This window comes from Pedobacter superstes, from assembly GCF_037622515.1.
Taxonomy (GTDB): domain Bacteria; phylum Bacteroidota; class Bacteroidia; order Sphingobacteriales; family Sphingobacteriaceae; genus Paradesertivirga; species Paradesertivirga superstes.
Map to the genome: position 1 here is coordinate 691,719 of NZ_JBBJCN010000002.1, position 115,343 is coordinate 807,061.

Annotated in this window: 111 protein-coding genes, 2 tRNA genes and 1 pseudogene (2 of these 114 cut by a window edge); 43 read left to right on the forward strand and 71 right to left on the reverse strand. The window is 38.0% G+C overall.

What is annotated here, in order from left to right; all coding sequences use genetic code 11:
- The 5 genes from WG906_RS08480 to WG906_RS08500 form a co-directional block, all read right to left on the reverse strand.
- Window positions 1–1,558, reverse strand: the 5' portion of a protein-coding gene (locus WG906_RS08480) for a PAS domain S-box protein (protein ID WP_339992140.1). The gene continues 296 nt to the left of window position 1, outside the view; only the first 1,558 of its 1,854 coding nucleotides appear in the window; its start codon is at window positions 1,556–1,558; its stop codon lies off the left edge, out of view.
- 191 nt (window positions 1,559–1,749) lie between these two features.
- Entirely contained in the window at window positions 1,750–3,105 is a 1,356-nt protein-coding gene (locus tag WG906_RS08485; protein ID WP_339992141.1) for an MBL fold metallo-hydrolase, read from the reverse strand.
- A 350-nt stretch (window positions 3,106–3,455) separates the two neighbouring features.
- On the reverse strand, window positions 3,456–4,382 hold the full coding sequence (locus tag WG906_RS08490) for a toast rack family protein (protein WP_339992142.1): 927 nt from the start codon (window positions 4,380–4,382) through the stop codon (window positions 3,456–3,458).
- Window positions 4,383–4,386: 4 nt separating this feature from the next.
- Window positions 4,387–4,941, reverse strand: a complete 555-nt coding sequence (locus WG906_RS08495; protein WP_339992143.1) for a PspC domain-containing protein — start codon at window positions 4,939–4,941, stop codon at window positions 4,387–4,389.
- A gap of 10 nt (window positions 4,942–4,951) precedes the next feature.
- The gene (locus tag WG906_RS08500; protein ID WP_339992144.1) at window positions 4,952–5,653 is read right to left on the reverse strand and encodes an SDR family oxidoreductase; all 702 of its coding nucleotides are present in this window, start codon (window positions 5,651–5,653) and stop codon (window positions 4,952–4,954) included.
- A 58-nt stretch (window positions 5,654–5,711) separates the two neighbouring features.
- Here WG906_RS08500 and WG906_RS08505 point away from each other — a divergent pair, with 58 nt between their 5' ends.
- The 4 genes from WG906_RS08505 to WG906_RS08520 are packed head-to-tail and all read left to right on the forward strand — an operon-like array spanning window position 5,712 to window position 9,238.
- The gene (locus tag WG906_RS08505) at window positions 5,712–6,446 is read left to right on the forward strand and encodes an MlaE family ABC transporter permease (protein WP_339992145.1); all 735 of its coding nucleotides are present in this window, start codon (window positions 5,712–5,714) and stop codon (window positions 6,444–6,446) included.
- Window positions 6,443–7,195 (forward strand): ABC transporter ATP-binding protein, encoded by a 753-nt coding sequence (locus WG906_RS08510; RefSeq protein ID WP_339992146.1) that lies wholly within the window; start codon window positions 6,443–6,445, stop codon window positions 7,193–7,195. The genes WG906_RS08505 and WG906_RS08510 overlap by 4 nt, the downstream gene beginning before the upstream one ends.
- Window positions 7,196–7,236: 41 nt before the next feature.
- Window positions 7,237–8,124, forward strand: coding sequence for a class I SAM-dependent methyltransferase (locus WG906_RS08515; protein ID WP_339992147.1), 888 nt, complete (start codon window positions 7,237–7,239; stop codon window positions 8,122–8,124).
- 55 nt (window positions 8,125–8,179) lie between these two features.
- Window positions 8,180–9,238: a hypothetical protein gene (locus tag WG906_RS08520; protein ID WP_339992148.1), complete on the forward strand. Its 1,059-nt coding sequence runs from the start codon at window positions 8,180–8,182 to the stop codon at window positions 9,236–9,238.
- A gap of 107 nt (window positions 9,239–9,345) precedes the next feature.
- Here the strand turns inward: WG906_RS08520 and WG906_RS08525 are convergent, their stop codons facing one another.
- From WG906_RS08525 to WG906_RS08540, 4 genes are read right to left on the reverse strand one after another with little or no spacing between them, the layout of a single operon-like run.
- Window positions 9,346–10,554 (reverse strand): Gfo/Idh/MocA family protein, encoded by a 1,209-nt coding sequence (locus tag WG906_RS08525; protein ID WP_339992149.1) that lies wholly within the window; start codon window positions 10,552–10,554, stop codon window positions 9,346–9,348.
- A 6-nt stretch (window positions 10,555–10,560) separates the two neighbouring features.
- Window positions 10,561–11,586: an FAD:protein FMN transferase gene (locus tag WG906_RS08530; protein ID WP_339992150.1), complete on the reverse strand. Its 1,026-nt coding sequence runs from the start codon at window positions 11,584–11,586 to the stop codon at window positions 10,561–10,563.
- Window positions 11,587–11,600: 14 nt separating this feature from the next.
- Entirely contained in the window at window positions 11,601–12,959 is a 1,359-nt protein-coding gene (locus WG906_RS08535) for a Gfo/Idh/MocA family protein (RefSeq protein ID WP_339992151.1), read from the reverse strand.
- 13 nt (window positions 12,960–12,972) lie between these two features.
- Complete coding sequence (locus WG906_RS08540) at window positions 12,973–14,334, reverse strand: 3-keto-disaccharide hydrolase (RefSeq protein ID WP_339992152.1); 1,362 nt, start codon at window positions 14,332–14,334, stop codon at window positions 12,973–12,975.
- 206 nt (window positions 14,335–14,540) lie between these two features.
- Here WG906_RS08540 and msrA point away from each other — a divergent pair, with 206 nt between their 5' ends.
- Complete coding sequence (gene msrA / locus WG906_RS08545; RefSeq protein WP_339992153.1) at window positions 14,541–15,116, forward strand: peptide-methionine (S)-S-oxide reductase MsrA; 576 nt, start codon at window positions 14,541–14,543, stop codon at window positions 15,114–15,116.
- 214 nt (window positions 15,117–15,330) lie between these two features.
- On the opposite strand, the gene WG906_RS08550 is transcribed toward msrA, so the two are convergent.
- Both WG906_RS08550 and WG906_RS08555 read right to left on the reverse strand, forming a co-directional pair.
- Window positions 15,331–18,114 carry a DNA gyrase/topoisomerase IV subunit A gene (locus WG906_RS08550; RefSeq protein ID WP_339992154.1) on the reverse strand — a complete coding sequence of 928 codons (2,784 nt, stop codon included), beginning with the start codon at window positions 18,112–18,114 and terminating at the stop codon, window positions 15,331–15,333.
- 290 nt (window positions 18,115–18,404) lie between these two features.
- Window positions 18,405–20,939: an ATP-dependent Clp protease ATP-binding subunit gene (locus WG906_RS08555; protein WP_339992155.1), complete on the reverse strand. Its 2,535-nt coding sequence runs from the start codon at window positions 20,937–20,939 to the stop codon at window positions 18,405–18,407.
- Window positions 20,940–21,127: 188 nt separating this feature from the next.
- On the opposite strand from WG906_RS08555, the gene ettA reads away from it, so the two are divergent.
- On the forward strand, window positions 21,128–22,810 hold the full coding sequence (ettA, locus tag WG906_RS08560) for an energy-dependent translational throttle protein EttA (RefSeq protein ID WP_339992156.1): 1,683 nt from the start codon (window positions 21,128–21,130) through the stop codon (window positions 22,808–22,810).
- Window positions 22,811–22,968: 158 nt separating this feature from the next.
- Window positions 22,969–24,303, forward strand: a complete 1,335-nt coding sequence (locus tag WG906_RS08565) for a Gfo/Idh/MocA family protein (protein ID WP_339992157.1) — start codon at window positions 22,969–22,971, stop codon at window positions 24,301–24,303.
- Between the two features lie 87 nt (window positions 24,304–24,390).
- On the opposite strand, the gene WG906_RS08570 is transcribed toward WG906_RS08565, so the two are convergent.
- Window positions 24,391–25,242, reverse strand: coding sequence for an alpha/beta fold hydrolase (locus tag WG906_RS08570; RefSeq protein WP_339992158.1), 852 nt, complete (start codon window positions 25,240–25,242; stop codon window positions 24,391–24,393).
- Between the two features lie 213 nt (window positions 25,243–25,455).
- Here WG906_RS08570 and WG906_RS08575 point away from each other — a divergent pair, with 213 nt between their 5' ends.
- A complete protein-coding gene (locus WG906_RS08575; RefSeq protein WP_339992159.1) occupies window positions 25,456–25,929 on the forward strand; it encodes a ribonuclease H-like YkuK family protein in 474 nt (157 codons plus the stop codon).
- Between the two features lie 17 nt (window positions 25,930–25,946).
- Here WG906_RS08575 and WG906_RS08580 read toward each other — a convergent pair whose 3' ends face one another.
- Entirely contained in the window at window positions 25,947–26,744 is a 798-nt protein-coding gene (locus tag WG906_RS08580) for a dienelactone hydrolase family protein (RefSeq protein ID WP_339992160.1), read from the reverse strand.
- Between the two features lie 220 nt (window positions 26,745–26,964).
- A complete protein-coding gene (locus WG906_RS08585; RefSeq protein WP_339992161.1) occupies window positions 26,965–28,860 on the reverse strand; it encodes a DNA topoisomerase IV subunit B in 1,896 nt (631 codons plus the stop codon).
- Between the two features lie 312 nt (window positions 28,861–29,172).
- On the opposite strand from WG906_RS08585, the gene WG906_RS08590 reads away from it, so the two are divergent.
- The 5 genes from WG906_RS08590 to WG906_RS08610 all read left to right on the forward strand — a co-directional run bounded on the left by WG906_RS08590 (window position 29,173) and on the right by WG906_RS08610 (window position 31,028).
- Complete coding sequence (locus WG906_RS08590; RefSeq protein ID WP_339992162.1) at window positions 29,173–29,364, forward strand: hypothetical protein; 192 nt, start codon at window positions 29,173–29,175, stop codon at window positions 29,362–29,364.
- A gap of 20 nt (window positions 29,365–29,384) precedes the next feature.
- Window positions 29,385–29,546 carry a hypothetical protein gene (locus WG906_RS08595; protein WP_339992163.1) on the forward strand — a complete coding sequence of 54 codons (162 nt, stop codon included), beginning with the start codon at window positions 29,385–29,387 and terminating at the stop codon, window positions 29,544–29,546.
- Window positions 29,547–29,738: 192 nt separating this feature from the next.
- Window positions 29,739–29,990, forward strand: coding sequence for a hypothetical protein (locus tag WG906_RS08600; RefSeq protein ID WP_339992164.1), 252 nt, complete (start codon window positions 29,739–29,741; stop codon window positions 29,988–29,990).
- A gap of 117 nt (window positions 29,991–30,107) precedes the next feature.
- Complete coding sequence (locus WG906_RS08605; protein WP_339992165.1) at window positions 30,108–30,299, forward strand: hypothetical protein; 192 nt, start codon at window positions 30,108–30,110, stop codon at window positions 30,297–30,299.
- A 444-nt stretch (window positions 30,300–30,743) separates the two neighbouring features.
- Window positions 30,744–31,028 carry a hypothetical protein gene (locus WG906_RS08610; protein WP_339992166.1) on the forward strand — a complete coding sequence of 95 codons (285 nt, stop codon included), beginning with the start codon at window positions 30,744–30,746 and terminating at the stop codon, window positions 31,026–31,028.
- A gap of 126 nt (window positions 31,029–31,154) precedes the next feature.
- Here the strand turns inward: WG906_RS08610 and arr are convergent, their stop codons facing one another.
- The 3 genes from arr to WG906_RS08625 form a co-directional block, all read right to left on the reverse strand.
- A complete protein-coding gene (arr, locus tag WG906_RS08615) occupies window positions 31,155–31,592 on the reverse strand; it encodes an NAD(+)--rifampin ADP-ribosyltransferase (RefSeq protein WP_339992167.1) in 438 nt (145 codons plus the stop codon).
- A 139-nt stretch (window positions 31,593–31,731) separates the two neighbouring features.
- Complete coding sequence (locus WG906_RS08620; RefSeq protein ID WP_339992168.1) at window positions 31,732–31,959, reverse strand: hypothetical protein; 228 nt, start codon at window positions 31,957–31,959, stop codon at window positions 31,732–31,734.
- Window positions 31,960–32,213: 254 nt separating this feature from the next.
- Window positions 32,214–32,726 carry a hypothetical protein gene (locus WG906_RS08625; protein WP_339992169.1) on the reverse strand — a complete coding sequence of 171 codons (513 nt, stop codon included), beginning with the start codon at window positions 32,724–32,726 and terminating at the stop codon, window positions 32,214–32,216.
- Window positions 32,727–33,163: 437 nt separating this feature from the next.
- On the opposite strand from WG906_RS08625, the gene WG906_RS08630 reads away from it, so the two are divergent.
- Window positions 33,164–34,147, forward strand: a complete 984-nt coding sequence (locus WG906_RS08630; protein ID WP_339992170.1) for an alpha/beta hydrolase — start codon at window positions 33,164–33,166, stop codon at window positions 34,145–34,147.
- Between the two features lie 37 nt (window positions 34,148–34,184).
- On the opposite strand, the gene WG906_RS08635 is transcribed toward WG906_RS08630, so the two are convergent.
- From WG906_RS08635 to WG906_RS08660, 6 genes are all read right to left on the reverse strand, one after another.
- The gene (locus WG906_RS08635) at window positions 34,185–34,808 is read right to left on the reverse strand and encodes an RDD family protein (protein ID WP_339992172.1); all 624 of its coding nucleotides are present in this window, start codon (window positions 34,806–34,808) and stop codon (window positions 34,185–34,187) included.
- 16 nt (window positions 34,809–34,824) lie between these two features.
- On the reverse strand, window positions 34,825–35,880 hold the full coding sequence (locus WG906_RS08640) for a ligand-binding sensor domain-containing protein (RefSeq protein WP_339992173.1): 1,056 nt from the start codon (window positions 35,878–35,880) through the stop codon (window positions 34,825–34,827).
- Window positions 35,881–36,226: 346 nt separating this feature from the next.
- Window positions 36,227–38,233: a PAS domain-containing protein gene (locus tag WG906_RS08645; protein WP_339992174.1), complete on the reverse strand. Its 2,007-nt coding sequence runs from the start codon at window positions 38,231–38,233 to the stop codon at window positions 36,227–36,229.
- Between the two features lie 161 nt (window positions 38,234–38,394).
- The gene (locus WG906_RS08650; RefSeq protein WP_339992175.1) at window positions 38,395–38,667 is read right to left on the reverse strand and encodes a hypothetical protein; all 273 of its coding nucleotides are present in this window, start codon (window positions 38,665–38,667) and stop codon (window positions 38,395–38,397) included.
- Window positions 38,668–38,831: 164 nt separating this feature from the next.
- Window positions 38,832–39,026: a hypothetical protein gene (locus WG906_RS08655; RefSeq protein WP_339992176.1), complete on the reverse strand. Its 195-nt coding sequence runs from the start codon at window positions 39,024–39,026 to the stop codon at window positions 38,832–38,834.
- A gap of 83 nt (window positions 39,027–39,109) precedes the next feature.
- Window positions 39,110–39,652 carry a dihydrofolate reductase family protein gene (locus tag WG906_RS08660; RefSeq protein ID WP_339992177.1) on the reverse strand — a complete coding sequence of 181 codons (543 nt, stop codon included), beginning with the start codon at window positions 39,650–39,652 and terminating at the stop codon, window positions 39,110–39,112.
- A gap of 323 nt (window positions 39,653–39,975) precedes the next feature.
- Here WG906_RS08660 and WG906_RS08665 point away from each other — a divergent pair.
- From WG906_RS08665 to WG906_RS08680, 4 genes are all read left to right on the forward strand, one after another.
- Window positions 39,976–40,046: transfer RNA gene (locus WG906_RS08665), tRNA-Cys, on the forward strand.
- A gap of 646 nt (window positions 40,047–40,692) precedes the next feature.
- Window positions 40,693–40,848 carry a hypothetical protein gene (locus WG906_RS08670; protein WP_339992178.1) on the forward strand — a complete coding sequence of 52 codons (156 nt, stop codon included), beginning with the start codon at window positions 40,693–40,695 and terminating at the stop codon, window positions 40,846–40,848.
- Between the two features lie 505 nt (window positions 40,849–41,353).
- A complete protein-coding gene (locus WG906_RS08675) occupies window positions 41,354–41,815 on the forward strand; it encodes a hypothetical protein (protein ID WP_339992179.1) in 462 nt (153 codons plus the stop codon).
- Between the two features lie 32 nt (window positions 41,816–41,847).
- Window positions 41,848–43,227, forward strand: coding sequence for an exopolysaccharide biosynthesis polyprenyl glycosylphosphotransferase (locus WG906_RS08680; protein ID WP_339992180.1), 1,380 nt, complete (start codon window positions 41,848–41,850; stop codon window positions 43,225–43,227).
- Window positions 43,228–43,455: 228 nt separating this feature from the next.
- On the opposite strand, the gene WG906_RS08685 is transcribed toward WG906_RS08680, so the two are convergent.
- A complete protein-coding gene (locus WG906_RS08685) occupies window positions 43,456–43,878 on the reverse strand; it encodes a PH domain-containing protein (protein WP_339992181.1) in 423 nt (140 codons plus the stop codon).
- Window positions 43,879–44,396: 518 nt separating this feature from the next.
- Between WG906_RS08685 and WG906_RS19455 the strand changes: the two genes are divergently transcribed.
- Window positions 44,397–44,669, forward strand: coding sequence for a hypothetical protein (locus tag WG906_RS19455; protein WP_431844472.1), 273 nt, complete (start codon window positions 44,397–44,399; stop codon window positions 44,667–44,669).
- Between the two features lie 434 nt (window positions 44,670–45,103).
- Window positions 45,104–46,237, forward strand: coding sequence for a low temperature requirement protein A (locus WG906_RS08695; protein ID WP_339992183.1), 1,134 nt, complete (start codon window positions 45,104–45,106; stop codon window positions 46,235–46,237).
- Window positions 46,238–46,376: 139 nt separating this feature from the next.
- Here WG906_RS08695 and WG906_RS08700 read toward each other — a convergent pair whose 3' ends face one another.
- The 19 genes from WG906_RS08700 to WG906_RS08785 all read right to left on the reverse strand — a co-directional run bounded on the left by WG906_RS08700 (window position 46,377) and on the right by WG906_RS08785 (window position 64,965).
- A complete protein-coding gene (locus tag WG906_RS08700; RefSeq protein ID WP_339992184.1) occupies window positions 46,377–46,823 on the reverse strand; it encodes a GNAT family N-acetyltransferase in 447 nt (148 codons plus the stop codon).
- Window positions 46,824–47,211: 388 nt separating this feature from the next.
- Window positions 47,212–48,093, reverse strand: a complete 882-nt coding sequence (locus WG906_RS08705) for a hypothetical protein (protein WP_339992185.1) — start codon at window positions 48,091–48,093, stop codon at window positions 47,212–47,214.
- Window positions 48,094–48,620: 527 nt separating this feature from the next.
- Window positions 48,621–48,935, reverse strand: a complete 315-nt coding sequence (locus WG906_RS19460; RefSeq protein WP_431844473.1) for an Arm DNA-binding domain-containing protein — start codon at window positions 48,933–48,935, stop codon at window positions 48,621–48,623.
- 275 nt (window positions 48,936–49,210) lie between these two features.
- Window positions 49,211–49,663 carry a JAB domain-containing protein gene (locus WG906_RS08710; protein WP_339992186.1) on the reverse strand — a complete coding sequence of 151 codons (453 nt, stop codon included), beginning with the start codon at window positions 49,661–49,663 and terminating at the stop codon, window positions 49,211–49,213.
- Between the two features lie 163 nt (window positions 49,664–49,826).
- Window positions 49,827–50,420 carry a HEPN domain-containing protein gene (locus WG906_RS08715; protein ID WP_339992187.1) on the reverse strand — a complete coding sequence of 198 codons (594 nt, stop codon included), beginning with the start codon at window positions 50,418–50,420 and terminating at the stop codon, window positions 49,827–49,829.
- Complete coding sequence (locus WG906_RS08720; protein WP_339992188.1) at window positions 50,368–51,474, reverse strand: GmrSD restriction endonuclease domain-containing protein; 1,107 nt, start codon at window positions 51,472–51,474, stop codon at window positions 50,368–50,370. Before WG906_RS08720 ends, WG906_RS08715 begins: the two co-directional genes overlap by 53 nt.
- Window positions 51,475–51,623: 149 nt before the next feature.
- The gene (locus WG906_RS08725) at window positions 51,624–54,371 is read right to left on the reverse strand and encodes a class I SAM-dependent DNA methyltransferase (protein ID WP_339992189.1); all 2,748 of its coding nucleotides are present in this window, start codon (window positions 54,369–54,371) and stop codon (window positions 51,624–51,626) included.
- Window positions 54,372–54,382: 11 nt separating this feature from the next.
- The gene (locus tag WG906_RS08730; RefSeq protein WP_339992190.1) at window positions 54,383–55,360 is read right to left on the reverse strand and encodes a COG2958 family protein; all 978 of its coding nucleotides are present in this window, start codon (window positions 55,358–55,360) and stop codon (window positions 54,383–54,385) included.
- 1,326 nt (window positions 55,361–56,686) lie between these two features.
- Entirely contained in the window at window positions 56,687–57,760 is a 1,074-nt protein-coding gene (locus tag WG906_RS08735; protein WP_339992191.1) for a VRR-NUC domain-containing protein, read from the reverse strand.
- Window positions 57,761–57,851: 91 nt separating this feature from the next.
- Complete coding sequence (locus WG906_RS08740; RefSeq protein WP_339992192.1) at window positions 57,852–58,568, reverse strand: exonuclease/endonuclease/phosphatase family protein; 717 nt, start codon at window positions 58,566–58,568, stop codon at window positions 57,852–57,854.
- 89 nt (window positions 58,569–58,657) lie between these two features.
- Entirely contained in the window at window positions 58,658–58,993 is a 336-nt protein-coding gene (locus tag WG906_RS08745; protein WP_339992193.1) for a hypothetical protein, read from the reverse strand.
- Between the two features lie 98 nt (window positions 58,994–59,091).
- Entirely contained in the window at window positions 59,092–59,946 is an 855-nt protein-coding gene (locus WG906_RS08750) for a hypothetical protein (RefSeq protein ID WP_339992194.1), read from the reverse strand.
- A gap of 231 nt (window positions 59,947–60,177) precedes the next feature.
- Entirely contained in the window at window positions 60,178–60,513 is a 336-nt protein-coding gene (locus WG906_RS08755) for a hypothetical protein (RefSeq protein ID WP_339992195.1), read from the reverse strand.
- Between the two features lies 1 nt (window position 60,514).
- Entirely contained in the window at window positions 60,515–61,093 is a 579-nt protein-coding gene (locus WG906_RS08760; protein ID WP_339992196.1) for a hypothetical protein, read from the reverse strand.
- Window positions 61,094–61,847: 754 nt separating this feature from the next.
- The gene (locus WG906_RS08765) at window positions 61,848–62,384 is read right to left on the reverse strand and encodes a hypothetical protein (RefSeq protein WP_339992197.1); all 537 of its coding nucleotides are present in this window, start codon (window positions 62,382–62,384) and stop codon (window positions 61,848–61,850) included.
- 140 nt (window positions 62,385–62,524) lie between these two features.
- The gene (locus tag WG906_RS08770; RefSeq protein WP_339992198.1) at window positions 62,525–62,698 is read right to left on the reverse strand and encodes a hypothetical protein; all 174 of its coding nucleotides are present in this window, start codon (window positions 62,696–62,698) and stop codon (window positions 62,525–62,527) included.
- Between the two features lie 64 nt (window positions 62,699–62,762).
- On the reverse strand, window positions 62,763–63,167 hold the full coding sequence (locus WG906_RS08775; protein ID WP_339992199.1) for a hypothetical protein: 405 nt from the start codon (window positions 63,165–63,167) through the stop codon (window positions 62,763–62,765).
- A gap of 43 nt (window positions 63,168–63,210) precedes the next feature.
- Entirely contained in the window at window positions 63,211–63,771 is a 561-nt protein-coding gene (locus WG906_RS08780) for a hypothetical protein (RefSeq protein WP_339992200.1), read from the reverse strand.
- 111 nt (window positions 63,772–63,882) lie between these two features.
- The gene (locus tag WG906_RS08785) at window positions 63,883–64,965 is read right to left on the reverse strand and encodes an NHL repeat-containing protein (protein ID WP_339992201.1); all 1,083 of its coding nucleotides are present in this window, start codon (window positions 64,963–64,965) and stop codon (window positions 63,883–63,885) included.
- Window positions 64,966–65,076: 111 nt separating this feature from the next.
- On the opposite strand from WG906_RS08785, the gene WG906_RS08790 reads away from it, so the two are divergent.
- Window positions 65,077–65,334, forward strand: a complete 258-nt coding sequence (locus tag WG906_RS08790) for a helix-turn-helix domain-containing protein (RefSeq protein ID WP_339992202.1) — start codon at window positions 65,077–65,079, stop codon at window positions 65,332–65,334.
- Here WG906_RS08790 and WG906_RS08795 read toward each other — a convergent pair.
- The 6 genes from WG906_RS08795 to WG906_RS08820 all read right to left on the reverse strand — a co-directional run bounded on the left by WG906_RS08795 (window position 65,312) and on the right by WG906_RS08820 (window position 69,709).
- Window positions 65,312–65,812 (reverse strand): hypothetical protein, encoded by a 501-nt coding sequence (locus WG906_RS08795; RefSeq protein WP_339992203.1) that lies wholly within the window; start codon window positions 65,810–65,812, stop codon window positions 65,312–65,314. The two genes, WG906_RS08790 and WG906_RS08795, sit on opposite strands and share 23 nt — an antisense overlap.
- A gap of 35 nt (window positions 65,813–65,847) precedes the next feature.
- Window positions 65,848–66,270 (reverse strand): hypothetical protein, encoded by a 423-nt coding sequence (locus WG906_RS08800; protein ID WP_339992204.1) that lies wholly within the window; start codon window positions 66,268–66,270, stop codon window positions 65,848–65,850.
- Between the two features lie 424 nt (window positions 66,271–66,694).
- Window positions 66,695–67,030: a hypothetical protein gene (locus tag WG906_RS08805; protein ID WP_339992205.1), complete on the reverse strand. Its 336-nt coding sequence runs from the start codon at window positions 67,028–67,030 to the stop codon at window positions 66,695–66,697.
- 142 nt (window positions 67,031–67,172) lie between these two features.
- Window positions 67,173–68,165, reverse strand: a complete 993-nt coding sequence (locus WG906_RS08810; RefSeq protein WP_339992206.1) for a DUF2806 domain-containing protein — start codon at window positions 68,163–68,165, stop codon at window positions 67,173–67,175.
- A gap of 442 nt (window positions 68,166–68,607) precedes the next feature.
- Window positions 68,608–69,294, reverse strand: a complete 687-nt coding sequence (locus tag WG906_RS08815) for an FRG domain-containing protein (RefSeq protein ID WP_339992207.1) — start codon at window positions 69,292–69,294, stop codon at window positions 68,608–68,610.
- A gap of 184 nt (window positions 69,295–69,478) precedes the next feature.
- On the reverse strand, window positions 69,479–69,709 hold the full coding sequence (locus WG906_RS08820; RefSeq protein WP_339992208.1) for a hypothetical protein: 231 nt from the start codon (window positions 69,707–69,709) through the stop codon (window positions 69,479–69,481).
- 82 nt (window positions 69,710–69,791) lie between these two features.
- On the opposite strand from WG906_RS08820, the gene WG906_RS08825 reads away from it, so the two are divergent.
- From WG906_RS08825 to WG906_RS08855, 7 genes are all read left to right on the forward strand, one after another.
- On the forward strand, window positions 69,792–70,472 hold the full coding sequence (locus tag WG906_RS08825; protein WP_339992209.1) for an SOS response-associated peptidase: 681 nt from the start codon (window positions 69,792–69,794) through the stop codon (window positions 70,470–70,472).
- 22 nt (window positions 70,473–70,494) lie between these two features.
- A complete protein-coding gene (locus WG906_RS08830; protein WP_339992210.1) occupies window positions 70,495–70,965 on the forward strand; it encodes a thermonuclease family protein in 471 nt (156 codons plus the stop codon).
- 746 nt (window positions 70,966–71,711) lie between these two features.
- Window positions 71,712–72,116 (forward strand): hypothetical protein, encoded by a 405-nt coding sequence (locus tag WG906_RS08835; RefSeq protein WP_339992211.1) that lies wholly within the window; start codon window positions 71,712–71,714, stop codon window positions 72,114–72,116.
- Window positions 72,117–72,119: 3 nt separating this feature from the next.
- The gene (locus WG906_RS08840; protein ID WP_339992212.1) at window positions 72,120–72,710 is read left to right on the forward strand and encodes a hypothetical protein; all 591 of its coding nucleotides are present in this window, start codon (window positions 72,120–72,122) and stop codon (window positions 72,708–72,710) included.
- 2 nt (window positions 72,711–72,712) lie between these two features.
- On the forward strand, window positions 72,713–73,720 hold the full coding sequence (locus tag WG906_RS08845) for a DUF4407 domain-containing protein (RefSeq protein WP_339992213.1): 1,008 nt from the start codon (window positions 72,713–72,715) through the stop codon (window positions 73,718–73,720).
- A 164-nt stretch (window positions 73,721–73,884) separates the two neighbouring features.
- The gene (locus tag WG906_RS08850) at window positions 73,885–74,235 is read left to right on the forward strand and encodes a hypothetical protein (protein ID WP_339992214.1); all 351 of its coding nucleotides are present in this window, start codon (window positions 73,885–73,887) and stop codon (window positions 74,233–74,235) included.
- Window positions 74,236–74,286: 51 nt separating this feature from the next.
- On the forward strand, window positions 74,287–74,478 hold the full coding sequence (locus WG906_RS08855; RefSeq protein ID WP_339992215.1) for a DUF6965 family protein: 192 nt from the start codon (window positions 74,287–74,289) through the stop codon (window positions 74,476–74,478).
- A 223-nt stretch (window positions 74,479–74,701) separates the two neighbouring features.
- Here WG906_RS08855 and xseB read toward each other — a convergent pair whose 3' ends face one another.
- Window positions 74,702–74,908 (reverse strand): exodeoxyribonuclease VII small subunit, encoded by a 207-nt coding sequence (xseB, locus tag WG906_RS08860; RefSeq protein WP_339992216.1) that lies wholly within the window; start codon window positions 74,906–74,908, stop codon window positions 74,702–74,704.
- The gene (xseA, locus tag WG906_RS08865) at window positions 74,886–76,400 is read right to left on the reverse strand and encodes an exodeoxyribonuclease VII large subunit (protein WP_339992217.1); all 1,515 of its coding nucleotides are present in this window, start codon (window positions 76,398–76,400) and stop codon (window positions 74,886–74,888) included. Before xseA ends, xseB begins: the two co-directional genes overlap by 23 nt.
- A gap of 422 nt (window positions 76,401–76,822) precedes the next feature.
- Between xseA and WG906_RS19465 the strand changes: the two are divergent.
- Together WG906_RS19465 and WG906_RS08875 are read left to right on the forward strand one after the other, a co-directional pair.
- Window positions 76,823–76,957: pseudogene (locus tag WG906_RS19465) on the forward strand (helix-turn-helix domain-containing protein); the annotation flags it as partial.
- Window positions 76,958–77,077: 120 nt separating this feature from the next.
- Window positions 77,078–77,407: a helix-turn-helix domain-containing protein gene (locus tag WG906_RS08875; protein ID WP_339992219.1), complete on the forward strand. Its 330-nt coding sequence runs from the start codon at window positions 77,078–77,080 to the stop codon at window positions 77,405–77,407.
- Between the two features lie 66 nt (window positions 77,408–77,473).
- Here WG906_RS08875 and WG906_RS08880 read toward each other — a convergent pair whose 3' ends face one another.
- The 4 genes from WG906_RS08880 to WG906_RS08895 all read right to left on the reverse strand — a co-directional run bounded on the left by WG906_RS08880 (window position 77,474) and on the right by WG906_RS08895 (window position 82,325).
- A complete protein-coding gene (locus WG906_RS08880) occupies window positions 77,474–79,366 on the reverse strand; it encodes a hypothetical protein (protein WP_339992220.1) in 1,893 nt (630 codons plus the stop codon).
- 54 nt (window positions 79,367–79,420) lie between these two features.
- A complete protein-coding gene (locus WG906_RS08885; RefSeq protein WP_339992221.1) occupies window positions 79,421–80,050 on the reverse strand; it encodes a hypothetical protein in 630 nt (209 codons plus the stop codon).
- Between the two features lie 191 nt (window positions 80,051–80,241).
- A complete protein-coding gene (locus WG906_RS08890) occupies window positions 80,242–81,039 on the reverse strand; it encodes a hypothetical protein (RefSeq protein WP_339992222.1) in 798 nt (265 codons plus the stop codon).
- Window positions 81,040–81,098: 59 nt separating this feature from the next.
- On the reverse strand, window positions 81,099–82,325 hold the full coding sequence (locus tag WG906_RS08895; RefSeq protein ID WP_339992223.1) for a phage integrase SAM-like domain-containing protein: 1,227 nt from the start codon (window positions 82,323–82,325) through the stop codon (window positions 81,099–81,101).
- Window positions 82,326–82,540: 215 nt separating this feature from the next.
- Here WG906_RS08895 and WG906_RS08900 point away from each other — a divergent pair.
- The 7 genes from WG906_RS08900 (at window position 82,541) to WG906_RS08930 (ending at window position 86,040) form a co-directional block, all read left to right on the forward strand.
- Window positions 82,541–82,614: transfer RNA gene (locus tag WG906_RS08900), tRNA-Ala, on the forward strand.
- 350 nt (window positions 82,615–82,964) lie between these two features.
- Entirely contained in the window at window positions 82,965–83,204 is a 240-nt protein-coding gene (locus WG906_RS08905; RefSeq protein WP_339992224.1) for a hypothetical protein, read from the forward strand.
- Between the two features lie 201 nt (window positions 83,205–83,405).
- A complete protein-coding gene (locus WG906_RS08910; RefSeq protein WP_339992225.1) occupies window positions 83,406–83,546 on the forward strand; it encodes a hypothetical protein in 141 nt (46 codons plus the stop codon).
- An 89-nt stretch (window positions 83,547–83,635) separates the two neighbouring features.
- A complete protein-coding gene (locus WG906_RS08915) occupies window positions 83,636–84,004 on the forward strand; it encodes a response regulator (protein ID WP_339992226.1) in 369 nt (122 codons plus the stop codon).
- Between the two features lie 49 nt (window positions 84,005–84,053).
- Window positions 84,054–84,668 (forward strand): hypothetical protein, encoded by a 615-nt coding sequence (locus tag WG906_RS08920; RefSeq protein WP_339992227.1) that lies wholly within the window; start codon window positions 84,054–84,056, stop codon window positions 84,666–84,668.
- Between the two features lie 99 nt (window positions 84,669–84,767).
- Window positions 84,768–85,436, forward strand: a complete 669-nt coding sequence (locus WG906_RS08925) for a DUF6766 family protein (RefSeq protein ID WP_339992228.1) — start codon at window positions 84,768–84,770, stop codon at window positions 85,434–85,436.
- A 154-nt stretch (window positions 85,437–85,590) separates the two neighbouring features.
- The gene (locus WG906_RS08930; RefSeq protein WP_339992229.1) at window positions 85,591–86,040 is read left to right on the forward strand and encodes a GNAT family N-acetyltransferase; all 450 of its coding nucleotides are present in this window, start codon (window positions 85,591–85,593) and stop codon (window positions 86,038–86,040) included.
- Here the strand turns inward: WG906_RS08930 and WG906_RS08935 are convergent.
- From WG906_RS08935 to WG906_RS08985, 11 genes are all read right to left on the reverse strand, one after another.
- Entirely contained in the window at window positions 86,037–87,866 is a 1,830-nt protein-coding gene (locus WG906_RS08935) for a glycoside hydrolase family 2 protein (protein ID WP_339992230.1), read from the reverse strand. The two genes, WG906_RS08930 and WG906_RS08935, sit on opposite strands and share 4 nt — an antisense overlap.
- Before the next feature lie 15 nt (window positions 87,867–87,881).
- Window positions 87,882–89,201 (reverse strand): DUF2264 domain-containing protein, encoded by a 1,320-nt coding sequence (locus WG906_RS08940; protein ID WP_339992231.1) that lies wholly within the window; start codon window positions 89,199–89,201, stop codon window positions 87,882–87,884.
- A gap of 33 nt (window positions 89,202–89,234) precedes the next feature.
- On the reverse strand, window positions 89,235–92,366 hold the full coding sequence (lacZ, locus tag WG906_RS08945) for a beta-galactosidase, LacZ type (RefSeq protein WP_339992232.1): 3,132 nt from the start codon (window positions 92,364–92,366) through the stop codon (window positions 89,235–89,237).
- A gap of 178 nt (window positions 92,367–92,544) precedes the next feature.
- Window positions 92,545–93,516 (reverse strand): family 43 glycosylhydrolase, encoded by a 972-nt coding sequence (locus tag WG906_RS08950; protein ID WP_339992233.1) that lies wholly within the window; start codon window positions 93,514–93,516, stop codon window positions 92,545–92,547.
- A gap of 85 nt (window positions 93,517–93,601) precedes the next feature.
- Window positions 93,602–94,753 (reverse strand): glycoside hydrolase family 88/105 protein, encoded by a 1,152-nt coding sequence (locus WG906_RS08955; protein ID WP_339992234.1) that lies wholly within the window; start codon window positions 94,751–94,753, stop codon window positions 93,602–93,604.
- 233 nt (window positions 94,754–94,986) lie between these two features.
- Window positions 94,987–96,300 (reverse strand): BNR repeat-containing protein, encoded by a 1,314-nt coding sequence (locus tag WG906_RS08960; RefSeq protein ID WP_339992235.1) that lies wholly within the window; start codon window positions 96,298–96,300, stop codon window positions 94,987–94,989.
- Window positions 96,301–96,671: 371 nt separating this feature from the next.
- Complete coding sequence (locus WG906_RS08965; protein ID WP_339992236.1) at window positions 96,672–97,847, reverse strand: aldose epimerase family protein; 1,176 nt, start codon at window positions 97,845–97,847, stop codon at window positions 96,672–96,674.
- Window positions 97,848–98,027: 180 nt separating this feature from the next.
- Complete coding sequence (locus WG906_RS08970; RefSeq protein ID WP_339992237.1) at window positions 98,028–99,044, reverse strand: glycoside hydrolase family 43 protein; 1,017 nt, start codon at window positions 99,042–99,044, stop codon at window positions 98,028–98,030.
- A 97-nt stretch (window positions 99,045–99,141) separates the two neighbouring features.
- Window positions 99,142–100,152 carry a family 43 glycosylhydrolase gene (locus WG906_RS08975; RefSeq protein WP_339992238.1) on the reverse strand — a complete coding sequence of 337 codons (1,011 nt, stop codon included), beginning with the start codon at window positions 100,150–100,152 and terminating at the stop codon, window positions 99,142–99,144.
- Window positions 100,153–102,132, reverse strand: a complete 1,980-nt coding sequence (locus tag WG906_RS08980) for an alpha-L-arabinofuranosidase C-terminal domain-containing protein (RefSeq protein ID WP_339992239.1) — start codon at window positions 102,130–102,132, stop codon at window positions 100,153–100,155.
- 278 nt (window positions 102,133–102,410) lie between these two features.
- Window positions 102,411–103,976 (reverse strand): alpha-N-arabinofuranosidase, encoded by a 1,566-nt coding sequence (locus WG906_RS08985; RefSeq protein ID WP_339992240.1) that lies wholly within the window; start codon window positions 103,974–103,976, stop codon window positions 102,411–102,413.
- A 354-nt stretch (window positions 103,977–104,330) separates the two neighbouring features.
- Here WG906_RS08985 and WG906_RS08990 point away from each other — a divergent pair, with 354 nt between their 5' ends.
- From WG906_RS08990 to araA, 4 genes are all read left to right on the forward strand, one after another.
- Complete coding sequence (locus WG906_RS08990; RefSeq protein WP_339992241.1) at window positions 104,331–105,041, forward strand: NUDIX hydrolase; 711 nt, start codon at window positions 104,331–104,333, stop codon at window positions 105,039–105,041.
- A gap of 189 nt (window positions 105,042–105,230) precedes the next feature.
- Window positions 105,231–106,931: a ribulokinase gene (locus WG906_RS08995; protein WP_339992242.1), complete on the forward strand. Its 1,701-nt coding sequence runs from the start codon at window positions 105,231–105,233 to the stop codon at window positions 106,929–106,931.
- 58 nt (window positions 106,932–106,989) lie between these two features.
- Complete coding sequence (locus tag WG906_RS09000; protein ID WP_339992243.1) at window positions 106,990–107,688, forward strand: L-ribulose-5-phosphate 4-epimerase; 699 nt, start codon at window positions 106,990–106,992, stop codon at window positions 107,686–107,688.
- Between the two features lie 104 nt (window positions 107,689–107,792).
- Window positions 107,793–109,295, forward strand: a complete 1,503-nt coding sequence (gene araA / locus WG906_RS09005; protein WP_339992244.1) for an L-arabinose isomerase — start codon at window positions 107,793–107,795, stop codon at window positions 109,293–109,295.
- Window positions 109,296–109,379: 84 nt separating this feature from the next.
- Here araA and WG906_RS09010 read toward each other — a convergent pair whose 3' ends face one another.
- Window positions 109,380–110,039, reverse strand: coding sequence for an HAD family hydrolase (locus tag WG906_RS09010; protein WP_339992245.1), 660 nt, complete (start codon window positions 110,037–110,039; stop codon window positions 109,380–109,382).
- A 70-nt stretch (window positions 110,040–110,109) separates the two neighbouring features.
- Between WG906_RS09010 and WG906_RS09015 the strand changes: the two genes are divergently transcribed.
- Window positions 110,110–111,525 carry an arylsulfatase gene (locus tag WG906_RS09015; protein WP_339992246.1) on the forward strand — a complete coding sequence of 472 codons (1,416 nt, stop codon included), beginning with the start codon at window positions 110,110–110,112 and terminating at the stop codon, window positions 111,523–111,525.
- 185 nt (window positions 111,526–111,710) lie between these two features.
- Here the strand turns inward: WG906_RS09015 and lpxB are convergent, their stop codons facing one another.
- From lpxB to WG906_RS09035, 4 genes are all read right to left on the reverse strand, one after another.
- Complete coding sequence (lpxB, locus tag WG906_RS09020; protein ID WP_339992247.1) at window positions 111,711–112,823, reverse strand: lipid-A-disaccharide synthase; 1,113 nt, start codon at window positions 112,821–112,823, stop codon at window positions 111,711–111,713.
- Window positions 112,820–113,080 carry a stationary phase survival protein SurE gene (locus WG906_RS09025; RefSeq protein WP_339992248.1) on the reverse strand — a complete coding sequence of 87 codons (261 nt, stop codon included), beginning with the start codon at window positions 113,078–113,080 and terminating at the stop codon, window positions 112,820–112,822. Before WG906_RS09025 ends, lpxB begins: the two co-directional genes overlap by 4 nt.
- A complete protein-coding gene (surE, locus tag WG906_RS09030) occupies window positions 113,064–113,846 on the reverse strand; it encodes a 5'/3'-nucleotidase SurE (protein WP_339992249.1) in 783 nt (260 codons plus the stop codon). The genes WG906_RS09025 and surE overlap by 17 nt, the downstream gene beginning before the upstream one ends.
- A gap of 575 nt (window positions 113,847–114,421) precedes the next feature.
- Window positions 114,422–114,607, reverse strand: a complete 186-nt coding sequence (locus WG906_RS09035; RefSeq protein WP_339992250.1) for a CsbD family protein — start codon at window positions 114,605–114,607, stop codon at window positions 114,422–114,424.
- Between the two features lie 317 nt (window positions 114,608–114,924).
- On the opposite strand from WG906_RS09035, the gene WG906_RS09040 reads away from it, so the two are divergent.
- Window positions 114,925–115,343, forward strand: part of the annotated coding region (locus WG906_RS09040; protein WP_339992251.1) for a DUF8696 domain-containing protein (this coding region is incomplete at its 3' end). The annotated region continues 1,510 nt past the right edge of the window; 419 of its 1,929 annotated nt are in view.

Here is a 115,343-nt window from a genome sequence, read left to right on the forward strand (position 1 = left end):
CGTTGGTTAATAAGTTAACAATTGCCTGCTCCATCCTGTTAGGGTCACCAACAACCGTTAAATTATCGCAGGTAGAATGAAGTATTATTTCATGACTATTATTTGTGTGATCAAAAATCTCTATGGCATTATCAACTACTTTTAGTATATCAAAATTCTCATTGGAAAACCTGAGCTGATTCGCCTCAATTTTTGAAACGTCCAACATGTCCGACACTAAATTGCTTAGTTTACTTACTTGCTGTAAGGTTTTATCAATAAACTGTTGACTCTTAGCTCCTTCATTTAATCGGCCGATAATTTGAAGATAGCCATTAATGCTTGTTAAAGGTGTTTTTAATTCGTGACTTGCTAAACCAATAAACACATCCTTCTTTTGATTTAACTCTTTAATTTCAGTGAATAGCTGTTCTCTGATTTCGAGGTCTTTAATCTTTTCGCTAATATCGCGGGCTATTTTGGAAGCACCTATGATATTTCCGTTTTTATCCAGAACCGGAGAGACAGAAAGTGAAACAGGAATTTCCCTGCCATCTTTACTAATACGGATTGTATCAAAGTGATCTATTTTCTTGCCTAGGGAAATATTACCTATGATGATATCCTCTTCATGAAATCTGGATGGAGGAATCAAGAGAGATATGTGCTTACCGATTATTTCGTCTTGTGTGTAACCGAATAACCTTGTAGCAGATCTATTCCAACTTGTTATAATCCCATTAAGCGTTTTACTGACAATTGCATCCGAAGAACTATCCACAATAGCGGCAAGGATAGCCTGCTTTTCGTCTGCAATTTTCTTATCGCTGATATCACGGGCTATTTTGGATGCTCCTATGACCACCCCCTGGCTGTCGATAATAGGTGAAACCGTCAGAGAGATCTGTATTTCCCGGCCATCTTTAGCGAGGCGAATAGTTTCAAAATGGTCTACCCTGTTTCCTTTAACAACATTGCCAATAATAATTTCTTCTTCCTTAATGCGGGATGGCGGTATTAAAACTGTTATGTGCTTACCAATAATCTCTTCACCGGTGTAGCCAAACATTACTTCTGCAGCCTTATTCCAGCTGGTGATAATTCCCTTCAAGGTTTTACTGATAATAGCATCATCAGAGCTATCTACAATAGCAGCCAAAATAGCCTGCTTTTCATCTGCAGCTTTCTTGTCGCGGATATCACGCGCTATTTTAGATGCTCCTATGACCGTTCCGTCGCTGTCAACAATGGGTGAGACAGTCAGAGAAACAGGTATCTCCCGACCATCTTTAGCAAGTCGGATAGTTTCAAAATGGTCTACTCTCCTTCCTTTAACAACATTGCCAATAATAATTCCTTCTTCCTTAATGCGGGAAGGCGGGATTAAGATGGATATGTGTTTCCCAATAACCTCCTCACCAGTGTAACCAAACATCACTTCTGCAGCTCTATTCCAGCTGGTGATTATACCTTTCAGAGTTTTACTGATAATAGCGTCATCAGAACTATTTACAATGGCTGCAAGTAAGGCCTGCTTTTCTACCTGACTTAATACAAATTCAACATTCTGAGTTGCCATTCTTTTATTTTAGTCCCATTATTGATTTTTGATTCTTACTAAAGGTGCCAGAGATCATTGCCAAAAAGTAAGATCCGGGAAATAAGTTTAAAAAACTTAATTTTGAGAGAGTTGTAAATATAAAAAACGCCATGAATATAAATCATTTTTTCAGGGCGTAAAGCCTTCATTCTTCAGGTAATGCAATACAATTATTGAAATTCTTTAATTGCTTCCCCTATATCATAAACATCGCTCCTTACATTTAGTTCTGACGAAATGATAGAACTAGCGGCTGCACTTCTATAACCACCGGCACAATGTACAACAATCGGTTTATTCGTAGGGATTTCTTCAATCCGGTTTCTTAATTCAGCGAGAGGTATATTTATGCTGGAGGAAAAAATTTTATGCTCATTTACTTCAGAGGAGTTTCTGACGTCAACAATAGTATAATTGTTCTGGTGTGCTTTAAACTCGCCTTTATTAAACAATTCATTTTTTTGCTGAACATAATCAATGATAAATGCTTCCCGGATCTGTTGTTCGTACCCGATAGCAGCTGTTCGTTCTATCATTCTCTGTAATTGTTCTGCAGTGCTAGCTGTTAGGTAGAACTCTTCATGAGGTTTAATAATACTTCCTAACCAGGTTTCGAATTTATTTCCTTCCATTATATTAACAGAATGAAATAAATGCCCTTTTTTAAACTCTTTATCATCTCTGACATCTACGACCCAAAGGTCCTTCTGTAATCTGCCTGCAGAATTTTCATCTGTTACAGGATCAGCTATATGCACATTCGACACACTTACAGAGAATGCGGGAGCGCCTTTTTTATTTAGTTCTACATTAAATGAAAAATAGGCTGGAATAAAGGGCAGATCTGAGAGCAATTCCTTGACAAACTCTTCCTGTGACATTTTCTGCAAAGACCAGTTACCCATTTTTTCGGCCCCGATTGTACTTCTGCTCGCCTCGCTAAGTGCTTTTCCGCAGAGTGTTCCGGCACCGTGTGCAGGATAAACCAAAACATCATCACCCAGCTTCATTAATTTATCTCTTAGCGAAGAATACATTTTTTTTGCAAGTTCTTCCCGCAATGCTTCCTTCGCTCCGCCAGATTCCCTCAGATCAGGACGTCCGCAATCACCGACAAAAAGGGTATCTCCTGTGAATACCACTTTGTTTTTACCATCATATTCTAAAACCACCGAAATGCTATCTGGTGAATGACCCGGAGTATTTATAGCATTCAACTTTATTCTTTCAAACTCAATACAATCACCTTCATCGAATACAACATGGGGAAAACCTGCTTTGGTAAATCTACTGCCATAAATTTTCGCTCCAGTTTGCTGATGAATTTCCAGATGGCTGCTCACAAAATCTGCATGAGGATGGGTTTCAATTACCCCTATAATCAGTGCATCGTTTTCATCTGCAAATTTATAGTATTGATCAGGATTCCTTGAAGGATCGATTAAAACCATTTGTTTTTTACTCTCGCTTAAGATTGCATAGCTATAATGAGAGAGGTTTTTATCTTCAAACTGCTGGATTTTCATAACTAAGATCTCCTAAATTTCATTCTATGCAATATTGAAGATAAAAATATTATCCAGTTTGGTGATAACCTATTAACTTTTTGCATCTTAAATATTAATTAGCACCAAGGGAGTGGCGCGCAAAACATGACTGGTACCGTAAAATATTACCTTCCCCGAGCTATAAGCCCCCAGAGAGATTCCAATTAAGCTGATGCATTATATCCTGCCACTTCCATAACTTAATACAAAGTGTTTAGAAGAGGAGAATTTAAATGGTGACAGAGGTCCCTTTATTAACTAAAGAATTTGAACTCTGTCCTGATTCCTGATTAATCTGAAAACCTCTGCTCTAAAAAGACAGACTGTGTTTAGTATCGCTTAACCTCAAACTTTGACAAGCCTCCCCTAAGGTTTAATATAATAGTTTTAAGGGAATCGTCATAGTTATTTGTAATGTAGGATCCATCTGCTTGTTTGGTGAAACCGTTAAAGTCATTAGAAGACAATCCTGATTCCGTAGTTATTTTACAGGCAGCAGTTCTCGGAACAAATACTTCGATTTCAGAAACTCCTGTCTCAACTGATACCGTAGTGGTTTTAACAGGCTCGGCAAGTTTAATCTTAAATGATGCGGCTCCTCCCTTTATGGATAAACTATTAATTTTAAAAGGCGACAAATCAAGGTTAGCCAGGCCCGCTCCCATTTCTAAATTAATATCCCATACAGGATTTGAATTTAATTTAATTGTTGCCTTATTGCCATCATTATCTTTTGAATGCCAGTTAGACTTGCCATTCATTTTAAAATTCAGTACATGGGCACTATCATCAATGGTTCTGAACAATGAATAATTGCCAAAATTCTTTTTAACATCAGCTTCAAAAAGATTGCTTGTCGTATCTTTCAAGATATACCTGGTTGCCCCGCCTTTTATATTTAAAACAGCTTTCCCAATACTGTCATTATATTCTTCGATAAATGTGTTCGTAACTGATTCATCATGAGAGTCTGTTCCATCTTTATTAAACGTCCACCGCGAATCGTTATCATCTGAGGTAAGTCCTTTGTAAGTAATAAAACCAAGTACTATCAAGGTTAACAACACCGATATAATTGCTCCGGTCCGCGAGTTATCTCTCGAAAAAAGGAGGTTGGCACCTATCAGAATCAATGCGACAGGCCAAAACTTAAAGATTACCTGCCAATAAAAATCTATTACTCCAAAATTTTGAAGCAATAAAACACCTCCGATAAATACCAGGATAATCCCCCAAATAATTTTTTCAGTTCTCATCTAATTATAATAAAGTTTGGTCATCCTTTTTAATAATATCTTCATCTGCCGGCTTCACCTCCGGACTGATCACCGGAGGCTTGCTGACAGTCAGGTCAGGAGGCATTTTTTTACCAGATTTAAATATGATCGCAAGGCCTAAAGCTATTAATATTACAGGCCATAATTTAAATATTGAAAACCAATCGGGAATTATATCAAGTTCGGCCAATAAAAACCAGGCTCCCAGTGAAATCAAAATCAAGCCGGCTACAATCCTTCCCGAATCACTTTTGGGTTTAGCACCCGGAAGAACAGGCTGAAACGATTGTCTGTACATATCCGGATTATCCTGAACTTTATAGTCGGGGTTAAAATCAGGAAAGTTCTGTAAAAATGATCTTTCAGGCACAACAATCCAAAGGATAATATAAAGAAGGACTCCGGAAAAGCCGAACACCGCCAATACAATAAATATTACTCTAATCAGAGTAACATCAATCAGCAGATAATCTGCCAGTCCTGACGCAACCCCGGCAATCATCTGGCTTTGCTGATTTCGTTCTAGTTTTTTCTCCATGATCTTAGTATTAAACTTGCCCTGTCAAGGGCCTAATAATTATTTCCTCCGGATTAGAGCCGGCACTAGTGTTCAGGCAATATAAAACAGCATTTGCGACATCCTCAGAGGCTATAAAAAGCTCTTTGGGCAAATCGGTACCGTCCCATGAACTGGTCAGGGTAGAACCCGGGAGAATAGCGGTTACTTTTACTTTATGTTTCATAAGTTCTAACCTTAACACTTTTGTTAGACCCAGCAATGCAAGCTTTGTTACAGTATACGAACCAGCTGCTGCTACGGGGTGTATCGCTGCAATGGAGCATATATTTATAATGTAACCCGACTTATTGTCGCGCATTTTTCTTCCAAACACTCTGCATAAAGTATAAGCCGTGTGTAAATTAACTTGTAATTGAGTGGTTAAATTAGATTCCTCCTCATCCAGTACAGAGCCGGGATGAAATATTCCAACATTATTTATCAAAACATCCACCTGCTGAAACTGTTGTAGAACAAAGTTTGCAAACGCAGTGACTTGCAGTGGGTCAGCACAATTGGTGCTTATTCCAACCGCCCGGATAGAGGGATGTTGTGACATTAGCTCCTGGCAAAAAGAATCGATTTCAGACTGATTTCTTGAACAAAGTGCGAGATTATATCCCGCTTCAGCCAATTTTATGGCAATGGCTTTTCCCATTCCTTTCGTTGCACCTGTAATAACTGCGTTCATACTGAATTAAATTTAAAAGTATTAAGTCAAAAGCCTTAATTTAGCCCTAAAAATAAGAATGGTTTTCCAACCCCTTGGTAGATATATTTTATTATTAAAAGCAGTTTTCAGAAAACCTGAAAAATGGAACATCTACCGTAAAGAAATTTTTCATGAAATGACTTCTATAGGCGTTGGCTCTGTAGGCATTATTGCAATAATATCCATTTTTCTTGGAATGGTAACTACAGTTCAAACAGCCTTTCAGTTAGTCAGTGATCTTATCCCAAAATCCATTATCGGTTCCATTGTCCGTGATTCTACAATTCTTGAGCTCAGCCCCACTATTTCAGCTATTGTTCTGGCGGGTAAAGTAGGCTCAAGTATTTCTTCTCAAATAGGAACAATGCGGGTCACCGAACAAATTGATGCCTTGGAAATTATGGGAATCAATTCACCCGGGTATCTTATTATGCCCAAGATTATAGGCGCTGTAATTACCATTCCCCTTCTGGTGATCATTTCAATTGCACTGAGTATTTTTGGAGGCTACCTGGCAGGAACGATCTCGGGAGCAGTATCTCCTAACGATTTTATAACAGGTCTGTCAGAAGGTTTTGTTCCCTTCACTGTAACTGTTTGCATGGTAAAATCTGTACTTTTCGCATTTATTATCACTTCAGTTGCTGCTTACCAGGGATTTTATACTTCCGGAGGCGCATTAGAGGTAGGTATCTCCAGTACCAGAGCTGTAGTGGTAAGCTGTATCGCTATTTTATTTACCGATTACCTTGTGGCTCAATTATTATTATGATAGAGATTAAAAATATCCATAAAACTTTTGGAGAAAATTACGTTTTAAAGGGGATCTCAGCCAAGTTTGAAGCTGGTGATAACAATTTGATTATCGGTGGATCAGGATCCGGAAAAACAACGCTTATGAAATGTATGGTTGGTTTGCACGAACCAGACCAGGGCTCTGTTATATACGATGGCCGTGATTTTACAAAGTTAAATTTCAAAGAACGGATAGACATACGAAAAGAAATTGGAATGCTGTTTCAGAGTTCCGCATTGTTTGATTCGATGACAGTGGAAGAAAACATTATGTTTCCATTGAACATGTTTACCGACGACCGCCGGAAGGAAAAATTAAAACGTGTAAATTTTTGTCTTGACAGGGTTAACCTTGAAGGAACAAATAAACTATATCCTGCCGAACTCTCCGGAGGAATGAAAAAACGTGTTGGAATTGCCCGTGCAATTTCCATGCAGCCAAAATATCTTTTTGTTGACGAACCCAACTCGGGACTGGACCCTAAAACTTCTATCGTTATAGATGATTTGATAAACGAAATCACAGAAGAATATCAGATAACCACAGTAGTTGTAACACATGACATGAACTCAGTTATGGGAATCGGAGAAAGTATCATTTTCCTTTATGAGGGGCAAAAAGAATGGGAAGGTACCAATAAAGAAATTGCACATACCGACAATAAAAACCTAAACGACTTTGTGTTTGCGAGCAAATTCACTCAGGCTGCAAAAGAAAAACTATAAAACTCCTGCCCCCTGATAGGGCTTTACAACTATATTTTTAAATGATTCAATTACTTACACCACAGCATTGGAAAGATTACGAACTGATTGACTGCGGTGATTTTGAAAAACTCGAAAGATTCGGCGATGTCACGCTGATCAGACCCGAACCTCAGGCGGTCTGGGCCAAACAATTGCCAGCCTCCGAGTGGCAAAAGCTTCACGACATTAATTTTAAAGGGCGCTCTGCAACTTCTGGAGAATGGGTGAAAAAGAATCCAAAAACACCAGATCGTTGGCATATAAATTATAAAAATGATCAGGTATCAATTAAACTGCGCCTGGGTCTGACCTCGTTTAAACATGTGGGAGTTTTCCCTGAGCAGGCAGTGAACTGGGATTATATTTCGGAAACCATCAGTAAATTTAAAACACCCGAGCCAAAAGTTCTTAACCTTTTTGCTTACACCGGAGGTGCTTCGATAATAGCCAAGGCAGCCGGCGCAGATACCACGCATGTTGATTCGATTAAACAAGTTGTAACCTGGGCCAATGAAAATCAGGAACTGTCAAATGTTAAAGATATTCGCTGGGTGGTAGAAGATGCATTGAAATTCGTAAAACGCGAAATCAAACGCGGAAAAAAATACAATGGTATTATTCTCGATCCACCATCTTATGGACATGGGCCCAACGGGGAAAAGTGGAAATTAGAAGATCATATTTTAGAAATGATGCAGGAAGTGAGTTTACTTCTGGATGAAGAAGAGCACTTCCTGATCTTGAACAGTTACTCTTTGGGCTTCTCATCTGTCATTGTTGAAAACCTTTTAAAAGGAAGTTTAAAATCCTGCAATAACCTTGAAATCGGTGAGTTATATTTGCAGGCGAAAGCAGGCAATAAATTACCTTTGGGAGTATTTGGAAAAGTAAGAAAAATAGCAATTTAGGAAATTGCGTATAAAAATTTAAAACAAATCAATTCTACACTGTAAATCAATTTTAATGACAATAAATAACATGTACAAAGCTGTTTTGGGAGTTGCTATACTGGGCACATTGTTCAGCTGCACACAAAATGTAAATACCGGCAATAATGCTGAGGCAAAAGGTAAGGACACCACTGTAATTACAAAAGAAAAAGAAGCTGATGTTACTACCTCAAATAACAACGGCACCATTGACACGGCTTTGTATAATCAAAAAGTACGTGAGAATAGCAATGGCGATACCACGGGATTATGGCCGGTGAAAAACCAACCTTATCCCCTGCCTGGTGCAATTCTTCCTTTCAAGAGGATTGTTGTGTATTACGGGAATATGCATTCGAAAAAAATGGGTGCGCTGGGAGAATATGCCCCTAAAGAAATGTGGAGACGATTAAATGCAGAAGTTAAAAGGTGGGAAAAAGTAGACCCGAAAACTCCGGTACAAAAAGGCATTCACTACATTGCTACAGTTGCAGCCGGCTTGCCAGGAAAAGACGGAGCCTATGTGAACAGGATGCCTGAAAAACAAATTGACTCGGCATTAGCCATTGCGAAAATGGAGAATGCTATTTTGTTTCTTGATATCCAGGTAGGATTAAGTACTATCCAGAAAGAAATTGGCAGATTTGATAAATATCTGAAGATGCCTCACGTGCACTTAGGAATCGATCCTGAGTTCGCAATGAGAAAAAAAGGGGTTGTTCCCGGAAAGAAGATAGGGACATATGATGCCGAGGAATTAAACTTTGTCTCAGACTACCTGGCTAAGATAGTGCGCGAGAATAATCTTCCCCCTAAAGTATTTGTAGTTCACCGATTTACACAGGGAATGGTGACCAATTACCAGAACATCAAACTCCGCCCGGAAGTACAAATTGTAATGCACATGGACGGATGGGGCGAGCCTGAACTAAAACACGGCACATATCGCAACCATATCCGAAAGGAACCGGTTCAGTTCACAGGATACAAAATTTTCTATTACAATGATTTGAAAAAGGCTCCTCACAGATTAATGACACCTGAGGAACTGATGAAGCTAAAACCACAGCCTATATATATTCAGTATCAGTAATATTATTCAATCCATAAAAAAGAAGCGCTCCTGTTATAATATATAGGGGCGCTTCTTTTTTATATCTGATTTTGCGTGAGTTCTGGGGAATAGCACCAGCGCCGGATTTACTTTCTATCAAACCGGTTATATTCAGGAAGCCAGTTTTGAATGGTATTACTATATGCGGATTTGTTAATCAGGTCTACTGCGATTGCGGTTTTTGTTCCGGTATAAATATTAGAGTCGGGAAGCTTTTGGGTTAGTATAGATGTATAAAATTCTTTAAGTGCATACCAGGTTCCATCTTTTGTAGCTTCGGGCAATATAGGGGTACCTCCGTCTTTGTCCCAGGTAATTTTTGTTGCACCCGTTACGCCATCAACAATGTCTGATTTCTGATTATTCCCTTCCGGATAAAACATCCCCTGATTCATTAATAAAGAAACTGTTCCTTTCGATCCTTTAATCTTAAACAAATAACCATCTCTTTTATTTGAACAGGTTGCGCCAAAATTGCCAATCATACCCGCCTTCTGATACCTTAGAGTAGCTTGTATGTTATCGAAGGTTTCCCGGCCATCTTTGTAATAATCGATTCCGCCTGTTGCGTAAATTTGATCGGGCTGAGTATTAAATGCCCAATTTATAAAGTCGATTTGGTGTGAGAGTAATTCTGCTGCTAATCCCCCGGAATACTCTTTATACATTCGCCAGTTTACCTGTCTTTCTAAAGAAGGATCGGGAAGTGGCCTCCGCCAACTGGCATTTCTGTCCCAACGACAATCTATCTGAGTAATTTTACCCAAATAGCCTTTTTCAATCATTTCCTTAACCTTATAATACAATGGCGATGAACGGTATTGATGACCAACCTGCAAAACTTTTAAAGGATATTGTGACTTGGTTTTAATAAGCTCAATAGCCTGATTGGTATTGTATGTCATGGTTTTTTCCAAATAAACATGTTTCTCAGCTTTTAAAGCATTCTGAGCTATTTCATAGTGCATGTTCAATGGGGTAGCGATTATTACGGCATCAATAGTTTTATCGTCCAGAACGGTACGATAGTCTTTATATGACTTAAAATCCTTTGAGACATCAGCATTTCTGGCATTTTGCAATCTGAAGTCCAAAAGGTCACAAATTGCGGCTATTTCAAACTGTGGCAATTCTCTCATTACATTCATGATACCCACACCTCTATCTCCACAGCCAATTATACCAATCCTTATCTTCGGCTCAGCTATTAGGTCATTAGCGAACAATAATTCATTAGATAACACGAGTGATGAAGCGAAAACGCCCGCATTTTTTATAAAAATCCTTCTTTCCATTTAGCCCTAATTATTAACAAAATTTGGAAATCCCATCGATGAGGTATCAGCAATACTATTGTCTCTTTTAAGGTAGATAAAGTAAGCTGCCATATCTTTCCTGTTTTTTAAATAGTGTAAAGACTTTTTTACTCCCCAACTCATAAAAACGTTGTCGAATCCATCTGAAGTAATCCCATCTTTTGCCCAAACGGTAACACTTATCATTTCATTATTTATAGGATCCCCTGTTTTGGGATTAATAAGATGACTCAACCTCCTATTCCCCTGCATCTTAAATTTTCTATAATTACCCGAAGTAGTAATTGCACCCTGGCTAACGGTTATTACTTTTTGCAGGGAAACACTTACCTTATCTTCAGGAGATTCAATTCCTATTTTAAACCGGCTCCCGTCGTTTTTTATTCCATTCACCCGTATTTCTCCCCCTAATTCAACTAAATAATTTTGTATTCCTTTCTCTTCTAAAAATTGCGACAATACATCTACAGTATATCCTTGGGCAATACCATTTAAGTCGACCTCTACGCAACTCTTTAATTTAATCAGGCTATCGTTATTTAATTTTAAATTTTGGGAACCCAGACAAGCTAAAGCTTTCTGAATCTGTGATTGTGTCGGATTTTTTGTAGCATCATTAACTCCAAATCCCCAAGCCTGAACCAATGGCTTCACCGTGACATCAAATACGCCATTAGTCTCTTTATAAATGGCCAAAGATCTCTCTATCACTTTTTTAAAATGCGGGTCAATTCTGATACCTTTTGGAGACTGGTTAAACTGATTGATTAAGGAATTGGGTTTATAAAGTGACATGGAATTATCAATAACGTTCAGAATACTATCTATACTGGCTTTTGAGATAATACTATCGCGGGCATAATAATTTAATTGCCAGGTTGTGCCTTGAGCAAAACCCGACAATTGATAACGGTTAAATGGCTGATATGCTATAAATGAAGTTAATGAAATGATAACTAACAAAGTCAACAGCATCAGATAATTTCTAAATTCAACCCTGCCAACTTTCATCTGTCAAAAACATCCTAATACTTAAATATTTTACCCCCTACCATAACTTCCTGATTTTTAGAATCAAAAAAAGCTTTCTCCCCGGTTCGGCCGGCTGCATTTGTCATGATATTGGCAATAGAATGATAGTACCCTGCTTCAACAGGTGCATTAGGCTGCTTTCTGCTCCGAACACACTCCATCCAATTACGCATATGATTAGAAGTCAGAATATCCGCGCCGGTGTTGGCTGAAGCTACAACTTTAACTGCGTTTTCAGACAAATTTACTACAGGCAACAGATTAGCTTTCAGGCTCATAGCGCTTGCATGCTTTTCACTTAACCCTCCTTTCGGTGATACTTTGTTTGTTATTAAATTTAATTCGCCGCCATTTGAATAGTAAATCTCTGCCGGACTTTCGTCGCCATTGTGCATTCTCGAACTAAAAGTAACCTGAAAGCCATTTGAAGGATCATCTTCTTTCCCATAGTCGAAAACTGCTGTGGTTGTATCCCAGTTTCTACGGCCATCTTTCCATTGATAAATCCCACCGTTAGATACGACACTTCTCGGATGTTTCAGGTTTGTAAACCAATGAACAGTATCTATTTGATGCGACATCCACTGGCCAGGCATACCTGATGAATAAGGCCAGTACAAACGATATTCCAAATATTTTTTCGCATCCCATTCTTCATAAGGACGATTCAGCAGGAACCGTTTCCAGTCTGTATCTTCCTCTTTGCATTTTGCAACTAATTCAGGCCGTCTCCATCTTCCTGGCTGGTTAACGTTCCAGGTAAGCTCCACCATTGTAATATCACCAAATTTGCCTCCCTTGATGAAATTTTCTGCCGCCTTGTAATTCGATCCGCTTCTGCGCTGAGAACCTATCTGCACAATCCGGCTGGAAGATTTCACAGCCTTTAATGCAGCTCTGTTATCTTCCATTGTTTCGGCAAAGGGTTTTTCTACATAGGCATCACAATTAGCCTGAACAGCTTCAATAGTATGTAAAGCATGCTGAAAGTCCGCAGTACTGATGATTACGGCATCCAGATCTTTCATCTGGTACAGTTCATCATTGTTACGAAAGGCCTTTATTTTATTACCGGTTTTTTCTTTTAAAAATGTTTCACCTTCATCTCTTCTCAGTTTCCATAGGTCAGAAACCGCTACAATATCAAAATTCAGTTCTTTATTATGGTTTAAAAATGAAGGAAACAGGGAAGAACGAAATCGATCTGAAAACCCCACTACCCCAACTCTCACACGATCGTTAGCTCCGATAATCCTCCCATAACTTTTTGCACTGAAACCCATTGTGCCTAAATAAATTCCGGCTGATGCAATTGCGGATTGTTTTATAAACTTTCTTCTTGAATTTTCCATCTGGTTCTAAAAATTAATTCAGTTCTCTTAATTTAATACTTCTGAAAGACACAGCATCTCCGTGATCCTGCAACAGAATGCGGCCTTTCTCAGCCATTCCAAAGTTCACCCAATCTTTATATTTACTTATTGCTACCAGGTCAGAAAATTCTTTAGATCCCCTCTTATATTCCAATACCTTATATCCGTTTAAAAAATATTCTACAGTATTATTCGGAGAGACCCTGATAACCCCCTGATTCCATTCTCCAATTTTTTTAATAGATGCAGAAATTTTATTTGAGGGCATTAAATCATATAAAGAAGCAAGCGTGCGATTACCGTTTCGCCCTAATTTAGCATCAGGATGCTTTTCATCATCCAGGATCTGATATTCAAGACCAATCGCAGACCCCTTATTTAATTCAGATTCGGTAACAAAATATTTAACGCCACTATTCGCTCCTTCAGATAATTTAAAATCGAATTTTAATTCGAAGGCTTTATACTCTTTAGTGGTCACAATATCTCCCCCATTGGTCGATTCAGATCCATCTGATTTTAGTACAGATAGAATACCATCCTTAATTTCCCATCCTACCTTAGGAAACTCTTTTTTGTAAGCGCCCCTCCAGCCTTCAGTTGTTTTACCATCCCATAATAATTTGAAACCACTTGCTTTTTCCTGAGCAGATACATTATTTTTCAAAAGATTTACTACAAAAATATTATCATGGGGAGAAGGCTTTAAGTTTGTGGTTTTAATACGAATGTTCCGCCAGCGGACCTGGGTTCCGGGAGCCTTGTTTTTATCAATAGAGTGAACCTGAAGAGCTATAAAACCCTCTTTGGTTTTGTCGTCTATTAAATGCGCCGTTGGAATACCATTCACCCAGGTTCTAATTGTGCTACCGATACATTCTATTCTGTACTTATTCCAGGTATTATTTTTAAATGCTTTTTTTCCTTCAGGATTTAGCTCCAGAGGGTACAACCAGCCTCTTCTGGCCTCGTCATAAATACCACCACTCCAGGCCCTTTCTGCAGGATCTATTTCGACCTGGTATCCGTGAACTCTTCCATTTTGATAATCTGCAGAGCTCAGGCTTCTGATCTGAATTCCGGAATTCATGCTGGTATCCACCAGGAGTTCAAGTTCCAAAATAAAATCCCCATAATTTTTTTCTGTAACCAGGAATGAATTCGGCTCTTTACTCACCGTTGTACCAACTATTTCACCATTTGACACTTCATACCTGGCTTTTCCATTAAGTTGTCTCCATCCGCTTAAATTCCGTCCGTTAAAGAGATTCTCCCAGGAATCTTTTGAAGACTGGGCCTGTACAGTAAAAATATTAATCACGCAAAAAAATAGTAAAAGAGAATTTAGTTTCATTTTTTGAATTGGTTATATAATTTGAAAATCTGGCTAATCAGCTAGATCAAACTTATCTAAAAATATTTGGATAACAATCAAATCCGATCACTTCCGTTTAAGAGCTTAGCGTTCTATTCTTAAATATAACATTAGGATGATTTCCATGTTGTTATCTTTATTCAACAATTGAACTAAGGGCTTACATTAATTAATATCTATCCGAAATGAATGAGAATCAAACAAACAAGACGTCATTCCATACAGATTCGGCCACATTTGGCGCAGGATGCTTCTGGTGCACTGAAGCAATTTTCCAGTCGCTAAAGGGTGTTTCAAAGGTATCTTCAGGTTATATGGGAGGACATAAAGACAATCCTACTTACGAACAGGTATGTAGTGGAGTTACCGGCCATGCAGAAGTTATTCAAATAGATTTCGACCCCAATATTATCTCCTTCGAAGAACTTTTATTAGTATTTTTCAAGACCCATAATCCTACAACATTAAACAGACAGGGGAATGATATTGGCACTCAATACCGCTCTGTTATCTTTTTCAATAGTCAGGAGCAAAAAGAAAAAGCCAATAGAATGATTGATGATTTAACTAAAGAACTGGTTTTTGATAGTCCAATTATTACCGAAGTTTCTCCGATTTCTGATTTTTATAAAGCAGAAGATTACCATCAAAACTATTTCAATCAAAATTCCGGACAACCCTACTGCGCTTTTGTAATTAAGCCTAAGCTTGCGAAATTTGGTGAAAAGTTTAAAGAAAAAATAAAGCCAGAATTACTTTAGTCCTCTTTTTTATAAAACACTTTCCTAACGAGTTCTATGTTTCAAGGACAATCGTCATTCCACACGGACCGTCATTGCCGGCCCGACCGGCAATCGTAATGCGTTATTCTGGAGTATCTTATTGTGCGCTGCATTAGGATTCCTGCCTAAAGGCAGGAATGACGTGGGAGGGCTTCCTTAAATCATCACGGGTACTTTCATGAATTAATAAATCTTAAAATAGTCCCAACTGTCCCTTTTCATCAATCTCAATATCGTCCGGATTAGTGATTTCGAAACTTACCTTTTTTGCAGGCTTTGCCTTTTCATCCTCTTTCCCAGAAGCTTTCTTTTTTTCGGGAGATACGACCGGATCTTTAACACTTTCACCTACCGTTATCGTCTCTTCCTCATTTGTAGTAACTTCTTTCTCGGCTTCAATATCCAGTTTTTCTTCTAATACCACCTCTTCTAATGAGACCTCCGCTACCGGATCTGGGACATCTTCCGGATCATCGTGTTCGGCAATCAATTCAATTGTTTTAATCTCATTAGGAGACAAGCGGTTACCCTGGGCTTTCATACCCTTAACATCAATAACATCAGCAAGGTTAATTTCTGATGTCTCCGGTGTTAAGCTTTTCCCTTTTAACGAGTCGACTTTTACAACAGGCTGGGCAGCACCCGAAATCAAAACCAGCTTAGAACCAGGTTCTTCATTAATAATACTGGTTACCTTTCCTATTGGAGTGTCTTCGAATAAGAAACGTTTAACGTAGTAAATCTTTGACTTACCATCAAAATGCACTACAGTAAATATCTTTTCAGGATCATACTTTTCAATAAGAAGCATTTTATCATCAAAGTGATTGCTCAGATCGAATGATGTTAATTCGAAAGCGCCATTGCTTAAAATGGTTAATATTTTATCCGGACCATCAAATTCACCCAGATATTTACCCCTTCCATCTGCGTTCAAACGTTTTAATATATCATCATACCAGATTTTCCGTCCCGCCAGAGTTGATACCCCTTTAGATTTAAGAGTGATTTTCTTAACAGGATATTTGCTTACGGTGTTCCCGATCGAACTGCGCCCCTTGATAGCTATTTCTGCAAAATCTAAGTCAAACTGAAGTTTTCTGAGCTTCGAATGCGGCTTGAGCTGAATATTAACAACTTCTGCTTCACCATTTGGATTAGCGGTAAAATACAGGGATTTAGATCCCTTTGAGCCTTTTGTTAAGTCGTATTCTTTATCGCGGGTAACCCCAAGAACCGTAAAACGCTTTACAAAAGATACGCCAGTTTGACCATCCTTATAAATCATGTTGTAAACGGTCCGTTCATCACCCTTTTTAAATACGCCCACATGCAGAATATCCTTTCCTACAAATATCTTGTCCTGCACTTTAGTAACCACACATTTTCCATCCTCACGAAATACTATAATTTCATCAAGGTCAGAGCAATCGCAAACAAATTCATCTTTACGCAATCCCGTTCCGATAAAGCCATCAGTACGGTTTACATATAATTTTACGTTTGCCAAAGCAACCTGGGTAGCATCTACCCTGTCGAAAGTCCGTAACTCAGTTTTCCTGCCCCTGTCCTTTCCGTATTTATCCCTTATTTTCTCAAACCATGCGATCGCATAATCAGTAAGGTGTTTTAAATGATGCTTTAATTCCTTTATCTCATTCTCAAGAGTTTTCATTTGATCATCCGCCTTTTTAACATCAAAGCGGGTGATACTGCTCATTGGTTTCTCAATAAGTTTTTTATAATCTTCAGGAAGGATTGGCCGGTAAAATTGGGGAAAGAAAGGCTCAAATAAACGATCCAGCACTTCAATTACCGCTTCAAACGCACCAGAATTCTCATAATCAGGATGCTTGTACATGCCCTCCTGAATAAAAATCTTTAATAGATTACTGAAGAAAATCCTTTCCTTTAACTCTGCCAGCCGGATTTCAAGCTCGCGTTTTAAAAGGTATTTTGTGTATTCAGTATTAGATATCAGAATATCATTTACACTCAGAAACTGGGGTTTGTCATCTCTGATTACACAAGTATTCGGAGATATTGAAACTTCACAATCGGTGAAAGCATAGAGTGCATCAATGGTAACGTCGGGAGAGATACCCGGAGCTAAATGAATAACTACTTCAACATTTTGAGCTGTATTATCTTCAATTTTTCTGATTTTGATTTTCCCTTTATCATTCGCCGAGATGACGCTGTCGATCAGACTTCCGGTAGTAGTAGTAAAAGGAATTTCTGTTATTGTAAGTGTTTTTTTATCTTTTTCTACAATCTTTGCTCTTACCCGAATCTTCCCTCCTCTCTGTCCTTCATTATAGGCAGAGCAATCCGCCATTCCACCTGTAGGGAAATCTGGTAAAAGATTTGGCCTGTTTCCTTTTAAAACTTCAATCGAAGCATCAATTAATTCAATGAAATTATGCGGAAGGATTTTAGTAGCTAAACCTACAGCAATCCCTTCGGCACCCTGGGCCAGTAATAAAGGGAACTTAACAGGAAGAGTAATGGGTTCTTTATTTCGACCATCGTAACTGTTTTGCCAGATTGTAGTGTCAGGATTGAAAACTACTTCATTAGCAAATTTTGACAAACGCGCTTCAATATAACGTGCTGCGGCTGCAGAATCTCCCGTTATCGGATCGCCCCAGTTTCCCTGTGTATCAATCAACAGATTTTTCTGACCGATTTGAACCATCGCATCACCAATAGAGGCATCCCCATGCGGGTGATACTTCATCGTATTCCCAATAACATTGGCGGCCTTATTAAAGCGGCCATCATCTAACTCCTTTAGAGAATGCAGAATACGTCGCTGAACAGGCTTTAATCCATCGTTAATATGTGGCACTGCGCGATCTAAAATTACATACGATGCATAGTCCAGAAACCAGTTCTCATACAAACCGTTGAGGGAGGTTACATTATGTAATTTTTCTTCGTTATCGAACTTATTGTCTAGTGATTCTTCACTCATCCTTATTAAAAAACTCTGGAATGGTAAATATAACAGTTTTGAGAAATTAAGTTCCGGTTAATTGAGATTGATACAGGTTTATATGAAATTATAAGAGTGAACTCAGTATAGTTGATTAAACTAAAAAACCAGCCAATAATCTGTTATTTTATCGAAATACGGTTATGAAATAATTGAAAATTTTGGAAATTATGTTGGAAGAGATGCTAGTATTTGTATGAGCTGCACTCCCCTGCAGATTTCAATAAAACAAAAAAACCCGGTGGGAACCGGGTTTCTGCTATAATATATTATTCTTCTTTTTTCTCTTCTTTCTTCTTCTTTCCGGGAGCCTTACGGTTAATCCTGATTTCCTTAGCCTCACTGTCGAAATCAACCTCCAGTACATCACCGTCTACTAATTCACCTTTTAGAATTTCTTCAGCAATTGGATCTTCCAGGAATTTCTGAATCGCACGTTTTAACGGGCGGGCGCCGAAATTAGCATCATATCCATTCTCCGCTATGAAATCTTTTGCGGTATCGGTAAGGGTAACTGCATATCCAAGAGCAGTAACCCTGGAGAATAATGCTGTTAATTCAATATCAATAATTTTAAAGATATCCTCTTTAGACAGAGAATTAAATACGATTACATCATCGACGCGATTTAAAAACTCTGGTGCAAAAGCACGTTTCAGAGCATTCTCAATTACACCTCTTGAATGAGTTTCGGCTTGTAAAGCTTTAGCCGAAGTTGTAAAACCAACGCCCTGTCCAAAGTCTTTTAATTGACGAGCACCGATATTTGAAGTCATGATTACGATAGTATTCCGGAAATCCACTTTTCTTCCAAGGCTATCAGTAAGCTGACCTTCATCCAATACTTGTAACAAAATATTAAATACATCCGGGTGAGCTTTTTCAATCTCATCCAAAAGAACAACTGCGTATGGCTTACGACGAACTTTTTCAGTCAGCTGTCCGCCTTCTTCATACCCAACATATCCCGGAGGCGCTCCAACTAAACGAGACACAGCAAATTTTTCCATGTATTCGCTCATATCAATCTGGATCAGTGCATCCTCGCTGTCGAACATAAAACGGGCAAGCTCCTTAGCTAGTTCAGTTTTACCAACACCTGTCGGCCCAAGGAAGATAAAAGACCCAATTGGCTTTTTAGGATCTTTCAATCCCGCACGGGTCCGTTGAATAGCCTTGGTGAGTTTTTTAATAGCTTCTTCCTGTCCGATAATCTTATCCGCAATTAATTCAGGCATTGCAAGTAATTTCTGGCTGTCGGTTTGCCCGACACGCTGAACAGGAATACCGGTCATCATTGAAACAACTTCAGCAACATTATCTTCAGTTACTGTATAGCGTTTAGTACGGGTTTCTGCTTCCCAGGAAGTCTTGGCCCGGTCTAATTCTTCTAACAGATTCTTTTCAGTATCGCGAAGTTTAGCGGCTTCCTCGTATTTCTGGCTTCTTACAACCTTATTTTTCTCAACTTTAATTTCTTCAATTTTCTGCTCAATATCAATAATTTCCTGAGGGACATGGATATTGGTTAAATGCACTCTTGAACCGGACTCATCTAAAGCATCAATCGCTTTATCAGGTAAAAACCTGTCGGTAATATAACGTGAAGTTAAAGACACGCAAGCATTTATAGCTTCTGGTGTATATGTTACCGCATGATGCTCTTCGTACTTTTCTTTGATTCTATTAAGAATTTCAATGGTTTCATCCGGAGTCGCAGGCTCTATCATCACCTTTTGGAAACGACGATCTAATGCGCCGTCTTTTTCAATGTACTGACGATATTCATCAAGCGTAGTTGCTCCGATACATTGAATCTCTCCGCGAGCCAATGCCGGTTTAAACATATTTGAAGCATCGAGGGAACCTGAAGCTCCACCGGCGCCAACAATTGTATGAATTTCATCAATGAACAGGATTACATCCGGGGACTTTTCCAGTTCATTCATTACAGCTTTCATACGCTCTTCAAACTGACCGCGATATTTTGTTCCGGCCACTAAAGACGCGAGATCAAGAGTTACTACCCGTTTATTAAACAATACACGTGATACCTTACGCTGTACAATTCTCAGGGCTAAACCTTCAGCAATAGCTGATTTACCAACCCCTGGTTCACCGATCAGAATCGGATTATTTTTCTTACGGCGGGAAAGAATCTGAGAAACACGCTCAATTTCTTTATCCCGGCCTACAATAGGATCCAGTTTACCATCTTCGGCAGCTTTTGTTAAATCGCGTCCAAAATTATCCAAAACAGGAGTTTTAGACTTAATATCTGACACCTTTTTAGGCTGACTGAATGAAGATTCCTCTTCACGAAAATCATCGTCTCCAGCTGCAGAACCCGGAAGTTCATCGCGGAAACCATCTTTATTCTGTTCTACTTCTGCTTTAAACACGTCGTAATTTATGTTATACTGTAGTAAAATTTGTGAGGCAATATTATCATCATCCCTAAGAATTGACAATAATAAATGCTCGGTTCCGATCACATCACTTTTGAAGATTTTAGCCTCCAGATAGGTAATCTTAAGAACTTTCTCCGCTTGCTTGGTAAGCGGGATATTTCCCAGATTTACAGTTGTATTACTTGTACCTTTTACTGCGTCCTCAATCGAGCGACGCAAGCGAGGAGTATCAACACCTAAAGTCTTGAGAATTTTTATCGCCATACCATCGCCTTCACGAATAAGCCCCAGCAATAAATGTTCGGTGCCAATATAATCGTGCCCTAAGCGCAATGCCTCTTCTCTGCTGTAAGAAATTACGTCTTTAACACGTGGTGAAAATTTAGCTTCCATTATATAACCTTTCTTCGTCTTAAACGCCCTAATCTATAAATTAGTTTTATAAATAGCTTGGCGTTATTTGTAATAATTTATCAACAATTACGCCATTTTACTCAAAATAGTTTTTCAACCGTTAAGATAATAAAAATTTATGTCAATTGCTCAAAATCCCGATATTTACGGCTCAACTTAAAGTAAAAATGGCAGACGAAAAAATAATTTTTTCCATGGCTGGTGTAAACAAGATTTACCCCCCTCAGAAACAAGTTCTTAAAAATATATACTTATCTTTTTTTTACGGTGCGAAAATCGGAGTCATCGGTTTAAACGGCTCTGGAAAATCTTCACTGTTGAAAATCATTGCCGGCTTAGATAAGTCTTATCAGGGGGAAGTAGTTTTTTCTCCTGGTTATACGGTAGGATATTTAGCTCAGGAACCTGATTTAGACCCTGAAAAGACCGTTAGAGAGGTTGTAGAAGAAGGTGTAGCAGAAACTACCGCGGTTTTAAAAGAGTATGAAGAAATAAATGAGCGCTTCGGCCTGCCCGAAGTTTACGAAAATGCAGATGAAATGGATAAGCTCCTTGCGCGCCAGGGAGAACTTCAGGATAAGATTGATGCAAGCGGAGCCTGGGAATTAGATTCGAAGCTTGAGAGAGCAATGGATGCCCTTCGCACTCCGGATCCGGATAGTAAAATTGCCACATTGTCAGGAGGTGAGCGCAGAAGAGTGGCTTTATGCCGGCTTTTACTTAAAGAACCTGATGTTTTATTGCTTGATGAGCCAACCAACCACCTTGATGCAGAGTCCATCGACTGGCTGGAGCAATTTCTTAAACAATATAAAGGAACTGTAATTGCTGTAACACACGACAGGTACTTCCTGGATAATGTTGCCGGATGGATACTCGAACTGGATCGTGGGGAAGGAATTCCATGGAAAGGGAATTATTCTTCATGGCTCGAACAAAAATCAAAACGCCTGGCTCAGGAAGAAAAAACGGAAAGCAAGCGGCAGAAAACTCTCGAGCGCGAGTTGGAATGGGTAAGAATGGCACCAAAAGCCAGACACGCTAAATCAAAAGCGCGCTTAGCGAATTACGAAAAAATGGCCTCCGAGGATGGCAAAGAAAGAGAAGATAAGCTGGAACTATTCATTCCGCCAGGCCCCCGTTTAGGCAATATTGTTATCGAAGCCAATAATGTAAGCAAGGCATATGGCGACAAAGTCCTATTCGACAATCTGAACTTCTCCTTACCCCCTGCAGGTATAGTAGGTATTATCGGACCCAACGGCGCAGGTAAAACCACCCTGTTTCGCCTGATAACCGGTCAGGAAACCGCTGATGCCGGTACGTTTAAGGTGGGAGAAACTGTTGCTCTTGGTTATGTAGATCAAATGCATAATGATTTGGATCCCGAAAAATCTGTTTGGGAGAACATTACAGGTGGCAATGAAACTATTTTACTCGGAAATAAACCTATCAATTCCCGGGCATATGTATCTAAATTTAACTTTAACGGGGCCGATCAGCAGAAAAAAGTAAGTGTATTATCGGGTGGAGAACGTAATAGAGCTCATTTAGCTATCACTCTAAAAAAGGATTCTAACGTTTTATTACTGGATGAGCCGACCAATGATATAGACGTAAACACTTTACGGGCTCTGGAAGAAGGACTTGAAAACTTCGCAGGTTGTGCAGTAATTATTTCCCACGACCGCTGGTTCCTGGATAGAATTTGCACCCATATCCTTGCTTTTGAGGGAGATTCACAGGTTAATTTTTTTGAGGGAAACTATTCAGAATACGAAGAAAACAAAAAGAAGCGTCTGGGCGATTCTGCGCCTAAACGCATCAAATACAAAAAATTAATTTTGTAAAATTTCTGACTGGCTGTCTCCTTCCTAATAAAGGGGACAGCCATATACAGGCCCAGAAAGTAACAATTCAATTACGGGCATCGATTGTATAATTTCCCTAGGCCCTTTAATTAGTTTAAGCAGGTAAAATAGTTAAATTCGTTCAACTAACTATTTATATGCATCGCAGAAAATTCATACAGCACACAGGCGCCGCTATGGCGGGAGCTTTACTTTCCGACAACTTATTTGCATCCACATTAAAACTTCCTAAAAAACGAATAGCCATGGTAGGCACAGGCCACCGTGGCACAGGTATGTGGGGAACAGACGTAATTAAAGAATACGCTGACAGTGTAGAATTTGTGGGATTATGTGATAAAAATTCAGGCAGGGTTGCCACAGCAAAAAGAATGATGAACCTGTCTTGCCCAACTTACGTGGATCTGGATAAAATGTTGAAAGAAACAAAACCAGAGATCCTGATTGTGACCACAATGGACAGCACTCACCATGAACAGATTGTGAAGGGTCTTGAAGCGGGGGCGGATATTATCACAGAAAAACCAATGACCACCGACGAAAAGAAATGTCAGATGATTCTGGATGCAGAGAGAAAAACCGGCAAAAAAGTTCATGTCACATTCAACTACAGATATTCACCGCACAGACAAAAAATCTATGAACTATTACACAACGACTCTATAGGAAAAGTTACCTCGGTAGATTTCCACTGGTACCTGGATACCTCCCATGGTGCAGATTATTTCCGCCGGTGGCACAGAAAAAGGGAATTTGGCGGTTCCTTATTAGTGCACAAAGCAACGCATCACTTTGATTTGCTGAACTGGTGGCTGAACTCTGATCCGGAAGAGGTATATGCGTACGGAAAACTTGAGTTTTACGGAAAAAATAATTCGTTCCGCCATACTCATTGCCGGCCATGCCCCCATAAAGACCAATGTAAATTCTACTTCGACATTACCAAAGACAAACGGTTGATGCAATTGTATGTCGACAATGAAAAATACGATGGTTACCATAGAGATGGTTGTGTATGGAAAGAGGATATTGACATCTTCGATAAAATGGCTGTACAAATAAAATACGCCAACGATGTTCAGGTAAGCTACTCGCTCACTACTTACTCGCCATATGAAGGCTACCGGATTTCATTTAATGGAACCAAGGGAAAACTGGATGCATGGATCCATGAAAAGCAGCCCTGGGAAATGGAGAAATATGATGAGATACAACTAACAAAAAACTTTGGCAAAACCGAATACATCAGAATTGACAATACAGAAGCGGGCCATGGAGGCGGTGACGCACGCTTAAGAAAACAATTGTTTAATCCAGGGGCCGACCCCTATAAACAAGGAGCAGGAAGCCGCGACGGGGCAATGTCATGCCTAATAGGAATTGCCGCCAGAAACAGTATAGATAAAGGCGAACCCATAAAAATTAAGAAATTAACTTCTTTAGATCCGCATCCAACCCGCGGGCAGGTATAACAAAAAAAGGGAGATGCGATGGCATCTCCCTTTTTCATTATATTTTTCAGACTTCGCTAAATTCATTCTTGTTTGCCTCAGGTATGCTCAGATGGTTTCATTAAACCATTTTTCAATCTCGTCCAAAATTTTCTGTGAATTTGATGGAGTTAAAAGCTCATGGCCTTCGTCGAATAGTACTACCTTGTGTTTAACATTCAGTTGAGCCAGCTTTACACCCAGGTCATTCGCCTGTTTAACAGGCACAATGTCATCCCGCAAGCCATGCAAAATTAATGTAGGTTTAGATAGAGAATTTGCCCTAAGTAAGGGACTCGCCTGAACAAACAAGGGGAAATTTATCTGATTAAATTCCGCACCCAGAAACAGTTGAACAGCAGCAGCCTGCTGAAGCCCGATTCCCTGGGTATCAGTAAAATTTGCAGGACCAGACGCCGAAACAACCGATTTAATTTTATCATTAACATTATATCCATAAGTATAAAGGAGAGCCAGATGAGCCCCCGCACTTACACCGATCAACCCGAATTTATCTGATGAAATATTCCATTCGGAAGCTTTTACCGATACATAATTTACTACTGCCCCAATATCTGCCTGCTGAGCAGGGTGTATATTATTTTCCGCAGTTCCTGCTAAGCGGTAATTCATATTGATCACGGCAAAGCCCTTATCCCGGAAATATAATGATTGCGCTGTATATTCGTTTTTATCCCCATCAGACCAGGCGCCTCCATGAAGAAGAATAATTACTTTCGTGTTGGCGGCCCTTCCTTGCGGAAGATAAACATCCATCCTATTTTTCTGATCTGCCCCGTAAGAAACATCCGTCATCACACCGGCCTTCAAAGGCTCGTGTTGAACATCATTTTTTTTACATGAGGCAACACTAACAACGAATAAGAAAAGAACCAGTCCCTTTAAACCTCGAAATACCATTGATAGACGCTTTAAACTTAAAGTTAAGACAAAGGAATGTAACAATAATTTATAATTAAACGTTATTCATATTAAAGACAGTTATAACTGATTGTTAATATGTTAACAAAAAAACAATATGCATTTAATTAATTAAAATATATCTTTATTAAACCACATAAATTGCTCGGAGGCATATATGGTTATTAAAAACGAAAACCCAAACTTAATCTTATGACCTGGAAAAAATTTAGTGGTGAAATTATTCAAAGTCCAATTTTAGAAGAAGTAGAATACGCTATTGAAAGAGAATCAAAGCTTGGTAATAAACTAAAAGTTTGTATAGGTACAGACTCGCAGGTGAAAGGGAGTTATACCGACTTTGCTACCGTTATAGTATTTATAAGAGAGAAAAAGGGTGCTTTTATGTTTATCCACCAGGAAAAGAGCACCAGAAAAATGAGCATTAAAGAAAGAATGCTATCTGAGGTTCAAAAGTCGATTGAAACCGCTTATGCTTTATGCGATCTGCTTGACCTTTATGATGTGGACCTGGAAGTTCATGCAGACATTAATACTAATCCTATGTTTAAATCCAACCAGGCTTTGCATGAAGCCATGGGATATATTCTTAGTATGGGATTCGTATTCAAAGCTAAACCGGAGGCCTTTGCCAGTTCTACATGTGCAAATAAGATGGTTCAATAAAAAAACGCACCTGGTCACTAAATATCTTTTAATATTTCAAGGACCCTTTCATAGGACATATCCCGGGCTTTTTTATTAGCCTCTGATGCTTCAGGATCCTGCCCGGCTCGGAAAAAGCCATGCCCTGCCTCATCGTAAATTTTATATAAATATTTTTTTCCTGCTTCTTTCATAGCCTTTTCAGACTCCGGAATAGTAGCATTTACACGCTCATCATTGCCGCCATAGAATCCATACACCGGAGCTTTAATTTTCGCAGCTGATTCGGCATCGGTTACTCCGGTTCCGTAAAACACTAAAGCGGCTGCTAAATCAGGCTGATTCACAGCATACGTAAACGCCTGCCCTCCGCCCCAGCAAAAACCAATAACAACAACTTTTCCGTTTGCAGCAGGAATCTTTTTGGCATAATTAAATACGCTGTTCAAGTCTTCGGTTACTTTTTCCTGTTTTAAAGCATATAAGGCTTTAGTTGCATCATCCGGGGTCTTGAAATCAGAAGTTTTACCTCCGTCGGGGCCCATTCCGGAAAGCAAATCCGGAGCAATAGCAATGTACCCGGCTGCCGCAAGCTGATCTGTTACACTTCTGGCCCAATCGTTAAGTCCTTTATTTTCATGAATCACAATTACTACAGGAACTTTTTTACTCGCTTCGGGAAAAGTGATAAAAGAATGCAGCGTTCTGTCGCCTGCTTTTGTTTGAATCCATTCCTGATGACGGGGAGAATTTTTTAAATGCCGGTCTACCCATTCCTGCGCATGAGAAGAAGCTGCAAACAGACTAAATACGAAAACAATAAGTAACTTTTTCATGGTATATAAGATGAGATGTCAGACGAAAAATTTAATTCAGGAAAGTTTTACTCCGCTGGCTTTCCAAACAGGAACATTATACAATATAATAAAATTGTAATTGCTTTCTTTTGCTTGTTCTCAAATTCTGCTAAAACTTGCAGATATGATCCCCAGGGAGTTAAAAAGACCCAGGTTCGGAATTATCTGCAAGGCTTAAAAGCAATTTCTTTGCCGAACTTTACGCAGCAAAATTATCTTCATCAATACCCTCTGCAATAGTTTCCACGCTTGCGGCAGTTTGGGAATCATCTTTTTCAACTCTCAAATTTTTAACAATGTGTTGCTGCCTGTCGGGAGTATTTTTACCCATGAAATATTCAAGCAATGAATGTATGTTAGCGTCTCTGAGGATTACCGGCTCCAAACGGATATCCTTGCCGATAAATAAACCAAATTCATCTGGTGATATCTCTCCCAGCCCCTTAAATCGTGTAATTTCAGGTTTACTTCCAAGCTTTTCTATTGCCCGGTTTTTCTCTTCTTCGTTATAACAATAAATGGTCTCTTTCTTATTTCTTACTCTGAATAATGGAGTTTGTAAAATAGAAACATGCCCGGCCTTTACCAGGTCAGGGAAAAATTGCAGGAAGAAGGTCATCATTAATAGCCTGATGTGCATGCCATCCACGTCGGCATCAGTAGCTATAACAATATTGTTATACCGTAACCCTTCCAATCCGTCTTCAATATTTAAAGCATGCTGCAGCAGATTAAACTCTTCATTCTCATAAACTACTTTTTTAGTAAGACTAAAGCAGTTTAATGGTTTTCCCTTTAAACTGAAAACAGCCTGAGTCATTACATCCCGCGACTTGGTAATCGATCCACTGGCCGAATCTCCCTCCGTAATAAATAATGTTGTATCCTGTTTCCGTTCATGGGTATCATCAAAATGCAGTTTACAATCGCGGAGTTTTCTATTATGAAGAGATGCTTTTTTTGCCCGTTCATTAGCAAGCTTTTTAATTCCTGCAATATCCTTACGCTCACGCTCCGATTGAAGTATCCGCTTTAATAAAGCATCGGCAGTTTGCGGTTGTTTATGAAGGTAGTCATCTAAAGCCTTCTTTAAAAAGTCGACGACGAAAGCGCGAACAGATGGCCCTTCGGGTCCGATATTCTGAGAACCAAGCTTGGTTTTGGTTTGCGATTCAAATACAGGCTCCTGAACTTTAATCGCAATTGCCGAAACAATTGAAGCCCTGATATCGGAGGCATCAAATTCCTTCTTATAGAATTCACGAACAGTTTTAACCACCGCTTCCCGAAACGCTGCCTGGTGTGTTCCACCCTGGGTTGTATGCTGTCCGTTAACAAAAGAATAATACTCTTCTCCGTACTGCTGGCCATGCGTCATGGCAACTTCAATATCTTCCCCTCTAAGGTGAATTATCGGATAACGTATGTTTTGGGCGTCTGTATTTTTTTCCAGTAAATCATGGAGGCCTTTTTCAGAAAAAAACTTCTGCCCGTTAAAATTTATAGTCAGACCAGAATTCAGGAAAACATAATTCCAGATCATGTTTTCAATAAACTCGGGAATATAGCGGTAATGCCTGAAAATCGTCTCGTCGGGGATGAAAGAAATTGCCGTCCCATTTCTTTGGGTGGTATCCTTCTCCGGCTCATCACGAACTAGTTCTCCCTTATTAAATTCGGCTATTTTAGTTTTTCCATCCCGATAGGACTGAACAACAAAAGTTGCCGACAGGGCATTTACTGCTTTGGTACCTACCCCGTTTAACCCGACAGATTTTTGAAAAGCTTTTGAATCATACTTTCCGCCGGTATTTATTTTGGATACGCAATCAATAACCTTTCCCAGTGGTATTCCGCGGCCGTAATCACGAACAGAGACTTTATGATCCGAGATGGTAATTTCGATACTCCTGCCCGCTCCCATCACAAACTCATCTATTGAATTATCTACAATCTCTTTTAGCAGAACATAAATTCCATCATCATAAGCGGATCCGTCACCTAACTTCCCGATGTACATACCAGGACGTAAACGGATATGTTCCTTCCAATCGAGGGAGCGGATACTGTCTTCACTATAATTAACTTCGGCCATTTTATAAGAGATAATTCAGGTTGAAATAATCAACCAGCAATATACAAAACTAAAATTTTATGAATTCATATTTTCCTTTATCCTCAAAATTCAACGGCACGTCCTAAAGTCTGTACAAAAAAAAGATAATCTCTGCCTTTAAAATGAGCCTTTGTATAACATTTATTACAACCATGGTTAAATCCGCAGTTTTAGAATTTTTAATTTATTTGAATAGAACCTGCATTTAAGGCCTATTAACTAAGATTTGATGCTTCTGTAAAAATCTTTGGTACGATAATGGGATAGAGTATTTCAGATTAACGAAATGAGATGACAGTAGTTAACAAAATAAAAATCCCAGATGAGTCTAAAGAAAAAGGACAGGATTGGGAAAATCCATCGAATCCTGAAAAGGCTGAAGATCAAAGAGATTTGGAACAACTTCTTCGTCAGAAACATGAAGCAGAGCGCAGAAAAAATAACTTAAGCGATTCTGAAGAAAATGAAGAAAAAAGCAGTTAAAACCTAAAACGCACAGAATTATGAAAAAGCAAAGCCAAACCGCAATTATTAAATTAAGCGAAAGATTCGACAAACAACTATTGAATATTTTATCAAAAGAATTGGATTCGTTAAAATCTGCAAAAAATAATATTATTAATACTTTAAGACCGAAATCTGATGATGGATTACTCGTTGCTTAAAAAAATATTTTTCTAATTACGAAATTACACAATCGTTCTTTTTCCCTCAGTTAAACAACAAGAAAAATAGTCCTGCCAAAAAGCAGGACTATTTTTTTTAAAACGCTGATACTAAATGAATCAACTATTTTTTAAAAAACTAATTACTTTTCAGAGAAGAAAGAAGCAATATATTCGTTAGAACAAATGACAATGAAAAGCGTAGATACAATTATGGGATTACCAATGCGAATAACTTTTAACGATAAAGATTATGTCTATTATATAAATAACAGCTCCGCCATTAATAAATCGACCACAGAACTTCAAATTGTATTAAACGGTGAGAATGTTGATCTGATTAAAGATGAGCGAAAAGTTTGGGTGCAGAAGGGCGGTGCAACACTTGATCCTGAATTTATTCAGGCCCTGGGCCGATCCGTATCTTTACGATTCAGAATGTAATTAATCTCAAAGATTTAAAAAAGCTTTAAACGAAAATAATTATCGAAAAATGTTATTCTAATAATATTTGTACTTAATTTGAACCTTTTAAGAACGTTTCCGTAGAAAAGGAAATTTATGCAAATAATTATTTCAATAATGATTGTCGGATTACTTTGGATGATTTATGATCTCATAAATGCGCCCGAAGTAGATGAAGATGAAAATTTTATTGTTCCCTTAAACGAAGAGGACTTAGATGAGGAAATCGAAGAAACTCGGCCTGAGGAAGCCGGGGTAACACATACTAATGCATCTAAAAATAAATAAGCTGACCTTATAAATCTACCCCGATTTAAGAGGAGAAAACCTCAATAACAAAGCTTTAGAATTACACTTATTCAGAATTTTAAATGTAACAACAATGATACATCGAAATTTTTAGATATTTAAAACTAAAACATCGGTTATTTCTTGACGATCTCTTTTTTTTCGGAGAACAAAATGAAAAATGTGATAAGGCATTTTCATCGTCCATATTATATATTTTTATAAAAATTGAATTACCCACCTGCAATTTTCCTGCTTTCTGCAAGGTTTTTAAAATCATTACTTCCCTGATATTTTCATAGCCCATAAAAATTCAAGAAAAAGGTGTACAAATTTTAATTGAATTTTTGCTGTATTTCAAAAAATAAATCAGAAATAAATAGTTGCAGTAATTGATATTGTTTATTAAATTCATTCACTCAACCCCCTAATCCTAAAACGCTTATGAACAAGTTCAGCTACGCACAACCTGGTGAAAGCACTCAGCCGGAAGTACATCATTTTAAAAATTTTAGAGTTTCCTATCAAGAATATGATGGTTCTGTTTTACACGGATTCGTTAAGCAAGTAACGTTCTATGATTATGAAGTGTATGTTCAGGAAAAAGGTGTGATAATACATTGTATTAAAGACGAAAACGGATTGTTAACGTGTGCCCTCAATAGCAACAGAAACCCACCCTGGGTGGATGGTATTAGTAAAGAAATCGCAAAAAGAATATTGGTTTAAGTTTCTCGAAAAGACGTTCAGAGAAAATTGCCTGTAAAGTATTTCCTGTAATTTAATAATCAAGGCTTTTAGTTGATCTGGGAGCCTTGCTTATTTATACGGCAATAGCTACAATGTCTGTATTGTTTAATCGTTTAGCGAATCAATACCTTGTTCTTTAAGTCTTGCTAATCCCTCTTTCATTTGGTTAATCTGCTCGGCGGGATGTCCCTGCCAAATTGTAACTTCTCCTACAACTTTAAACGGATAAGCTGAACGATACGATTTTGTTGGATTACCCGGGAATTTTTTATCTGTTAAATCAGGATCATCTTCAATTGCTCCGGTTGGTTCCACTAAAAAGATCCTTTCCCGTCCTTCCCCAAGGGCGAGTTCAGCACCCCATATAGCCGCATCTAATGTCGCTGTCAGGAAAATGTATTTCGCATTTTTTCTCTGTCCGTAGTTCGAGTTGAAACCAGCATTGATCAGGTCTCCAATTTTCAGGTCAGCCTTTGTCCCGTGAAAGTATGTCTGAGCAAAAGGGCTTTGAAAAGATTTATTGTCGCTTTTGTTTTGTTCCATTGTCGCTTATTTTATGTCCGAATGGTTTTTTTAATCCGCAGACCAATTTTTTCTTAGTAATTCTTCAGTGCATTCTATCGAATTTACAGATTCTCTTCGCCGATGGCTAAAATAATTGCAGAAAAACAACTGCACAAAACTATTGTAAGAATCCGTCTAATGTTTGGCCAATCTCCTTCAATAAACCTAATGAAAACTCAAACTTACCTGTATGGTTATGCCAGGTATTGGTCGCTTTATCCTTATAGATATGATACTCTGTCTTATACAGTATAAGTTTAACTTCTAACCGTTCAGGAGTGGCAACACTGCTCTCTAAAAATGTATTGTACTTTCTAAATTCATATTCTACCACAAAGTCTCTCATGTCGCGAAATTATCTTATTTATCGGATTGTATGAATCTTATATTATGAAACTCTAAGAATTTAATAAAAAAATGAATGGTACGTCAGGAACCATCCGTAAATAAAAACGACTATCCTTTTAACAATGACCAGAGCATCATTTTACATATGACTTCATTCCAATGAACATTCAAAATACTCAATGATGCCAGACGTATTTAAGCACAAAAAAAGCCGGCTTAGCCGGCTTCATATAATTGTGATAAGGAAAATTCTTAAAGGTTGCTAATTGTATAAGTTATCACCATTCCATAATCCTGAGCCGGAGCGTATGTATAACCAGGATTTACTTTATAGTCAATTCCTATTGAAGCAGTACCTCTTGCATTTTTAGCTGCAGATGTTCCGCTTAATGATGCCGGAACAGTTGATAAGGTAGAATAAGAAGGATTGCCGTTTAATCTGAACTGTATAACTGAAGCAGGCATCGCAGTTGGTGAGCTACCGGTAAAATCTGCTGTATTCGCATTCACATTCACAAACCATGGTTTATTTGACTTGTATGTCAGGCTAACTGCATTTAAAGTTTCTATACCTGCATCAATTTTAGCGATACTATTAAAATCAAAAGTATTTGAGGCGCCACTGGTTACTGCCAGATCAAGTACTTCCGAAATTTTAACTGCGAACGAACCCGTAGGAGCTGCTGTGCCTAACTGAGCTTTGGCAGCATTCGTAAAAAGTAAAGATCCTGCTAAAAAAGAAATTGCAAGTAATGTATTTTTCATATCCGTTATTTTAAGTTAAAGTTTTGAGAGCGTTAACTTAATTTAACTGTTTTGTATGTATTCAATCGCTGTACCAAAAGGCAAAACGAGTTTTAAAGCCAGATCAGACCTGTTTCTAAATAAACTACCGGGAATAACGGGGGCGTTTTTTACGCATATGTGGGGTGGATGTGGGAAAAGAAATGCCCCGGTTATACAAAAAATGCCAGTGATGCCAGCAAAAAAAGAAAAAGTGATTAACGCAGATTTTGACAACAATCTAGTGTTCAAGTTAGACTAAGTTTCCTATATTGTCAGTATAACCATTGTAACCATGAAAACGAGTTTGATCATTGGAAACAAACCCTGATTATTAATTTAAATTGAAAAGGCTGTCTCCGATTCTTATTAAGCGGACATTTGTAACAGCGCTTTATTATGGATAAAAAATAGATTATATGAAAAGATTTCTTCTCCTTACGCTTGGCATTTTTACGCTTCAAAATTTACAGGCTCAAAACACATCAGGAATAACGAATAAAACAGATACCGGCTATACCACGTATTCGGCCTATAAGAATACTGTAAAAACTCATCCAGGAATCAAAATAGTAAAGGAAAAAAAGTTTAAAAATGTAAAAGAGAGACGGGACCTGACCTATTGCACTATACTGGGCAGACAGCTAAAAATTGACGCTTTTTTAGCAAAAGGCCGTAAAAAAGCACCCGCAGTATTAATTATACATGGTGGCGGCTGGCGAACTGGAAGTCGTTCCCAGCATTACCCATTGGCTCAGCATCTGGCAAACGCTGGATATTCCAGTTTCACTGTAGAATATCGCCTGTCTACAGAAGCACTTTACCCTGCCGCAGTCTATGATATAAAAGCAGCCTTAAGATGGATGCGTGCAAACGCCTCAAATTTAAAAATAGACACTTCCAGGATTGCCGTATTAGGATTCTCTGCAGGAGGCGAGCTCGCCGCTTTTGTTGGAGCTACCCAAAATATCCCGAAATACGAAGGCGATAATTGCCATAAAGAATTCTCCAGCAACGTTCAGGCAATTGTAGACATCGACGGAACTCTTTCATTTGTTCATCCGGAATCTAGTGAGGGTAATGACAGCCGGTCAACCTCGGCCGGAACTTATTGGTTTGGCTATTCTAAGAAAGAAAACCCTGCCTTATGGGCCGAAGCCTCTCCCCTAAGCCATGTTGAGAACCAAAAGGCTCCAATTTTATTCCTTAACAGCTCGGTTGACAGAATGCATGCAGGAAGAGAGGATTTTAGAAAAGTGCTGACTCAAAAAAACATTTATTCCGAAGTTCAAACGTTTAAAGACTCCCCGCATTCTTTTATCTTGTTTGAACCATGGTTTAAACCCTCTGTTGACTATATAGTAACTTTTTTAAATAAAGTATTTGTTGTTAAACCGCGTTGATTTGATGCATCTTCTGTAAGCAGGAAGATAAAGCCGGTCATTTATTCTCGATGCTCATGGCTTCCCTTATGCTGTTCAAATATTTCACTTTCACGACTACTGTATTTGCCATAAAATCATGTATTGCTCTTTGTCGTGTATTTGTGAACAAGACGAGCAATTCACTGGTCGTCCATATCAGTGATGTCCATTTATGAATCACAAAAAGAAAGGGAGCGAAGGTCTTTATATATTTCGATTTTTCTTTCCAATTCAAATTTTCGTAATAGTGGTGATCAATTTTTGAAAGAGCAATTAACGTAAGGGTTATAAAGCAAACTGACAGTAAAAGTGTTATGCTTTCCCTTAAGATAGCCTCCTTCCAATCAACATCTGATCCATCAATCTTGAGGATTTTAATTCCTGAAATTAGTTTTCCCGGAGTTCCCCCATAGCGTTTTACCAGATAGACACTAAACCAAAAAAGGAAAGCAAAATTTGGAATAAATGTAAAGTAATAAACATTCGTTCCCACTCTATTTATGTATAGAATTAGAACATAAAAAGGAGCGAGAATAAGTAAATCTAATAGGGCAGAACGCAGTCTAACAGAAAAGCCGGCATAAATATTTTCAGAAATGCCATCGATTATCAATGGTATCTGTTGTTGTTTTTCCATCATAAGTATTGAAGCCGTATTATTTCAGCATTATCACTTTGTTTCCATCATAAAGGCCTATCCCATCATTCTGTGAGAGAAAAGCAAACCTGTCTTTATCAAGAATAGTGATCTTTAATACATTCATTGGTGAACCCACTGCGTCTGGCTGTCCATTTTCCCATTGAAGCTGGGGCTTTACAATTAATTCCCAGTTTTCAACTTTAGATAAGTCCCGTGACGTATTCCCTTTGAACATTCCGTTTTGAGAGTAGAAATAAATAGAATTAGTAAATTTGTTAAACGTTGCGGGACCGATATACTCCCCATTTAACATTTTGCGCATACCTTTATCATCAGGCTCTCCTTCATGAATAGTGCTTTCTAATAAAGTAAATGCCTTCAGATTCTTAAATCCAATAATTGTCCCCTTTGTGAACATATGCTGAAGTCCTGCAGATAAATAAACTGAGGAGGAATCTTCAAAGAAAGATCTAACCGGCCAAAGGGAAATTTGGAACGTATTAAGAGTTGATGTTAAAAAATTCTTACTGGTCGTTTCAAAAACATACAAATTACCTCCCCATTCTCCGTAGCCATAACCTATCCAAATACGGTCTTTTTTATCGATATAGTAACAATATGGTTTTTCCCAGAATTCCTTTGGCCGAATTTGGTCATTAAGTGAGCTGCCAGAAAAATATATCCGGTCGTTTCCAACGTCTATGATTCCCTTGTTTGTTATTGCATAGCAACGGTTTTTTGAGTCAAATAAAATTCCGTAATTGATTTCCTTCAACCTGACTATGTCTATCCATGTTTGTGTTTGCCCGTTAAAACTTTTAACCCAGCCATTTTTGTCAGTAATCACCAACCGACCTTGAATATCTGTCGTTATATCCTTTATCTCGGAATAACCACCGGTATTTCTCTTAATACTTTTTCCGCTTTTTACATCAAAAACATCAAGCTCTCCCCTTTCACTGAGAGCCCATATAGCCTTGTCAGTTACGATGAAGTCTTTGTACCGGACTTGAGCAAAAACGGCAAGTTCCACTAAGAAAATGAGAAGGAGCAGCGACAGTGTTTTGTTCATTTTGTGTCGTGTGAAATGGGTTACAAGGGTTAAGTCTTTATGGTTGGACAAATTATATTTCGTTAGCCCTTGTCAGAAGTTTAATATTGCTTACAGAATTAAACCATGTCACCGGTTTCAGAAAAATAGACGGTTTTTGACTAAAAATCGTGCATTTGTTTACCCTTTCTTCAGCTCTTGTTCAGTTATTGTTCAGCTCAAACCGCATTTACAGCCATTTGAGCTGAACAAGGGGTAAACAAGGTATGAACAAGAACTGAACAAAGTGGTAGTAATGTATTAAACAATATATGAGACGCTTTTAAATGACACTTCCCTTGATCTGGTATTTGCCGGTGAATTTATGTCAACTGAATAAGGAGCTTCTTTTGTCAATTACCGGAGAAATATCGATATTAAGTTCTGTGTTCTGCTTTTTCTGTATATAAACCTGGTTTAGTTCCTTGATAAATTTATCCATTTCTTCTGCTATAGTGTATAATTTTTTAGATATCTCTTTTATTTCTTTTTCATCTAAATCAATATCGATTATCAGTCTGGACAATCCCAGCATTGAAGCAACGGGTCTGCGAATAACATGCCCGATATCAAAAATAATCTGTTCAATAGAGGCAATGTAATCTACCAGCGGGGTAATATCACTTGTAGCGCCATACCACAATACTTTTCCGTTATTGTGGTTTTCAGGAGCCGCTTGCATCCAACGCCATCTGATGTGGCCATCAACAATTATCCTGTATTGAAAACTCATTAATGACCGTGTTTTAAAGGCTTCTTTCATCGCATCATTAAATTTAACCTTATCATCATCATGTAATACTTCTCTCAATTTTTCAGCATTTTCTGAGAGTTCATCAAAATCATAAGTATGATTGAAGATGTCGGTCCCCCGGCTTATAAAATGTATTTTAGAGCTTCCGTTTTCTTCAATTTCAAACATATAGGTATTGCCCGGAACCTGACTCGTGATTCTTTTCAGCAGTTGTTCACTTTGTTTAATTTTGTCATCTGCATTTTTACGTTCGGTGATATCATGGCTAATAGACAGGTACTGATAAACTTTCCCGTTCTCATCCAGGAACGGCACAATGGAGGTGTCGACCCAGTATAATATACCGTCTTTTGCCCTGTTGCAAAATTCTCCTCTGAATGGCTTCCCATCTTGCATAGCAAGCGCTAACTCGTTAAAATATTCAGGGGAATGAAAATCAGATGAGATAAAAGTGTAATGTTTTCCCAATAATTCGGCAGCACTGTACTTGTTGATTTTGCAAAAATTATCATTTACAAATGTCAGTTTACTATCCACTCCTGCTATAGCTACGATGTAGTCTAAATCCAATGCGTACTTATAATCTTTTAATTCAGTTCTGTGTTCTCTCGACTCTAAATTTATTTTGATCATTTCAATAAGCATATTAATAAGATGGCGTTCTTCTTTTAAAAACGGGCCCTCATCTGATTCCGGAGCTTTCTGCAAATACACTATTTCAATACTTATCGGAGTTCCGTGTTTAGTTTTCAATTCGACAAGCTGGCTGTTTGAAGATCGTTGATAATTACTGGTTTTGTATTCAATATCAGCGATACAAACACTCGCTGCAGTAATTTCGGGATGTTGCCAGCCCGAAGGAAGAATTTCGGCTATCTGAGGAACCAGATCCTTAATTGAAGTATCATCATTCTGCAAAATACGGCTTAACCGATAGAGCGTTTTCAGCTCTTTCACCCGCTCCTCCAGATCAAGAACTGTTTTAGTAATTAATTTTTCGACTTTCTCCCGTTTTAAAACTTCACGTTGAACTGCAGCTAAACCACTGCGAAGGTGATTGGTGGCGTAATATTGTAAGGCAAGGATGGTGCCGAATGGAATGATGGTGCCGATCCACCTGGTGATGGGATTATGCGTTACTAAGGGAATTGGCAGAAAGCCCTTTATTTCCATGTATGCCAGAAAAAAATCTGTAACTACTGTCAATAATCCTATAGCCAGGCCGCCCCTCCAGCCTAATAAAAATCCAGCAGTTAATATAACGCTGACTTGTGATAAAATGCCCGGGGCCATAATGCCTCCAGCAGTATAACATGGAATGGTAATTAGTAGCCACAACATTATTGTAAGTGCCCAGCTTGCTAAACCTGTGTATCCATAACGGATTAATGTTAGAATAAACACAGTTATAAATATTGAAGTACCCAGAAATATTAACCATCGCTGCCATATTTCAGAAAAAAAAATGAACCCTATTGATACAATGCTACAAATGACCAATGTCCATAAGATAGAAAGCACATACACCATGTAGCTTTTATAATCTTTTTCCTTATCGGGAATAGAAAAGAAGTTGATCATATGTGATGTTTTTGAGGGTTGTTTGCTTTCAGCGAAGGGTTAAGCATTGCTGCTGTTAGAGAATACCAGTATTTCGCTTTCAGGTTAATACTAAATTAATTAAAAAGACAGAGATTCACTTCACCCCGGGCATAAATATCCTGATGCCGGCGACTAGCTGTTTAGCTTATTCTAATCTTTTCAATTCTATCTGCGATAGAGTGACAGTGGACAATATTTCCGGGGAACCCAATGATTCTTGTTTCTATTTCAAATAATTTGGTCGCTATAACTTGTTTGCCTTCCCGGTCTGTTTTTAAACGGAATATATGGGGAGTATAACTCTTATACGTATCCCGCAACTCTTCATTATTATTGACACCCATAGGGTCCCAATATTTCCATAAGATTTCATCAATCCTATCATAAAGCTCATTGAATTTATATATTGTCATCGGTAGAATGAAATTTTATGTAAGGGTCCTGATATTCACTAGTCGTCTTTAGAATAGCACATAACCTTAAGGCTTGTTGCTATTGTTGAATAATAGTTTTCTGCTTTCAACCTATTTTTTAAAGTTTTTCAAGTCTCCTTATAAGAATTGAAGATTTTGTGGAACTAAGGAAATAGCCAACTGATTAAAAAGAGTATCAGCACTACAATAAGAATAGGTAGAATCAAGCCCCGGCCTCTGGCAAAATTCAATTGATATCCCATCATCCCCACTCGCTTTGGAACTAAAGCTCTGGGATCAGGAGGATTATAATAGAAAATCCCCCATTTATAATTACTGATATTATCAATTGGGTCCATAACTCTGTTTTAGCAGATAAATTAAAGGTAGGTTGTAGCGTAATATTTGCAAAAACATTTGTTTGCCCGACAGAATTCCATGGTTATTTTGTGTATTTTAAAACAACACCTCCTGTCAAAAGCTGTTGTGTAGAAACAAGAGATAAATTCTTAGAAGACATTCTCTGTCTGAACAAAGGTCGCCCACTCCCCAAAATTACAGGGGCGATTCCGATACGATATTCGTCAAATAAATCATCGTTGATAAATGTCTCGGAAAGGTTAGCGCTGCCAAACAGATACATATCTTTTCCACTCTGGCCTTTTAATTTAGCAATTTCAGCAGAAGCATTTTCTTTAATTAAGGTAGAGTTATTCCAGTCAACCGACTTTAATGTTTTAGAAAAAACGAGTTTGGGTATTTTATTCATCAGGTCGGCAATTTCACCTTTTTCTTTTGTCCAATGAGTTGCCATTCCTTCATAAGTTACTCGTCCAAAAACGAGATAGTCTGCTGAATTTAATTGTTCAATGCTAAGTTTCTCAAGCTCTTGTCCCCAAATGTTGTGAAAAGGTAAGTCCCAATTTTGGTCGCCTTCAAAATAACCATCCAGGGTAATGATGTTCCACATTATCAGTTTTCTCATAGTATAATCGATTTTAGTCCGTCAATATCAGTATTGCTTTATGAATGTTTTTAACAAAGCCGCTTAACATCAATGTTTAGCCATATGCACAAATCTTCAATTAAGCATCTCTGTGGATGTTTTAAAAAATCTTAATTGGTATTTGACTCAGAATGATGCATAAACATAGATACGAACAATAAAACTGAATGCAAAATCATAATATGTGCATCAGAAATATTTGCATGTGAGTATTAATTGGACACCCTTTAAACAAAATCAACGGAATCCAAATAATTTAAAACAAAACAAATCATGCATGGTCTTTAATATAGTTTTTATCCGGTCGGATGGCCGAGTGGGAAGGCACATATCCGCAAGATCTTTTACATTGGTTCGAATCCTTTTCCGACCTCAAAGCCCAGGCATTTTGCCTGGGCTTTTTTATTCTGGCTCATTAACCCAGGAATATCAGTAGAATAAAACCAATCAAAAAGGATTTTCAAAGAGCTTATCTTACAGGATTTCCCAGTGGGCGGGGGCGATAATTTCTTTCCGTATGTTAAGCGCCGGCGCGGGACTAGTAGAGCTTATATTAGGGTGAGACAAGGGTAAGACAAGGTAATACAAAAGTCAGGGATAAAGTATAGATAAGGTATATATAAAGTATATATAAGGTATCGTTAAGGTATCCTTTATAAGATATACTTTACCTTTGTTTTTTGCGTATGATTATTTCTTATTATCTATTTATCAATGGATAATACAGTATCACTATGGCTATATTAAAGGGCAATATGAATAGAAAATGCTTGTTCTGATATCAGCCTGATATAATCTGTCGGAATTCAGACGGATATGTTACTTTCTCCTGCTCTAAATAAACTACCTGAACCTTAAGGAAAGTTATTTAAATGGAATTAAGCTATCGTCAATTTCAATTATAGCTTTTTTGCTGTACTTCTTGTTTGTATACCTGTTATTCAGACTACTCTGAGAAACTCTAACACAACCAAGCTGATATCTGTAACCCTGCTGAAGAAATACTCGTAGAAGCAGAAATGGAAATTGCAATCTATTTGATGCTTGTTGTCTTTTTTTTTATGATTTATGATTTGGTAAATGCACCAGCTGTGGATGAAGATGAAAATCTGTTATTCCTAGATGCCGAAAATACAGAAGTAACAGATTTCAAGTACGAGAAAGTTCGTTCTTAATGCCCCTTTTTTTCTTGTACTGCAAATGATGTGCATTTGATTTATTTATAAGCTTTCGTTGCTTGTAAACAATAAGCTTATTCTATTAATCCCGGTTTATATTCATCGGGTTAAAATAAACCCCGATACTTTGATCTCGCCTGTTTTTAGCAGCTAACTGACTGAGGGCTTTAGCTCCCGAAGTTTGTGTTATTGAAAATGAGCAAAAAGTATTTTTTGAACTAAATGTAACCTTCTCTTTCTGAGCCCGTAAAACATCCGGAAAAATTCTCTCATGGTCAATTTGAGGAATTATTAGCCCCACAATGAGGCAATATTTTACCTGTCGAAATTTCTCAGTCCCTTCTCACTGCATTCTGGCGCATATTTTCCACATGGCGGGGAATTTGCAAACCCCCTAACAATATTTTTCAGAAGAACGCAAAAGGAACGCTTTATTTTTCGCTCCAGTCATTCTTCAAAAGTTTGTTTTTTTGCTTTTATTTTTCACCTTTTACAATATTTTATGAAGAAACCTTTACTTTTTACTTTACTATTCATTCTGGCCCTGAGCGATATTCTCTTGCTCAACATGTCGCACTTTTTTGGCTACCTTCTTACTAACAAATTTCTTGTAGATGTAGATCAAACAGTTTACTTTGGCAACATTTGGGGCAGCAACATTCTTTGGCTGATCTGCTCTGCCATATTTGGAATGTACACGCTGCAAAGCTTTCGGCAACCTGGCAAAATTTACAGATCCACCTTACGAACTATCTGCTTATATGTAGGCTTGTTTTCGGCTTATCTGTTACTTAATCCATCATCATTTCCGATCGAGTTTTTAGCATCATTGGTTCCACTTATTGGTATGTCTTTTATCTCGAGCCGGGTTACTGCCAGAGCCTTAAGACAGTTCCTGCCAGCCACAGCATTAGCCTCGTTGGGATCCAAAAACATCAATGCATCTGATAACCTGACCGCATAAGGTCACAATATTAATCTACTTAATAAAAAAATATGAAAACCCCTTATCTTTATGTATTACGCGGCATACTCGCAATTAGTGACCTTGTGCTGTTTAATTTAAGTTTATTTGTCGGATTCCACCTTTCCGCCAAAATTGGTAATTATCTAGAGAATCCGGTCTCGATTCAAGATATTGTAATATGTAACCTCATTTGGTTTATAACTACCCTATTATTCAGATTATATAGTGAGGAAATCATATTCAGGATTGAGCTGATTTACAGGGCCAGCTGGCGCAGCATTGCTTTACACGCTTTCTTGTTTTTATCCTATCTCTTCTTTTTCAGTAAAGCGCCCTTAGCGAAAGAATTTATCGTTTGCTTCTATTCATTAATTGTATTTGGCTTTTTGTTAAGCAGATTTACAGGCACCGCCCTGCACGATTTTTTTATCACTCATGTTGATGTTCGTAAAGCGGTAGCTATTATTGGGTTGAACCAGGACGGAATAGAATTATCCGCATATCTGGAAAAGCAGAGCAGTATCAACTTTGTTGGTTTTTTGGATGAAGAGGGATTTTCAGTTGACAACACCGGGGAATTATTGTCATCATCAATTCCCTTTCGTAAAGCCAGTGAAATGGGTGTAAAGGAGGTCTATGTCTCATTAACTCCCGAAAGGCTAAGTGAAATGCCAAATTTAATGATTGCTGCTGAAAAGGAATGTTTACGCTTGAAATTCGTTCCAGTACTCACTTCGGGGCACGGAATCTTTCAAATAGAAAATATGGGAGGTTTCCCGATTATTTGCGCTCGAAAAGCGCCGCTCGAAGAAATAGAGAACAGGTTTAAAAAACGCATTTTCGATGTCGTATTCAGCTTAATTGTGATTCTATTCATTTTCAGCTGGCTTTATCCGATTCTGGCACTTTTGATAAAATTACAAAGTCCCGGACCAGTTTTGTTTAAACAGCTTAGAACCGGACGAGATAATAATCCTTTTTGGTGTTACAAGTTCAGAAGCATGAGATTAAACACGGATAGCGATAAACGTCAGGCTAGTAAACATGACGATCGCATCACTTCCCTGGGAAAGTTTATGCGAAGGACAAGTCTTGATGAGCTGCCACAATTTTTTAACGTGTTGCTGGGTCATATGAGTGTTAATGGGCCGCGGCCGCATATGGTGAGCCATACCGAACAGTACCGAAAATTAATAGACAAGTATATGGTCCGTCAGTTTTTGAAGCCCGGAATAAGCGGATGGGCACAGGTTAACGGTTTCAGAGGGGAAACTAAAGAGCAGGAATTGATGGAGAAGCGTGTGGAGCATGATATATGGTATATGGAGAACTGGTCAGCGATGCTTGATGTAAGAATCATTTTCATGACTATAATCAATATCATTAGAGGAGAAAAAAATGCCTACTAGCGTCGAAGACGCAATCGTGTAGATATATTAAGAAATAACCGGGTTTGTCCCTACCCTTTTCAGTAGGTGATAATCGCAATACGCGCGGGAACTGAACTTAATTTGTGTCTAAGGGGCTCTATGAAACCCGAACAACAAACAAGTCAGCACCCTCGCTTATCCCATGGGCATTTGCCATGCATAGTCACATTTGGAGTCAGATGAAAAAAAAAGCAAATAGTTTTAGGCTCATCCATTTGTTTTGGGAAAACTTAAAATAAGGTCTTCATTAACAGGATCACCTGCGAAAATGTATTTACCGACAATTTGATATATATCCCGGGCACTTTGGCTGTTTCTGAATCTTGTTGTTATCGGCTTAACTGCATTTATTATCCAAATGTTTAACTCTGCATTTACATCATTTACAGAGTCGCCTACCATGGAAAAGGTTTTAATACTTGAATACGGAACCGAGAGAAATTCATATTTACCGTTCTTACGTAGCGTTATGAGTAGTATTCTGTAATTAGTACAAATTAACTTATCCCTTTCTATTTTAACGGCTTTCTCTATTTTTTCATTTTCGACCAGTATACTGCCGTATTCCAGAATAATTTGCTTTGTTGTTATTTCGATATCGGTACTGGGATATTTACTAAAGAATGCCATAAACATTAATGTTAGAGAGATGAATAATTTAAAGAAATTTAGATTAAGTCGTGCTGTCTACGAAAAGTGTATAAAATTGTTTCACATTTCAGAAGTTTCAATTATTCTTAACCGGCAGGTCTGTCATTAATTCCCCTCAGACGTCCCAATTCTTTAAAACACAGGCATTTGGCCACTCTTTAAAAGAAATTTCTTGGGATCTGCGATAATTCCAGTTATCTCACCAGAACTAATTTGAATGATCCCCAAATTATTATCTGCTAACCATTCTGGATGTATTCTCCCGTAAAACGGTCGATCAAATCTTCCAGAAGAGCATCAGGCAGATTGATGTAATTAACGCTTTCAGAAGAATCAATCAGCAGTATGGAATTAAGGGAGTAACCATTCGGAATGATAACGGCTTACAGTTCATCGCTAATAATGTTAAGCAGTATCTCAGAACAGCAGAAGCCAATCAGGAGTTTACCCATATTGCCACACCTGAAGAAAACTCTTATATTGAAGCTTTCCACAGCATCATTCAGCGGGAAGTTGTTGACCGAATTGAATTCGACAGCTTTTACCACGCTAAACATACGCTGGCGGCACATCGAAACTGGTACGATAGCAGAAGAAGGCACCGAAACATTGGTATGACTCCGCTACAAAAGTGGAAGCAGAATATTCACATAACCGAGCATAAAAGAGCAGAAAAAAAGGAACGTCAAGATATCACTGAAATGGCCGCCGAATTACCAGCGAATATCAACAAATATTACACAACTAGTTCATTACTTTTGTCCAACTAATAAGGGGTCGGTACACTTTGCAGTTGAACATTCACAATACTCTTTAGTCAAATCAGGATATTTAGTGCCATTGCTTTAGAATTTGCTAAACATTTTTCCATTAATATTTTAGCGCTTTCATTTGTCCACCTTTGGTTTTTCGGTTCAGCCAGTACTCACAGGGAGGAATTTGTGGGAGACATTCGAAGAAGCAATTGGCACCGTGGCGTTATTGGTCTAATAATGGATTCAGTAGGTGGAATGGTTGGAATTGCTAATTTTATTTCTAAAGAAGATTAATTGGCAACTATTGATCTTATCGTTAAAGATAATTTAGTACATTTAGGCAATAGACTAATGGTAACAAGTATGCAGGTTGTCCAGGAAGGTCATTTGGTTCCTGAAGGAAAAGCCGTTTACAATTTCATTAAAAGTAAATCCTGAAATTTGAATATTTGGAATATTTTCTAAAAAATCGACATGCTACCTGGCTCGAACTATTCTTCGACCTTGTTTTTGTATCAAGCATTGGAGTAGTAACTCATCCTCTGGCGCATACACATGACAACCATTTGGTTCCTGAACAGCTTTGGCTATTCCCTTTACAATTTTTAGTCATCTGGTGGATCTGGATCATACATACCTTATTTTCCAATCGATTCAGTGATGATAGTAGGCCTGAAAGAATCTTAAGTCTTACAATTATGTTCTTCATGATAATCATGTCTGCTTTTTTCGGAGATGATCTTTTTCAGGACTATCCTGCCTTTGTTTGTTTTTATGCGGTTATAAAGTTAATATTGGTGTCTTTATTTTTTAGAGCATCTAATCAAGGCTTGCACTCTATAAGTTATGCTCGGAAAAGTGGCTTGATAATTCTTTTCGGCACGGGAATTTCTGCTATTTCCGTTTTCATTGAAACTCCGTTAAGGGAAATTATTTTGGTTTCCGGAATTCTAGTTGAAATGCTCGGTATTTATATTGTAAGTAAGCGAAATTCGGAAAAACTAAAACCAGTCCACCGCGAACATCTGGTAGAACGAGTAGGATTACTTTCATTAATCCTTCTAGGAGAATCTGTTATCAGCCTTACAGGTACTTTAAGAAATATCAATTGGGACATTTTAAGTATTGTGGCAGCAATTACGGGTTTTATTATGATTGGCCTTATTTGGTGGATATATTATGATAGTATTTATGTCATGGAGCGGATTAAATCTATGACCAACGGGTTTCCGATGTTATATTCCCACTTGTTTTTAGCTATAGGTTTTGTGATTCTAGCTAATGTGATTCGACATGCAATTTTAAATGATCTAAATAAGAATGAGTTTAGAATTCTGGCGATTACGGGAATGAGCTTTTTTTACATCGGAAAACAAACCGCTTATGTTGTTTTTCTTCCCCCCTTCCGTAGAAATATGACAATTAATACATTAGTATGTATTTTTATAACTATCGGATCTACCTTTTTGCCAAAAATAGAATATGCGCTTGTTGGATTTACAATTGGTATGCTGTATTACACTTTGGCCAATTTCAAGTTTACCCTAACCAAGGATATATCTGAGTATGTTTCGAAAGAATAAAGATATATAGGCTTGCGCACAACGGTTTCGGGCTACAAGAAGTGCGCCATCGAAGCCGACCAGCGTTCACCCAAGACAAAGGTAAGTTGGGAGAAGAAGCTTTCCTAACCTACAAACCAGCATTTCTTTGTAGCCCGTGTTAGCAGTTCGGGCTTTTTGTCCAGTCATTATATGTCATTTCGAATTTAATTTCCTTTGTTCCGTGTGTTCCAACTTCTGTCCAACCTGCTTTTCTATAAAACTGTTCTGCTCTTGTATTAAAAGCTGTTCCTAACCAAACTTTTTCCTTCGTCTGTGTAAAGTACCAGTCCAACATAGTTTTGTGTAATAGTTGACCAATACCTTGTTTCTCAAATTTCGGGTCTAAAAATAACGCCCAAATATTGTTTTCTTTTAAGTCAGCAATTGCAAAACCCACAATTTGTTCGTCAATTTCACAAACCCATCCTTTTCCTCTTTTGGTAATAAACTCTTCACAATCTTCGTCTGTCACCAGGTTAGGATTTGACAAAGTATTTTCTGTTACAGAATTTCTTACGATTTGAATTTGTTTTATGTCGTATATTTTAGCTTCTCTAATAATCATAATTTAATTCGTTCAGTTTTTTTCTGTCCTTGGTTTGTCCTAAACTGTCAACTATTTGTTTACGTTGTGTCGCATTAGCCTGACCGCTAACTAGTATATATACGCCACAAAGTTGCCGTAATACACCTAAAACTGGCGAGGTAACGGTGACTGAATGGCAAATATTTTCGAATATAGAAATTAAAAGATCAACGAAGCGCAAGTGTAATTCAGCTTCAGCCAGACTCAACTCAGTAACTTTTAAAGAAACAAGCTGATTCTTTATAAGCCAACAATTCCAAAAAAACAGTTTGTTCCATGCTAAACCGCTCTAATTCCTCTGGATTATGAAATCAAGGAAATTTGAAAGAGCTCACCGACTAATTCATTTTTTATATAGTGCCAAATTTTATTTCTGCGTACTTAGCACTTTTATCGCATTGCCATTTTTAGGATTTAATTCCAGCGACCTCTTGTACGCAGCCATTCCTTCTTCACTTCTCTTCATTCTCAATAAACACTCTCCCAGACTATCCCAAGTATTGAATGCCAATGGATACAATTTGGTATTAACTCTAAAGACCTTCAATGCCTCATCAGTTTTTCCAGAGGCTAGTAACTCATATCCGAATCTGTTAATTGTATTCTCCGATACGTTATATGTGCCCTCTACTCCCTTCTCTTTCTCTGTTTGAATTAACAATATAGTGCTTTCAATACTTGATGAGAATTGATTAAAATCAGTTACTGAAGCCAGGTTCATAGATCGCTCTTTCTCCTTCTGTTCATTAAGGGTTTCTACTCCATAATACAGCCTTTCTTCATCAGTCACTTTGGTTGTGTCGATCCTGTACCTCTTCCATTTCGCATTGAATGTTCCATTTTTGACATACTGAGTGCCATAGATCTGTGCTTGCGCTCTACTCATTAATTCTCTGTCAATTGCGGCAGCGAGCAACCATTTACTTATAGTTGAATCTAACAAAATTGCTTTTCTCATATGTTTTATTGCCATTCCATAGGCGATAGAATCTTCTCCATGCTGAAATAACATGGCTGACCGATAAAAATCTTTACCTGTGATCAGTTGGTCTGCCGCAATGAGCTCTTGCAATCGCTGCTGCCTCTGTTTATCATCCTTGCTAAGTTGATTCCAATCTATTCCAGAAACATTTCTTGAACTTTGGTCCTCTTCATACATTCTCTTCAATTCAGCATTATCCAGCGTTTGTGAAAGTGTAATTGGCGGAGATATGACCAGGATTAAGTAAAAGGATACTCTAATTATCATAGTTAGCCAATGCCAAATTTAATAGAAATGATAGTTTCTACTTATGAATAAATATAGCAATTAGCGTGATAATTTTTTACAATTTGTAAACGAAAGCCCAGTGATTAACCCTAGGCTTTGATAATAACATGTAATTCTGTAACATGAATGTTCTTTCCAAGAGAACAACATCGTATGTGATTAAATAGTAGATGATTTCTTTTTTATATTAGAATTGGTTACCGATTAATTGCCAATCTTAAGTATGAAACACATGATTTTTTACAGCTTCCTAATATCAATACTAGCGTCTTGTGGGAGAACAAATGATCCAGCTATTGTAAATGATTCAAGTGCTGTTAAACGAATGGATACTAGCCGAAGTCGTATACCCAGCGTACACATAGATACTATAGGTAGTAAAATGCCAATCTTAAAAGATACTTCAGGAACGATTCGGAAATAAAATTTATTTAAATTCATCATTTCGATCAGTAGGCTTTTAATGAGTTAGTAGCAGGTTCAAGATTTTCGCTGGAATTGGAGGCCTATCTGAGGCGAAGCTTCTGATTTAAAAGCTTCGATTCTGAGTGCGATTTCTTAATCTCTTTCTTTTCATCATTCCAATGATCTTGCTTAACATAAATTTTACTGCTTCTTGTTCTGGTTTTTCGATCATAGCAGATTTGAAAATAGACACGAAATGTGCCGTCAGTCGTTGGTTTACGTGTTTCTAGGATGATTTTTACCGATATTACTTTGATTAAACTTGTGGCCCAGGTTGCAGTATTTTTTACATGCTTTTTACGTGCAGAATTAAGAAAAAGGACTAACCGGATCAGAAGTGAAATACAAGCTGCTATCGAAGCATTAGTTCACTTGTGGTGCGACAACCCCCTTTAAAGCTTATTTACAACTATTATTTGCACCTTGGTCTCTTTTTACTACTTTTACGCCCTCAATGGGGGATTAGCTCAGCTGGCTAGAGCGCTTGCATGGCATGAAGGCGACTAACAGCATCCTCAGCTTCCAAATCAACATTTCGTCCTTCGATTTTACATGTACATGCATTGTGCATGCAGCCTGACTCAATTAAAGATTAAATTAATTATCTGGTAAAGTTAAAATGAAGGAATGATTATATCAACCCCTCATCTACGAAACTGTAATATCCCTCGGAAGTTATTATCAAATGATCTAACACCCCAATATCCAACAGCTCCCCTCCACTCTTTAACTTCCTGGTTAAGTTGATATCAGCCTGACTCGGTTTCAGATTCCCACTTGGATGATTATGAGCTAGGATAATACTACTTGCAGCACTTTTTAAAGCAGCAGCAAATATCACCTTTGGATCTGCAACAGTCCCCGCCATTCCACCAGTACTTATTTCAATAATGCCAAGCACTCTATTAGCACGGTTCAGAAGCATCACTTTGAAATGCTCTAGAAAGTCTATCGTCTCTAAATTCCAGTGCTTCTTAAAGACTAAGAACGAGTCTGCTGACTTTGTAATCTGAGGTCTTTCAGATGCTTTAACTTTTGACTTGTAGATTAGTTGCACTTCGGCAACTTCAAATGGTTGTTCCATATTCGTTTGATTTAATTTGGAACTCCTCTGAGCTTTAGGCAATCAAGTCCAAAAGGAAACGATATAAATGGATTGTGGGAAGGTTATGTGGGTTTATGCTCGGCAATCTTTTGGACGCTTCAGTAGCCTAAAGCTTAACTTTGTGATTAATTATAATTGATTGTTATACCATCTTTCTGTTTAGTCTAGTAAATGTATCCTTCGTGGGCGGGCCCACTAGAATGTCACTTGAAGCTTCTACCAAGGGAGGTTGCAGCACTAGTAGGTTCTCCATGAATGAAAACACATCCACAATCCTCTTAAAGTAAACTTCAATCTTTCCTATTGTAATCTCTGAATCCTTACCATGAGCGATGTTATGGCGGTCTGTTATAATATAGTTGATCGCCGATGCTCTGTCCTCTTCTCTTAAAAATTCACTCAGCTTATCATGCCATTCTAAACTAAAAGACTTTACAACTTCTCGAATCTTGTTACTGTTCGGATTCTGTATTTTCAATAAATGCACCTTCATATATGACAACAAGACCTCACATTCTGTCTCTCGACAAACCTTGTCATTTAGTATTTGAAACATCGCATTTTCTAAAAATCCAGAACATACTACGCAAATATATTTAGCTAAATGCGACTGAAGTTCATCGTCAGGCTCAAATCTGCTTTTGGCTTGCTCAATAAGATTCTGAATTCGCTTATGCTGTCGATTAAGCTCTAGATTTTGAAACATATTTACTGAGGAATTCGTCAAAAAGCTCATGGCGTCTCTTTACAACTTTTTCATCTGATGTCGCCCGTGTAATAGAATCTACAAATTCAGAGTCCGAGTATAAAATATTAATCTCTTTAGCTAGTATAGAGACGTCTATATCATTTTTCTTATCTATTTGTTTGGCAATCCCGTTCATTAAAACCTCAAAAGCCGCAGTGTTAAAGACCCTGTCAGGTCTAAAAGCATTCTTGCCGAAATAATCGTAAATGCTCTGAACGGTCTTCTTGAATAATTCCGACATCTTTTCAATCTGGTCATCAGATGGATTTTTATATCTAAGATTAAATTTATTCATGAATTCATTCATTGGTTTCGAATACGATTCCAATCGGTAATAGATTGCAAAGAATCGCAAAATCATTTCCTGGTCCTTAAGACGATTGTTTCTCTTTCCAAACAGTTCTCGCCATGCGGGAAAATCATTAAGGTCATCTATTAACGAGTTTAGCTTACCACCGTAAATCGCTGTTCTAATTTCTTGTGATGTAAGTTTTCGTCCGCCAGTATTGAGCCTTTCAAAGACGTGATAGATACTTGTATTATCATCACTCGGGGTTTCCTGTTTAATAATAGTCGCGTGAATAATGGAATCATTCAAATTGATTTTATCTTCTTCGTTGAGTTCCTCATAAGTCTTTCCCTCAAACTGAGGTTGGACTTTCAATAGTTTAAAAACACGTTTTCTCGTGTCCTCTTTCTTAGGATTGAAAAAGCCGTTGAAATAGAACTGTAAAGATTTCAGACGTTGTTGCCCATCAATTACAGACAACCGGTTTGAATCTGTATCCTTTGCAAGGAAGACTCCTGGGATGGGTAATCCAAGTAATAATGATTCAATAAGACGTGAAGCCTCTGCCTGATTCCAAACATAATCACGCTGGAATGGTGGAATAAAAATATCTCCTCTTTGAAGCCTTTTCACTAACCCTTCAACATCGTAGTCAACTCCGTAATTGGAGATATCGTATACTACAATAGGCTCGGTTTCTTGTGTTTCATCTACATCAATGATTTCTTCATCTTGTAGTTCGTTATCTGGCATTAAGTCGCTCATTCTAATTGATAGGCTTGATTTAATTTGAAGTTCTAACCAAAGTTAATAAAGTCAATCGTTCCGCACCATAATTTCCAGCTGAAACGGTAGACAAAATAATTCAAAAGGGTTATTATAACCCCCTGTTTATGTTTTGTCTAAACCTCAACCTCCTTAACTTTACTCTTCTTTGGCTTTTCCTTACTAAACAGGTCCGCGGTGTATTTCTCATAGAGTTCAAAAAGGAACTCCATTCTCTTAGCCTCACTAGAAAAAGTTTGAGGGCGATAACAGAGGTCGACAGTTTTGTCTAAGTTATTATGTGCGGATACTAAGGCTGGTGGCATGGAAAGCGGGTCATATAGCTGGGCCAATGACACATTCTCAAAGTTCCTTCGAACATTCAATACACTCTGTGCCGCTTCTTCAATATACTTTAAATGCTTATTACTTGGCGCCTCGGGCCAAGGGAAATTATTGTAGACTATATCTTTAGAATATCTAAAATCGCTTTTCAGACGACCACAAATATATTTAACCCATGTCATATGCATCTTAGAGGTTAAGACTCCGAAATGAAATAGTGTTGCATCAGCGATTAAATATATGCTATTACTTGGAATGTAGTTTTCATCAAGAAAGCCAAAAGGTATGTATTTTCTATTTTCCGAAGTCGTAGCGGGAATCACGATAAACGAATCTGGGTTCCTTAAGTCTCTAAATTGAAATGGACGTTCAGCGAGTGTACGTGTATCAGGGAACGAACTATTTAATCTCATTTCTCGTACTTTCGATATCCTAGCATGCAACTCTGGCAACTTTTGAATTTCACTGAATGAATCCAGAATCCAAAAGCAATATCTATTAATGCCATTCAGATATTCTCGTCCGCTAACTAAGCGCTTAATAAACCTTTCCCCTGCTGGTTCCTTTAATAGATAGTGTGCTTTTTCCTCTTCATTCATTATGAGGTAACCACCATCAGTTGGTTGATTGCCTTTGAATATATGAGGGACTTTACAAATGGGGTTTGACTTTTTATCAATCAATATGTCTCTAGCATCTATTAAATAAGGGTTGATATTTTTAGCTACTACTTCATGGGGTTCGCCTTTTATATCTTCGTACTCAAAAAGAACTTTTTTGGATGCCTCATAATTTGCAAAGCCAACAATAACACAGTACACAGCTGCGTTCCCCTTAGCCTCATTCTTCCATCTGAAAGTGGTATGTGCAAAGTGTATCTTGATATTGTACTTTTGCATTTGAGACCATAATAGACTAGTTTGCTCACCCTGGACAATTGAGTTAGTAGAAACAAACGCTACTTTAATTCTGGTTCCTTCAATATATTGAGCAGATTTAATGTACCAACCAGTTACATAATCTAGTACACCGCTACCCTGCATTCTCATAAACTGATTTACAATCTGAGCCCTTTGTAGAGTATTCATTATGTTAGAACCTATAAATGGAGGGTTGCCTAGTATGAATGAGAGGTTTTCTTTAGAAACGACATCATTCCAGTCTATCTCCAATGCATCGCCATGTACAATATTAGCAGCCTTCTTCAGAGGCAACCTCACAAAGTACTGTCCAAACTCGTTGCTTATCAGCATATTCATCTGGTGATCCATCAACCACATAGCAACCTCAGCAATTCTGGCAGGGAACTCTTCATATTCAATCCCGCACATCATATCGACGTCCAACCAGATAATTTCTCTTACATCTAGAAAGCCTTGACCTCCCTTATTTAAAGCCCGAAGTATTTCGATTTCAAGTAACCTGAGTTCTCTATAGGTAATGACTAAAAAGTTACCACAACCACATGCAGGGTCGAGAAACTTTAGCTTACTCAGCTTCTTGTGGAATTCTGCTAACTTGTTCTTGTTTGTTTTTATGCTTTCAAACTCTTGCCATAGTTCATCAAGAAACAAAGGCTTTATCAGTTTCAGTATATTCTTCTCACTAGTGTAGTGTGCTCCAAGATTCCTACGTTCCTTGGGGTTCATTACACTTTGAAACATAGACCCAAATATAGCAGGAGAGATTTTGCTCCAATCTATATAACAACATTCCAATAAGGATTTCCGCATAGCTGAATCAAAACTTGCAGATGGCAAAGATTCCTCGAAAAGCTTGCCATTAACATAAGGGAAGCCATTTAGCTGTTCATCTATGTTTTTAAAACGTTTATCGTGTGGAGTATTTAATGTTTGGAAAAGCTCCTGGATTTTGGAGGCTAAATCACTACCATCTTCGTTGGTTCGTTCTTCTATATAGTTTTGAAACTGCTGCTTTTCAAAGATGGTAGTATCTTCGGCAAACAAACAGAATAGAATTCTTACAAGGTAAACCTCTAAAGGATGTCCTTCATAACCAATCTCTTCTAGTCTATCATGAAGCTTGCCCATTAATTCAGCAGCCTTTATATTAACAGGATCTTGCTCTTTATAAATGCGTTTTTGGTAACCAGCGATGAAACTAAAATGCTGTACGTTATGCACAAGGTCTTTTAGTTTGAATTCGAGTGTTTTATTCTCTTCAGTGTCGAATAATCTGAAATTCTCGAAATCAGATACAAGAATGTATTTAGGTAGTTCGTGTTCTTTAATTCCGTGAATGTATTCCTTAGCCTGGGTGAATGCTTTATCAAGGTTTTTACCCTTGCTTTTCATTTCTATAAGAATGTTACCTTTCCATAGCAAGTCTATATATCCATCTGCTTCACTAAGCTTTTTAACTCGATGTTCGAAGGTTCCGACACGTTTACGGGTAATTCCAAAGATGTTAAAAAAAGCTTCTATGAAGGGCTTAGCTTCTGCTTCTTCATTAAAAGTATCTTCCCATTCTTTAGAGAAAGCAACTGCTCTGTCTTTTATTTCATTCCAACTTAATGCCATGTTTTACAAGATTAAGCCATCATCATTTGTGAGGTTTTTTCAATAGGAATATGCTTAGAATTGCAATAAGCTTCAATCTCGGTATCTGTAGCTATATAATCATCGCAGAACTCTTCAAGTTCTTTTTCTGTCGCACGAATATATTTCTCACTTGCAGTCATTAGCTTTTCGGTTTGTTCAATGAAGCGTTCGAAATCCTTATTGATTCTGCAAAGCTTGTCTATTGTTTTAAAGTCAAGTTCTTTATGCTTAGCTGGAAATAATATCTTGCTTTCAAATGGGTTAGCTTTGAGTTCAATGATTCCAATTCCAAAGGATTGATTTAATCGCTCCATTTCATCGTTCAAGCTATCACTAATCTCAAAAGCTACTAAATAACCGTAATTAGCCCAGCTCGAATTCGAAACGGCTTGGAAAAAGCATTTCTTCAGTTCATAGTCAGAGTTAATTTCTTTCTTAACTTCATAAGATGTGATTTTGAAGGTATCTACTCTGTTTATTGCTTTAAGGAAGGTCTGACTTGCTTTAGTCTGTAATTGCAAAAACTGAATTCCAACCATATCAGGATGTATCCACTTTTGGTGGCTATCTTTACTATTAAGCGATTGCTCATGGAAAATGGTCTTCGAGTAAACATCGGTATTTTTCAAAAAGGAACTTAGAAGCATATGTAAATCTCGCTCGTCATATCCCATTTTAGTAGCTTTTCTGACTTCGGGAGGTGTTAGTTCCAGAGTTTCAATCCCGATAAGTTGCTCATTCTTCGTTAGGTAATAAGAGAAAGTCCCCCCAGTGCCTTTTATTCTCTTAACTCTAGAATCGCCTGTTCTGATGAAGTCCCCAAGAAAAGCTGAAATGGTTGATGCAGGTGTTTTTGCATCCTTGAAGTCATAATAACCTTTAGCTAGTATGTGATTATAGATTTCAGAGTAATTGCAGACTGCTTTAATGTCTTCAAGACTTAGTAAGATGGCTTCTTTAATTGTCATTATGATTTTTAGATGTATTGTAATTCTCTAAAGATAATCACTTCTCTCAAACATGCAACGAGCATTATTCTTCCTTCGCGAGCCTAGCCTGCGAGTGGAGAACAAGGTCTAGCCGAGAGAGCATTGAATTCGAGTACTTGCTTGGGTTTAGAGGTTGCGGCAGGGAGATTTATTACGAATTATGTCATTAATATGGGTAAATAGAAAATCTCCCCACTAGGAAAGAGCTTTATGTCTCTTCAAAGCTCGAAGGGTAGAGTAGTGTTACAATTCCCAGTAGTTATTTAAGGGTGAAACCACAATCACAAGATGCCTAATCGGTATTAAACTGCAAATCACGGTCACCCTCATAAGCATATTAGTCCGTTGATGTCAGATCCAAGTATTCGCTTCAGGCAAACCAAATGTCCAACACGAAGAGGCTGGGTAATTGACAGTTTAAACAGTCCACAATATTTGTTTTATACAGCGAATTTTAAAACTTTTTTGAGCGTTATTTCCGAAAGTAATAATAGAGTGTCATTATCACAATTAAGAGTATTGGAGAGGCTGTAATGAGGTATAATAGAAGGTTTTTAAGCTTGGTCATTATTTTCATATCTCAATAATTTGTCTAGAATTCTTTTGGAGAAACAGTTAATAAGTAAATTTCTCAGAGTTGAGTTATCGTAAAATTGAACTATACCTGTTAGCTCGGCTATAAGTAATCCGTTTAATTCCTTCCTCAATGCTGGGTTGGTTTTATATAGAAGCTTAGGTTGGTTTCTCCGGAACGAATATGCGAAAAATGTTAACATTGTATAGGGTGTTTCTCAATAAATTCAAATATTTTTTCGACATTCCAATTTTTAGAGCGAGCAGTCCTGCGAGTTGAGACAATATCTCATTGTTAATATTAAAGCAGCAAGTCTGGAAAATAAATAAATGAATAGATGTAGCGTTTTAACTGGACTCAATTAATGAGATTTCCCAAAATGCTTAAGAACCCGTCTACTAGCCCCAACAAGGTCAAATGCCATAAGAATTGCAAAGAAAATAGCTATAGCGGCGTTTGTGTCCATAGTCAAATATACTAATTATTAGAAGAAGTTAAGGGACGCAAACGTTACCTGGAGGGAAGGAAAAACCCTGGCTTCGCGAGCAGCCTGCGAGTCGGTATAAAACATTGGAGAGGTAAACGGCTGCTATTATCCAAGGTGATTTGCCCTCATTAAGTTACTTCTATTTAGGGTATTAAATTCTCCTACCCTCTTAGCGTTAGTAACAAATGCCATTTCAAGTACCAGTTAGTGCTGGCACTAAATTCTTCTCAGGTGATTACGATAACTATGTTTCATCCATTCTGTTATATCGAGCATATTTTGATTTAATTTCTCCATCCAATTGATCATATTGGATTGCAGAGGTTAAACCTCTCAGAGATTTCAAGCTAATCGAATGCTGACTTCTAGTGTAATTATTAAGTTCTGCTGTGGATAAAACATAAAATTCCCAGTGGTTTAAATCCAACGGATCTACTGTGTGCTTTATATCGTGATGGAGTAAACAAAACACGTAAACATCTGCACTCCTGCTTTTAACTGTAGATTGGATATTGGTGAGACTATCCCACGCAAGAGAAGCTTTTGTACTAAACGATATCTTCGATAGGCTACTTTGGAACCATGATTGAATATAGGCAGCAGATTTAACTTCTATCTTTATCCCATCAGATGTTTCTAAATCGTACGCACTCCACTCATCTCTGATTTGTCTTATATCAATATTACAAGCAGTTGCCACAATAAATTCAGCAAATCGACCTCGTGTCGCATTGCTCAATATATCCGAGACACTCCATTTCCAAAAATCAAGTAAAGCGTATTTTGTATTAACGCCATTGTATTTGAGTCGTTCTTCGCCAGTTTTAAGAATCGCAGCTATTTTTTCTAGTGAGTTCATAGGTGAGGTTAATTCCCATTCAATAATCTCGAAGTGTTGCACTTGATAGCCACATCGCAAGGCGGAGTCAAGAAATTGAATCTGTGTTGGTCTAATAGAATCTTTACCCTTGCGTTTAAGCTCAACAAACTTCAAATCCCCATCTTTCCATAACAGCAGATCCCACACGCCTTTCGAGCTTTTGTTAACCGTTATGATATCTTGTAGCTTGGCATTAATTTCATTAGGCAATTGAACTGGATCAGTATCGTCAAGTAACCCAATTCTATACTTCTTGCTATATGTATCAACCCAAACTCCATCATAGCCAAGTTCTTTATAAATCTGGAGTGCAACCAATTCAGCAAATAAGGGTTGGCCTTTGTAGTCAATCACCGGTTTTCCTCCATAAGTATTCCTTAATGGTAGTCCTGACCACTTTATAAATGAATGATGCTTAACAGGACATTTTTCTATCATGGGGGTATATAGATATAGTATATGTTTAATCTTTATGCAGACTTTACCTTTAAAAGGTAATCTAAACTTTTAATATAAATCCTCTTAATATTTAAGGTTGACTTCTAAACTCACAAATCATTGGTAAATGGTCACTCAACTTCAACCATTGATCTATATCAGAAATTTCCAAGTTTATAAGATTATCAGATATTCCTTTACTTCCAAAAAAGAAATCTATATGGTAAGGTCTTTCAAGCTTTCGATGCATATAAAAGGTGGGTTTTGTCTCTCTACCTTGTTCCTCATTAGTAAACGTATGATATAAACTTACTATGTCAATCTCTTCTAACTCTCGTATAACATCTGAGTGATTCCACCACCGATCCCATTCATCCCAAACAACATTGCTATTGAAGTCACCAGCAATAAGTGTATTGGTGAAATTCTGTTTGTTTACTTGGAGGTACTTCCAAAATTGACCAATGTATCCAAAGTTCGGCGAATTATTTTGATGGGTCCATACTGCTAATAAATTGAATTTGTGATCTATGGAGCAAGGCAGAAAGTGCTTTACTGTATGATCTTTGAATGCATTACTCCAATTTAGAGTAGATAGCTTGACGTCTTCTGACGCAAATATCCCTAGGCCTTTGTTCCTTGTATCCCCAATCCATAAATGATTTTTCGACCAAGCATTGTACTTTTCATGATGAACCTGTCTTGGATTTTCACATTCTTGCACAATGTATATGTCAGCATTTAAGTCATGTAGATGCTCAAACTTATTCCTAAGAGCACCATTACAATTCCAAGTAATTATCTTCAATAGGGTTGCATTAGTGTAATCGTAAATGAATTAGGTATTTTTCTATTGAATTGTTTTAAAACTAAGTAAGATTTGCTCCAGTTCCATGTTTACATAATACCTGATGGCATATTTTCCATGTCTACATAAAGCCTAAGGGTATAATCATGTGGGTCAGCGTCATCCTTGTGTTTATAAAATTCCACAACCTCGAAATATTTGATATGTTTCAATGGGAATCTAACTGATCTTCGGTACTCTTTCTCATTGACTTGTGTACTAATAGTTTTAAAGTCGAGCATGCTACTGGAAAAAGAGATCGAATTTCGCACCACCCCTATGTATGAGGTTTTCTGAGCATTTGTTCGATTTTCACCAAGAGGAACAAATTCGATGGACACTTTTCCATCTTTATCTAGCCAGGGTTTTTCTATATGGTCGAACATATAATAGCTTGTAAATTGTATATAGATTAAAGTTATGCTGTGGATTAAAATTTAAGTTTCTTAATGTTCGCACTCATTAATTTTTCTTCGCTCTTAGGTTAAAAAAGCCTTACCTCCAGAACATCAAAGTCATGTTCTAAATCTCCAATCAGCCTAATAGAGACATCTGCATCTAGCCTAAACGATTTTGATTGTTGGTTTACTTCTCGAAAATTGATCAAAGAGGTAAACGTATACTGATTTCCTAAAGATTCTTTTACAATCCAATCCTCCAAAGGACCAAGTTTCATTGTATCTGAAGGATGTAATTTATTCGCTTTAGACTTGATTGCTTGAATTATATCAGTGACATCAACGGGGATTTTCAAATGCGCTATTTTATCAAAAGTCTGATTATGCACCTCGGAAAGAACTTCTTTGCGTTTATGTAAGTAATTGTATATGCTCTGGGGAACACCATTAACCTGGGTTATATCTTCAAAAATAGTGGGTTTCTTCAACGCTAACTCTTTCCAATTTGAAAAGTGAGCAAGCATTCTTAAGAGCAATATTACAGCGCTGAAATATAAGTTTTCGTCGAGGAAAGGAGTCCAGCCGAAGTTTCCACCATCTCTTACAAAATATCCACTCAGGTTTATTTTAACAGAGACATTATTTGGGTCCGTAATTGTACAATTGCAGGAACTACCCTGATTGTCATGTTTAATCTCCTCAACACCAGTGCAAGTCCATTTATATTCAAGAATATCCGCAGATAAAACGGCAGGCAATAATTTTGAATTGTAAAATTCAAATGATCTCAGCGGCTTCGTATTACCTTGATGTGTAACACCACTCATCTGACCATTCTCAAAGCGCTTTATCCAAAAGAGAACATCATCGGAATCGGATGGTACTGAAAACACTTTGGAGGTTAAATCGTCCCGGAAAACTGCTATCCAAGCTTCCTTCATAAATAAATGTTAAGAAGCTAATATAATCACTTCTTTCAAATTATCAACTGACACTACCACTCCTTCGCCGCAAGTGGAGATCAAGGTCTAAGGAAAAAAGAGCTTGGAAATCCGAAAACTCTTCTCACTAGTAGCCGTTGGGTTGAGGGAGATTTTTCTGGAGTTATCTCTTTTATATAGGAAAGCAGAAAATCTCCCCATCTATCATCCGAACGAGTGATCAGCTCTCAGCTATTTCGAAAAATCAGTTCTTTTATAAATCGTAGGCTGAGGTTCATCTTCAATCCATGAGCAGAAGATTGTAGAGATCGTTGCGAAAGTATCTTCATCAATACAATTAACTGCCATATAATACGTTTGGGAACGCAAGAGGTCGACCGGTCTTGTACTTTCCTTCATGATTATTGTTTCGGGAAAGCCCGGAATTTGGAGAGAAGAACCAATTTGATATCTTCCGAACTCAGTTTCAAAGCCTTTTATTCCAACTAGAGTGAAAGAATTATCAGCTTTAAAGGTAATCGAGACCTTTTTTGCTTCACTAAAAAAGGTTCCTATAAGATTGATCATTTTAATTTTTAAAAGTTAAACACAAGCCATCAGGAATTTTAATCTTAGTGTGAAGTTCAGGTGCTAATGCTTCACCATATCTTACCTCATGTTCAATTTCATAATGTTTATTTCGATGGTATTCCTCGATGGACTCGGCTAGATACGCAAAAGCCATAGCTTTCCCTTTTGTGTATCGATACTGAAGACTGTTATAAGAATCCAGAATACGGGTATCCCATTTAGGTATAAACCTTTTTTTATACATTACAAACTCCAAAGGCGGCTTTTGGAAATATGACACTTCATCAAAAATGCAGGTTAATTGAGCCATTATAGAAATAATTCTTTCCTGCTTTGCTATAATCCATTCACCATCAGCAGAGTTTTTGCGAGGTATCCATGTGCTTGGGAAATTATCATAAAAAGTATATAGTGCCTCATCATTATAATTGTATACAGTATATTCATATGTATACTCGTCTGGCCTACTTACCCTTTTACTACTTATATTGTGTGACCTAAGAGTTCTTAACATGTAGTAAGACGTGTAAACTGACTCAAATTGATCCTCCGGATTCGATGAAGCGAATGGTTCCATGTGATTAAATTAGGTTCCTAAATATAGCTATTTCGAAGAAATTGACAAGTAAGAGTACCATGATTAGCGAGCCGTCCTGCGAGTTGAGCAAAACATCCTAGGAGGAAAGCACGCTAGTGCGATCCGAGGTATGTTTACACTAGCAATTGGAACTGCTTTTGACAGCAGGGAATTGAGAGGCCTCTCAAAAGCCGTAACGATTGCGAAGTGTTTTGCGATCGCAGGCGAGCACATAAAAACGAAAAGCGGTTAGGTATTATAGGGTTGGAGCAAAGCGTAAACTTCATAATAACTAAAAGAGCTTTTATGGAAGCTCCCGATGGTTGCTACTGAAACGTATGACAGATTGCTTGTAGTGGGTTAAGCCTGGACATTTTGTGTGCCCTGGACTAAGTGTAGGGAAAGAAAATAGTCCAAGCTGAGAGCGTTAGAGCAAGTGTAGTTAATGTGTTCGCAGAACTTATTAACGAAACGATATCTGGCGTACTTTCTGTAAACCAAGGGAGCTGCAATGCCACACTATCTGCTTTTGGGTTTGTGGGTAGGGCAAAACGACGTACCGGGAGTAGAAAGCACCTGCAGAACAAGCTAGGATAAGATTAAGACCAGAACTTACCTTTCCCCGCTTAAGCCACTCTCGAGGAAAGGTAAGGGCTGGGAGTATAAATTGCATTTTGTTTAGCAGTGTAATGTGTGAGCATTAATGGCTCAAACTTAATAGTTTTAAGTGGCCTAACAATGATCAACAGATCATCTAACCGAGTGAGGCAAGATCATTTTGGCAACTTGTTAATTGTGTTTCCAAGTTATGAATCCTATTTTGGAGTACCTTATTTTTCTCTGTTAATCTTTTGTTCTCCCACGATATTTTCGCGATTTCGAGGCCTCTAAAATCTTTATAAAATAGAAGCTTTTGTAGAGCCTCTATGAACGTTTCAATTCTTACAATGCATACATTAGGATCAGTTTGAACGAGCTCAGTACGTATTAGATCCGTAAATGAATATCTCATGATAACGTAATCATAATAGGGGCTCTGGTGCGGTCCAGCAAAATGTAATTTCCATCCATTAGCTTCTACAAAATCTAATACCTCTCCACTAGGAGAGTATATTTTGAAAGTATCATATCGATTATTATGGACTCCGTTAGTCCATCCTCCGCTAGCAATCTCAACTACGATGAAAGTATCATTATTGTTTGTAAATTGAAGGTGGCCAATTTCTCTAAATTGTAAATCATCGCTGATAACGTAAATCTCTGTTTTAGAAATGTATTCTTGGTGCGGCATTGCATTAAATATTTTGAAAATTAATACAAAAAATCGGAAATGCAAGTTGTATTTCTAAACTAAAAAAGGCAGTTGTTCGCTGCCTTTAGTTCAAGTTAAAATGTTGAGTTGAAATTAAGTGGAGCTGACGATTATCTTTTTCAACTACAAGATCTTATCATAGCGATTAGTAAAATTATAGGAAGCACCACCATTGCGATTTCAAATATGATAGCAAATCCTCCGACGGCTCCAACAGCAGCACCTTCTTTTCCTTTAATCATAAAGCCAATTACGGCTCCTACAACGATAATGATTATTACCCAGGCGAACATATAAGATTTATTAAGTTAATTAATGAATTAAGAAACGGCTTTTATTCAAAATAAGTAGACTTTATCATTCTAGACTGATATAAAAAGTCTTTGTGCTGACATCCCTTTCAACAATATTCACTTGAGTAGTTGCAGATTCGATATCACCATCGGAGTCATGTGTATACTTCAAATCCCCACCAATATAATTATATCCAGAATTATTATATCCTGCATGTACAGAACCATCATTTCCGAAGCTGATTTCAATAACTCGATTAAAAGACACTTTTACTTTTAAAGTATATTTAGTCTTATAGTAGGTTTTTGGATTATAATATATAACTGATGCTTTGTACCAGCCATCTGATAATTTTTTGTTTAATACAGGACCTATTGGTTCGTATTGGAGATATTGAGCATTGGCGGATTCAAAGCTTAAGCCAATGGAAGCACAACATAATGCGATAATTAAAAGTAGTCTGTTCATGTGATAAGGTGTTACGTAAGGTAATGATAACTGTTTGTATTTATTATAGACCTGTATTATAAAGTCCTAATTCCGCAGCTCTTTCATTCCCAATACTATTGCTTAGAAATATCCATCTATCTCCATCAATGTTTGGGTGAAGACTACTAAATCTAGTCAGGGTGACAGATGCTCCCTCCCAATAAAACTCTTGTCTCTTATTTATATGTTTTGATTGAAGTGAGTTGCTACGCCTGCTATATAGTCCATATTCTTTAAGGATCCCATCATTAATATGCATGGCAATTATGAATTGTTGTGAGAACGCAACTGCATCTGGTAACTTTACATCGATTTGCCATAATTGATCTTTATAAAAATGAAGTCGAATATGATCAACGAGATAGCCAAAGAGTTTGAAGTCTTGCAAATTCTTTACTTCGTAAATTTCTTCATTTGTTTTATTTGAACTTGATACGTGTTTCAGTTTGGTAATGGTTTTGTTGTCTTTAACACTTGATCCAAGCTGGAACTTGTTGAACCCATTTCGCTCATCTAGCTTTGTAAGATCCTGTGATGAAACGCATAAAGGGAATAGAATAAATAATATTAATGCTCTAATCATAATATGGTGAGGTTTAGAATAATGGGCAGACATGGCCTGCCCTTTAATTTTTAGTTATTGACACTTATATGAAATCTGTAAATTATTGGTGTACTGTTCTATAGATAAGATCTAATTTAGGTTTAGCTTCATAAGCACTGATCCTCCGTTAATAACTCGATTTGGGGCGAAGATTAATTGGTTAGAGTTACTTAAAACCATTTTACCCTGTAATAAAGAATGTTGAGTTTTACCAATATGAACTTTTTTTCCTTCTTTGGTTACCTTGTAAAATCCTCTCTCCAGAACCTCACCTGTGGACTTAAACATTTGACCATAAATTATTAAGTTACCTGAGTTATCTCCTGTTAACTTGCCATTTAAACTTACAGTAGTTGCGGTTTCGAATTTGTAGTATGAGCTTATTTGCTTTTGTGGGTTAACCTTGGTAATTCCTTCTTGAACATTTAGATAGATATTTCCACTATTATCTGAAAATATTACATTATCAAACATATTATCAATTGTAGCAATAAGGTCCTTTCCACTTTGAGTTAGTTTATAAATCTCACCTTTCCCAAGACCTCCTTGGTTTAGTATACAATAGAAATTTCCATTTCCATCGGTGGAAAAATGGTCGAAGGCATAGGTAGCAAAAACATTTGGAGAGGTACTCTTAGCAGTTATATAAGATTCGAGTTTGGAGGTCGATTGGTTTAATTTGAAAATCCCTCTTTCCTGAACATAACTTCCAGAAACACGAGTTGTATAATCAAAAGTTGATCCCAAAACATAAATATTTCCACCTGCGTCAATTGCTAAATTATTCAGATGCCAAGATGTTTTATTTGTACTGATTGCATTTTGACCATCTATATCAAACTCGACAACTCCGCCATTGAAGAGGGTTGTTACTTTTTTGTCAATAGCAACCTTCCTAATTTTAAAATGGTTGGAAACATTACTAGCATATTCCAAGACATAGGTATTTTCATTTTTATCCACACATATATCCATTATTAAATAAAATGAAGCATTAGTTCCAGTTCCATCTATAGATGATTCTTGACCGCCAGCTATGATAGTGGGAGTTAAACTCTGTAAGGTTTCTTCAGGAATAGGGGTGGGTAGCTCTGGTTCGGGATCATCACCAGATTTTGAACATGAACCCATCAATATACCCACGGATAGGATTAATAATAAAACGTGTTTCATATAGTTGTTTTAATTGTGAATTGATAAATGAATTGAGTGAGCGCAAAATAATAAAAACACTTAGTAATAACTAAGCAAGGTATCAAGTTTCTTTTTACTCTTTCGTATCTGATGAGTGAACCTCTTAAATCAGATATAGAATTCTTTGTAATTAATAAAGTGAGAGAGAAAAGAGAGCAGTTAAAGCTCTCTCAATCTGAATTGGCAGTTAAGCTGGACGTCTCTAATGGTTTTATAGGGCAAGTAGAAAGTCCCAAGCACCCATCAAAATATAATCTCAACCATCTAGATAAGCTAGCAGACATTTTCGAATGTTCACCTAAGGACTTTCTACCGGAGAAACCAGTTAATAGGAAGCAGCCTGACTAATGACTTGTTCTTCTAAAGTAATAGAAACAAAGTCGTTCTCTCCATTGGCAAGTCTGTTATAAAAGAAGGATTGCACGTTAGAAGGATTGTTGATTCTTACCGAGTCTTCAATGTTAATTTTCGAGTTCTCGAACATCGTCTGTTTGAATACTTGTCTTAGCACTCTGTTATAAGTTCTAGCACCGAAGCGAGTTAAGGCCTCTTCATCATAGCAGAAATAGATCATTTTATATCCAGCCACGTTCAGAGTTAGAGTGAGGTTCCAGAAGAAGCAGATAAACTCACTTATCAATTTGGTTTCTTTATTACTTTTAGAATGTGCTATCTGGATGCAAGTTCGGTACTTCTTACTTTCAAAGACACCTAATAAAGGAGTGGTCTCTTTGATGATCCTCAAGAAGCACTTCTCAACTTCCTTGTTGCGTGCATCTAGATTTTGTTGCAGTTTTAATTGCGGGTCTTGAGTTTTTACAGTCATGATTAATTTATTTAAGGGTTAAAAAGAAAAAGGGCTTAGCGCCCTTCGTTAATTTCAATTAGTGATTTAATAGCATAAGGATTGTTTAAAGCCTCTTCATAGTCATTATACCAATACTCGAATTGATCCAGAGAATCCGGAAACTCTTGGGTGCATTCGTAGATAATCCTAAAGAGTGAATGGTATTGCTGCCTACCTAAATAAGACTTTAGTTCCAGGTCAATGGCGAAGGATATTACCTCCTTATCCTTTGATAGCCGCAGCATGATGAGAGGCGATAGGAGTCGATGAGAGTAGAGGTTTGACTCCCCGAATATTAGGTGTTTCCGCATATCTTCCGAGGGAACCTGGCTGATTATATCGCTTACTTTTCGGATGATCTGGTAATAGGCTTGTTCCACCAATGGGTTAGGCATAGCATACCCATTAAGTTCGAAACTGCTTTCGATTTCATTCATAATTACAGATGGGTTAAAGGGTTATTGAATGGTTTTACTTTTTGGTATTGAATTGGAAAGTGAAGGCACCTATGGGTAGATGATTATAAAGAAATTCTTTTTATAGGCTGAGACACTATGTATTAGAGAGGTAGGATTGGTTTTCACTTTTTCCAATCCGAGGCAGGAGGGTCTGATATGATAGAAGGTCTATCCGGAGACTATATATGTTTGGTGGGGGGTATCTTTTATATAGACGCAGTTTATATAAAAAAAATAATTTTTTGATTAGCCCAATTGTAAAATTAATACAATGCCTCTCCAGTTTCAGTGCAAGACTCTTGGTAATCTTTACCAACTTTATAATTAAATATATGTTGACTGATATTACCAAACAATTTGTTTACGACGAGCAAACTCCAAAGAACTTACTCCGACTAATGAGTTAACGTTGTTGAGGTTCAACTAGTTCGACTGGAGTATCTCCTTCCTCTTCAAAACAGTCATCTAGCTTCTTTTGAAAGATAAAAAACTGCTTTTTGTCCTCAATGTACTTATCATGGTATTTATTAAGTATATCAGTACAGCCCCTTTCTCCCCTTTTCAGACAATCGCAAACTTCTTCAGCATCTTTCTTTGGATTATCGTTTAAATAGGTCCAGACAAAGAGAACAATAAGTAATCCGCCAGCAATAAATTTTGAAGTTCTAGTGAACTTAGCTTCCTTCATTGCCTTAACTTCTTTCGATTCTTTAGAATTCCTAGATGATTTTGACGCCATACTTAGTTATTAATTTTTCGAATTTCTATTGTACTTATCTCTCCGCAACTTGCTTCTTTCTTGGGTGAAGCACTACCAAGATTTTGGATGCCTAGCCTATAAGTAGCAGAACTACATTAAGTTTATCGTTATGAAAAAAAAGTTAATTTGAATTGACTGGCACCAATTTAAGATGATGTTTTTCTAAATAAGCTTCAAAGTCAGATTTATATACTGCATTTGGTTCTTTCGGAATAATATTATACAATTCTCTTCCTGACTTGGAAAGGGCAACTCCACTTAACTTCACATTTTTGTCATACTTGCTTCTGTCTGTAGGTAAAAAAGCAAAGAGTTCATCTGAAAGTTTAAATGGTAAGGCAACAGAATTTTGCTCATTAACAACACAAGGTAAATAATTCATGTTAGAGTTATAGTCTGAAATTATCAGCCCATATTCTTGTAAGATATTTAAGTTGCCAAATGAAAATCCATATTTCGACAAGGAATTAGATGCTGCATTTCCTTCTAGTGATACTACTCTTGCGTCAAGAATATCATTTTTAACTTGCATTGAAATAGCACACGAGCATAATTTTTGAAAAAGCTTAGCCGCCGTGTTGTCAAGCTGTGAAATTAGTCTGATTGTCCTTATTGAGAAATTACCGGGATTTTTAGCTTCGTTGGCAAGAATTTTCGAAAAGATGAATCGCATTTCTTCCGAAGACATTTGTCTTGCGTTATTTTCAAATTCATTCAACCAATCCTCGCTTATTTCTTTATCTGTATTTTCTTGATTTGTGAAATCTTCACCTGCCAATTCCTTAGCTGCCTTTTGAGAAATATCATCTAGATTGATTTGTTCCCTAATGATTTTTGACGCATACTTTTCAGAAGCTTTATTAATATATTCTTGAGGAATGTCTATTTGGTTGGCAAACTTATCACCTTCAGATTTAATGATTTGAATTCTAGCTTGTGATGTCGCTCGAATTTCCCCGGACCTTCCTTCCAACCAAGCAATTGGAATCTCTAGTGCCGCAGTGCTAAGCTGGCCGAGCGCTTTTAGGAAATTTCTTTTAATTGGTGCAGGTACGCCATCGACAAGCGTTGTCACGGCATCCGTTACAGTATTTAATGCTGAATTTTCAGTCATAGCGATGTGGTTAATTTAATTGTGCTAACTAGCGAATATATGTTGTTATAGCGTAGATATTTAACTTATGTGTTCTAAAATTAATTAAAAATCTGTGATTTGGTATCTTTAGAGGCAAACTTTCATTGTCTATCAATATACACTCGAACTTTGTTTGGAACTCTTCAGGATTATGCCAATGCTTTTGGTTGGATCGTAAATCCATAGCTTTTGTGCTCTTGTTTTGTCTGCAATTAAGATTTCAGGCTGATTAACCAGAAAATTGGGTAAAAGCCTTATCATAAGCGTCAAGTAGTTGCAAATGGTTTTGGCATATGGTACTTATTAACTTGCTAGAGGTAGAAATTCATACGATGAACTGGCTAATAAGCAGGCATTGAATGGGACAGTAAAAGAATAGGGTATAAAACCCACAGTTCCATCGTCCAGCGTTTGACATCCATCACCGTTGAATGAAGTAGCTTCCATAACTCAATTTATGTACTTCTAGAATGTCATGAGATAAGCTGTCCAAACTGGGGTATATGAATGATTTTGAAATTCCTATTCGTCTCAGTTTCCATCTAAGCTCCTTTTTAACTTCTTTTCTTATTATATATCGTGTTGAGATTTTAGACGTGTCGACTTTCGTAGGCTCAGCATGAAGGGTAAAGAGGCTCTCCTGATTAGTATATCGCTGGTGAGTAAAGTTCGGGATTATAGGGGAAAAATCAGCTTTGCTAAATATTAAATCAAAAGTCTTCGGATTAACACGCCCAGAATGCAAGTTAGACATATAGACGGCACAATCAGTGTCGTTATCATTCTCTACCGCAAAAAACAGTGCTACTAAAGGATTAAATGTCCAATCCAGTAATCTCGTTGGAATTCCATGGTGCTGCGCCAAAATCATCCAATCAAGATCGTTTGTAGGAGAATTCTGTATATAAATCGGAGCCTTTCTAATGAATTCAGCCAGCAAACTTCGTTCAAAATCGATCTGGGTCTTTTCATCCTTAATTTCAAACCGACCCGCAGAAGGTATCAAGTCGTATTTAAGGTCCTGTACCCCACGATAAAAAAACACATCAGAGAATCCGGTAATTTCATTTGTATAGTGTCCAAAAGAGTTAATGGTTACGTCCTTCATTATTGCTGCAGATTTTAAATTCTCAATTTGTTTAGTGATCAAACTTTACCTCTATTATCAAATGAAAAGGTATTATTATAGTTTTGATCAAGTAAATTCCATTGGTAAATGTACGTTGATCTTTGCAATGATGGCCTGGTTTACGTCCCCCAGAAAATCAGAATTCTTAATGGGCAAAATGATGTTATTTAGCAAGCTTTGATAATTCCTCTAGCTGCGGAGCGATTTGTTCAAGGAACGTTTCGTCAAGACTATTATCCCCATAGATATGCCAACCGTAATTATCTTCAATAAATTCATCCTTTACAAACGTGTAGTCTATGCCTTTCGACGGCATTATGTACCATCCCCGGAAATTCCTAATTACGGTTCTTGTGTAGATTTTACCCTTAAATCGTATCCTAACAATTGGCATGCTCAAAGCTATTAATTGCTAATTATATTAGCAATTAAATTTGATAGATTGTTTGTAACTTAGGAATACCAATTTTCACTATATGTGCGGAAGAGTTACCATACCACCAAGTAAAGAGATTGCATCAGAACTGAATTTAAAATATGAAGCGGACGAAATGCCCGCTCTTATTAATGTTCCACCTACTCTAAAAGTTCCGTTAATCACGAATACGAAACCGGATCATCTACAGTATTTCACCTGGAGTGTGATCCCTTCTTATTCCAAAGATGGTAAACCTGACTTCAAGTATAGCACCTTCAATGCAACGATAGAGAAATTGGAGGAATCACCTCTATGGAAACCCTTGATAGGTAAAAAGCACTGTGTCGTGATTACATGCGGATTTTATGAGTGGCAGTATGAAGATCCAATCAAAAAGAAGAATAGCAAACCTCACCTTATAAAAGCAAAGAATAGCAGGTTCACCTATATGGCTGGATTGTGGACTGCCTGGGCTAACAAAGAAACTGGGGAGTTAATCCCCAGCTGTACGGTTATTACACTTCCTGCTAATAGCATGATGGCTAAAATCCATAACACTAAAGGAAGGATGCCAGCTTTTTTAACTGATGAAACTTCTAAGATATGGTTGGACCAAGAATTATCTTATCATGAGAGAAAACAAGCATTAGAGCCTGTTCCTAATGAATTTCTAGATGCTTATCCTATGTTAAAAGTAGGTGATGAAGACGAGTATAAGAAGTTGATAGAGATTTGCTGAATTCAATTTCTATATTTAGCGTGTGAAAAACCTCATTTTCAACCTTCTTTTTCTATTCATTACCAGCCTAGCTATTTCTCAAGAGACAATAACTGGAAAGGTCGTTAGAATCGCTGATGGTGACACTTTTACGATCCTTGTAGAAGGTAATAAGCAAGTTAAAATCCGGTTTCATGGCATTGATTGTCCTGAGAGTAAACAAGACTTTGGTACTCGGGCAAAGCAGTTTACATCCGAATTAGCATTTTCAAAAACTGTTAGTGTTCAAGTAAAGGATATTGACAGATATGGTAGAACGATTGGTATTGTGATACTTCCTGATGGTAAAATTCTTAATGAAGAACTGCTTAGAGGTGGACTAGCATGGCATTATAAACATTATGATAAATCGGAGAAGTATGCGGCTCTTGAAGATTATGCAAAGTCAAATCATTTAGGTGTGTGGAGTATGAAGGATCAAATAGCGCCTTGGGAGTTTAGAAGAAGCAAATAATGTGGTTATTAGAAATTATCGCAGAGTTTATAATCTTAGCCATCTTTAGATATCCTGGTGCATTTATCATTTGGGTAATTACTGGTTTTACTCAGCCATTCAAAGAGCTTTTAAACATCGATATGTATATTACAGGAGCTATCGGATTACTTGGAATCTTTCTAGTTGTGAATGTATTTTTGGATTACCTATGACACTCTACGACTTTATCAGGTTAAATGAATGAACAAGCCGAGTCTATTTGGCAGAGTCAATTCGTAGCTAATAGAATAGATGGTGATTCAACAGTATTGCCTTACTGTTTAGGGGAGTTCTTTGTTGACGTTAGTTACACACTCCGTTTTTAAACAGATCATGAACATTAAGCCATTTAACACAATGGAATTGCTTGAGAACTACTGGGAGAGCATATCGCTGGAGGAAATTGAAAAGTTGTTATAATATATTTTCATAAGGGATTTAAATATGAATTAATAATATTATCTTGTAAAACCTTCTTAACCTATATTCACATGAAAAAACTATTACTTATTTTAATTGCCGCACTCTCTACCTCTAGAACCTTCCGCAAGCAAAGAATCTGTCCCAAATTATTTATTCCCGTCGTTGATCATTCTTTTTTACCAATACTAGCTAGAGATTATCATCTATTAGCTTATCTCAACTTACACCAAACTAGAACAACTAAAAGGATGAACGCAACATTAAAGTAGATACTAACTCTTTTTTCTTTTTTCATGCACAACTTGATTCTCTTAGAAAAAAGGCTTGCCGCAGGCCATAAAGCAAGGTACAGTAAAAATCTATCTTTAAAGGTAAGGTATTCTAATTTGACTAATTCCGGTAGTAAAGCCGATGCTTCAAATTATACAGAAGTAAAGAATGAAAGTCATGGGACATATGGTGCACTTCTTTTTGATCCACGATGGAGAAGCAAAAGAGTTGAGATTCTAGAAAGAGATAAACACCGCTGCATATTATGTGACAGTAACCAATCTCTTCAGGTGCATCATCGTCAATATCACTTTATAGAGGAACAGCAACAGTTCAAGGCTCCTTGGGACTATGCTGATAATTTATTAATCACTTTATGTGAGAAGTGCCATCAAAGGGGGCATCGACAATTCAAAGTACCAACTATTAAAATTTAGCATATGGGTTTTTTTGACAATCAAAAGCAAAATGGCTCTTCAACTGAAGAGCCTTCGTTAAAGCCGTTTCAAAATACTGTCGAAAGCGAGACGATAGTCCAACCAATCCCGGAAAGAATATTCATTGAAAGGGAGCTTTCTGGAGAAAAAAAGATATCTCCAAATAATTATGTCCCAACCGCAGACAATAACATCAATTTACTATTCGCTTTCTTGGATAAAAACCATGAGGAAAATGGTTATAATGACGCTTTAGTGAATCCTGACAGTAGCCACTTGCAGCAAAATCTTGATGCTTTAAAAAATGAACTATCAAGGACAATTAGGAAAGTAAGAACATTTTATGAGGATTTTATAACGGAGATTAACTTTCATATAGAAAGCAGAAGTCGGAGTGGAATGATTGATACTGTTCAGGAATTGACCATGAAAAAGGATATCGCGCAAAGTCATATTAAGAAAGTTATAGAAATAGAAGCAGATGCCAAAGAAGGGACAGGAGAAAGTCAGGGTATAGTGATAAGTTATACCAGGGGTTTTAAAAATGGGCTGGCGGCAATTTCGCATCATACGATTCTAAAACGTAATCTATAGATATGAAAACGACTAATTGGTGGCTTAGAATAGGCTGCTTCCTAACAGGCTACAATTTTGAAATAGTGTCACGATGCAGTGAGATTACAGCAAAGACAGTAAAAAGATATACTTCAGCAATGCTAATTGTATGTTTACTATGGGGATTTATCGGGTTTAACTTTACCTCCAGGTACTTAGGAGTAGGATTTATTGGTTCTATTGCAGGAGCCTTTATATTCACATTGATTATCATTCAAGTTGAACGTCAGATTATTCTAGCAGTTCATAAAAGCACTGCTTTGTTGATTTTTCGCGGAGCAATGGCATGTATGATGGCTTTGATCGGTTCTTTAGTAATTGATCAAATCATTTTCAAACAAGATATCGAGCAGGAGAAAATTAAGTTGTTGGGCGAAAAAGTCAACAATCTATTACCTGCTCGTACTTCCATGCTTAAAGGACAGATAGCCGAAATTCAAACGGCCATTAACATCAAAGAGACAGAAAGAGTAGCATTAATGAATGACATTTCAGCCAATCCTTTTATTACTGCCATCGAAAAAACCTCAGGCGTTACTCCGGTTAATAATACCGTTCAAGATTCCTTAAGAACTACGACAAGTACGAGACTAATCAAAACAACTTCTACTACTCTTAAATCAATATCGAATCCGAAGGTTGATTTAATACAGCCACTCAATTTGCAAATAAATAGTTTATCTATAGCTAAAAATGCAAAAGACAGTTTACTTCTTACACTTAGAGCTTCACTTGAAAGCGAAATAAAATCCAAAGTAGGATTTCTTGACGAGCTTAATGTAATGAAAAGGTTGATCAGTGATTCCGGTATTGCGTTTGCCGTTTGGTTGCTTTGGATACTTTTTCTGTTGGGTCTTGAATTATTTATTCTTGTGAGCAAAATAGGGGAAAAGGAAAATGATTATGATATAACGATAAAACACCAGATGGATCTTCAGCTAAAGAGATTGCAATTGTTAGCAAAGACAAGTACGGGGGAAAACGTATAAGTGCTTTATTTTATCAGCTGTAAACATCCTGAACCGTAATTTAGTGGATCGTTTCTGTAACTATTTAAAACGAAAAATGTACGTTTTCATAGGCGGATGTACGTTGGACTTATATCTTAAGTAATACTTTTAGTTTCTCTTTTAATCAGAAGAACAAAATATAAATGACTAAAAAACTAATTGCTTTATCTGTTATCATTTCGACTATAGGCTGCCAAAGCGAACCAAAAGAAACACTCACCCAAAAAGCAGAGCGGCAGTTATTTGAGCAGTCTCAACAAACGCAAGCCCAAGAGCGTGCAGAAGAACAAACGAGAATGCAGGAAACGCAACGAATTTTGTCTGAGCTTCCGGGTTATCAGAAGATGCAGCAGGAGGAAAAAGAGAAGAAAGAACGTGACGCTGCTCAAAGGTCCTATAGTTCCTCGAGTAGTTACGATGATCTTGAAAGTGAAAACGAAGACTTAAAAGATGAGGTTAGAAGATTAAAAAATGAGGCGAATGATGATGAGTAGTTTTTACGAGGCAGTAAAATATGAAATTTCGGAAATTGTTTACTTTCGCGAATGAGTATTCAGGAGCTTGAAGCGTTTTTAAAAGATACCCAACTACCGCAAGAATTTTACCTTAATTCTGCTGTTAAAATAACGGATGTACCAAAGTTTGTGGATTCCCAATTATTGCAGATTAGAGCGTATGGCATTAAGTCTCCAGCCTATAACAGATTGATAGATTTTGTGAATGCTATAAGAGCTTAATGATATTACAATAATTGAAATCTTAAATTTAATGATTATTATTGGTTGTCTTTTCTCGGAAAGACATCATCTTGGCAGATGAACAGGCTGTACTATTAAGTTAGTGCAGCCTTTTTTGTAATCTCATCAAATGATAACCCTAAGCTCTTCATAAATCTATTCGACCCATTTTTGTTTATAAGAGTTTCCAGTATCAATTCACTCTCGTATGCTTCAAAGCGGATTATTTAGTGGATGCTTCCATTTGCTTTATAATATTATCTACCTCGACTTCTGTAGCTCTTAATTTTTGCTGACAGAATTGAATTAATTCTGATGCGCGCTTCACCTTTTGAGCTAATACATCCACTGTGATTGTTTCGTTTTCTATCTCCTCAGAAATAGTTTTTAACTCCGTAAAAGCTATTTCATAGGTTAAACTCTGTTCCATCTTGTTTATCGGTTATTTTAGAATTTAGTGAGGTGTTTTTCAATTGGATGTTAATATCATCATGCACCTGAATTAAACTAGGATCTGTCACAATTTCGCCGCCCTTCCTGATTATAGCAAATCCTTTAGATAAGATATTATCAACACTCAAATGATTGAAGAGGGTTCGATAATGACCAAGATAACCCGATTTTAACTTTACAAACATGCTTGAAGAACTTTTTAACTTCCTGATTTCATTAATTAAGTCATTCTTCTGATTAGTTATAATAGCTGGCGGTCGAGTTATGAGGACGGTGGCTAACATATAAAGTTCTTGCTTGTGGACGTTTATCAGTCGATAGGTATTGCGGATGAAAACTTTGTGTATATGTGCGATTTGATCTTTATTTGATGAGAGAATCCTGTTTGAATTCGCTATTACTTGCGAGCGACTGTTTTGAATTGACTCTTGACAGGTAGCAATGCTATCTCTAGTGCAGTTGATTACGGTTGAACGCAAGTCAGATAACCTATTGCTCTGATTTAAAATAATCTTCTGACTATTAAAGATAATTTGTTTTTGAAATTGTCTTACGTTAAGCTCTGCGTTATGGCAATGATTTATAATGAATTCGGCAGCTTTTGTCGGTGTTTTAGTTTCAACCCTTACTAGAAGATCTGCGATACTGCGATTAGTTTGATGGCCAATTCCGGTGATTATAGGAATTGGAAACCTCGCTATTGTACGACAAAGGTTAAAATTGTCAAATGTTAAAAAATCTGTTTGAGATCCACCGCCCCTGCATATTACAACGACATCTACTAATTCTTTGTAAACCGAAAAGATTGTTTTCAAACATTCGATGATCTCCTGGCTAGCGGTTTCTGCCTGAACTTTACATAAAAAGGGAAGAACGTTGATCCTGTAGCCGTAATCATTATTTGTTATTGTATGACAAAAATCTGTGTATGCTTCCGAGCTTTTAGAAGTAATTAATGCAACATTTTTTACGATGACTGGAAGCGCTAATGCCTTGTTTGTTGTCCAGTAATCGTCAGCTATCTTCTTTATATGGTTGCTTTCTTCTTTAAGTAATCTAAGTAAGGTTTGTTGACGGACTTTTTCGAGGTTCCCAATTGTAAAAGCAACATCAATGTCATATAGGATCGCCTTTAATCCAAATGCTGGGCTATAATCGATTTTTAGCTTAACAAGCACCTCCAAGCTATTGGTGAATTTCTGCTTGGTGTAGGATTCGAAATTCCTAACGTTTTCAGAACCAGTTGAAAATGCAGTGCAAGAAATTTTAGTCAGGATGGATTGGTTGTTTGAATCCTTTTCTGCTAGATCAAAATAATGATATCCGCTTTTTGAAACATATCTGTGATTAGTAATTTCAGCAATCACCCAGAAGAATTTATCTGCAAAGTGATTATTAATCACCTCATAAATTTCTTTAGTTAATTCAGAAAGCTTTATGCCTGACCTATTTGCTACAGATACTTCCAAGGTTTCTACTTTATATAAATATCAACAAAATAAGTATTAATTGGCACTGGATTTCAGAACTTAACGGCAAAAGAGAATCTCCTACTCAAAATAAGGGATCATGATTATTTCAAGTAAGCAGCGAAGGGGTTCCTAAGAATCCTAATTGCTTCGTAGCAGATTGGCGGTAATAATAAAATCAGTTCAGATTGTTAAAAGCCATTACTATTTTCTGTCATGTACTCAAACTATACAGTTATTATCCGCGGATTATAGTTAGAGTACACCACAGAAATTATCATAGATTTTTCGTATATTGTAGTACTTCCGCTACTAAGCCCCATAGATTTTTATAAAGTCAAGATCTAACTATTAATCAGATAATTAATTTTTAAATTATGATTAAATGTTAAATGAACAATGTCAATGTGCGCTTTATCGCCATGCCTTCGCTTGCTTACTTGAGCGACTATAAAATCAAATATCAAGATGTTCTGACCTATGTAACCTTAAGGTCTTTTAATAATAGTTCAACAAATGATTGCTTTCCATCATTTGAAACTCTGGCAGAGAAGGCTGGAACCTCTAGAGGCTTTATAACTAGTTCAATACCTAGGTTAGAGGCTTCAGGTTTAATTTCAATCATCCATTCTAAATCGATACATCTATCAAATAGATACCATTTTAAGAAGTTGGACATGTTTGAAAAGATCCCATATGATATATTTAATGCTACAGATCTCTCGCTCCATGAAAAGGCAATGTTAATATGTGTGAGGCAGTTTTTTAATCATGGACTCCTTCAAACCATTTATAGCATCAAAGATATCGAGAATCATTTAGGATTATCGTACAACACCGTCTATAAGCAATATAACGGCCTGAAGAACAATGGGTATATCGAAACAAGAAAGAAGAATCGCGCCTTATTAAGTGCAGATTTCCTAACTGATAAGATCAATTGGCTTTATAGTTATAAAAAAGAAAATAAGGATGAAGGAAACAAATCAACATTCATCATGGGTTAATTATTAAGGGGAGATTTTATCTAGGACTATATTAAAACTATAATCGAATAAAAATCTCCCTATTTACTATCTATTTGTAAGATATTGCAGCTCTTTAGAAATTTTATCCTTAGTGGCAAAGAGCTTATACCAAGACTTGTAAGCCCCGTCAATTTGTTGCTTGCCGTTATGAAGCTTGCATTCGAAATAGTCGGTTATGTCTGCTCCCTTGGCCTTATATATAACTCCTGGTTTCTTTTGATAGTTGAATTCTGTATAGATACTTTGAAGCTTTTCCTTGATATCATCACTATAAAGTTTTACCTGAAGGGGGAAGGTTGTGATGATCTTATCTATCATTAACATGTGGTTTCTTCCTTCATCTTTTTTTATTTGGAATATAGCATCTGTTATAAATGGCTTGCTATAGTTTAGCTCATGTATTTTTTCGTATCCAATTTCAAAATAAGCATTGAATATGAACTCATCCTCGCTTTTTAGCCTTTGCAGTTCGTATCTATACTCTGTAGGGTCTAGGTCAAATTGATCGTTGTCTGTAACTAATCTGTGGAGTTGAGCAGTAACTTCCATCCTTCTTTTTTTATTCTTTGCTCTGCTGATACGGAGCCGATCTAAATCAGAAGAAATATGTGTTACTGGAATATGGGTGACATTAAAGAACTCAGTTTCCTGATATTCTGCAAGTAAACTTTTTTCAGAATAGTAAAAGCTCTTTATACTTTTGCTATCAATAAAATTATCCTTTTTAAAGTCATTTACTGAATCATCTTCGTTGAACACTTCACTAGCAAACTGTTTATCAATGAGACTTTCTACAACATCCCTTGCCACCGGAGTGTAGGTTTTAGCTTGTAATTCTTTTAATTTAGAAATATGATAGATTTCCCTGTCTGCATATAGAGCCACTTGATCTTTGCTGACAGCAGTTTGGTTTGGGTATATATTACTGATATGAGTAATCGTCTTTATACCTTTTCTACATCTTCCATAGATTTGAATAGCATCGGTTGATGGATCAATCACTGTATGATTAGCATCTTGAACATTCGTGATCATAATAACATGTGCTTTTACTGGGAGATCAATATCAACTGCACTATAAAATCGAGACGTTAGAAAGTTGTATCGTGCATACTTTTGCTCTTTTACACTATAGTTGACATTTGATAAGTTTTGATTTTGAAAGAACCGTATGTCAAGATCTTCAGCACAGAAAACCTTAAAATCATCCTTAACAAAATCCAACTGACTTAGGTAATAAATAGTCTTTCTGCAATTGGTGAAAATGAATACTGGTAAGGAGTCTGATATTAGCTTCAGTACATTTCTAGAAGATGTTCTGATATTATTTGTTGTAATTAGCTTTAATTCCTTTTTATAAACAAATAGAGGCTCCATATCAAGAATCTTAAACCCTTGTTCAGTGAATTTTGGATGCGAGGGAATAATGGGAGTAGCGGACACCATAGCCTTTTGCTTAAATTCAAAGAACTCGTGAATAGGATTTAAGATCTTGTCTCTAAAAATTGCTTGTTTTATCCAAATTTCGCACTCGTCAATAAGGAGAAAGTAGTTTTCTCTATATGAGGAATCATGATGCTTTAAAATGTTAATGATTTTGTACAGGGATTCAGGAGTGGTCATAAACTTTTTATGAGGAATGGTCGGATCGTTTAAATAATCATTGACCACCGCTTTAACTTCCTTTATAGTCATTTTCCCCATTATAACACATAGTTTCTTTGGGAACTTCACTTTTTTAACTTCAATTACCGCTACATATGGCTCGATGATGATTGAATGCCTATGTGATGAAATTTCGTGGTGAGTGCATCCGAGTCCCGGACGTCTTTTATTAATGATATATTTAGAAGGTATCTTACCAAAGAATTTGCTCGCATTCAAAACTTCCGTAAAGTTGAGAGTGGCATCGCTAACATAAATCGTTTCTGTAGTCATTTAGGATAGAAATTAAGCCTTGGACTTCTCCAAGGCTGATCTAATAGAGTTATATTATAGATTATTGTCATAGTCAATGTCATCTAAGGAATCAAGGAAAATTTGATTGTTCTCATTCTCCTCCTCTTCCTGTAGAATTAGATCCGCCAGTATTGAATTTTCCTCATCCGTGCATTCTTGATCCATGATTTGATAAGCGAGCTCTTGCAACTCATATTCGCTTGGTAGTGACTCCATCAAAACTTCAAATTCAACTTCTTTTCTAACAGCATCGCAAATTTCCCACCGTTCCCGAATTGCATCAGTCAGAAACTCCACGGGATTGACAGGTCCAACGTATGGTCCTAAAACGTTCCAAACGATTTTGTATGTAGGACTGAAGGATGGATTCTGAGAGGGTTCCAGATTATTGCTTTCGATGTGAATGACGGTGCCTTCAAGTTCTTTGTAAGATATTTCCTTCAGCCCGTCAGACAGTCTGTTGCTTAGAGATGAAAGGTTGATTTTTACTGCGAGGCAGGCCTCAAAGGTGGGTTGAGGGTACCAATAAGCAGTTGCATAAGCCTCTTGCTTATTGTTGTTTGTTTTCGGTTTTGAAACCCTGGCTATTAAGTAATATCCTATTCTTATTGCATCATTTGCTCTTGATGGGCACTGAGAGTAATAAATTGATTTTAAGCTCATTGTCCTAATTTTTTTAATTTAATCCATTGCTTTCGTTTGCTTTTAAGTCGTCTAATTGCTGTTCACGACTCGCTTGGCCAAGCACTACGAATTATTATCGTACAGCAAAGGTGCAAACAGGTGAGAGTAGGCGGGGAAATAACTAGGATGACTAAATTGCGCAGGAAGTTATTGATCTGTAAGTCTGCGCGTTAAGATTTTTTTGCGCGATATCGGATCTTAGAGCCTATGTAATCCTCAGGGTTGCTCGAGATCGACTCATCATCAATGAAGTTAAAAAGCTTTAAAAATTGGAAAAGGAATCTGCCCTGATCACTTGATAGAGTTGTTCCTGGCTTGCTTTTCAATGTCGTTTCTTGATTGAGGTAATTAACGACAGTTGAACAGAAACTCGAAAGTGTAGTATCATATTGATCCGAGCTAGTAGAACTCTTAATAGAGTTTAGAGCTTTCTTAAAAGAGACGTAATTTGGTTCACAGTCTTTAAGTACTTCGTGTAACTCAGGGCTGAATGCTGGAGAACGGGTTATTCTGATTATATTTTCGACTAAGGGCTGGATCACTGCTTGAATGAAGATGGCCTGATCGAAAGTCACTTTTTCTTTAAATCCTTTTCGTTCAACTGATATGGTGAGTTTTGAGAAATGGTTTTCCTCATAAAGTTTCAAGAGTAATAATGCATTCTTTAAAGCGTCTTTAGCGGTTTTGATATTCAACTTGTCCAATTCTGCGCCTTCAAAACCTTGCATGATTGAACCCGCAAAGAATAACAGGTGGTCGGAATGGCCAGAGATGTTGTAGGTAGTTAAGAGTTCTGCGTATTCGGTTAAGCACTCCTCAAGCTCTGTAGTCGATCTATGATGCGTTTGAAAAGCATGTGAGACCGAATTCAACGATTCATTCTTGGTTTCCAATAGTTGAGCTTGCATCTCAATATCCAAATTGTATTTTCTTAGAATGTTGTAGTTGATATGGATATCGAATTGCATTTTGTAAAGGTAGTAGTTGGTTTAAAAATAAAAAATCCTGCCCGAAGGCAGGACTAGATTTATTCAATGCTACAACAAACTCTCTTATTGACTTTATCAATCACCTCCTTATCAAAGCTATCTAGGTAGACATTCGTGATGGCGTTTCCATATTCGTGTCCTAGCGCCTCAGCTATGACTTCATTGCTATAGCCCAGTTTCTTTGCTATCGTGGCCCAAGAGTGTCTAGCGGTATAAGTGGTAATCTCACCCTCATATTCTATTATTTCACCAAGCTGCTTAATGTATTTATTTATGAGCTTTGTTCTCCCTTTAACTATACGCATTAGCGTTTCTTCATCTTTCGGTTTATAGTTTATTACAGGCAGGATATAGCCCGTCTTAGACGAATTTAAGTATAGTTCGATGATAGTAGCTGCTTGAGGTAAAACTTTTATATCGTACCACTTCCCAGTTTTACGCCGTTTATATTCAATTCTTCCGTCTTTATACGAATCTGGAGCGAGTAAAGCCAAGTCTACAATTGAAATTCCAATTAGATAGAAAGAAAGTAGGAACCAATTTCTCACGTGCCAGATAGTTGTATCCTCAACCAGTTTAAGGTTTTTAATCTTCTTGATTACGAGTTTATCGATTGCTCGTTTTCTAGTCTTTTCAGGTTTTAACTTAAAGTCATCGAAGGGATATAATGCCTTGTCAACAAGTTTAACTTTGATTGCTTTGTTATAGAATATTCGGATTGTTCTAACATAAAGATAAATCGAGTTATGCTTAATCTCCTTCTTAGTTAGAAAGGCATTATAGGCATCAAGAAATGCATAGTCTATCTGCTCAAAGTATAAATCGTCTTTTGGATAGTAGAGTTTCAATGCGTTAACCGTTGATTGATAAACCCAAGCATTACCAATTTTATTTATGCTCTTCAATTCATCAATCAAACCCTGAGCATATTGGTAAACCGTTAGTTTCGATACTTTAGCAGGTGTATCTTCTTTTACAACTACAGACTTTTCTGGATTAAGAAATGATAGGATAGTCTGATCATCGGCCAATAAGAGTTGTGATTGTAGGTCGGCGAAATCCTTCCTTAAACGGATGTTTAATGCTTTATAAGAGGGATGGGATTTCTTAACTAAATTCAAATTCTCATCCCAATCTTCAGCTCTCATTGAGATGCCTGTACTACGGGTGGTTGTTTTCCTTTGATGACAGATCATAAAATTCAATGAATAGGAACCGTCTTTTTTAATTCTTCGTTTGTCTAAAAATAGCTTAATAGTAACCATAAGTTGTTTTTTATGGTCAAGCAGCATGCATTTTTGTACATGCATTGTACATGCAGATGTACATGCAAACTCAAGAAAAATAGAGATTTGGAAGTAGCTGTTACGTTTTATAGAAACCCTTTAAGTTAAACTGTAGCATCAAAACCCGCCTATAAAGCTTATTTACAACTATTATTTGCACCTTGGTCTCTTTTTACTACTTTTACGCCCTCAATGGGGGATTAGCTCAGCTGGCTAGAGCGCTTGCATGGCATGCAAGAGGTCATCGGTTCGACTCCGATATTCTCCACATTGATAATCAGGCTTTTAGAATAAAATCTAAAGGCCTGTTTTTTTGGCACCCCAAAAATGGGTAAAATACTTCCGTATGCTTTTTGCACAAAATGCGTAAAAACAGATAATTGGGAGTTACCGGTCATTTCAGAAATAACAGATGAGGCTTGAGGATAATTAATTTACAAATCTTTAATTAAGAGTAAAATTTTATAATAATTCATACCTTAATTTTTTTTAAAATAATCTCTAAGTTTACGTTGAAATAATAATAATGAAACAAACAGTGACTTTTAGCGTTAGTAAATAATTAAAACAATTTCCAATTAACCAAATTTTGTACTATCCAATTTATTATTCTTGCCTATGGATTTAACGAATTTTTCGAAATCAGAAATGCCTTATAAGGAAAACTATAAAACCTTATATGCCTGGATTGTAGCCAAATGGGTAGTATTATTAATAGCAATTCTACTTGTTTTTGAGTTTTTGTACTTTGTAAATACTGCCAATTCATCTTTAGAAATAACTATTATATGTATATTTCTTTTTGCTCTTATCAGCAATATTCCCATTCTTTATTCTTTTTATAAAAAAACAGATTAAAGAATAATTAAATCCACCAATGAAACGCCGGGTATTCCTGGCGTTTCGATTTTAAATGTGAAATCAGACATCCGACTTTCTTCGAAAACTGTAAACACAATCTGTCCATTTTTTAATACAACTAACCGAGAAATGATTAATTAAAGAACTTTTTTAAGACTGGCATAAATTTCGCATATGTCTGGTTAAAAAATTAAGCGTATGACTGCATCGACTTCTACTATCGTTATTGAAAAATTAATTGATCTTGAATTGGTCTATAAACTTAAAGCGGATTTACTAAAATTCAGGAGAAAAAAAACCTCCGTTATTAATAAATCAGAAGGCTCCAAAGCTGCTTAATAAACATGAATAGAAAAGCGCAATCACTTTTCAGAAACAATTAAAATCCGTGAACTCATTTGTTCGTAATGATTGAGTTAGTGAACCCGATGAAAAGAGTATTAGTCTGTGATGATGACAAAGAGATACTAGAAATTCTTAATATTATTTTAACAAGTGCCGGATGGGAAGTTTTTACATCAGAAAATGTTGTAGAAATAATCGACAAAGTAGCTAATTATAATCCTTCGGTCATAGTTATGGATAACTGGATTCCTGACCTGGGAGGAATTTTTGCGACGCAACAAATTAAAAGTCATCCGGTTTTTCATTCAATCCCGGTGGTTTATTCAACTGCCAATGATAATATAACTGATTTAGCTAAGAAAGCTGGCGCTGACTTGTTTATAGGTAAGCCCTTTAATTTAGAAGATTTTGAGAGCATAATGGAACAAGCTTATCTTTTAAATTGCCATTAATTCTTTTAATTTTCGTATTATAGGTCAGGCTTTAACTACTACAAATTTTATGTTAAAACTGGTTTATATATTCCTGTTAGTTTATTGTAATCTGTCTTCTGCATCTGCTCTTTCAAAACTCAGTTCTGATACTCCCAAAATAGTACTTATTAAAATCCTTGTACACGAAAAAAAACCAATATCAGAACCGGCTTCCGGAACGGGCATCACCGATAGTAAGCCATCAAATAAACGTTCATTTAAACCACTTGCATCCAATAAAACTAATCCGGTTCGTCTGCCTAAAAAACTGAGACAGGAAATTTCTATTTCTGATCGTCAGTTGCAAGAGAACACGATTAGCCGGAAACTGAAACCACTTGCGTCCATTAAAAACAACCCTGTTCACCTGCCCGGAAAACTGAAGCAGGAAATTACTGATTCCGGGCGTCCGTTAAAAAAACACACTATTAACAGGAAATTTCGGCCCATTCCAGAAAAAGAAGGTATTACACAGATCAGAAGCCCGCAAAAAAACAAACACATGTTTATTAGCTTGTTATTAATTGTAACCGGAACTATTGTGGCCCTTTTCTACAGATCTGGTATATTTCTGATAGTTGCAATTTTACTCATGATTACAGGGTACTATCTTTTTATTTACTCATTGCTATTCATGGTATAGCCCCGGTAAAAGAATTTATGAACTTTTCTCTGGTGCAAATCTTCATGCAGAGTTTAAAACAAATCAAACTTTAAGAGTCTTGTTATAAAAAATCAAATCATGACCCTAAAGAAAAAACATTCTTTCCTTTACAAAAACAGCCTAAGCATTGTGGTTATCTCATTAATGCTGTTTTCATGGGCAGGTCAGGCCTATACCGGCTGGAGGGAACATAATAAAGACCTGATAGAGCAAGGGGGAAAAGAACTAAGTATAAATAGTTACTTAAGATCTGGCCATTTCATCCAGGCAACATTTGAAAACTGGGAAAGTGAATTTTTACAAATGGCCCTATATGTGATGCTCACTGTAAGCCTGCGGCAAATCGGGTCTTCAGAATCAAAGCCGATTGAAGGAAAACAAGAGGTTGACCGCGAACCTAAGCCTCATAAAAATGCCCCCTGGCCAGTAAAAAAAGGAGGTATAATTCTTAAATTATATGAGTATTCTCTTACCATCGCATTTTTTATTTTATTTCTGATAAGTTTTGGATTGCATGCTTATGGAAGCTGGGAAAACTACAATCTTGAACAGGAATTAAAACAACTGCCGCCGGAAGAATTCATGATTTATATTTTCGATACCAGATTTTGGTTTGAAAGCTTTCAGAATTGGCAAAGTGAGTTTCTTTCGGTCGCATCGATAGTTATATTATCTATATTTCTGAGACAGAAGGGCTCGCCAGAATCCAAACCTGTTGATGCGCCCCATTTTCAAACCGGAGAGTAAAAAAAGCCTGCCTCCACTGTCAATCGCAATATTTTCAACCTAATGATGTATTTTTTTCAATACTTCTATAAAAAACATATGAATTTTCCAATAATTAGCCTATTTTTACTATAAGAATCGTCGCAATCTCCCAAATAAAATTCAAAATGGTAACATGATAGAAATAATACGAACAACAAGCGATGATAAACGGTTTAAAAACCTGATTCTGGAACTTGACAATGATTTAATGAGCAGATATACCCATGCGGACTATAAGTTTGATGCGAATATTCAATTAAATGCTCTCGATACTGCGGTGGTTGCTCAGATAACTAATATAACTGTAGGCTGCGGATGCTTTAAGGAAATTAATTCAACGACAATAGAAATAAAGCGGATGTATGTGAATCCTTACTTCAGGGGATTTGGGGTTGCTTCAATGATGATTGATGCACTTACTAAATGGGCCCAGGAATTATTTTATGATCATGCGGTTTTAGAAACCGGAATCAAACAACCTGAATCTATAAAGCTGTACGAGAAACATGGCTTTATTAAAATCCCTTCCTTTCCGCCTTATAATGATCTGCCGAATAGTGTCTGCATGGGAAAAGAGCTTTAATGTTTATAGGTTTGTTCCATCTCATCATAGTACTTTTTTAGTATAAAAAATGCTTTCTTTTTATTGCCGTTGTGATCAAACAAGCCCTTGTTATTCCAGCCGTCCTGGTAAACCGGATTATTTCTCTTCGGTGAACGGAAATCAGTAAGAATCCATGGAGAGAGTCCCGAAAAGTTTTGAGGAAGTCGCTTCATCATTGCTACCTGTTCACGATAAAACCATTCCTGGTAATCTTCGCTCCAGCGGGTCAGACTGTCGGCTTTAAACCCTCCAAGCGCTTCTGCCCCTGTTTCACTGATAAACAATGGCTTATCGTATCTAATATCCCATTTCGCGGCTCGCACATTGCTTGGGAGGCCTCCATACCAGCCCAGGTATTCATTTACAGAGACTATATCGGTGAACTCGCCCAAAGGATCGTCTACCACGAGAGTTCCATTAACATTATGAACCTCGAGAGCTGCAGAAACAAGTCTGGAATTATCCAATTTCTTTACAGCCGTTACCAGATTACTCATGAAAGCGGTACGTGTTGGCGAAACCGGAGTTTCGTTGCCCACGGACCAGATAATTACACTGGCCCGGTTGCGGTCGCGTGCGATCATATCCTTAAGCTGTAGTTTAGCCTTATTAAGAACTTCTTTACTTCCAAAGTCTATCGTCCAGTAAACCGGGATCTCCGACCATACCAATATTCCTAGCGAATCTGCCATTCTAACCATATTCTCGTTATGAGGATAATGTGCCAGGCGAACCATATTGGCATTTAAGGCCTTAGCCTGACCGAATAGTTGTGCGGCGTCCGCTTTACTATGGGCCCTTCTACCTTCCGGTGATATTTCCTCATGTGCGCAGATACCTCTTAAAAATAATTGCCGCCCATTTAAAACCAATTTGCCACCCTGCACTTCAATAGTCCGGAAACCTACTTTTTCATTAATAAGGCTTGTATTAGTCCCAAGCTTCACCTCATACAATTTCGGATTCTCAGGTGACCATCGCTGTATATTGGATAGCTTATAGCTAAAAGCTACACTATCGCCTTTAACAGTAAGTTTCTTTTTAAATTTGAGTTCAGGTATTTCAAGGCTGACATTTTCAGATGTTGCCACATTTAACTTAATCCAGCCCTCGATCTCGTTTGTGCTATTCTTTTTCAAGGTCAAGAAATAATCCCGGATAAATACCGGTTCTAATTCTACCAGAAGGACATCACGCGTTATGCCTCCATAATTCCACCAATCGGTATTCAAAGTTGGAATTTCATCGCGCTTGCGCTTGTTGTCTACTTTTACGACCAGAAAATTATCCTTGTCTTTTAAAATTGAATCTGCGATCCGAAAATTAAAAGGGCTGAACCCTCCCTTATGGCTACCCAGCTTCTTCCCATTCAGATACACATCCGCCTGGTAATTAACAGCTCCAAAATACAAGTAAACAGAATTTCCTGTTCGTGATTTTACAAAGTCGAATGATTTCTTATACCAGACAGTACCCTCATAATATAAAAATTTTTCTTCCTGAGAATTCCAGTCACCCGGAACCCTCAGTGTATACTTATCGCTATATCCATGTTCTTTGCGGTCGGTCTTATTATCCGGTTTATCACTGTTCCAATAAGCTTCTCTATCGTTTTCATTTCTTTCCAGCCATCTGTAATTGTAAAAACCGGTTTCATACGGGTCTACTATATATTGCCATTTCCCATTTAAGCTGGTGGTTTTCCTGGCATTTATATTTGTAATCAGCTCATTCTGCGCGTATAAATGAGTAAAATCAATAAATAATAACGTGCTTAACAATAGTTTTAACAGTAATGCTTTCATTTGGGAACGATCTGATTATTTAATGTCCAGTGCATGGTCCGCAGCTCCATCTTGTCCGCTCCATACTTTCAAACTTGTCCATGGAGCCTTGGGATCAGACCAGAACGGATCTGTGTCCGGCAAGCCTAATGGAAGAAAAATAGTAGTGCACAGATATAAACTTCCTGTAGTAATATAAAAATCGGCCAGGCCAGGTTGTTCGCCATTCAGGCCAATAGTAAGCCAGCCATCTTTTGTAAAACTGCCCGGAGCTCCGAGCGTCTTCTTAATGACCGCAGTTAACGCTCCCCTAACCTGAGCTGGCCGCAGAGATTCTGGCAATGCCTTTCGTTGAGCTATATCCGCAAGATGATGGAATGCGCCTCCACGATAAACAATTGAACGTCCGGTAAGCGGAAAAGTACCATCGGAATTTATCATCCGCTCCTGTAATTCGGCATAGCGTTTAGCGATTTTATCCAGTTTTGGGGCAAACCACTCATACTGTTTGTTCTTCTTGTTAAGAATGTCGACTATATTAACCAGATATGGCTGGATAACATAACTGTTATAATAATCCATATGAAAGTTCATCCCGTCTGAGAACATGCCATCACCGGTGTACCAGTGCTGCGCAAATTCTCTGATTCCAAATTCAACACGAAGCTTATCGTAATCAACACCATATTTACAAAAAAAAGCTTCTATCATACCCGAGAATAAGATCCAGTTGCTATACACAGGTACCGTACTTCTTGTTGTTGTAAAAGCCGTAATTACCTGATGTTTAACTGAATCGCTTGAATTTTCCCATAGCCAGGGACAGCGAACAAGTCCTAAGGCTACAAAAGAGGCGTCTACCAGGGGCTGCCCGCCGTTCCATGTCATATAATCTTTAGCAGAAGGATTTACCGAATTAGCCAAGGCCTTTAAAGCCCATTGACGATACTGATTTCGCAAAACAACTTCCTCCTTAGATCCGCCTTCGAGGGTAAGCCATGGCCCTATCCCGCTTAAAGTTCGGCCAAAAGCTTCCAGGTAGGCAACCCGGGTTCTGTTTTCTTTATTATCAATATTCCTGGCCAATGCAACCGGCATTTTATCTTTCAGGCGATTTTCTGCAAGGTTCATTAATATGGGTCGTGCAGTTTTATCCATATAGCTAAGCCAGGTCGCCCTGTCGGACTGGGCCGGCCGTTTTTTCGCTTCCAGATCTTGAGGAAAAACCGACGCGATTAAAAAGATAAATATCAGGACATTGTTCATTTGAATATAATTGTTTAGGCTATGTAGTCCGCCCGGCTTTCGTTCGGACGGGTTTATAAGCCTGCCCGAAAAACAGGCGGGCTTTTTCATTGTTTTCTAAGCAGCAAACTCATGCAGGTTTCATCAGTCAACCAATCTTATAATATAACTGTAAGAGTATTTTTTATCTAATAAACGATACTGGTCATGAGGTAAAGCGCCCCAACTATTGTCGCCACCCACTCCACGCTGATTTAAATCTATATTTAAATAAACTTCATTCCTCGGTTTAATGTCCACGGGATGTTGCTGTTTTTTTGTTAGCCCCGGGTCCAAATCTTCTGTAGTATTATTCAGCGCACTAAAACAGATAGGCTGAACTCCTTCTACTAGCAAGCCTTTGCCTGTATCGTTGGTAATGCTCAGCCAGCGAACATCCGTTTTATAACCATTTTCCTGGGGACGAATATAGCTAGCTGTAAGCTGATTTTTAACCTCGTCTTTATATAAGCCTATAAAAGAAGCTGTTTTTCTGTCGCTATAATTTTCATATGGTCCCCGCCCGTAATAACTCAGATTACTGTACTCTTTAGGTATTTCCATCCGCATACCAAAACGAGGCAGCTCGGGTAAATCGCGCCCTGTCATGTCCATACTGGCTGTTACTTTCACTGCGCCGCCATTTTGAATAAAATATTCAACTGTATAGGGAACGTTAATACCGCTTAAAGAATACTCTACCTTAATCGGCAAACCTAAATCCGTTTGCTCGCCTACAGTCACATTTTTAACAGTCCGGTCGATGTGCGCGGTGCGCCAGATACCTAGATTAATCTGCATTTTGTTACCAAAATCATTGTCGGTAGGAGCTCTCCAGAAATAGGGCTCCGGAAATTGCCTGATCGCATTTTGGCCGCCTTTTGTGTAACGAGTCAACCTCCCTGAACGTGTATCAAACTCACCATTAATATTTCCTGAAGAAAACAAAATCTTATTCTCTTCTTTCTTTATCTGCACTTTATTTTCCCTTGATGATTTCGCAACGAAATAATCGCCCGCATATTTAAATTGCTCACGCGCTATTTCATGGCCGGCACTCACTAATTCGGTTGATGTTTTTGTATAAGCATAAACATTTAAGTAATACTCGCTGCCTCCCGCAGATTTAAATTTGGGCAAATTAAGCCTGACATCTTTTTGCTGATGCGGGGCAAGACTTACCGTAAAAGGTTCTTCTTTAATCTTTTCTCCATTACGGCTCAATTCCCATTTAAAGGTATACTGATCGAGGTTAGTAAAATCAAATAAATTTCGAACAGTAATCACTCCATCCGTTACATTTTTAGCTTTGAAGAGAACATTCTGGTACACTTTTTTAACTTCAAAAAGACCGGGATGCGGTGTACGATTGGCCGATACTAAACCGTTTGAACAGAAATTTTCATCATTTTGAAGATGATATCCACCTAAATCACCACCATAGGCCCAAAAAATTCTGCCATCCGCTGTTGTAGTTCGCATACCCTGATCTACCCAATCCCAAATAAAACCACCCTGCATATGGCGGCTTCCCATTATGATGTCCCAATATTCCTGGAAGTTACCATTGCTGTTTCCCATTGCATGAGAATACTCACACATGATATATGGTCTATCTTTTTTTGCACCTGCGTAGCTAGTCATATATTTAATACCAGGATACATTGGTCCAACGATATCTGTATTCGGGTTTTCACCCGCCTGCTCAAACATAATTGGACGAGGATCGCGTTGTTTAATCCATTTATATGCATCGTAAAAAACCGGCCCATTTCCACACTCATTTCCCATAGACCAAATTACTACCGAAGCATGGTTTTTATCACGCTCGAGCATACGCTTAATACGATCAATATGAGCCGGAGCCCATTCTGGTAAATATGCCGGATGTTTTGATTTATCAAACGAACCTTGCAACTCGGCACCCATTCCATGAGTTTCAATATTGGCTTCATCTATCACGTATAGCCCGTACCGGTCGCATAATTTATACCAAAGCGGATCATTGGGATAATGGCTGGTTCTAACCGCATTGATATTGAACTGTTTCATCAGCTGAATATCTTTAATCATGGACTCTTTGCTTATCACATGCCCCTCAACATCATCATGTTCATGGCGGTTGGTTCCTTTGAAATAAACAGGAACACCATTTACCAGAAATTGAGAATCTTTTATTTCAACTTTCCGAAATCCAATTTTTGAACCAGCAGTAACAGCTTCATTACCCTTTACCAGAGTAATAACGCAATCGTAAAGATTCGGACTTTCAGCGCTCCACTTTAAAGGATTGTTAATAGTTCCGTTAAACCGTATAGTTTGTAAAGTATCGGTATTAAAAGAAAAATCCTTGCTTTGAGTAAATACCCTTTTCCCGGTTTTGTCCAATACATCAACAGTCAAAACACCGGTTTTTACATTGTTTCCGGCAAATTGTCGAAGGTCCACATCGGCACTAAACAAGCCATTTCTATATTGGGGATCTAAATCACTTTTTAGAAAGAAATCCCAAATGGTCAATTTAGGTAAAGCGGTTAAATAAACGTCACGTTCGATTCCGCTTATGCGCCAAAAATCCTGGTCCTCCAGGTAACTTCCGTCATGCCAGCGAAAAACCTGAACGGCTAGAAGATTTTCACCTTTTTGCAGGTATTTTGTTATGTTAAATTCTGCAGGCGATTTTGAAACTTTACTCATACCCACCTTCTGGCCATTAACATATACTACGGCATAACCAGTGATGGATCCAAAATGAAGAAGCACTTCGCTCCCATTCCATTTCTCTGGAACGGTAAATGTTTTACGATAGGTTCCTACGGGATTATTTTCTCCAATGAAGGGAGGATTTTTAGGATGCGGATAAACAACATTGGTATAAATTGGAATTCCAAACCCTTTTCTTTCCCAATTAGAAGGGACAGGTATTTCCGCCCAGTTTTTGTCTTCCAAATCTGTGCGATAAAAATCCTTTATTCTGTTTGCGTATTTGTCGACATATACAAACTTCCATTTTCCATTTAGAGATTGATGATAAGGCGACTTGTTATAATCATCAGCTTTAGCGTCCGCTGCATTACTAAACAGCATGAAAGTTGCATGAGGCTTCTCTTTGTTTGATTCTATTGCCCGGGGATTTTCCCATTCGTTATTCTGGCTTTGGGCAAAAAAAGCACTACACATGAAAGAAAATGCACAGGACAACCTGAGAATTGTTTTTTTACTAATAAGTGTATTCATTAAAGGGATTTGTTTAGTCAGCTAGGGTATGATACAAAACAACAACGTAGTTTTATTTATAAAAAGGGGTAAATTAATAATAAGAGGGGGGTAAATTCAATATCAAAGCATTTTTCAAATAAGATGGGAGATGCTTTAGTGGTTATAACCAAAATTTTGATCAAGAGTATCTCTCATTTTACACCCGCTTATATTTCTTCTTTACTTTTACAGGCTTTATTTTTTCAAATACATCTACAGGAAGAATGTTTCCGCTTTTATCAAAACGCATCCGAGAAATCGCTGTTTCGCGATTATAGCCATTCCCATCCGGGATTATGAATCGATGATAGACGATATACCACTCATCTTTACCAGGTACTTTAACTACCGAATGATGACCTGCGCCTTTAACAACTCCCTTTCCTTTTAAAACCGGGTTTGCTGCTGCTTTTTTGAAAGGACCCATCGGCGACTCGGCTGTAGCATAAGCCACGGAATAACGCGGATCACGAGTATCAAATTCAGACCACATCAGGTAATACTTTCCATTACGCTTAAATACGAAAGAGCCTTCGTTATAGCCCTGTGGTTTAAATGAAATCATTTTTGCGGGATCGTAGGAGACCATATCCTCGTTCAGTTTAACAATATTACAGTTGCCCTGTCCGAAATATAAATAAGCCGAGCCGTCATCATCCACAAAAACCATGGGATCTATCATTTGTCCTTTTACTGTACCTTTTGCGATAAGGGGTTTGCCTAAAGGATCTTTAAAGGGCCCGGCAGGACGATCAGCGACAGCCACTCCAATATTAACATCAGCCGAATAGTAATAGTAATATTTTCCGCTTTTTTGAGCTATAGCCGGAGCCCAAGCTCTTACCTTTGCCCATTCTAAATCTTTAGGCAGGTCGAGTATTGTACCTTCATTTTTCCAGTTCACCAGATTTTTTGAAGTCCAGCATGTAAAATAAGTGGAGGCCCAGCCTACTGTACCATCCGTTGTCGGATAGATATAAAAGGTATCGCCAAATACGGCAATATGCGGATCAGCATATGCACCGGGCAAAACTGCTTTCGGAGCCTTTAATGTATCCGTTTTTGATTGGGCGCCACAAACCAGGACCGATATCAAAAGTGCAAGGAAAACAAATTCTTTCTTTTTCATTTTTTAGAGTCTATAAAGTCCGCCAGACCTCGTTCTTACGGGAACGCATGCAGGTTTCAGCAGAGAATATTTTTGTTTATTAAACTTATTTTTTATCCAGGTAGCGATACATTTCGGACGCAGCAAGTATATAAGCACCCACTCCAAAGTTAGAAGTTGAACTCTGATTTACTACCTGTCCGGGAATGGCTCTTTCTCCTATCGGTTGCACATAACCCACTTTACCATCCGGCTGCAAGGCAACTTTTGTCAAATAAGTCCAGCTTTTAGCTACAACCGGCATGTACTCTTTTTTATCAAGATAACCATTATTGATCCCCCAAATCATTCCATAGGTAAAGAAAGCTGTTCCGCTGGTTTCCGGGCCGGGAGCATGAGCCGGATCGAGGATACTTCTGGTCCAGTAACCTTCCGGCTGCTGGGAGTTTTTAATTGCTTCGGCCATTCCTTTGTATTTTGAGAGATATTCGTCTCTATGGGAATCATCCATCGGTAAATCTTTTAAAACTTTTGCCAAACCTGCGAAAATCCATCCGTCACCACGAGCCCAAAAGTCCTTTTTACCACTTGCACTTTTATGCTTGGGATAAACATATTTCGCATCACGGAAGTATAGCTTTTCCGCGGCGTCATACATAATACTATTTGAATACATAAAATACTCATAGAGCTTTTCAAGGTATAATTTATTCCCGGTAACTTTATGAAGCTTTGTCATTACCGGCATAACCATATAAAGACCGTCTGCCCACCACCAGTAATCATTCTTGGGAGTGCTCATCTGATATTCCATAACCTCTCTCGCACGGGCTATTTTTTTATTATCCTTATCCAGATTGTACAGGTCTATATAGGTTTGAAAACAGATCTGCCAGTCGCCAAACAGCACATAATCGTCTTTCTCCCCATAAGTATATTTCCACTCTGCTTTATTTTGTGATTTGGCCCCCATCCATTGATTATGTTCGGCCCAGGCCTCAGAATACTTTCTATAGGCCTCATTCTGTGTTATTGAGTAGGCTTCCATATTACCAGTATGGTAAGCTGCTTCATCCCAAAAAGCTCTTTTGCCCGGCGAATTATTTTTCTGCCAGTACCCGTTTACCTTATCTATTATTTCAAGCACATCCTTTTTTGAACTTGATATAGATTGTGTGCTTTTTTGCTGAACAGAACACGCGCAAAGAAAAACTGAGCTTGCTGCGAATATTCCGCATAAAACTTTGCTGATTTTCATTTGAATATAATTGTTTTTTAATGGCTATGAAGCTATCATGAGCATATTTTTCACAGGCATTTACTTAGCAAGGTGTTCAAGAGAACGCTTCGCTAAGTTCATTGCTGTTTGTGAGCGGTATGCCCGCCTGTTTTTCGGGCAGGCTCATGATGGTTTCATTAAAATATATTTTTTTTTTGCTATGAAGTCCGCCCGGCTTCGTTCGGGGAGGCTCATGCAGGTTTCATTCTTTACTATTTAAATTTTGGTTTCCATTCTAATACCTGAACCATTTGAGCCGGGATATTCGCTTTTCCTTCCCCGTCTACCTGCTGTACCTTTTGGATAAAAAGATTTAAGTAGCCCTTTTTACTCCAGAGTTCTGTATCGAAACTTGGTTCCCAGGAACCTACAGATGAATCTGTTAAGTCTTTAACCATCCATTTGCTTTTTTTAAAATTTTTAATTTTCACCACAGAAACCTTACTCCCACGTTCCTCATCTCTGAAAATCAATAAACCCGATGGCTTAGATCTGGAGTTATTGATCATAATTTGCGGTCTGGATATGGGAATACGTTTTGTGCCCGCTCCGCTTAAGGAAAAAGCCATTTTTCGAAAATCAAGGTTTGAAACCTCCCAGGCTTTTCCAGAATTATAAATAATATGGTACTGCGGAATTTTTGAATCTGCCTCGCGCCAGTATGTAGCTATAAACGGATTTCCCGCCTTATCGGCCGACATTGAAGTTTGGTTGATCAGTTCGCTATTTTGCGGGATTTTAAAAGCATATTCAGCAGAGGACTGGGTAATAGGAACAGCATATTTTTCACCTGTGGATTTTTGCCAGGTCAGACCGCCATCTTTAGAGCATGCATACCCCATATCATGATTGCTGGCCACATCAGGAGACTCTCTCCATACCCAGGAAACATGAATGGTGCCTTTATGATCGAGAAAGGCTTGCCAGTATGCATTTCTGGAACCTTCCCCACTGATAAGATTGTTGTGCAGCCGCTTCCAGGTTTTCGTTTTCAGCTCATATTTATTTAAAACTAAATCACCCTGCCCCGATGAGCCGCTCCGGTAAAAGAATAACAGGTCGCCCTGGGGCATTTTATAAAATTCCGGATATGAAACCTGCTTTTCATCCTCTCCTGTCATCTGAATTTTTGAGCTTAAGGTTAAAGAACCCGGCGCAAGACCCTTCACATACCTGAGCGGATGACCATGATGATCCCAGGACATATGCAGATATCCATCTCCATCAACCATAATGCTTATGGTGTTATGCGCGTCATTTGTATTTCCCTGGTAGAGAGTTTGTTTTAACTCCCATTTATCCGAGCCAACCTTCCTTTTACCAAGCACGACAACCTTATCCTGGTTATAATAGGCAACAAACTGGGTATCCCGGTAGGTAACCAAAGAGTTCTTACGAAATATTACTGCGTTTACCGAATTATTAGCCCAGCCTTCTCCAACATTCACCAGATTTACTTCATCCTTGTTTTGGGCGAATGAAACGAAATGTAATGTCAGAAAAATCAAAAGCAAAATCTGTTTCATATGATTAATTGACTTGATGAATTCCTATAGCCGAATGTGCATGTAAAAATTAGTAGTGTAAGTTTTTTCATCAGTATATAATTTTCTGTTAAAGGCTATGACGTCCGCCCGTCTTTGTTCAGACGAGCTATGCGCGCCTGTTTTTCGGGCAGGCGTATACAGGCTTCATGCTGTTTAAGGTTTATTAATTTTTAGAAAGGAGCTCAGTAAAAAATTAATTAATCGATTTAATTGGCGCCGTAATTTATAACAAAAAACAGAACTACAAAAATTTAATGTCTAATACACTCTTAAAATTCTGCGATATAATGATACAAAAAAAGCCTCCCCTGCATATGCAGAGAAGGCTTTAATAAAAAGAAACACTAATACTATTGAGCAGTGAACTTATAAATCGTTGTTGTTTTATAGGTTTCCCCTGGCTTCAGAGTTGTTGACTGGAATGTTGGTTTATTAGGAGCGTCAGGAAAATGCTGAGTTTCTAAGCAAAAACCTGTACGGAATGGGTACGCTTTACCAGCTTTACCATCATTTTCTTTTCCTTCCATAAAATTACCGCCATAGAACTGTATTCCGGGCTCGGTAGTTAATACTTCCATGCTTATACCGGTTTTAGGACCGGTAATGGTAGCTGCCTGTTTCATACTGGTATCGCTTTTGGTTAAAACGAAATTATGATCGTACCCTTTTCCCAATTTCAATTGTACATCGTCAGCATCAACTCTTTCGCCAATTGCGGTTGGTTTTCTAAAATCAAAGGGTGTTCCTGCGACATCCTTAAGTTCGCCGGTTGGTATCAATGCGGCATCAACAGGGGTATATTTATCGGCATTAATTTTCAGAATATGATCATTAATATCACCATTACCTTCGCCGTTTAGGTTAAAATAAGTATGATTTGTCAGATTTACTACTGTAGTTTTATCGGTTGTCGCACTGTAGTCTATTTTAATGGCATTATCATCTGTTAAAGTGTAAACCACCTTAGTAGTTAAATTGCCAGGGAAACCTTCTTCTCCATCTTTAGAAACATAAGATAGTTCCAGAGTATAGTCATTCGGCATTACTGCGTCCCAAACCCGCACCTGAAAACCTGTTGGACCTCCGTGCAATGAGGCAGGCCCATTGTTTGCCGCCAATTTATAAGTCGCTCCATCTAATTTAAACTGGGCATTTCCGATACGGTTGCCATACCGGCCAATTATAGCTCCAAAGTATGGCTCATTCGCTTTTTGATAGCCCGATAATTTTTCGTAACCCAAAGCAACATCCGTCATTTTTCCGTCCTTATCGGGAACAATTATACTTACTATCCTGCCTCCGAAACTGGTAATGGCAACCTGCATATTATTTTCATTCTTTAAGACAAAAAGATCGGTCTGCTTACCATCAATCGTGTCCTGGAAATTAGCTTTAGTTGGAATCATATTAGAAATTGAATCTGTACCTGTGGAATCTGCATTTGTAGACGCTTGCTTCTGTGTTGAATCACATGCCGAAAAAGACATAATTCCCGCGGCTAAAAATAGAAATAAGTTAGTTTTCATTAAAGTTTATTTAGGTTAAAGATAATTGACTAAAGTAAACGAATATTTTTAAACTTGTCAATTTTACAGTTATTTATTTAATATTGTTTGGGTTGTTGGTTGGCACCAGGTTCATTATTCCAGCCCCCGAAGAAATATAAGATCTTGATACAGCAGCTTAAATGCAGAGTTCAAATTTGCTTATCTGAATTCTTTGATCACCCGCAGAGTACTTCCGGTATCTTCCATCTCAAATAAATGCGGTTGTGCCTGCGGGCCGTTAGGGGAATGAAGAATCATCATTAACTGATTATCACTAAACCGTTTAAAGAGCATACCGTGTCCGCCATCTTTAGTGTAAAGTGCTTTAGGATCGTGAGTCCATGGGCCGGCCAGTTTCCCCGATTCAGAAATCGCGGTACCTACAGAATAACCTCCCGATGTAAAACTCGACCAGATCATAAATAATGTCCCTGACTTACTTTTGTGGAAATAAGGAGCATCCGTCACATAGCATCCTTCTTCTTTCGACGCAACTTCTACCCACGGTGCAGAATTAGCCCTAAAAAGTAATTTCGGAGGGCCTATGGTATCCGAAAGATCGTCCTTCAGCGGAATAGTTTCTATGGTACCATTAGAAATCTGAACCCATTCATGGGCATATACCATATGTGGTTTACCATCCTCAACGTACAAAGTGGCATCAAGAGTCATCATCCCGGGAGGTGTGGCTCCCTTGTCCTTAAAAGGCTTGAAGGGTCCGGCTGGAGTGTCACCGACTAAGATCTGAGAAGCGCGGACAACCCTTGGGCGCCAGTTTAGCCACTGCTCAGGCATTAATTTATTTGTGCTAAACGTAAGGAAAAGATAATACTTCCCTTTATAGGCCTGAAGCTCGGGAGCCCAGATGGAATTGATGACTGTGTCGCCCCATAATTTTTCGGGGGTTCTGAATATTGTTTGCGGACCGTACCAGTTCAGAAGATCTTTGCTGGTATATTGTACCACACTCGCACCCCGACCAGGCCCCGTCATGTAATAGATACCGGTTTTTTCATCCGGCAATATGCAGGCATCACGCAGCATGATGTCTTTTAAGTGAAGATTCCGTGGAACCTGGGGAGCTCTGGCAGTTTGTGGCGCAGGAGTTTGACGGGCAAATGCCCCGGGTAAAAAACTCAATACTGATAAGAACAAAAGAGCAATGCTTGTTTTCATGAATACTGTTGGTTTAAACTATAATCTCTCAGGCTGAACCCGTTCTGCATGACAGATTTATTTCGTATGATCATTTGGCTTTAGGGCCGCATTTATTTTACTCCTTCGTCGTCACGATTGGCCAATGCTCCCTATCCCAAACTAACTTTTCAATGCGCAGTTTTGACTTGCCGGCATCTGCTGCATCATATCCGTGAAACACGATATAATCCGTACCCGCAAAACTATAAACCGCATTGTGCCCGACTCCATACCAATTCTTATCCCCTTCTAATAACAGGGTGCCGCCTGCCTGAGCCATCGATACCCCATTTTTATCCAGAAATGGGCCAATTGCATTTTTTGAACGCCCTACTATCATTTTGTATGTACTCTTTGGACCTTTACAACAATAGTCTGTAGATGCAAACAGGTAATAATATTTTCCTTTTCTGAAAATAAAGGGAGCTTCAATAGCATTCCCGCCGGCATCCTTTGGATTATCGTCAACAGCAGGAGGATTTACTACAGATGGCTTGACCTTTCGACTGGCAATAGTTTGCAGAGTTTCCGGGCTCTCTGCAATACTTAGTCTGTCTTTATTCAGCTTTACAATCTTTAGGCCATCCCAGAATGATCCGAAGGCTAAATAGGGGTTTCCCTTTTTATCAGTCACCAAATTCGGGTCAATAGCATTCCAATTGGTTTTACCCGGAAACGACTGGATAATTTTTCCATGATCCTGCCATTTATACTGCGGGCTCGACTGATCAAGGGTTGTATTTGTAGCCAGGCCAATACATGAAGTGTTTTTACCAAAAGCCGATACCGAATAGTAGAGATAATATTTCCCGTTATAATAGCTGATATCCGGTGCCCATATATGGCCTTTAAATGTTGGGATTGCGTTAACCGCCCATTCGGGAGCCGCAGAGAAAACCGGTTTTTCCCTGGCCCAATCTTTCATGTTTTTTGACGACCAGACGGAAATGCCCATTCCGGTACAAAACAAATAATAAGTATCTCCCTGCTTCGCCATTACCGGATCGTGCACCGAAATATTGGTTTGTAAATTCTGGGCCTTCAAACCAGAACTTATAAGAAGAAGTAAAATCAGGAGTCTGTTCATTTAATTCATTTTAATACGAATCACATTGAATGAGTATGGTACAAGTACAGCCTGAATATTTTTATTCTTTGCAGAAACTTGTTTTTGTTTCGGACTGATTTCCGCTGGCCTGTCTAAAGTATTTACAGATACCAACTCCTGAGAAGCTATTGAAGTTTGAGTGCCCTTTGATTGAAGATTTGCACCTTCAACAGCAAAATCCACTGTACGTGTTTTGTCCGAATTATTTACCACTTTTATGATAAGATCGCTTGTTTTCTTATCAACCGTAGCAGAGGCATAATAACCGTCTTGTCCGGTTACATTTTGATTATTTAAAGTAACAGGGACAACATTGGTGCCTTTGTTTGTTGAATATAGCTTTTGAACATAATAATTTGGTGTTCCGTACGAGCGAAGGTTATCTACCCAGATCATATCCGGTGTCCATTGCCAGCCGTCTACATGTGCAAATAACGGAGCATAAGAGGCCATAATAACAACGTCAGAATTCCGCTCCAAACCTGTTAAAAAAGCTGCTTCAGCAATAGCTGTCTGCCAGTTGTTTTTATTATTCACGCTTACAGTTTTATCACTTTGCGCTGCATATTCTCCGGCAAACACTTTAGATCCGTTTCTCGGATAACTATCATATCTGGCAGCATTTTCTAAAAACCATTCCGGACGGCGGTAATAATGCTCATCAATAATGTCGGCTTTCATTTTACGCAACTCAGTATTCAGAAAATCAAAGCGATCTCCACTCGGATCGGTTCCTGAACTGTTTACCAACTGGATATTCGGATATTTATCTTTTATAGTTTTAGTGAAAATCTTTAAACGCTCCACATACTGAGGACCCCAGTTTTCATTCCCAACACCCATCATTTTTAAGTTAAATGGCTTTGGATGTCCCATATCCGCACGTACCTTCCCCCATTTGGAAGTTACATCACCGTTTGCAAACTCTATCAGATCCAATGCATCCTGAACATACGGTTCCAGTTGATCCAGTGGAACAACTTCAGCAGTATTGAACTGACAGGCCATACCGCAATTTAATATAGGTAGTGGTTGAGCTCCGATATCTTCGGCCAACTGAAAATATTCAAAAAATCCCAGGCCAAAGGTCTGGAAGTAATCGGGAGTGGGACGATGAGCAAACTCTGAGTTCCAGCGATTAACAATTAATTCTCTGTTCTCGACAGGACCAATTGTTTTTTTCCACTGGTAACGTGTAGAAAGTTCATGCCCTTCAACAATACATCCTCCGGGGAAACGGATAAAACCAGGTTTCATATCTGCCAGCAGTTGTACCATATCTGCACGCATTCCGCCTTTACGGCCTTTCCAGGTATCTGAAGGGAAAAGTGAGATCATATCCAAATCAATAACTCCGTTTCCTTCAAACCAAATAGCGAATTTTCCTTTTGGCTCGGTAGCAGTAGCATTAAAACTAACCGACTGCTTTTTCCATTCTGGACCCGATCCTGAAGGAGTTAACTCTCCTTTTCCAATAATTTCATTTTTAGAATTTAACAACTCTAAGTGCATTTTAACGCCGGGACTGGCCTGTCTGTACATAACAGAAAAATCGTAGCGTAAGCCGCTTTTAATTCCCATACCACGGAACCCTTCGTTGGTAATCCCCATGGCGCCCATCGCTTTGTTATTCACGTTTACACGAAGGAATCGAGGGTTTGAGCTGCTGGCATCCTGACGATTCAACACCAATATTTCCCCCTCAATTTTCTTCCCCTGAACGGTCCATCCCATTAATGGTTTGTAAAACTCAAAGGAGCGGTTCTTTATTAACTCTGCATAAATACCTCCGTCGGCACCCATATTAATATCTTCAAAAAACACGCCCCACATGGTAGGTGAAACCTCTGCTTTTAGCTGATTGGCTTTAACTGTAAATGTTTGTGACTGAGCGCCGCTGTGAACTAAAATTCCGGAAGCCAGCAGGACCAGGGAAAGTAATTTGGATATTTTTTTCATTATACCTGAATACATTAATACGAATGATTTTTAATTGGAATAATTGGTTTCTAAAGATATCAAATAATAAATGTCATTAAAACATTTATAGCAAGTTTACAATGGCAATAAAACATAATCCCCGAGCACAATATGCGGAAGCATTAAATGGAACTAAAACTTTTACATTTTTATCATCCACTCGTAACTCAAGCCAGGATATGTATTTATTGGGTGTTATTTACGTTTCCATTAATTTACCATCAGCACTTGATATAGTTTTCAAATCCGTTTCAGTTCTATTTCAGTTCGAGCACCACCACAGAAGCCGGTGGAAGCTTTACTTGTAGTTTACCACCCTTTATAGAGGCATCCTTAAAGGCCACTGGTTTAATGAAATCGGGTTTTTCAAAAGAATTATAATCCTGAACCTTTTTAGAACTAAGAATTCTTCCCTTTACAGAACTTCCCTTTACATCTTTCAAATCCAAAATGATATCTCGCGAACTCTTATGATCAATGTTAACCAGAGAAATGTGAGTAAGACCATTTTTATCTTTAGAGGCAGATGCGGATACCGCAGGCAATTTATCATTTCCCATAACATATTCATTAGCTGTGCTGATTTGCAAAGGAATTAGTGTTGCATCCTGATGAACATTATACATTTCCATAACATGGTAAGTTGGAGTTAGGATCATCTTATCATCTTTGGTAAGGATAACCGCCTGCAATACATTAATTGCCTGCGCAAGATTCGCCATCTTTATCCGCTCTGCGTGATTATTAAAAATATTCAGCGTTACGCCCGCAATCATGGCATCCCTGATCGTATTTTGCTGATATAAAAATCCTGGATTTGTTCCGGGTTCTACTTCATACCATCCGCCCCACTCATCTACCACCAGCGCAACTCGTTTACGGGCATCGTATTTGTCCATTATAGCAATATGTTTATTTACAAGCTCCTCCATAAAAAGAGCTCTCTGCATAGTAGTGAAATATTGCTGTTCAGTAAAATCTGTAGATGGTCCTTTTTTATTCCAGTCTATTACGGAATAGTGGTGAAGCGCCATGCCTTCAATCAGATTTTTAGGAACGTTCTTCATAATTACTTCTGTCCAGTTGTAGTCAGAAGAATTAGCTCCCGATGCAATTCTAAAAAGACCGCCGGTATTGCTCCAGTCGCTCATAAAAGTCGAAAACTTCCTGAATTCATTGGCATAGTATTCGGGCGTCATATTGCCCCCGCAGCCCCAGGCCTCATTACCGATACCCCAGTATTTAACTTTCCATGGCTCGTTTCTACCATTTTCCCTTCTCAGCTTTGACATCGGGCTCTCACCCTTAAAATTGACGTACTGCGCCCAGTCTGCCATTTCCTGAACAGTACCGGTTGCCATGTTTCCGGCCAGGTAAGGTTCGGTTCCAAGCAATTCGCACATATTTAAAAAATCGTGTGTTCCAAAACTGTTATTTTCGGTTACACCACCCCACCAGGTGTTTACAATTGTAGGGCGATTAGCTTTAGGGCCGATTCCATCTTTCCAGTGGTAGGTGTCGGCGAAACATCCTCCGGGCCACCGAAGATTTGGAACCTTTAAAGTTTTAAGAGCCGCAACCACATCATTTCTTATTCCCTTTGTATTAGGAATTTTTGAATCTTCTCCAACATAAAAACCTCCGTATATACTTCGGCCTAAATGTTCGGCGAAATGGCCGTAAATATGCTTACTTATAACATGCTTCTCGTCACTTACCTTAGCATTTATCACGATCGGACTTTGTGCCACTGAATCAATTGATGGTGCAAGAAAAAGGCCCGAAAGCATTAGTAATGCACGTATTTGTCTACATAATTCCATATAAAAGGATTAAAAAATTTAATTATTGGTTGGTTCTTACGCTGGTTTATAAAAAACTAAGTTAACAGCTTTTTTTTAAATGTCAATATAACAATTAAAACATTTATTTTTATCAGGCCACTAACCGCCTAAAGAAAAACCATCGCCGGCTTAAGCCTAAGAAAATTTCTTGAATAATTGTCAGTTAAACAGATATAGTTTATAATTGTAGTGAAACCATCGTGAGCATGCCGTCACAAATAGCAATGAACTTAGCGAAGCGTTCTCTTGAACACCTCGCTAAATAAATGCCTGTGAAAAATATGGCTCATGATAGCTTCATCTCCACAAAACACAATTGTATTCTGATTAAAAATGACCAGATATTCTAAGCAGACCCGTATACTTGTTGCAGTTGATTGTATTATCTTCGGGTTTGACGGAGACACCTTAAAGCTGCTGCTTATACAGCGTGGCTTCGAACCGGAAAAAAATAAATGGAGCTTGATGGGGGGGTTCATGGAACCTACCGAAAATACCGATGAAGCGGCCTCAAGAATCCTCAAGCAGCTTACGGGCCTCGAAGGCGTGTATATGGAACAATTCCAGGTTTTTGCAGAACCCGGCCGAGATCCCATTGAACGCACTTTAAGTGTGGCTTACTTTGCATTCATTGACATACATAAATACGAAAAACAATTAAGCGATGACTATCATGCCGAATGGTTCCCGCTAAAAGAAGCACCTAAGCTCATTTTTGACCATGACTTTATGGTCGATAAAGCAAAAGAAATGCTTAGATATAAAGCAGCCCTTCATCCCCTGCTTTTCGAACTTCTCCCGGAAAAATTTACCATTCCACAAATACAAACCCTGTATGAGAATGTTTACGACACCGAACTAGATAAACGTAATTTCAGCAGAAAACTTTTATCAACAGGACTTCTTATCAGGCAGGATGAAAAAGATAAAGGGGGCTCGAAAAAAGGAGCCTATTATTATAAACTCGACCCTGCAATTTATAAAGATAAATTCCAGGCGTTCTTAAATTTTATCCCAAACCCCACGTCCTATAACGTAATTTAAAAACATCCGAATTTTTTAAAATTCAATCATCTGTAATTGTGTAATAAAATTGATACAATAGCCAAATCGTGATTTAGTATTGATTTTTTTCAATAAAAAGCAAACATGCCCCTGGTTTTTTCAGATAATTGATTGAAGGATTTTAATATTCAAAAAAATAAGTGTTATTTAGACACGAATAACCAAACTATGAATACTCAACAATATGTTATCGGCGTAGATTACGGGACAGATTCCGTACGCTCGGTTATAGTAGATGCTGCAAATGGCGCAGAAATAGCGGCGGCGGTATATTATTATCCCAGATGGAAACAAGGATTATTTTGCAATCCTTCAGAGAACCAGTTCAGGCAACATCCCCTCGATTATGTTGAAGGACTTGAAAAAACAATTAAAGAATGCCTGGCAACGGCAGGTTTTGATATAGCTAAAAACATCAAAGCTATTTCTGTAGATACTACAGGTTCAACACCGGTTGCAGTTGATGAAACAGGAACTCCTCTTGCGCTGAAACCGGAATTTGAGAATAATCCAAATGCCATGTTTGTGCTTTGGAAAGATCATACTTCTGTAAATGAAGCGGCAGAGATAAATACACACGCAGAAAAATTCGAAACGAATTACCTTCAATTAGTTGGTGGAATTTATTCGTCAGAATGGTTCTGGGCTAAATTACTTCATGTATTAAGAGCGGATGAAAAAGTTCGTAATGCCATGCACTCGTGGGTTGAGCATTGCGACTGGGTTCCTTTTCTGTTAACAGGAGGAAATCAGGCTTCAGAAATTAAACGCGGAGTATGTTCTGCCGGACATAAAGCGCTATGGGCAGAAGAATTTGGAGGATTACCCCCGGAAGATTTCTTTGCTTCTCTGGATCCTTTGCTGGCAGGATTTACCTCAAAATTATCAGATAAAACCTATACATCTTCAGAGCAGGCTGGTACAATAAGCGAAGAATGGGCGCAAAAACTTGGCCTGCCAAATGACGTGATAATCGGCATCGGAGCATTCGATGCCCATATGGGCGCTGTGGGCGGTCAAATAGAACCTTATTACTTAAGTAAAGTAATGGGAACTTCAACATGTGATATGCTTGTTGCCCCGATTGAAGAAGTAAAAGGCACCCTGGTAAATGGTATTTGTGGTCAGGTTAACGGTTCAATTATTCCCGGAATGATTGGCATGGAAGCTGGTCAGTCTGCCTTTGGCGATGCTTACGCATGGTTAAAAAATGTACTGGCCTGGCCGGTGAAAAATCTATTGGCACAAACTCAATTAATAGATTCTGCAACCGCACAGAAATTGATTGATGAGATTGAATCCAGAATCATCCCCGAACTAAGCAAACGCGCAAACGAACTTCCACTTGAAGAAGGGGGCGAAATCGCAATTGAATGGTTAAACGGAAGAAGAACGCCGGATGCAAACCAATTGTTAAAAGGCGCTTTCTTAGGATTAGATCTGGGCAGTGATGCCGTTAAAATTTTCCGCGCGCTGGTAGAATCAACCTGCTTTGGTGCCAAAAAAATTGTCGATCGCTTTAACGAACAGGGCGTTCCAGTTAAAGGATTAATCGGCTTGGGCGGCGTGGCTAAAAAGTCTCCGTTTATTATGCAAATGATGGCTGATGTATTAAACATGCCTATCAAAATTCATAAATCAGATCAAACCTGTGCGATTGGCGCAGCTATGTTTGCCGCTACTGCCGCCGGTCTTTATCCTAAGGTTGAAGACGCCATGAGTGCGATGGGACAAGGTTTTGATGCCGAATACCACCCTAATCCTGAGCGTGTGGCAATCTATGCAAAACGTTACGAACAATATAGCCATGCCGGAGCATTAGTTGAAACCTTTATTGCAGCGGAAACAGAACAACCCATCAATAGCTAAATTATCAACTCGTGAATTTTAATTTGATTTTTTAACTTTTGACTTTTCAATTCATAAAATGAGCAAGTATCAACGTATTAAAGAAGAGGCCTATAAAGCCAATATGCAATTGCCAAAACTTGGTTTAGTACTATTCACCTTTGGTAATGTGAGTGCGGCCGACCGTGAAGCCGGAGTTTTTGCTATTAAACCAAGCGGAGTACCTTACGAGGATCTTTCACCTGAGAAAATGGTAATTGTAGATTTTGAAGGAAAAACTATTGAAGGCGACCTTCGTCCATCATCCGATACCTTAACTCACGCCGTACTATATAAGCACTGGGAAAAAATCGGAGGTATTGTTCACACCCACTCTACCTACGGAACAGCATGGGCACAAAGTCAAAGGGATATCCCTAATTATGGAACTACTCATGCCGATCACCTTACGGCCGACATTCCATGTGCTCCCCCGATGAAAGACAGCATGATTGAAGGCGACTACGAATATCAAACCGGGTTTCAGATAATGGATTGCTTCAAGGAAAAAGGGCTAAGCTACGAAGAGGTTGAAATGATCCTTGTTGGAAATCACGCACCTTTTTCATGGGGGAAAAATGCGGACAAAGCTGTATACAACAGTGCGGTATTAGAAACCGTGGCCCAAATGGCTTTACTAACCGAACAAATTAATCCCGATGCAGCGCGTTTAAAAGATTCGTTAATTAAAAAACATTTCGAGAGAAAACACGGGCCAAACTCATATTACGGGCAGTAAAGACATGAACCTGGGAAACGGGTTTGAATTACATAATTACATATTTTTAACCGCCTAAACCCCCTCTCCTTAGGAGAAGGTTGAGGCTAATTCGCAAATAAATAATGATCGACTTAAAAAAATTTGAAGTTTGGTTTGTAACTGGCAGCCAGGACTTATACGGAGCGGAAACACTGAAGCAGGTAGCCGCACATTCACAGGAAATTGCCACATCTTTAAATAATGCATCTCAGATTCCTGTTCGCGTTGTTTTTAAACCGACTGTAAAAAGCACTGAAGAAATTTATGCAATATGCCAGGAGGCAAATGTTTCTGCTAACTGTATAGGAATTATTACCTGGATGCACACTTTTTCTCCGGCTAAAATGTGGATCAACGGCCTGAAAATCCTACAAAAGCCAGTAGCTCACTTACATACACAATTTAACAGGGACATTCCATGGGGTTCTATCGATATGGATTTTATGAATCTGAATCAAAGTGCGCATGGCGACCGTGAGTTCGGATTTATCATGTCCAGAATGAGAATAAACCGGAAAGTAATCGTTGGTCACTGGCAGGATCCTGAAGTTTTAGACCAGTTAAATGGATGGAGCAGATCCGCCGCAGGCTGGAACGATTGGCAAGGTGCACGATTTGTTCGATTTGGTGATAACATGCGTTATGTTGCTGTTACCGATGGCGATAAAGTGGAAGCTGAGTTAAAATTCGGTTTCTCTGTAAACACTCATGGAATCGGAGATCTGGTTGCGGTGATTAATCAGATCAGCGACGCGGAAGTGGACAGGCTGACTGCCGAATATGAAGATCGTTATGCTGTTATGGATACTCTTCGTAAGGGCGGTTCACAGTATTCCTCGTTAAGAGATGCGGCCAAAATTGAATTGGGAATGAAATCGTTCTTAGAAGCCGGTAATTACAAAGGCTTTTCTGATACGTTTGAAGATTTACATGGAATGGCCCAATTGCCAGGAATCGCTTCTCAGCGTTTGATGGGACAAGGATATGGTTTTGCCGGAGAAGGCGATTGGAAAACAGCAGCTTTAGTACGTGCGATGAAAGTTATGGGTAGCGGACTTTCGGGTGGAAACGCCTTTATGGAGGACTATACCTACCATTTTGATCCATCTAATCCATTAGTATTAGGGTCTCATATGCTGGAAATCTGCGAATCTATCGCAGACGGTAAAGCTAAATGTGAAATTCATCCATTGGGTATCGGCGGTAAATCCGATCCTGTGCGTTTAGTATTTAACGTGGCTGCAGGACCAGCTCTTAATGCGTCAATTGTAGATATGGGAAATCGGTTCCGTATGATTGTAAACGAAGTTGAAGCCGAAGCCCCTCAAAACGACTTGCCTAAACTTCCGGTAGCACGTGTATTGTGGAAACCATATCCTGATATGAAAACAGGTTGCGCCGCATGGATATTAGCCGGTGGTGCTCACCATACCGGATATAGTCAGAATTTAACTTCAGAACATATGCAGGATTTTTCTGAAATGGCTGGAATTGAATTTGTAAAAATTGGTAAAAACACAGAATTGTATCAGTTTAAAAATGAGCTTCGCTGGAGCGAGGCTTATTATCAGCTGAATAAGTCATAAATCCAAATTAAATCCAAGTTAAAGGCCCGGCAATTTGCTGGGCCTTTGCTTTTTTTAAACTTTCTCAATTGAGAGATGCAATAACTAACCCTTCAGCAACTCATCTAAAAACGGATCATTATAATCCTCAATAAACTTCAAAATATTCGGCAGGCCTTCAAATTCATGTTCTTCGTGCATGGTTGTTATAACTACCGCTTTCATGCCCGCATTTAAAGCAGATTGAACCCCTTTAGGATTATCTTCAAATACAATGCACTCTTCAGGATTCACACCCAGGCCCTCTGCACCCTTAAGAAATGTTTCAGCATCGGGCTTGCTTTTTTCAACATGATCGGCGCTTATAGTCACCGGAAAATAGTCTCTGATGTCCAGACCATCAAGCACATAGTCTATATTAAACATAATGGCGGCAGAGCCAATAGCCATTTTTATTCCGTGTTCATGCGATTTCTCTAAAAAGCTGCCCAGTCCTTTTATTAACTTCAAATGCGGCTTAAATGCCTCCTGGTATTTCTTCTCCTTCTCAAAAACAATATCACTCATCTCTTTATCTTCAAAGCGCCCCTCACCAAATACACGCACAAGCATCTCCTCACCCTTTCCATACATCTCCATTTTCACCTGCTGGCGACTAAGATTGCCGCCTAGGTCATTATTGAGAACATCATGCCAGGCATCTGTATGAAAATCCATATCATCAATCATAGTCCCATTTAAATCAAAAAGAAAAGCCTTTGTCATATTCTAGTTATATGGATGCAAAAAGAGTAAAAACATTGATAAAATCAAATGTTCTCTATAATTTAACCCAATGAAATGGATCGCACTCTCATTCACAACGTGTTTTCTTATAACATTTTTTCAATCGGGTAACGCTACTGCCCAATCCAAATCTAAGAAACCAAATATCATTTTTATCCTGGCCGACGACTTAGGCTATGGAAATATAAGCAGTTTTAATCCGAAGGCTCCGGTTCCAACTCCTAACATTGATAAAATGGCAAAGGAGGGTACCAGGTTCACAAGATTTTATGCGGGAAGCACGGTCTGCGCACCTTCGAGGGCATCTCTGATGACCGGGAAACACATGGGCCATGCCTATGTAAGAGGCAATGGAAATGTATCCCTTCGGGTGCAGGATTCAACCCTGGCGCAACAAATGCAAAGAAACGGGTATGCAACCGGCATGTTTGGAAAATGGGGGCTGGGATTAGAAAACGAGCCCGGAGCTCCGCATTTAAAAGGATTTGACAGCTTCTATGGATACCTGCTTCAGAGGCACGCACATTATTATTTTACAGACCATTTATTTGAAGTAAAGAATCGTCAGCTAAATAAGGTAAAAATAGATTCAAGTGAGTATACACAGGATTTGATTGTAAATAAAGCCTTGTCCTTTATTAAAGAGCACAAAGAAAATCCCTTCTTTTTATATCTCCCGATAACCCTTCCGCATGCAGAATTAAAAGTTCCGCAGGGGTTGATGAAAAAGTACCTGAATCCTGATGGCAGCAGCAAATTTGGACCAGAAAAACCTTACTATCAAAAAGGAGAATCGTATCATACCCAATTACAGCCAAGAGCAGCATTCGCAGCGATGATAGATAAGATGGATCAGGATGTGGGAAGAGTATTGAAATTAGTAAAAGACCTGGGACTGGATGACAATACCTATATCTTTTTTACCAGCGATAACGGTCCGCATTCTGAAGGTGGCGGCGACCCCTTGTTCTTTAATTCATCTGGTCCGTTAAGAGGTGAGAAACGCGATATGTATGAAGGCGGCATCAGAGTTCCTTTGATTGTAAGAGCGCCGGGTAAGGTTCCGGCAGGAAAAACAAGAGAGGATATTTGGGCATTTTGGGATATAATGCCTACGTTTAATGTATTAAGCGGCTCCACTCCCGCTCAAAATATTGATGGCTTATCATTTGTAAATGCATTATCCGGCAAAACGCAAAAAGAAAAGCACGATTACCTTTACTGGCAGTTTAATGAAGGACAATATAAAGAGGCATTACTGCAGGAAAACTGGAAACTGATCAGGTTTAAAGAAAAAGGAAAACCCGAAGTTTTAGAACTTTACAATTTAAAAACAGATATCGCAGAAAAACACAACCTTATTTCTCAAAAACCAGTAAAAACGAATAGATTGCTTTCGCTTATGAAACAAGCCAGGAGTCCGGCAGAAAATTCTTTATTCGACTGGACAGATCTGGAACAATAATATTAGAAATTAAGCGTAAGATTAAGATTACATTTGAAGGTAGAAGAGGGAAGTATTATGTTTGACAGATTAAAAGAATTAGTTACTGAGTTTATTAACAGTTTGAAGAGAAAAGAACCAACTTTGGTTCCGGTTCCTGTTAGAAATCAGCAGAACCGCTTTAGATAAAAACCAGCAGGCAATCATTAATTATTAATGATTGCCTGCACAATAAGTTTGGCGGCCTTTCCAGAGGCTCCCGGCTCCCCCATCCTCTCAGCCAGTTGCTGATAATTTATAAGCATCTGGCTGCGATAGAGGGGATCATGTAAAAGAGCATTCAGCTCTTTTGTGAGTATTACAGTATTACAATCTTCCTGAATTAATTCTTTTACTATTGGAGTATCCATAATCAGGTTAACCAGTGAGATATATTTTATTTTAACCAGCAGCCGGGCGATTGCAATACTCACTGCATTTCCTTTGTAAACCACAACCTGGGGAATATCCAGCAGAGCAGTTTCCAGTGTGGCAGTTCCCGAAGTGACTATCGCCGCATCAGCGTTTTTCAAAAGATTATAGGTTTGATTATAAACCACCGGCACCTTTTTGTCGCCGATAAATTCCCGGTAATAATCTTCATTAAAATTCGGAGCTCCTCCAATAACAAATTGATAATTGGGAAACTGATGAACCACGCTCAGCATCACGGGGAGAATTTTATTTATTTCCTGTTTCCTGCTGCCGGGCAATAGAGCCACAATAGCTTTCTCGCCCAATGAATGAGTCAGCCTGAACTTTTCATCCGGCTTGAAATCTTCAATTGCGTCTAATAAAGGATTTCCGATATAATCCACTTCCATTCCCCATGAGCGATAAAAATCCACTTCGAAAGGCAGAATACAGAACATTTTATCTACAACCTTCTTAATTTTAAGAACCCGTTTCTGGTTCCAGGCCCATACTTTCGGCGAGATATAATAAAAAACCTTGATGCCTTTTTTCTTGGCAAATTCTGCGATTTTTAAATTGAATCCCGGAAAATCAATCAGAATTAAAACATCCGGTTTATGCTCAAGGATATCTGCTTTAGTTTCTTTAAGATTTTTAAGTATGCTGCGGATATTGAAAAGCACCTCAACAAAACCCATAAAAGCCATCTCAGAATAATGCTTAACCAGGTTTCCCCCTTCTGCAAGCATCAAATCGCCGCCAAGGAAACGAAACCTGGCGTTTGGATCCTCAATTTTTAGAGCCTTCATTAAATTGGCCCCGTGCAAATCCCCGGAAGCTTCTCCTGCAATAAGGTAATAGGTCATTGACGCATCTTGTAATAAAAGAATATAAACGCACAAACAAATGTTGCTGATATAATTCCCTTCGCTGTATTTTCCTTGTATGTTCTGAAATAATATCTTACCAGTAAAAGATTTAAAGCCACACAACCAATATACAGTAAATCGTCTTTTTCTAAAACTGTAATATTCTTTTTAAGAATCTCCACAATAAAATATGCTATCCCCGGAAGCACTAATCCAAGAACAGCTCCTAACCAAACATTATCTTTTTTTAACATCGAATTGCCAGCTATTTAAAATTGGAATTGCATGGTGAGCCGTTAAATCAAACTGCACCGGAACAACCGAAACGAATTTATTATCAAGGGCCCATACATCTGTATCTTCACCTTTATCGCCCGACTGGAAAACACCGGTTAACCAGTAATAATTCCGCTTATGCGGATCCAGGCGCTCGTCAAATTCTTCCGCATACTTGGCATTCGCCTGACGGCAGATTTTAATTCCCTTTAGTTTATCAGTTTTCGGGAAATTCACATTCAGTAAGGTCGCCGGAGGCATTCCGTTTGTTAAAACCTGTTGCGCTATGGTTTTGATATAAGGAACACAAGCGCTAAAATCGGCGTCGTAAGTAAAATCGTCGTATGAAAACCCGATCGAAGGAATGTTTTCAATGGCCCCTTCCATAGCCGCCGACATGGTTCCGGAATACAACACGTTGATCGAATGGTTTAGCCCGTGATTAATGCCCGACACACATAAATCAGGTTTTTTACCTTTAAATATTTTATTTACTGCAAGCTTTACACAATCAACGGGTGTACCGGAGGATTTATACATTTCATATTCAGGATAGATATGCACTTTATCCAGGCGAAGTGGTTTGGCGATAGTAATGGCATGCCCTGTACCGGATTGCGGTCCGTCAGGAGCCACTACAACTACATTACCGAGATCCTTCATCGCATCCATCAGCACTTTAATTCCCGGGGCATCAATTCCATCATCATTTACCACCAAAATGGTGGGCTTATCCTTTATCATCAAAACTTATTAAATTGATAAGCGACGAAATTACTAAAAAGAAATGGCTGAGACCAGCCCGGCTCCATACCTTTCTTTCGTGCGTATTCTAAGGATTAAAGAAAAACTTCATATTCATAAACTGACAAGAAAGCACAGCGGGAAAGCAATTTCCTTTTACAGATAGCACAAAGAGTAATACGATTCAAGCCCTCTTCTTTATTTAAACAGACTTTAAACGGACCTTGTTCGCACCTGAGACGCATATTGAAGGCTTAAATGCGTATAAGCTGCGGTTTTATTTCGTTTTAAGCCTGTCTGATTTACCTTCCTGGTAGGGCTTCCGTATACCTATGGATACTGTTTGAGTCGAAGTGACAAAGACAAAAACCATCTTTATCGCCTGAAATCGAATTGTTTTATTAATCGGATTTGCGTTGGGTTGATTAGGAGGATGTCGCGATTTTCGTGTCTTAGATTTTGAATCTAAAAACACATTTACAAAAAAAACCATCGAAGTTCGATGGCTTTTCAATTATTAGAGCTCTGTTCCTGACAGGAACGAGGCAAAGAAGAAATTCAAAATGCTTTATAAATTATAAACTTCTCAACCAGTCAATCACCCCTTCCCGGGTTTTACCGGTTTTAGTTTGCAAACGGCCATAAAGTTCGTCCTCTTTACCTTCTTCGTAAGTCAAATCATCATCGGTTAAATCTCCGTATGACTGTTTAACTTTTCCTTTCAGCTCGTTCCATTTTCCTTTTAATTCTAATCTGTCCATGTTTTTATAATTAGGTGTAAATAATAAACAGGGAGTATTTAAAAAGGTTTGGAAAGGTATTTTTTACCGGCAGATTCTAAGGTTGAAATCCAGGAAAGTAATTTTATTCCAACTTTTCCTTATTTACCAATTAACTAAAATGAAATAAACAAAACAACACAATCAATTAATTAACACTAGAGAATTATTTTACAACTAATAGTTATTTTATCTTTTAAAAATTTCGATAACCTTAATTCTTTTTTACCGTAAAAATGGCGTTATCCTACAATTTACTAGTAGACAGCAAATTAAGACAAATAGCAAAAACAAGAAGAATGCAATTCATAAAACAGCGCTTTACCTATGTTTTTATCGTGTTTGTGTGGATATTTGGGCATTCGTTTTCTGATGCTTTAAGTCAATGTACGCCGAATAGTATTGAATTTGTTGCAGGTGGCGGAGGTGCAGCTAGCACATATAATACAGCATGTGCGAATAGCAGTTATCAAAATATAAATGAAACATTTCCTACATCAGGTGTAACGTACCAATGGGAAGTTTCCTTTAATGGTGGAGCATATCAACTCGTCACTGATGCGAGCAATGTTCCTCTTTCATCTTCAGACTTATCTAAAACCGAAATTACACAACGAGTTATTGGAATTCATTCCAGCCCTTCCGGGAACTATCGGATCAGGAGAATTGTTTCAGATACATCCCCTACTGTCTGCTCAAATACTTCATCTGCAGTTTA

Bases quoted from the DNA above. Each gene is read 5' to 3' on its own strand.
- WG906_RS08485 (WP_339992141.1), bottom strand. From the start codon at position 3,105: ATGAAAATCCAGCAGTTTGAAGATAAAAACCTCTCTCATTATAGCTAT.
- WG906_RS08490 (WP_339992142.1), bottom strand. From the start codon at position 4,382: ATGAGAACTGAAAAAATTATTTGGGGGATTATCCTGGTATTTATCGGA.
- WG906_RS08495 (WP_339992143.1), bottom strand. From the start codon at position 4,941: ATGGAGAAAAAACTAGAACGAAATCAGCAAAGCCAGATGATTGCCGGG.
- WG906_RS08500 (WP_339992144.1), bottom strand. From the start codon at position 5,653: ATGAACGCAGTTATTACAGGTGCAACGAAAGGAATGGGAAAAGCCATT.
- WG906_RS08505 (WP_339992145.1), top strand. From the start codon at position 5,712: ATGGTTTTCCAACCCCTTGGTAGATATATTTTATTATTAAAAGCAGTT.
- WG906_RS08510 (WP_339992146.1), top strand. From the start codon at position 6,443: ATGATAGAGATTAAAAATATCCATAAAACTTTTGGAGAAAATTACGTT.
- WG906_RS08515 (WP_339992147.1), top strand. From the start codon at position 7,237: ATGATTCAATTACTTACACCACAGCATTGGAAAGATTACGAACTGATT.
- WG906_RS08520 (WP_339992148.1), top strand. From the start codon at position 8,180: ATGACAATAAATAACATGTACAAAGCTGTTTTGGGAGTTGCTATACTG.
- WG906_RS08525 (WP_339992149.1), bottom strand. From the start codon at position 10,554: ATGGAAAGAAGGATTTTTATAAAAAATGCGGGCGTTTTCGCTTCATCA.
- WG906_RS08530 (WP_339992150.1), bottom strand. From the start codon at position 11,586: ATGAAAGTTGGCAGGGTTGAATTTAGAAATTATCTGATGCTGTTGACT.
- WG906_RS08535 (WP_339992151.1), bottom strand. From the start codon at position 12,959: ATGGAAAATTCAAGAAGAAAGTTTATAAAACAATCCGCAATTGCATCA.
- WG906_RS08540 (WP_339992152.1), bottom strand. From the start codon at position 14,334: ATGAAACTAAATTCTCTTTTACTATTTTTTTGCGTGATTAATATTTTT.
- msrA (WP_339992153.1), top strand. From the start codon at position 14,541: ATGAATGAGAATCAAACAAACAAGACGTCATTCCATACAGATTCGGCC.
- WG906_RS08550 (WP_339992154.1), bottom strand. From the start codon at position 18,114: ATGAGTGAAGAATCACTAGACAATAAGTTCGATAACGAAGAAAAATTA.
- WG906_RS08555 (WP_339992155.1), bottom strand. From the start codon at position 20,939: ATGGAAGCTAAATTTTCACCACGTGTTAAAGACGTAATTTCTTACAGC.
- ettA (WP_339992156.1), top strand. From the start codon at position 21,128: ATGGCAGACGAAAAAATAATTTTTTCCATGGCTGGTGTAAACAAGATT.
- WG906_RS08565 (WP_339992157.1), top strand. From the start codon at position 22,969: ATGCATCGCAGAAAATTCATACAGCACACAGGCGCCGCTATGGCGGGA.
- WG906_RS08570 (WP_339992158.1), bottom strand. From the start codon at position 25,242: ATGGTATTTCGAGGTTTAAAGGGACTGGTTCTTTTCTTATTCGTTGTT.
- WG906_RS08575 (WP_339992159.1), top strand. From the start codon at position 25,456: ATGACCTGGAAAAAATTTAGTGGTGAAATTATTCAAAGTCCAATTTTA.
- WG906_RS08580 (WP_339992160.1), bottom strand. From the start codon at position 26,744: ATGAAAAAGTTACTTATTGTTTTCGTATTTAGTCTGTTTGCAGCTTCT.
- WG906_RS08585 (WP_339992161.1), bottom strand. From the start codon at position 28,860: ATGGCCGAAGTTAATTATAGTGAAGACAGTATCCGCTCCCTCGATTGG.
- WG906_RS08590 (WP_339992162.1), top strand. From the start codon at position 29,173: ATGACAGTAGTTAACAAAATAAAAATCCCAGATGAGTCTAAAGAAAAA.
- WG906_RS08595 (WP_339992163.1), top strand. From the start codon at position 29,385: ATGAAAAAGCAAAGCCAAACCGCAATTATTAAATTAAGCGAAAGATTC.
- WG906_RS08600 (WP_339992164.1), top strand. From the start codon at position 29,739: ATGAAAAGCGTAGATACAATTATGGGATTACCAATGCGAATAACTTTT.
- WG906_RS08605 (WP_339992165.1), top strand. From the start codon at position 30,108: ATGCAAATAATTATTTCAATAATGATTGTCGGATTACTTTGGATGATT.
- WG906_RS08610 (WP_339992166.1), top strand. From the start codon at position 30,744: ATGAACAAGTTCAGCTACGCACAACCTGGTGAAAGCACTCAGCCGGAA.
- arr (WP_339992167.1), bottom strand. From the start codon at position 31,592: ATGGAACAAAACAAAAGCGACAATAAATCTTTTCAAAGCCCTTTTGCT.
- WG906_RS08620 (WP_339992168.1), bottom strand. From the start codon at position 31,959: ATGAGAGACTTTGTGGTAGAATATGAATTTAGAAAGTACAATACATTT.
- WG906_RS08625 (WP_339992169.1), bottom strand. From the start codon at position 32,726: ATGAAAAATACATTACTTGCAATTTCTTTTTTAGCAGGATCTTTACTT.
- WG906_RS08630 (WP_339992170.1), top strand. From the start codon at position 33,164: ATGAAAAGATTTCTTCTCCTTACGCTTGGCATTTTTACGCTTCAAAAT.
- WG906_RS08635 (WP_339992172.1), bottom strand. From the start codon at position 34,808: ATGATGGAAAAACAACAACAGATACCATTGATAATCGATGGCATTTCT.
- WG906_RS08640 (WP_339992173.1), bottom strand. From the start codon at position 35,880: ATGAACAAAACACTGTCGCTGCTCCTTCTCATTTTCTTAGTGGAACTT.
- WG906_RS08645 (WP_339992174.1), bottom strand. From the start codon at position 38,233: ATGATCAACTTCTTTTCTATTCCCGATAAGGAAAAAGATTATAAAAGC.
- WG906_RS08650 (WP_339992175.1), bottom strand. From the start codon at position 38,667: ATGACAATATATAAATTCAATGAGCTTTATGATAGGATTGATGAAATC.
- WG906_RS08655 (WP_339992176.1), bottom strand. From the start codon at position 39,026: ATGGACCCAATTGATAATATCAGTAATTATAAATGGGGGATTTTCTAT.
- WG906_RS08660 (WP_339992177.1), bottom strand. From the start codon at position 39,652: ATGAGAAAACTGATAATGTGGAACATCATTACCCTGGATGGTTATTTT.
- WG906_RS08670 (WP_339992178.1), top strand. From the start codon at position 40,693: ATGGAAATTGCAATCTATTTGATGCTTGTTGTCTTTTTTTTTATGATT.
- WG906_RS08675 (WP_339992179.1), top strand. From the start codon at position 41,354: ATGAAGAAACCTTTACTTTTTACTTTACTATTCATTCTGGCCCTGAGC.
- WG906_RS08680 (WP_339992180.1), top strand. From the start codon at position 41,848: ATGAAAACCCCTTATCTTTATGTATTACGCGGCATACTCGCAATTAGT.
- WG906_RS08685 (WP_339992181.1), bottom strand. From the start codon at position 43,878: ATGGCATTCTTTAGTAAATATCCCAGTACCGATATCGAAATAACAACA.
- WG906_RS08700 (WP_339992184.1), bottom strand. From the start codon at position 46,823: ATGATTATTAGAGAAGCTAAAATATACGACATAAAACAAATTCAAATC.
- WG906_RS08705 (WP_339992185.1), bottom strand. From the start codon at position 48,093: ATGATAATTAGAGTATCCTTTTACTTAATCCTGGTCATATCTCCGCCA.
- WG906_RS08710 (WP_339992186.1), bottom strand. From the start codon at position 49,663: ATGGAACAACCATTTGAAGTTGCCGAAGTGCAACTAATCTACAAGTCA.
- WG906_RS08715 (WP_339992187.1), bottom strand. From the start codon at position 50,420: ATGAGCTTTTTGACGAATTCCTCAGTAAATATGTTTCAAAATCTAGAG.
- WG906_RS08720 (WP_339992188.1), bottom strand. From the start codon at position 51,474: ATGCCAGATAACGAACTACAAGATGAAGAAATCATTGATGTAGATGAA.
- WG906_RS08725 (WP_339992189.1), bottom strand. From the start codon at position 54,371: ATGGCATTAAGTTGGAATGAAATAAAAGACAGAGCAGTTGCTTTCTCT.
- WG906_RS08730 (WP_339992190.1), bottom strand. From the start codon at position 55,360: ATGACAATTAAAGAAGCCATCTTACTAAGTCTTGAAGACATTAAAGCA.
- WG906_RS08735 (WP_339992191.1), bottom strand. From the start codon at position 57,760: ATGATAGAAAAATGTCCTGTTAAGCATCATTCATTTATAAAGTGGTCA.
- WG906_RS08745 (WP_339992193.1), bottom strand. From the start codon at position 58,993: ATGTTCGACCATATAGAAAAACCCTGGCTAGATAAAGATGGAAAAGTG.
- WG906_RS08750 (WP_339992194.1), bottom strand. From the start codon at position 59,946: ATGAAGGAAGCTTGGATAGCAGTTTTCCGGGACGATTTAACCTCCAAA.
- WG906_RS08755 (WP_339992195.1), bottom strand. From the start codon at position 60,513: ATGATCAATCTTATAGGAACCTTTTTTAGTGAAGCAAAAAAGGTCTCG.
- WG906_RS08760 (WP_339992196.1), bottom strand. From the start codon at position 61,093: ATGGAACCATTCGCTTCATCGAATCCGGAGGATCAATTTGAGTCAGTT.
- WG906_RS08765 (WP_339992197.1), bottom strand. From the start codon at position 62,384: ATGCCGCACCAAGAATACATTTCTAAAACAGAGATTTACGTTATCAGC.
- WG906_RS08770 (WP_339992198.1), bottom strand. From the start codon at position 62,698: ATGTTCGCCTGGGTAATAATCATTATCGTTGTAGGAGCCGTAATTGGC.
- WG906_RS08775 (WP_339992199.1), bottom strand. From the start codon at position 63,167: ATGAACAGACTACTTTTAATTATCGCATTATGTTGTGCTTCCATTGGC.
- WG906_RS08780 (WP_339992200.1), bottom strand. From the start codon at position 63,771: ATGATTAGAGCATTAATATTATTTATTCTATTCCCTTTATGCGTTTCA.
- WG906_RS08785 (WP_339992201.1), bottom strand. From the start codon at position 64,965: ATGAAACACGTTTTATTATTAATCCTATCCGTGGGTATATTGATGGGT.
- WG906_RS08790 (WP_339992202.1), top strand. From the start codon at position 65,077: ATGAGTGAACCTCTTAAATCAGATATAGAATTCTTTGTAATTAATAAA.
- WG906_RS08795 (WP_339992203.1), bottom strand. From the start codon at position 65,812: ATGACTGTAAAAACTCAAGACCCGCAATTAAAACTGCAACAAAATCTA.
- WG906_RS08800 (WP_339992204.1), bottom strand. From the start codon at position 66,270: ATGAATGAAATCGAAAGCAGTTTCGAACTTAATGGGTATGCTATGCCT.
- WG906_RS08805 (WP_339992205.1), bottom strand. From the start codon at position 67,030: ATGGCGTCAAAATCATCTAGGAATTCTAAAGAATCGAAAGAAGTTAAG.
- WG906_RS08810 (WP_339992206.1), bottom strand. From the start codon at position 68,165: ATGACTGAAAATTCAGCATTAAATACTGTAACGGATGCCGTGACAACG.
- WG906_RS08815 (WP_339992207.1), bottom strand. From the start codon at position 69,294: ATGAAGGACGTAACCATTAACTCTTTTGGACACTATACAAATGAAATT.
- WG906_RS08820 (WP_339992208.1), bottom strand. From the start codon at position 69,709: ATGCCAATTGTTAGGATACGATTTAAGGGTAAAATCTACACAAGAACC.
- WG906_RS08825 (WP_339992209.1), top strand. From the start codon at position 69,792: ATGTGCGGAAGAGTTACCATACCACCAAGTAAAGAGATTGCATCAGAA.
- WG906_RS08840 (WP_339992212.1), top strand. From the start codon at position 72,120: ATGGGTTTTTTTGACAATCAAAAGCAAAATGGCTCTTCAACTGAAGAG.
- WG906_RS08845 (WP_339992213.1), top strand. From the start codon at position 72,713: ATGAAAACGACTAATTGGTGGCTTAGAATAGGCTGCTTCCTAACAGGC.
- WG906_RS08850 (WP_339992214.1), top strand. From the start codon at position 73,885: ATGACTAAAAAACTAATTGCTTTATCTGTTATCATTTCGACTATAGGC.
- WG906_RS08855 (WP_339992215.1), top strand. From the start codon at position 74,287: ATGAGTATTCAGGAGCTTGAAGCGTTTTTAAAAGATACCCAACTACCG.
- xseB (WP_339992216.1), bottom strand. From the start codon at position 74,908: ATGGAACAGAGTTTAACCTATGAAATAGCTTTTACGGAGTTAAAAACT.
- WG906_RS08875 (WP_339992219.1), top strand. From the start codon at position 77,078: ATGTTTGAAAAGATCCCATATGATATATTTAATGCTACAGATCTCTCG.
- WG906_RS08880 (WP_339992220.1), bottom strand. From the start codon at position 79,366: ATGACTACAGAAACGATTTATGTTAGCGATGCCACTCTCAACTTTACG.
- WG906_RS08885 (WP_339992221.1), bottom strand. From the start codon at position 80,050: ATGAGCTTAAAATCAATTTATTACTCTCAGTGCCCATCAAGAGCAAAT.
- WG906_RS08890 (WP_339992222.1), bottom strand. From the start codon at position 81,039: ATGCAATTCGATATCCATATCAACTACAACATTCTAAGAAAATACAAT.
- WG906_RS08895 (WP_339992223.1), bottom strand. From the start codon at position 82,325: ATGGTTACTATTAAGCTATTTTTAGACAAACGAAGAATTAAAAAAGAC.
- WG906_RS08905 (WP_339992224.1), top strand. From the start codon at position 82,965: ATGGATTTAACGAATTTTTCGAAATCAGAAATGCCTTATAAGGAAAAC.
- WG906_RS08910 (WP_339992225.1), top strand. From the start codon at position 83,406: ATGACTGCATCGACTTCTACTATCGTTATTGAAAAATTAATTGATCTT.
- WG906_RS08915 (WP_339992226.1), top strand. From the start codon at position 83,636: ATGAAAAGAGTATTAGTCTGTGATGATGACAAAGAGATACTAGAAATT.
- WG906_RS08920 (WP_339992227.1), top strand. From the start codon at position 84,054: ATGTTAAAACTGGTTTATATATTCCTGTTAGTTTATTGTAATCTGTCT.
- WG906_RS08925 (WP_339992228.1), top strand. From the start codon at position 84,768: ATGACCCTAAAGAAAAAACATTCTTTCCTTTACAAAAACAGCCTAAGC.
- WG906_RS08930 (WP_339992229.1), top strand. From the start codon at position 85,591: ATGATAGAAATAATACGAACAACAAGCGATGATAAACGGTTTAAAAAC.
- WG906_RS08935 (WP_339992230.1), bottom strand. From the start codon at position 87,866: ATGAAAGCATTACTGTTAAAACTATTGTTAAGCACGTTATTATTTATT.
- WG906_RS08940 (WP_339992231.1), bottom strand. From the start codon at position 89,201: ATGAAAAAGCCCGCCTGTTTTTCGGGCAGGCTTATAAACCCGTCCGAA.
- lacZ (WP_339992232.1), bottom strand. From the start codon at position 92,366: ATGAATACACTTATTAGTAAAAAAACAATTCTCAGGTTGTCCTGTGCA.
- WG906_RS08950 (WP_339992233.1), bottom strand. From the start codon at position 93,516: ATGAAAAAGAAAGAATTTGTTTTCCTTGCACTTTTGATATCGGTCCTG.
- WG906_RS08955 (WP_339992234.1), bottom strand. From the start codon at position 94,753: ATGAAAATCAGCAAAGTTTTATGCGGAATATTCGCAGCAAGCTCAGTT.
- WG906_RS08960 (WP_339992235.1), bottom strand. From the start codon at position 96,300: ATGAAACAGATTTTGCTTTTGATTTTTCTGACATTACATTTCGTTTCA.
- WG906_RS08965 (WP_339992236.1), bottom strand. From the start codon at position 97,847: ATGAAAACTAACTTATTTCTATTTTTAGCCGCGGGAATTATGTCTTTT.
- WG906_RS08970 (WP_339992237.1), bottom strand. From the start codon at position 99,044: ATGAAAACAAGCATTGCTCTTTTGTTCTTATCAGTATTGAGTTTTTTA.
- WG906_RS08975 (WP_339992238.1), bottom strand. From the start codon at position 100,152: ATGAACAGACTCCTGATTTTACTTCTTCTTATAAGTTCTGGTTTGAAG.
- WG906_RS08980 (WP_339992239.1), bottom strand. From the start codon at position 102,132: ATGAAAAAAATATCCAAATTACTTTCCCTGGTCCTGCTGGCTTCCGGA.
- WG906_RS08985 (WP_339992240.1), bottom strand. From the start codon at position 103,976: ATGGAATTATGTAGACAAATACGTGCATTACTAATGCTTTCGGGCCTT.
- WG906_RS08990 (WP_339992241.1), top strand. From the start codon at position 104,331: ATGACCAGATATTCTAAGCAGACCCGTATACTTGTTGCAGTTGATTGT.
- WG906_RS08995 (WP_339992242.1), top strand. From the start codon at position 105,231: ATGAATACTCAACAATATGTTATCGGCGTAGATTACGGGACAGATTCC.
- WG906_RS09000 (WP_339992243.1), top strand. From the start codon at position 106,990: ATGAGCAAGTATCAACGTATTAAAGAAGAGGCCTATAAAGCCAATATG.
- araA (WP_339992244.1), top strand. From the start codon at position 107,793: ATGATCGACTTAAAAAAATTTGAAGTTTGGTTTGTAACTGGCAGCCAG.
- WG906_RS09010 (WP_339992245.1), bottom strand. From the start codon at position 110,039: ATGACAAAGGCTTTTCTTTTTGATTTAAATGGGACTATGATTGATGAT.
- WG906_RS09015 (WP_339992246.1), top strand. From the start codon at position 110,110: ATGAAATGGATCGCACTCTCATTCACAACGTGTTTTCTTATAACATTT.
- lpxB (WP_339992247.1), bottom strand. From the start codon at position 112,823: ATGACCTATTACCTTATTGCAGGAGAAGCTTCCGGGGATTTGCACGGG.
- WG906_RS09025 (WP_339992248.1), bottom strand. From the start codon at position 113,080: ATGTTAAAAAAAGATAATGTTTGGTTAGGAGCTGTTCTTGGATTAGTG.
- surE (WP_339992249.1), bottom strand. From the start codon at position 113,846: ATGATAAAGGATAAGCCCACCATTTTGGTGGTAAATGATGATGGAATT.
- WG906_RS09035 (WP_339992250.1), bottom strand. From the start codon at position 114,607: ATGGACAGATTAGAATTAAAAGGAAAATGGAACGAGCTGAAAGGAAAA.